Consider the following 115343-nt stretch of genomic DNA (forward strand, 5'->3'; position numbering starts at 1 on the left):
GCGGGGGTTTTTGCATTTGTGGCGCGGAAAAGCGCGATGAAACGGATGATGGCGCCCGCAAAGCGGTCACCTATATCGTCGCCGCCAACAAACAACTAGGGCTCCGCCCCTATCACCGGTACAGGCACCACGTGCTGGCCGGCGCACAAGAGGCGCACCTCCCGGTGGGCTACATTGCTGCCGTCGAACGGGTCGAATCAATCGAAGACACCGACTCGGCTAGAGTCGCGAAAGAAGGCGGCATATATCAGAACAAAGTCGCACAGCGAGGATGATGGTTCGCTATGCTGCCTGTGACAACGTACCTATTCGATCCGATACGCATGAGCACAGTTGCACGAACCATTCTCAAAGCCATTCTGAGCATCCCCATTGCCTTTGGGCTCGCCTATCCCTTTATCCATCCCTCAGAAGACGGCGGCATTCTCGGCGAAATAGAGATGTTTGGGACAATCTGCGCCATCGTCGTCGTCGCGGTTTTCCTAGCTCTGGTCTATGCCTACGCGAGCGACCTCAGAACTACCCTGAAATCGGTCAACCGAGGATCGCGTGTGGCCGAGCCCAACAGCGTCTGGTTTATGTTCCTCTTGCCATACAACTTCATCGAGGACTTCTTCATTATTTCCAACGTTGCGAAGTCCCTGGAAGCGGAGTCTCGTATCAATCCGGCTTTGTCCGGTTTGCGCTCGTTCGGCCGGATCAGCGGCATCGGGTGGTGTCTTGCCCAGGTTGTTTCGTTAATACCCAATACCATTGGCTCAATCGCCAGCGGAGTTGCGGTTTTCCTCTGGGTTTGGCACTGGGTGTTTGTGCGCCGAGCGAACAAGATGCTGGCCGGCAGCCAGGTCTCTGTGGCTACTCTAGCTGGACCGACAGGATCGTAGCCCTCCTTGGAAGCCAGATCGCTTACGATCGACCAGATCGCGATCCGCAAGATTGGAAAGTACCTGCCCGGCAGCACGCCCGACTCCTTTTCACCAATCTTTTCAGCCCCAAGCGTCAGATGGAACGGGACGGCATTGGGATCCGCTTCGATCACGAAGCTTCTGATCCCTCTTCTGGCGCTTCCTTCCGAATCTCTCTCCATAGCGCGCGGGCGGCGCCCCGTCCCATCTGCCCCAGGTGGACGAATAGCCAACCGGGGCCAAGCGGGCATCCGGCGCTCCGCATCCGCCGACGTCCTGATCCAGAAGCCGATGACCGTTCCTTCGGCTTCGGCGACGTAGCCGCTCGATCCTTCTATGGCCTCCGATGAAATCTCGAGATCGTACTGCCACAAGTCGAGCCATTTCTCCGGATAGTCCCAATGCGCCTTTGAAATACGGGCCAATTGCATGAGTGTGTTCGTATCCGCCGCACGCGTTGCACGGACGATATAACCGACATGCATGTCTTCCTCCCGTCGTTGGCAGCGATCGCTGTGCGTCGAGCATGTCGGTGCGCGGCAGTAGCGGCATCGACTCACTCTGGAGTCCTGCGATTTGTCGATTTGCCGACATGTCGCAGTTCAACAGATCTGCGATCGTGCCGCGGTGCCGACAAACGGTACGGTGATTGCGGGCTCGCAGCCGAATCGCCTGCATGGCCGTCGAATGAGCAGGATTCGCCTCCTCGAGCAGAGGAACACGGTTCTTCCATACCTTGCATGACGGCCGTTCCCGTCGGCGCGCTCGCGTCGAACGTGGCGCGTTCCGGCGCCGCAATTCAATGTTCCGCCTGCGCCGCATCGACGTCGCGCCGAAACGCGCCCGGGCTCGTGCCGGTCCATTTCCGGAACGCGCGATGAAACGCGCTGGGCTCGGTGAAGCCGAGCTCCGCAGCGATTTCCGCGACGCTGAGCCGGTGTCCGCGCAGCAGTGACTGCGCCAGCGCGCCGCGCAGCTCGTCCTTGATCGACGCGAAGCTTTGCCCCTCGCTGCGCAATCGTCGCCGCAGCGTCGCGGGCGTCGTGCCGAGGCGCACGGCCAGCGTGTCGAAGTCCGGCCAGTCGACAGCCGGCTGCGCCTTCAGATGCGCGCGCGTTTTTGCCACCCAGCCGGTGTCGTGCCGATAGCGGACCAGCAGGTTGCCGGGTGCGCCGCGCAGGAAGGTCTTCAGCGCCTGCGCGGAGCGGATCGTCGGCAGCGCGAGATAAGCGGCGTTGAACGCGAGTCGGCTGTCGGGGCGGCCGAAATGGACCGGAACGCCGAAGAACTGATGATAGTCGCTGCGCTGGTCGGGGCTCGGGCACGCGAAATCGATGCGCTGCAGCGGAATGCGTCGGCCGATCAGCCAGCACGCGACCCCGAGCAGGATCAGCCAGAACGTCCGGTAAGCGAATGCGGAATAGGGCGCCCCCGACTGCGTGAGGACGATCCGCGCCTGGCCGTCGGCAACGACGAGTTCGCCGTGCGGTTCGTCGAGCACCACGCGCAGGAACTGCAGCGCGCGCCGCAGCGCCTTCTCGAGCGTACCGGCGTGCAGCACGGCATGGCACAGCAGCGTGAAGCTGCCGCGCCGCATCGGGCGCGCCGCGAGCCCGAAGAATTCGTCGTCAATCGCGCTGGCGATCGCCAGCCACAGCCGCCCGTACTGCTGAGGCGTTACTGGCTCGCATACGACCGCCGGCAGGCCCGCTGCGCGCAGCACGGCCTCGGTCGGCAACCGTTGCCGGCGCAGGCTGTCCAGCGCATCGTCGACGAAACCGGGCGAAATCATCTGCGGCCCCATTTTTCATGTCCTCCAGACATGGCAAAAGCGATCACGATTCTAGATTCTGTTTGTCATTGATTGCAATGTGACGGCTGTCTACCATCATCGATATACCGCCGGTTCGCCGTCGGTCATAACGAACAGGAGACACGCATGCGTGATGGAGCAACCGCCCGGACGGTGCCGGCCTATGCCGACGCCGTGGCCGGCTTCCGTATCGAGACTGCCGCGGCCACTCTGCACGGCGACCTGGAGCAGGGCCTGAACGCCTGTGTCGAGTGCTGCGACCGACATGCGGCGGCAGACCCGCACGCGGTCGCGCTCGACTGGATCGATGCCGGCGGCCACCACCGCAGCTTCACGTTCGCGCAGATGCAGACGCTGTCGGCGCGGGTCGCGAACCTGCTCGTCGAGCAGGGTGTGAAACCGGGCGACGTGGTGGCCGGCCTCCTGCCGCGCACGCCCGAACTCCTCGCGACGATCCTCGGCACGTGGCGCACAGGCGCCGTCTATCAGCCGCTCTTCACCGCGTTCGGACCGAAGGCGATCGAGCATCGGCTGCGCATGAGCGATGCGCGGCTGATCGTCACCAACATCGCGAATCGCGCGAAGCTCGACGAGATCGTCGATTGCCCGCGGGTCGCGACCGTGCGCGAATCGGGCGACACGCTGCCGGCCCGCGACATCGATTTCCGCGCGGCGCTCGACGCCAGTTCCAGTGTGTTCGAACCCGTGCTGCGCAAGGGCACGGACCTGTTCATGATGATGTCGACGTCGGGCACGACGGGGTTGCCGAAAGGCGTGCCGGTGCCGCTCTTCGCGCTGCTTGCGTTCGGTGCGTACATGCGCGACGCGGTCGACCTGCGTGCCAGCGACCGCTTCTGGAACATCGCGGATCCGGGCTGGGCATACGGTCTCTATTACGCGATTACCGGCCCGCTGCTGCTCGGCCACGCAACGACGCTGTACGAGGGCGGTTTCACGGTCGACAGCACCTACGACGTGATCGAACGGCTCGGCATCACGAGCCTCGCCGGTTCGCCCACCGCGTACCGGATGCTGATGGCGGCCGGTACCGACGCGGCCGCGCGGCTGAAAGGGCAGCTGCGCGTGGTCAGCAGCGCGGGCGAACCGCTGAACCCGGAAGTCGTGCGCTGGTTCCATGCGGCGCTCGGCGCGCCGATCTACGATCACTACGGCCAGACCGAGCTCGGGATGGTCGTGAACAACCATCACGGGCTCACGCACGTCGTTCATGCCGGTTCGGCCGGTTTCGCGATGCCCGGCTATCGCGTCGCGGTGCTCGACGACGCCGATCGCGAGCTCGGCCCCGGCGAGCCCGGCAACCTCGCGATCGACATTGCCCGCTCGCCGCTGCTGTGGTTCCGCGGCTATTGGCAGCAGGACACGCCGGCGATCGCAGGCGGCTACTACCGGACCGGCGACAACGTCGAGCTCGAGCCGGACGGCACGGTGAGCTTCATCGGCCGCGCGGACGACGTGATCACGTCGTCCGGCTACCGGATCGGTCCGTTCGACGTGGAAAGCGCGCTGATCGAGCATCCGGCCGTCAGCGAAGCCGCGGTGATCGGCGTGCCGGACCCGGAGCGCACGGAGATCGTCAAGGCGTTCGTCGTGCTGTCGAAAGGCTTCGACGGTACGCCGGCGCTGGCCGACGAACTCAGCCAGCACGTGAAGCGACGGCTGTCGGCCCACGCTTATCCACGCGCGATCGACTTCGTCGACGCGCTGCCGAAAACCCCCAGCGGCAAGATCCAGCGCTTCGTGCTGCGCAAGATGGAAGCCGACAAGGCCGCTCAATCCTGAACATCGAATACTGAATACGGAGTGCGAATGAATATCAAGGATCGCGTTTTTCTGATTACGGGCGCTGGTTCCGGCCTCGGTGCCGCGGTGGCGCGCATGGTAGTCGCCGAAGGCGGCAAGGCCGTGCTGCTGGACGTCAATGAAAACGCCGGCGCGAGTCTCGCGAACGAACTCGGTGCGGCCGCACGCTTCGTGAAGACCGACGTGACGAGCGAAGCCGACGGACAGGCGGCAGTGGCCGCCGCGCGCGACGCATTCGGTCGCCTCGACGCGCTCGTGAACTGCGCGGGTGTCGCGCCGGGCGAGAAGGTCGTCGGCCGTGAAGGCCCGCATTCGCTCGACCGCTTCGCGCGGGCGGTGTCGATCAACCTGATCGGCACCTTCAACATGATCCGGCTCGCGGCCGAAGCGATGTCGAAACAGGACGCCGACGCGGAAGGCGAGCGCGGCGTGATCGTCAACACCGCGTCGGTCGCGGCGTTCGACGGTCAGATCGGGCAGGCCGCATATGCGGCGTCGAAGAGCGGCGTGGTCGGCATGACGCTGCCGATCGCGCGCGAACTTGCACGATTCGGCATTCGCGTGGTGACGATCGCGCCGGGCATTTTCGCGACGCCGATGATGGCCGGCATGCCGCAGGACGTGCAGGATGCGCTCGGCAAGAGCGTGCCGTTCCCGCCGCGGCTCGGCCGCCCCGACGAATTCGCGGCGCTGGTGCGCCACGTCGCCGAGAACACGATGCTCAACGGCGAAGTCATTCGTCTCGATGGCGCGCTGCGCATGGCACCGCGCTGATACTGGAACTGGAGGAACTCGATCATGACGACACAAGACCCGATCGTAATCGTCGGCGCGGCGCGCACGCCGATGGGTGGTTTTCAGGGCGCACTGGCCGCGGCCAGCGCGAGCGAGCTTGGCGCGGTGGCGATTCGCGCGGCGCTCGAACGCGCACGCGTGCCGGCCGAGCGCATCGATGAAATCGTGTTCGGCTGCGTGCTGCCGGCAGGCCAAGGCCAGGCGCCGGCGCGGCAGGCCGCGCTGAAGGCAGGCTTGCCGCTGGGCACGGGCGCCACCACGGTCAACAAGATGTGCGGCTCGGGGATGAAGGCCGCGATGCTCGTGCACGACCTGCTATTGGCGGGCTCGGCGGACGTCGCCGTGGCGGGCGGGATGGAGAGCATGACGAATGCGCCGTACCTGCTGCCGAAGGCGCGCGCGGGGATGCGCATGGGTCACGGCCAGGTGCTCGACCACATGTTTCTCGACGGGCTAGAGGACGCATACGACAAGGGCCGGTTGATGGGCACGTTCGCGGAGGATTGTGCGCAGGCTTATCAGTTCACGCGTGAGGCGCAGGATGCGTTCGCGATCGCGTCGCTGACGCGCGCTCAACGCGCGATTGCCGACGGGCGCTTCGTGTCGGAGATCGCGCCGGTGACCGTGAAGGCAGGCAAGACGGAAGCCGTCGTGTCGATCGACGAGCAGCCGGGCAACGCGAAGCTCGACAAGATCCCGACGCTCAAGCCGGCGTTCCGCGAAGGCGGCACGGTGACCGCAGCGAACTCGTCGTCGATCTCCGACGGCGCGGCCGCGCTCGTGCTGATGCGCCGCTCGGAAGCAGAGCGGCTCGGTCTCACGCCGAAGGCCGTGATCGTCGGGCACTCGACCTACGCGAATCAGCCGGGGCTGTTCGCGACGGCGCCGATCGGTGCAATCCGCAAGCTGTCGGAGAAAACCGGCTGGAACCTGCGCGACGTCGACCTGTTCGAGATCAACGAAGCGTTCGCGGTGGTCGCGATGGCGGCGATGCGCGATCTCGATCTGCCGCATGAGAAGGTCAACGTGCACGGTGGCGCGTGTGCGCTAGGCCATCCGATCGGTGCGTCGGGCGCACGCGTGATGGTCACGCTGCTCGCGGCGCTCGAGGCGTATGGGCTGAAGCGCGGCGTCGCATCGCTGTGCATCGGCGGCGGCGAGGCGACGGCGATCGCGATCGAGCGCGTCGCATAACGCGTAACGCGCCACTGCGTCACGCGGACACGCGCGGCGCACGCGAGCGCATTACGCGAGCGCACTAAGCGAACGCATCACGCGCGGGACGGCACGCATGCCGTCCCTCGTCGCGGGCGGCGGGCGGCGGGCACCGTGCAGGGCAACCCTGCATCGTGTCCGTCGCCCGTTGTGCTTTTCCGGTGGAAGCTACGCGCTCGCGTTCGGCGACACCGCACCGCACGCGCGTATCACGAGCTGCACGACCTGCTCGGTCGTTTCGGCGAACGCCTTCTGAGTGAATGCACGCTTGCCGCTCAGCGCGCGGATCTGCGCATCGAAGTCCGCGTAGTGCTGCGTCGTCGCCCAGATCAAATACATCAATGCGTGCGCATCCATCGGTGCGAGCAGGCCGCGTGCGATCCAGCCTTCGATCACCTTCACGCGCGTGTCGAACCACGGCTTCACGCGTTCCGACAGGATGTCCTGCATGTGCGCGGCGCCATGGATGATCTCGTTGGCCCACACCTTCGAGCCGAGCGGGCGCCGTCGCGACAGATCCATCTTCGCGCGTACGTAGCCGCCGATCGCGTCGACCGGATCGTCGCCGGCTTCGAACGAGGCGGCTGCGTGGTGCCAGTCTTCGAACAGGTCCTCGAGCACGCGACGGTACAGCGCAAGCTTCGTCGGGAAGTAGTAGTGCAGGTTCGCCTTGGGTAGCCCAGCGCGTTCCGCGATCATCGCGGTGCTGGCGCCGTCGAGCCCGCGCTCCGCGAATACGGCTTCCGCACAGGCCAGCAGATGCGCTTCGTTGGACTCGCGGATGTGTGCCTTGCGTCGCCGCAAAGGCGTGCTCGTTTCGTCGTCGCCGGTAACCTCGGCGGCCGCTTCGTCATGTCTCATCGTTGCCTCGCGCGGCGTGCATGCCGCGTTGGGCTTCATTCTAGCCGCTGGTTCGCATCGAACGCACGCGTTCGCACACATCCGCGCGTGCGCGATGCTGCAATGCGATGGCACGGTTCTCGCTCGCTCGGTTCGCGCAAGAAAGACATTGCGCTACGCATTTTGATCGTCTAAAACCTGTCCAATCGGACAGGATTCGATGAGCGGCGAACGGGCGTGCCAATCCCGGCTCCGTTTGTCGGACGAATCGCGTGAACGACACGCGTCTGCACCTCGCAGGTGCGGGTTTGCCCCGACAGCAGCAATGCGCACCGGTACCGACCCGGATGACGACATGACCGACCCCACAGGAGCGATACGATGGACGCGGTATCGGAAACAGTGAAGCGGGCAGCATTCGACACGTCGATCAAGGTCGACGGCAGGCGGTTGTGGGACAGCCTGATGGAGGTGGCGAAGATCGGCGCGACGCCGAAAGGCGGCGTCTGCCGCCTCGCACTCACCGATCTCGACAAGGCCGGGCGTGACCTGATCGTCGGCTGGGCGAAGGCAGCCGGCTGCACGGTGACGGTCGATACGATGGGCAACGTGTTCATGCGCCGCGCGGGCCGCGTGGCCGACGCGGCGCCGGTCGTCACCGGTTCGCATGCGGATTCGCAGCCGACGGGCGGCCGTTTCGACGGCATCTACGGCGTGCTGGGCGGCCTCGAAGTGATTCGCAGTCTGAACGATCACGGCATCGAGACCGAGCATCCGGTCGAAGTCGTGATCTGGACCAACGAGGAAGGCTCGCGCTTCGCGCCGGCGATGGTCGCGTCGGGCGTGTTCGCGGGGGTGTTCACGCTCGAGTACGGGCTGTCTCGCAAGGACATCGACGGCAAGACGATCGGCGAGGAACTCGCGCGCATCGGCTACGCGGGCGACGTGCCGTGCGGCGGCCGCAAGCTGCATGCGGCATTCGAGCTGCATATCGAGCAGGGGCCGATTCTCGAAGCGGAGTGCAAGACGATCGGGGTCGTGACCGACGCGCAAGGGCAGCGCTGGTACGAGATCACGTTCACCGGTCAGGAAGCGCACGCGGGGCCGACGCCGATGCCGCGTCGTCGCGATGCGCTGCTCGGCGCATCGCGCGTCGTCGATCTCGTGAACCGGATCGGCCTCGACCACGCGCCGTTCGGCTGCGCGACGGTGGGGATGATGCAGGTGCACCCGAACTCGCGCAACGTGATTCCGGGGCGCGTGTTCTTCACCGTCGATTTCCGTCATCCGGACGACGCCGTGCTCGCGGAGATGGATGCCGCGCTGCGTGACGGCGTCGCGCGCATCGCGGGCGAGATCGGGCTCGAAACCGAACTCGAGCAGATTTTCTACTACAAGCCCGTCGCGTTCGATTCGGCTTGCGTCGCCGCCGTGCGCGATGCGGCCGATCGCTTCGGCTACTCGCATCGCGACATCGTGTCGGGCGCGGGACACGACGCGTGCTATCTGGCGCAGGTCGCGCCGACGTCGATGGTGTTCGTACCGTGCGTCGACGGCATCAGCCACAACGAGATCGAGGACGCGACGCCTGCTTGGATCGAGGCCGGCGCGAACGTGCTGCTGCACGCAATGCTGTCGCGCGCATGCGAGCCGGCTTCATGACGCAACGACGATAGCGCGGCCGGCAAGCTGCGCAGCGCACGATCGTAGCATTCCTAAGCATGACCGCCCCGACTGTGCGAAGGCAGCCGGCGGGGACGCCTTTGTCTCGACTCAGTCGAAGGAACGCGTATGACCACCAAGCCAACCGGCGATATCGCCGCGCATCGCCTGTCGTCCACGCAACTCTCGTGCGAATTCGCCGATATCGCGCCGCTGCTCGATCCGACGGCGGCCGCGGCCGCCGCGAGCCGCTGCCATTACTGCTACGACGCGCCGTGCGTGCAGGCCTGCCCGACGCAGATCGACATCCCGAGCTTCATCCGCAAGATCGGCAACGGCAACCTGAAAGGAGCTGCGACCGACATCCTGTCCGCGAACCCGCTCGGCGGGATGTGCGCGCGCGTGTGCCCGACCGAGATCCTGTGCGAAGGCGCATGCGTGCGCAATCACCAGGATGCGCAGCCGGTCGCGATCGGCGCGCTGCAGCGGCACGCGACCGACTGGGCGATGACGAGCGGCGCGGTGCGCTTCACGCGGGCGCCCGACACGGGGCGGCATATCGCGGTGGTCGGCGCGGGGCCGGCCGGGCTCGCGTGCGCGCACCGGCTCGCGCTGGCCGGGCATCGCGTCACGCTGTTCGACGCGCGGCCGAAGGCAGGCGGCCTGAACGAATACGGGATTGCCGCGTACAAGACGGTCGACGACTTCGCGCAGCGCGAAGTCGAGTGGCTGCTGTCGGTCGGTGGAATCGCGCTGCAAACCGGCGTTGCGTTCGGACGCGACGTCACGCTCGACGCGCTGCGCGAGCAGCACGATGCGGTGTTTCTCGCGATGGGCCTGGGCGGCGTGCGCACGCTCTCGATCGACGGCGAGCAACTGGACGGCGTGATGAACGCGGTCGACTTCATCGAGCAGGTGCGACAGGCCGACGCGCTGGAGAACGTGCCGGTCGGGCGGCGCGTGGTCGTGATCGGCGGCGGCAATACGGCGATCGACGCGTCCGTGCAGAGCCGCAAGCTCGGCGCCGAGCGCGTGACGATGGTGTACCGGCGCGGCGTGGAGGCGATGAGCGCGACGTGGGCCGAGCGCGAGTTCGCGCAGAAGAGCGGCGTCACGCTCGTCACGCACGCGAAGCCGGTGCGCATCGCGGGCATGGACGGGCACGTGACGGGTGTCGAATTCGAGGCCGCGTCGGGCGAACGCTTCAACGTCGACGCGGACATGGTGCTGAAGGCGATCGGCCAGACGCTGGTGCCGGACGGCGTCGCGACCGCGTTGCTGACGGCGGACGGCGCGCGCATCGCGGTCGATGCGGACGGCCGCACCGCGTTGCCGGACGTATGGGCCGGCGGCGATTGCGCGGCGACGGGCGGCATCGACCTGACGGTGCAGGCCGTGCAGGACGGCAAGCGCGCGGCGGCCGCGATCGACGCGGCGCTCGCGCAGCGCGACGCGAAGGCCGCCTGAACGCGGGTTGCACGACGACGCCGCGCCCGCCACCCACGCCACGCGAATCACGAACAACGCCCATCTTCACGGAGCCGAACATGGCCGACCTTCGCTGCACCATCGCAGGCATCACTTCGCCGAACCCGTTCTGGCTCGCTTCCGCGCCGCCGACCGACAAGGCGTACAACGTCAACCGCGCATTCGAGGCCGGCTGGGGCGGGGTCGTGTGGAAGACGCTCGGGCTCGATCCGCACGTCGTCAACGTCAGCTCGCGCTACGGCGCCGTGCAGTGGAACGGCCAGCGGATCGCCGGACTGAACAACATCGAGCTGATTACCGATCGCCCGCTCGACGTGAACCTGAAAGAGATCGCGCAGGTGAAGCGCGACTGGCCCGACCGCGCGCTGATCGTGTCGCTGATGGTGCCGTGCAACGAGCGCGACTGGAAATGGATCCTGCCGCTCGTCGAGGATACCGGCGCCGATGCGGTCGAGCTGAACTTCGGCTGCCCGCACGGGATGAGCGAGCGCGGGATGGGCGCGGCGGTCGGCCAGGTGCCGGAATACGTCGAGATGGTTACGCGCTGGGTCAAGGAAGGCACGAAGCTGCCGTGCCTCGTGAAGCTCACGCCGAACATCAGCGACATCCGGATGGGATCGCGCGCCGCGTACAACGGCGGCGCGGACGGCGTGTCGCTGATCAACACGATCAACTCGATCGTCGCGGTGGACCTCGACCAGATGGCGCCGATGCCGACCGTCGACGGCAAGGGCACGCACGGCGGCTACTGCGGCCCGGCGGTCAAGCCGATCGCGCTGAACATGGTCGCGGAAATCGCGCGCGATCCGGAAACGCCGAACCTGCCGATCTCCGGCATAGGCGGCATCTCGTCGTGGCGCGACGCGGCCGAGTTCATGGTGCTCGGCGCCGGCAGTGTGCAGGTATGCACCGCGGCGATGCATTACGGATTCCGGATCGTGACGGATCTCGTCGACGGGCTGTCGAACTGGATGGACGACAAGGGCTATGCGACGCTCGACGACATTCGCGGCCGCGCGGTGCCGAACGTCACCGACTGGAAATACCTGAACCTGAAGTACGACATCAAGGCGCGCATCGACCAGGACCGCTGCATCCAGTGCGGGCTGTGCCATATCGCGTGCGAGGACACGTCGCACCAGGCGATCACCGCGGTGAAGGACGGCGTGCGGCATTTCGAAGTGATTGATTCGGAATGCGTCGGGTGCAATCTTTGCATGCATGTGTGTCCGGTCGAGCAGTGCATCACGATGGAGCGGGTCGACGCGGGCGATTACGCGAACTGGACCACGCATCCGAACAACCCGGCGCGTGCCGATGCGGGCGCGAGCGCGGCGGAGCCCGCGAAGCACGTGAAGGCGGCCTGACCGGCGGCCGGCGGCGCGCGACGGGTGGCGCCGCTGCTTGTGTCCTGTTCAGCCGGCATCGCGCGATGCCGGCACTGACGTTTACATGGAGCAGCGTTCGATGAAACCAGCAGCGATTCACGCCGATCCCGACAGCGCCGCGGCGCCGGCCGGCAGCCTGTACAACGACGACCTCGCGCCGACGACGCCCGCGCAGCGCACCTGGCGCTGGTATCACTTCGCGGCGCTGTGGGTCGGGATGGTGATGAACATCGCGTCGTACATGCTCGCGGCCGGGCTGATCCAGGAAGGCATGTCGCCGTGGCAGGCGGTGCTGACCGTGTTGCTCGGCAACCTGATCGTGCTCGTGCCGATGCTGCTGATCGGCCATGCGGGCGCGAAGCACGGGATTCCATACGCGGTGCTCGTGCGCGCGTCGTTTGGCACGCAGGGCGCGAAGCTGCCCGCGCTGTTGCGTGCGATCGTCGCGTGCGGATGGTACGGCATCCAGACCTGGCTCGGCGGCAGCGCGATCTACACGCTGCTGAACATCCTGACCGGCAACGCGTTGCACGGCGCAGCGCTGCCCGTCGTCGGCATCTCGTTCGGGCAGCTCGCATGCTTTCTCGTGTTCTGGGCGCTGCAGTTGTACTTCATCCTGCACGGCACCGATTCGATTCGCTGGCTCGAAAGCTGGTCCGCACCGATCAAGGTCGTGATGTGCGTCGCGCTCGTGTGGTGGGCGACGTCGCAGGCGGGCGGTGTCGGCTCGATGCTGTCGGCGCCGTCGCAGTTCGTCGCGGGCGGCAAGAAGGCGGGACTTTTCTGGGCGACATTCTGGCCCGGGCTGACCGCGATGGTCGGCTTCTGGGCGACGCTCGCGCTGAACATCCCCGACTTCACGCGCTTCGCGCATTCGCAGCGCGACCAGATGATCGGGCAGTCGATCGGGTTGCCGCTGCCGATGGCGCTGCTGTCGGTGGTGTCGGTCGTCGTGACGTCGGCTACCGTCGTGATCTACGGCAACGCGATCTGGGATCCGATCGACCTGACGAGCCGGATGACCGGGATCGGCGTCGGCATCGCGCTCGTGATCCTCACGCTCGACACGATGTGCTGCAACCTCGCGGCGAACCTTGTCGGCCCCGCCTACGACTTTTCGAGCCTGTGGCCGAAGGCGATCTCGTATCGCACCGGCGGGATGATCACCGCGACGATCGCGATCGTGATGATGCCGTGGAAGATCCTCGCGACGACGGACGGCTATATCTTCACCTGGCTCGTCGGCTACTCGGCGCTGCTCGGGCCGGTCGCGGGCATCCTGATGGTCGACTACTTCCTGATTCGCGGCACACGGCTCGATACGCGCGCGCTGTTCGACGAGCGCGGCGACTTCAGCTATGCGCGCGGCTGGAACCCGGCCGCGCTGGTCGCGCTCGCGGTCGGCGTGCTGCCGAACCTGCCCGGTTTCCTGCACACCGCGTTCCCGGCGTCGTTCCCGAACGTGCCGGCGTTCTTCAACACGCTTTACACGTATGCGTGGTTCGTCGGCCTCGTGCTGGCGTCCGGCGTGTACGGCACCTGGATGAAGTGGCGCGCCGCGCAGCGCGCGCAAATCGCGAGCGCGTGACGAACCCGATGCATGGGATGCGTGCGGTACCCGACAGTCAACGAGGAGGCAACCCAATGGCAATCCTGATTCGCGGCGGTACCGTGGTCGATGCGGACCGCACCTATCGCGCGGACGTCCTGTGTGCGGACCCGCAGGACGGCGGCACGATCCTGCAGATCGCCGAGACGATCGACGCGCCGGCCGGCGCGACGGTGGTCGACGCGCACGACCAGTACGTGATGCCGGGCGGTATCGATCCGCATACGCACATGGAACTGCCGTTCATGGGCACGACGGCGAGCGACGATTTCTATTCGGGCACGGCCGCCGGGCTGTCGGGCGGCACGACGAGCATCATCGACTTCGTGATCCCGAGCCCGAAGCAGCCGCTGATGGATGCGTTCCACCAATGGCGCGGCTGGGCCGAGAAGGCGGCGGCCGACTACGGCTTCCACGTGGCCGTCACGTGGTGGGACGAATCGGTGCATCGCGACATGGGCACGCTGGTGCGCGAGCACGGCGTATCGAGCTTCAAGCACTTCATGGCGTACAAGAACGCGATCATGGCCGACGACGAGGTCCTCGTGAACAGCTTCACGCGTTCGCTCGAACTCGGCGCGCTGCCGACCGTGCACGCGGAGAACGGTGAACTCGTGTTCCAGCTGCAGAAGGCGCTGCTCGCGCGCGGGATGACGGGGCCGGAGGCGCATCCGCTGTCGCGGCCGCCGGAGGTCGAGGGCGAGGCCGCGAACCGCGCGATCCGCATCGCGCAGGTGCTCGGCGTGCCGGTGTATATCGTGCACGTATCGGCGAAGGACGCGGTCGACGTGATCACGCGCGCGCGCAGCGAAGGGCTGCGCGTGTTCGGCGAAGTGTTGCCGGGCCACCTGGTGATCGACGAGTCCGTGTATCGCGACCCGGACTGGACGCGTGCGGCCGCGCACGTGATGAGCCCGCCGTTCCGCTCGGCCCAGCATCGCGAGGCGCTGTGGCGCGGGCTGCAGTCGGGCCAGTTGCACACGACGGCGACCGACCATTGCGTGTTCTGCGCGTCGCAGAAGGCGATGGGCCGCGACGATTTCACGAAGATCCCGAACGGCTGCGGCGGTGTGGAAGACCGCATGTCGGTGTTGTGGCATCACGGCGTGAATCATGGCCGCATCACGCCGAACGAGTTCGTGCGGATCACGTCGACGAACGCCGCGCAGATCTTCAACCTGTATCCGCGCAAGGGCGCGGTGCAGGTCGGCGCGGATGCCGATCTGGTCGTGTGGGATCCGGCCGCGACGAAGACGATCTCGGTGAAGACCCATCACCAGCAGGTCGACTTCAACGTGTTCGAAGGGATGACGGTGCAGGGTGTCGCGACGCACACGCTCACGCGCGGCGCGCTCGCGTGGGCCGACGGCGAGCTGCGGGCGGTGCGCGGCGCGGGCCGCTACCTGAAGCGGCCGCCCACGGCCGGCTACTACGAGGCCGCGCGCATCGCGAACCGGCTGCGCGAGCCGCATCCGGTCGAGCGCACCGGCTGAGTGCGCCGGCTGAATGCGTCGGCTGAAACCGGCCGAGCGCGCGGCGGGCGCGCTCGCCGCGATGGTCAGCGTGCGTCGCCGGCGGTCACTTCGCGGATCGGGATCACGGTGCGCGCGCCGCACTGGCGCAACAGGTCGCGCAGTTCATTGATGACCGGAAACACCTCGTGGTTCCAGTCGGCGCCCTGCCGGTCGTGCGCTTCCTGCTCGCGCTCGACGATCCAGCGATCCTCGCGGAAGATCCGCTCGGTGAACCAGACGAGCAGCGGCCACGCGAGATCGAGCGCGAACGGGATGCCCGGCTTGTGGATCGACAGGAGACCGAACGTGCGGTTGGTGCGCTGCTCGGCGTCGAGCGGCACGTAGACGATCCACAGGTCCATCACGAGCGTGCCTTCGCTCGAGCGGATCTGCAAGGTCTGGTACGGATAGATCGTGCGCACCGTCATCACGCTCTTGTCGGCCTGGTCGGTCGGCTTCTTGCTCGCGCCGAACACGAGCGCCTCGCCGACCGGCTGCTTGCCTTCCATTCGCGCGAACGTGTAATCGACCTCGACCCAGTCGTCGCCGCGCCGGCGGCCGAGGCTGCGCGCACGCATCTGTCCCATCTGCTTGCGATGCAGGAACTGATGGTTCATGTCCATCAGGTTCTCGTGCATGAACGAGTAGTGGCACTTGACCTCGCGGCCGAAGCGGCGGGTCTTGAAGGCGGGATCGTCGGCCGATTCGAGCGCGGGGAACGGGCGTTCGTCCGCGAGCGTCGCGTCGCCGGGGAACACGAAGATCAGCCCGTGCGCCTCGCGGCACGGATACGCGCGCACGCCGTTGGGCAAGCGCTCGCGGCCGAGATACGGCACGTCGACGCAGCGGCCGCTGTCGCATGCGTAGGTCCAGCCGTGGTAGCAGCAGCGCAGCGTTTCGCCGTCGACGACGCCCGCATGCAGCGGCACCTGGCGGTGTGCGCAACGATCTTCGAGCGCATACACGGCGCCCGATTCGGTGCGCACGAGCACGATCGGATCGCCGGCGAAGCGCACGCCGAGCGTCTTGCCGCGCTTCAGTTCGCGCGACCACGCGAGCGGATACCAGTGATCGGGATGGATGGGCACGCGGCGCAGGTCGCGCACGACCGCGTCGGTGGACGGTTCTTCGAGGATGCTGCTGTCAGACAAAGGCACTGCGCGCATGCGTGACGCCTCCTGGCTGGCTGGAGAGTTCCCGGCGCCGCGTGGTGTGCGGCGGGGATCGATCAGGAGAAGTCTACGCGAAGTTGGCCCGTGAAGCTGAATCGATACGGGTTTGCCCGGTCAGGGCGGCGTGCGTTTCATTGATGCAGCGCAAATACGGCCGGCGGCGCGGGCTGAACGCTCACGCCGCGCGGGCCGCTCACGCCACTCACGCCGCACGCGGGCCGCCGAGCGGCCCGCAATTCCCCATCACAGCCCGGCTTCGCGCCACAGCACCGCGTCGGCGCGGTACAGCGCCGGGAAGCGCTGCTTCAGCCCGGCGACCTTCGGCAGGTCGTTGAACGCGATGTACGGCGCGTCGGGATGCAGCTCGAGGTAGTTCTGGTGATACGCCTCCGCCGGATAGAAGCCCTTGTACGGCTCGACGCGCGTGACGACGGGCGTCGGGAACGTGTGAGCGGTGCCCAGCTGCGCGATGTACGCAGTCGCGACGGCGCGCTGCTGCGCGGTGGTCGGGAAGATCGCGGACCGGTATTGCGAACCTTCGTCGGGCCCCTGACGGTTGAGCTCGGTCGGATCGTGCGCGACCGAGAAGAACACCTGCAGCAGCCGGCCGTACGTGACCTGCGTCGGGTCATAGACGATGCGCACCGATTCCGCGTGGCCCGTCAACCCGCTGCCGACCAGCGCGTAATGCGCGGTCTCGGACGCGCCGCCCGCGTAGCCGGCCGTGACCTGCTTCACGCCCTTGACGTGCTCGAACACGCCTTGCACGCCCCAGAAGCAGCCGCCGGCGAGCACGGCGGTTTCCTCGTGGGACGCGCCCGGAGTTTCGTCGAGCGTCGGCGCGGGCACGGTGCGCATCGGTTCCGCGGAACTGACGACGCGCTGGTAGCCGAACACGGCGGCGGCCGCGAGGGCAATCGCACCGATGCGGCGTAGCATGGCCGCCCGCCGCCGCGGCGCGGAATCGCGAGTGGATGTCGGGTTCATGAGTTGCTCCTTGGAAATGCGGGACGGAATAGGTTGGTCGGGTCGCAGCGCCTGCTTAGCCAAACGTGAACGCATACGCATCGACGCCGGGGTCGAGAAACTCGATCGCGAACGTGCGATCGGCGATCGCGCCCGGCTGCCGGACGAGCTGGTACAGGCGCTGCCCGGTGACGGTGCCGTAGCCCTGCGCGTCGACGTCGGCGCCGTGTGCTGCGCCGGGCGCCGCGCCGTCGAGCGTCACGCGAAAGCGCACCGGCTTGTCGTTCGCGCCCGGGCCGAGCACGAGATGCAGGTCGCGCGCATGGAAGCGGTAGACGATGCGCCCGGCGGGCGCGGCAAGCGTCGCGCGCTCCGCGCCCACCTGCCACGTGCCGGCCAGGCCCCAGTCGTTCAGGTCGGGGTGCGCGGGCGCGTCGTAGCGGTGTGCCGTGTCGCGTACCACGCCGCCGGGCGACGTGAAGTCTTCCGCGCGCGCATAACCGACATAGGTTTCGGGCGAACGGACCTGCGCGCTGTCGGCAGCCGCGAGCGCGCCCTTCGCGGGTGCGCCGGCGAGCCCCAGCGGCACGTTCAGCGCTTCCGGATGGCCGGCTTCGGCGAGCAGCGACTGGATCGCGCGTTCCGACTGCCCGTATTCGCCTTCGCCGAAGTGGTGGTGGCGGATGCGTCCTTGCGCGTCGACGAAGTAGTGCGCGGGCCAGTATTCGTTGCCGAACGCGCGCCAGATCGCATAGCCGTTGTCGATCGCGACCGGGTAGTCGATGCCGAGGTCGTGCACGGCCTTCTTCACGTTGCCGAGGTCGCGCTCGAACGCGAACTCCGGTGCGTGCACGCCGATCACGACGAGCCCGTACGGCGCGTACTTGCGGGCCCACGCGCTGGTGTACGGCAGCGTGCGCAGACAGTTGATGCACGAATACGTCCAGAAGTCGACGAGCACGACCTTGCCGCGCAGCCCGGCCGCGCTCAGCGGCGGCGAGTTGAGCCACTGCACGGCGCCGTCGAGCGACGGCAGCGTGCCTTCGACGGGCAGCGCGGCAGGTGCCTGCGTCGCGGGTGTCGTGCCGGTGGCACGCATCATCGCGCTGCCGGTCGGGGTGCCGCCGGCATCGTCGGACACCGCGGCCATCATTGCGCCGCTCGGCGTGCCGGCGTTGCCGCTGTCGGCATGGCTCGTCGCGGACATCGCGGCCGGCGCGTCGTTCGAGCGTCCGCCGAGCCGGTCGACGAGCCTCGTCTCGAGGGTGCCCGTCGTGACGGTCGACAGTTGCGCGAGCGCTCCCGTGTCGAGGCCGAGCGCGATCGCGCCGACGCCGGCCAGCAGCGCCACGCCGATCCCGCGCCGGATCCATTCGCCGGCGCCGAGCGAGCGCTTCATCGCCGCGAACACCCTGCCGCCGATCACGAGCGCGACGCCGAGCGAGGTCGCCGCGCCGGCCGCATACGCGACCAGCAGCAGCGTCGTGCCGACGCTCGCACCGCGCAGTGCTGCGCCGGTCAGCACGAGCCCGAGGATCGGGCCGGCGCACGGCGCCCACAGCAGGCCGGTCGCGACGCCGAGCAGCAGCGACGACAGCGGGCCTGCCGGGCGGCCGTCGCGCTGCGCGAAGCCGGTGAGCCGGTTGCCGGCCGCGACGAGCGGGCGCGTCAGGTGTTCGGCGAAGCGCGGCAACAGCAGCGTGAGGGCGAACACCGCGAGCAGCACGATGGCGAGCCAGCGGCCGGCCTGGTTGGCCTGCGCGACCCAGCCGCCGCCGACGGCGGCGAGCGTCGCGACGACGGCGAACGTGAGCGCCATGCCGATCAGCAGCGGCAGGCCGGTACGGACGAACGGCTGGTCGGCGCGCGCGAACACGAACGGCAGCACGGGCAGGATGCACGGGCTGAGGATCGTGAGCACGCCGCCGAGATAGGCGAGGGCGATGAGCAGCATGGAGCGGTCTCCGGTCGTTCAGGAGGGCGGCGGCGCGTTACGCGGCGGCCGGGTGGAAGGCGAGCGCGAGCCCGTTCATGCAGTAGCGCAGGCCGGTGGGTTGCGGGCCGTCGTCGAACACGTGGCCGAGATGGCCGCCGCAGCGGCGGCAGTGCACTTCGGTGCGCGTCATCCCGAACGACCCGTCGACCTCGGTCGCGACCGCGTGGTCGAGCGGCTTCCAGAAGCTCGGCCAGCCGGTGTGGCTGTCGAACTTCGTGCTCGATGAGAACAGTGCAAGGTCGCAGCCCGCGCACGCGAACGTGCCGCGGCGGTGCTCGGCGTTCAGCGGGCTGCTGTACGGCGGCTCGGTGCCGGCGTCGCGCAATACCGTGTACTGGGCGGGTGTCAGGCGACGGCGCCATTCGGCGGCGCTGCGGGTGATCTCGAACGGGGCGGCCATCGATGCGGCGGCCGGCTCGGGCGCGGCGGGCGGCGCGGCGAACACGCGGCCGACGAGCGCGCGCCGGCCGGTGGACGACAGCGCCGCGAGCGCGGCGAGGCCGGTGGCGCCGGCGAACAGCAGATGTCTGCGGGTGGGCATGATGGGCTCCTGGAAGCAGGTGCTGAAAACATGCGCACAGAGTAGGCAGAGGCCGGTGTCGAAGTCCTCACGGAAAGTTAAATGAATTGTGAAGATTGGGGTGGTCCGTCGGGGGCGCGATGGAATCCGTCCAGGCTCCGACTGGCAAGGGCCTTCGCGCGGGTGAGCCGCCGATGTCTATCGAGTACTTGTCTTCGACGCGTTTTTTATTCCGTTTTTAGTGTTCGTCGAGCGGCGTGGCGAATCCGGACTTTGGCTTGCCGGTCGCATCAGAGGGGGCACGAGCGTTGTTTGACTGCGGTCGTGCATCACGCCGAGCTGTGATGCGCGTATGGACGACGCGGAAGCTTGACAGTTTTTTCGTAGAAACTTCAGGGGCGAGTTAGGACCTGCGCGATTGTGCAGTGAAAGAGGGTCGCGATGGGCTCCGCCGAAGTCGTCCATTGCGAGGCAGGATCCGGCGGAATGAAGGGGAACATAGTAAGGGCTATGTTACCCTTCATTTCGGGATAGGCCTGCCCATGCCATGGAACTCGCGACTCGTTCTAACTAGTTTTGTAGTACCCCAGCGGGGGCGGATGGGGCAAGTGCGCTCACAGGCTCAGGTCTTCGCCCCCGGCGCAATACCGGGTCCGACCTGGTGGGTCGACCGGTGGCGCGGCATCTTCTGCGACGGAGCTATCGATCGAGCGCGCCGCAGGCAACAGTAAGATGGCGATGGGCGAATTCGCTCCTCGGCGTGGGGGAGTGCGGGAGCGCGCTCGGCAGGGTTCCGCTGCTGTCGAGATTCCGGTAACGTGGCCATCGCTGGGCGCTGCCTGCCGGCATCAATTTCTTGGATCCCGACAAGGTGGCCGAGCTGATCTTCACCTCCCTGTTGACTGACTGATGTTCGCCACCAATGCCGCGCGGGCCGGCGCGGTCGCCGTCAATGCCGCATTGACGTCGCTCTATTGGCAGGTCGGGCGCGATCTTCAGGACGATGTGCTGCGCGGGGAGCGCGCCGGCAAGGGGCAACAGATTGTCCCGGAGCTTAACCAGCGGCGGACGGCCGAGTATGGAGGTGGCTGGAGCGAGCAGCAGTTGCGTCACTGAATGCGCGTGCTTATTTCCCGACGAAGCAATTCTCTCCGCACTGCGGAGAGAATTGAGCTGGACCCACTTGAAGACACGGACGTATCTCGACGATCCGCTCAAGCGCGACTTCTACATCGAGCACTGGCGCCTGGAGCGCTGGTCGGACGCACGTTTTCGAGGTAAGCGCCCTCACGTTGATACTGGACACTGGCGTCGCCTACGTGGTCAGTAGGTTCTACTTGAACGGCTGAGAAGAGGGGGGGCGGCGTACCTAGCCGGATGTTTCGCACGCTCAATCCGACGTCATGCTTGGGGGCGCGACCGTGGCGCGTGTCTCGAGGATGCTGTTGACAGTGGCACCGTTTCTAATCGGAGGGGTACCCTTCCGAGCCTGCCGAACGTTGCGTGCGTCAAGTTCCGCGGCTACGCTTTACACATCGCCTGCCGTGTGCGGGTAGTCGGTTTCCGGCGTCGCCCGCCAAGTTCGGGAGATGCCTCCTACAAAGCGAACGGCATCAAGTCTTTGGCTGGCGTTCCGCGAGCTTGGCGTTGAATTCATCGAGGAGCGCTTGAACTAGACCCGACGCGAAGCGCTGGTCTCGCACCAAGGCATCATCGTCGGCCTGGTAGTGGAATTTCGCGTAACTGACTGATCCGACCTTCTCGTATCCCTCGCCATGTTCGTCATCGCAGAAGCAGCGGTGCAGGGCCGAGAGTCCCGCTTCGATCGCGCCGGGATGCGTCTGCGACAACGCCCGCTGCACGAATAGTTCAGCAACCTCGTCAATCTTCCCGCATACCTCAGCACATGGATGAGGCCGGCCGCATCCTTGTTTCCCATGCGGTCGTCTAGCGCCAAGGCGTTCAGAATGACGAAGGCAGGCACGTCGGCGAAGCGAACCGCCTCAGTAGAGATACCTCCACCGTCCAACAATTTGCCTGTGATCTCCCATTCCTGAAACCATCATGCGCGATGCCGGCGTACTTTACGGCGAGCGCGGAGACACGTTCACCGTCCACGTTTAGCGTGCGGCGTGCGTGCGACCTCGCTCGCCACCACACGAATTGCGTCGATCAACGCGCGCGCGGCCGGCGACGGCGGGCTGCCGGCGCGCGTCATCAGCCCGATGTCCCGAGTCGTTTCGCGCAGCGGCACATCGAGCACGACCAGCAGCCCCGCTTCGCATTCGTAGTGCAACTGCTGCGCGGACAGCACCGCGAGCATGTCGGTGTGCAGCAGCAGGCCGCGTATCACCGCGAGGTCGGCGCTCTCGACCGTCGGCATCGGCGGCTTGAGTTTCATGCGCCGAAACAGCGATTCGAATAGGCCGCGCGCGGGCGAATGGCTGCGCGGCAGGATCCATTGCGCACCGGCAAGGGTCGCGAGCGCGAGGTTGCGCACGCCGGCGAGCGGGTGATCGCGCCGCGCGAGCACGACCAGGTTCTCGGACATCAACCGTTCGTTCTCGAGGTCGTTCGCCGGATCGCTCGCGCGCAGCGCGCCGAGGATGAAGTCGATGTCGCCCGCGCGCACACCGGCGATGAGCGCCTCGTACGCGCTTTCGTCGGTGATCACGTGCACTTTCGGAAACCGAGTGACGACGCGCGCGACCGCTTCGGGCAGCATCAGCGTGCGGCCGAGCGGCAGCGCGCCGACGGTCACGACACCCTGGATGCTGCCGTGCAGCGCGGCGACGTCGTCGGCGACGTGCCGCAGTTCGTTCAGCGCGCGCCGCACGTGCAGCAGGAACGTCTCGCCGTCGGCTGTCAGCAGCAGGCCGCGCGGATGCCGATGGAACAGCGCGAAACCCGCGCCGCTCTCGAGAATCCGGATCGCGCTGCTGACGGCCGGCTGCGTGACGCCGAGCGCACGCGCGGCGCTCGGCATGTGACGGTGCCGCGCGAGCGTCGAGAACAGCAGGAGCCGCCGCGTGTTGAGCAGGTAAGCCGGCAGGCCGCCGTCGGCCGATGCGCGGCGGCGCGACTGGCGCAGCGCACACCAGTTCGCGAGCGCGCCGAGTTCGGCGATCACGCGCTCTCCGCGCTTGAGCACCGCACGGCCGACCGGCGTCGCCAGCATGCCGGACGGCTTGCGGTCGAACAGCGCTTCGCCGACGGCCGTTTCGAGCTCCTGCACCGCGCGCGTGACGGCCGACTGCGCGCGAAACAGCGTCGCGGCGGCGCGGCTCACGCTGCCCGTTTCGGCAACGCGCTGCACCGCGTAAAGGCAGGCGAGATTCGGAAGGTCGGTGTTGTCCATGGGTGTTCGGGCGGTGTGCGTCGCGGCGGCCGAGCATACGACATGCGTGCATCTGTGCGGCCTGCGCCGGCAGCGCAGCGGGTTGAACGACTTTACCGGAACGGTGGCCGCGGAGCTTGCGTTGGGCTTATTGGCGCATCTGTTTTATTTATCGGATGTGAATCGCCGACTGATCGGCTGCGGCTCGCTCGCCGCCGGACGCGGCCGCACGAGCGCCATATCCGGCGGGCTTCCGGGCCATCGGCGACGCGGTACGCATGCCGGTTGAGAGCTTGCCGGATATGCGGTTACGTCGGGGTGCAAGGGTTTACCCTGACTTTGTTGCCCCGGCCGCGACTGAGTAATTTCAATCCCGGGAGCCGCAAGCACGCGGTTGCCGGCGCATCGGGCCGCCATCTGATTCATTGTTCGTCCGATCACGAAAAGGGACCGGCGCGTGGCGCGGCACCTGCAACTACGAGCGAGGCAGCGTAATGGGACGACAGCACATCATCGGAGCACGCGAATCGGCGGACGCATCCGCGGACAGCACGCCGCTTTCCGACACGGTACGCGCGGGTATTCGCGGCGGGTTCGCGGGCGCGGTGCTGATCTGGGTCTACGAGGCGCTCGTGTGGGTTGGCGCGCAGCACCTGATGCCGCTCGCCGGCATCCCGCGCAACGCGACGGGGCTCGTGTTCGGCAGGGCCGCACAGGACGCGCTCGGCATCGGCGCATACTTCATCGGCACCGCAATCCATTTCGCGTTCGCGCTGTCGTGGGGCATCGCGTTTGCGGTGATCTGGCCGTGGTTCCGCCGGCGCGGCTTCGAGGCGACGTTCGTCGCGCTGTTCTTCGCGATCGTCGCATGGATCGTGATGCACGCGCTGATCATGATCGCGTCGAGCAATCATCCGAACTATTTCGACCCGAACGTGATCATCGGCGGGTTCATGTCGCATTTCGTGTTCTCCGTTCCGCTCGCGCTGGTCGTCAAGCGCAGCCTTGCGCCGCAGCCGCACGGGCGCGCGTAGTGAGCGAACGCGCACGCATTCAATCAGCAACGGACGGCGCGGCCGGACCGCATCAGAGCATCACGAAGGAGCATTGGCATGGCACGGATTATCGGAGGCATCGCGGCCTCCCACACGCCCACGATCGGATTCGCGTTCGACAAGAACAAGCACGACGATCCCGTCTGGGCGCCGATCTTCGAAAACTTCGCGCCGCTGGCCGCGTGGCTCGCCGACAAGCGTCCCGACGTGCTGCTGTTCATCTACAACGACCACGTGACGTCGTTCTTCTTCGATCACTATTCGGCGTTCTCGCTCGGCGTTGGTCCGCAGTGGCATCCGGCGGACGAAGGCGGCGGCGCGCGCGACCTGCCGCCGGTTGCCGGCCACCCGGCGCTGGCCGCGCATATCGGGCAGTCGCTGATGGCCGACGAGTTCGACATGTCGTTCTTCCAGAACAAGCCGCTCGACCATGGCTGCTTTTCGCCGCTGTCGGTGCTGTGTCCGCACCGCCCCGACTGGCCGGTGCAACTGGTACCGCTGCAGATGGGCGTGCTGCAGTTGCCGGTGCCGTCCGCGCGCCGCTTCTATCGGCTCGGCCAGGCGCTGCGCCGCGCGATCGAAAGCTATCCGGAAGACCTGCGCGTCGCGATCGTCGCGACCGGCGGACTGTCGCACCAGGTGCACGGCGAGCGTTCGGGCTTCAACAATCCCGAATGGGACGCGAGTTTCCTCGATCTGCTCGAGCGTGACCCGGAGCGCCTGGCCGGCATGCCGCTCGGCGAATACGCGACGCTCGGCGGCTTCGAGGGCGCCGAGGTCGTGATGTGGCTCACGATGCGCGGCGCGTTGCCGGCGGGCGTCGTGTGCCGTCACCGCGGCTACTACCTGCCGTCGATGACGGGAATCGCGACGGCTGTCTACGAGCCGGCGGACACCGACGTCGACGAGGCGGCGGCCGAGCGTCACCGGCGGCGGATCGCGGTCGAACTCGCCGGCGTCGAGCAACTGGCCGGCACCTATCCGTTCACGATCGACCGGGCCGTGCGCGCGTACCGGATCAACGACTATCTGCACCGGATGATCGAGCCCGCGCATCGCGCGCAGTTCCTGAGCGACCCCGAAGCGAGCTTCGCGGCCGCGGACCTCAGCACGGAGGAGCGCGACCTGATCCGTCGGCGCGACTGGCTCGGCCTGCTGCGCTACGGCGTGATCTTCTTCCTGCTGGAAAAGCTCGGCGCGGTGACGGGCATATCGAACCTGCATATCTATGCGGCGATGCGCGGCGAATCGCTGGAGGACTTCCAGCGCACGCGCAACGCGCCGGGCGCGCTGTACTCGGTGGCCGGCAAGAGCGCCGGGCCGCTCGGCTGGGACGGCGCGGACAAGCTGGGCAAAACGTAACGCGGGACGAAGGCGCGCGCGGGATCGCGGCGCCTGCCCGACTGGAAGGTCGGAACCTCGGAAGCGTAACAATCCATATAAATAGGATGACGAATCGATAGATCGATCGTCGCCAAGGAGACAGGAGAGTCATGATGGCAGGTGGAAAGACAATCGACGTCAAGTCGTTCATCGACGAGCGGCCCGTGTCGCGCTACCAGTGGCTGCTGGTCGTGCTGTGCTGCCTCGTCGTGATTGCCGACGGGATGGACGTCGCGATCATGGGGTTCGTCGCACCGTCGGTGATTCGCGACTGGGCGATCTCGCGTCCCGAGTTCGGGCTCGTGATGAGCGCGGCGCCGATCGGGCTCGTGATCGGCGCGCTGCTGGCCGGCCCGAGCGCCGACCGGTTCGGCCGCAAGCGCGTGCTGATCGCGTCGGTGTTCCTGTTCGGTGTGTTCACGATCGTGACCGCGCACGCGCAGTCGCCGTTCGAGATGGCGGTGCTGCGGCTGCTGACCGGCATCGGCTTGGGTGCGGCGATGCCGAACACGACGACGCTGCTGTCGGAGTACGCGCCGCAGCGGATGCGTGCGCTGATGATCACCGTGATGTTTACGGGCTTCAACCTCGGCTCTGCGCTTATCGGCTTCGTCGCCGGCTGGCTGATTCCGCTGCACGGCTGGCGCGCGGTGCTGCTATTCGGCGGCGCGCTGCCGCTGCTGCTGATTCCACTGCAGTTGTGGCTGCTGCCCGAATCGGCGCGGCTGCTGGCCGTGCGCGGCGCGCCGTCGCAACGCATCGGCGCGCTGCTGAACCGCGTGTGCGGCGCCCGGTTCACTGGCAACGAGACGTTCGTGTCGAACGAGCCGCCGCTGCCGACGCGCAAGCCGATCGGCGTGCTGTTCTCGCAAGGCTATGGCCGCGTGACGCTGTCGCTGTGGATGACGTACTTCATGGGGCTGCTGGTGATCTACCTGCTGACCGGCTGGCTACCGACGCTGATCAAGGATGCCGGGTTGTCCGTCGGCACGGCCGCGAACGTGACCGCGATGTTCCAGATCGGCGGCACGATCGGCGCAATCGGCGTGGGCTGGCTGATGGACCGCGTGCGGCCGGCGCCGGTGATTGGCGCCGCGTATCTCGGCGGCGGGCTGTGCGTGGCCGTGCTTGCCTGGGCGGGGGCGTTGTCGTCGTCGCTCGCGTTGCTGGTGTTCGCGGCCGGTTTCTGCATGAGCGGCGCGCAGACCGGGCTGAACGCGTATGCACCGGGTCGCTATCCGACGGTTGCACGCGCAACCGGCGTGAGCTGGATGCTCGGGATGGGCCGCTTCGGCAGCATCTTCGGCTCGGCCATCGGCGGTGCGCTGCTCGGCCTCGGCTGGAAGTTCGACGCGATCCTGTCGATGCTCGCAGTGCCGGCCACACTGGCGGCGATCGCGATCATGACGACGCAGCGTGCGGCCGTGCCCGAACCGCAGGAACTCGAAAACCCGGCGCACTGACGCACGTCGCACACCGCCGTCTGGCGCGGCCGTCGGCAGAGTGCCGGACACTTCATCCAATGCAGGAGCATCAATGATCATCGATATCCACGGTCACTACACCACCGCGCCGAAGGCGCTGGAAGCGTGGCGCAATCGCCAGATCGCGGCGCTCGGTAGTCCATCGGAGCAACCGAAGGTGGCCGAGCTGAACATCGGCGACGACGAGTTGAGCGAATCGATCGAGCACAATCAGCTGCGACTGATGCGCGAGCGCGGCCTCGACCTGACGATCTTCAGCCCGCGCGCGAGCTTCATGGCGCATCACATCGGCGACTTCGCGGTGTCGAGCACGTGGGCGGCCGTGTGCAACGAACTGTGCCATCGCGTCCATCGCCTGTTTCCCGATCACTTCGTGCCGGCCGCGATGCTGCCGCAAAGCCCGGGCGTTGATGTCGCGACCTGCATTCCGGAGCTCGTGCGCTGCGTCGAGGAATACGGCAACGTCGCGATCAACCTGAATCCGGATCCGTCCGGCGGCCACTGGACGAGCCCGCCGCTGTCGGATCGCTACTGGTACCCGATCTACGAGAAGATGGTCGAGTACGACATTCCCGCGATGCTCCACGTGAGCACGAGCTGCAACGCGTGCTTCCACACGACCGGCGCGCACTACCTGAACGCCGACACCACGGCGTTCATGCAGTGCCTGACCTCCGACCTGTTCCGTGATTTCCCGACGCTGCGCTTCGTGATTCCGCACGGCGGCGGTGCGGTGCCGTATCACTGGGGACGGTTCCGCGGGCTCGCGCAGGAGCTGAAGAAGCCGCCGCTGAAGGACCATCTGCTGAACAACGTGTTCTTCGATACGTGCGTGTATCACCAGCCCGGCATCGACCTGCTGACCGGCGTGATCCCGGTCGACAACATCCTGTTCGCGAGCGAGATGATCGGCGCGGTGCGCGGCATCGATCCGGAGACCGGTCACTACTACGACGACACGAAGCGCTACATCGACGCATCGTCGCTCGATGCGCAAGCGCGTCACAAGATCTACGAAGGCAATGCGCGGCGCGTGTATCCGCGCCTGGATGCGCAACTGAAGGCGAAGGGGCTTTGATCATGACTGAACTCGGTGTGGTGTACCGCACGATCCAGCGTGCGGATTCGGATGTGGCGGCGCGGCTCGGCGCGCTCGGCTCGGCGACGGTGCACGAGGCGATGGGCCGCACGGGGCTGCTGAAGCCCTACATGCGGCCGACCTATCCGCGCGCGCAGGCGTCCGGCACGGCCGTCACGGTGCTGCTGCATCCGGGCGACAACTGGATGATGCACGTCGCGGCCGAACAGATCCGGCCCGGCGACGTGGTCGTCGCGGCAATCACCGCGGATTGCACGGACGGCTATTTCGGCGACCTGCTCGCGACGAGCTTCAAGGCACGCGGCGCGCACGCGCTGATCATCGATGCCGGCGTGCGCGACGTCGCGGTGCTCGAGGCGATGCAGTTCCCGGTTTGGAGCAAGGCGATTTCGGCGAAAGGCACGATCAAGGCGACGCTCGGTTCGGTGAACGTGCCCGTCGTATGTGCGGGCGCGCTCGTCCACCCCGGCGACGTGATCGTCGCGGACGACGACGGCGTGGCCGTGGTACCGGCCGCGCGCGCGGCTCAGGTGCTCGAGAAGGCGGCGGCCCGCGAAGCGAACGAAGCGGCGAAGCGCGCGAAGCTCGCGTCCGGCGTGCTCGGCCTCGACATGTACGACATGCGCGAGCCGCTGCGTCAGGCCGGCTTGCGCTACATCGACTGATTCAGGGGGACGCGATGATGCAGACACCGGAAGCGGCGCTGGCCGTCACGGGCATCTCGTCGATGGCGACGCGGCCGGTGCTCGCGCGGCTTGCCGCCGCTTACGAGCGCGACACCGGCGCGCGCGTCGCGATCACGTCGGTAGGCGGCGTCGACGCCGCGCGGCGCGTGCGCGACGGCGAGCCGTTCGATGTCGTCGTGCTCGCGTCCGATGCGATCGAGCGGCTCGCGGCGGATGGTCACGTCGGGCCGGGCAGCCGCGTGGACGTCGCGCGCTCGGGCATCGCGGTCGCGGTGGCGAGCGGCGCGCCGCGCCCAGACATCGGCACCGAAGCCGCATTGCGCGATGCGGTCCTGGGCGCAGGCCGGATCGGCTATTCGACCGGGCCGAGCGGCACGCACCTGATGCGCCTGTTGGCCCGCTGGGGCATCGCCGACGCGATCGCGCCGCGCATCGTGCAGGCCCCGCCGGGCGTCCCGGTCGGCGCGTTGATCGCATCCGGCGAGGTCGAGCTCGGCTTTCAGCAGACGAGCGAGCTAATGCACGTGCCGGGCGTCGCGATCGTCGGCGCGCTGCCCGACGCGGCGCAGGCGGTGACGGTGTTCGCCGCCGCGGTCTCGGCCGTCGCGCGCGATCGCGTGGCCGCGGCGCGATTCCTCGCGTATCTGGCGTCGCAGGAAGCCGCGCACATCAAGCGCGAGCACGGGATGGAGCCCGCATGAGGCCGATGCGGCCAGATCGATAAACGAATCGGATGGGATTCGCCGCGTTTCGCAACGGACTCCAGAGAATTGATTCGCGATACTGATGAAATGATGTGCAGTGGTCTCGATCACACGGTTCATCGAAGAATCGATACAACGTCGCCGCTTCGTCCGTTCGGGGCGGGCGGTATATCCGGCAGAAAGACAGGAGACAGGCATGCATACGAACTGCAGGGCAGGGTGGATGGCGCGCGCATGGCATCGCGTAACACGCATGAGGCGCGATGCGCGGGCCAGGGTATTGGCGGTCGGCTTCGTGTGGCTGTGTGCGGTGCTGACGGGCTGGCCTAGTGCGGCGAACGCGGCGAGCACCGCCGGACTCGCGAACCTTCCGGCGGTGATGCCCGCGATGTCGTGTCCGTCGGTCGCGGCGCTCGACCTGAGCGGCGTGACCGACGGCACCGTCACGATCACGTCGGCGGTGCTGCTGCCGGCCGGCACGGTCGTCGGTAACAACACGTTGCCGGCGCCGATGTGCGACGTGAAGGGCACGATCGGCCCGGGCGCTTCGCTGTTCGAACTGCAGCTGCCGACGCAGGGCTGGACGCAGCGTTACCTGCAGACGGGTTGCGGCGGCCTGTGCGGCAACCTGTCCGTCAATGCGCCGATGGCATCGACGTGCGTGCCGGTGACGAACGGCACGATCGCGATGGCTGCGACCGACATGGGCCACGAAGGCGGCAACGACGGTTCGTGGGTGCTCGACCCGAAGGCGAAGATCGATTTCGCATACCGCGCTGAACATGCAACGGCTCAGGTCGCTAAGGCGATTATCGGCAAGTTCTATGCACGCCCTGCGCGCTACGCGTACTTCGACGGCTGCTCGGACGGCGGCCGCGAAGCGCTGATGGAGGCGCAGCGCTTCCCCGACGACTTCGACGGCATCGCCGCCGGTGCACCGGCGAACGACCTGATCGTGCAGAACACGTTCCACCATGCATGGCCGAACGCGGTGAACACCGACCCGAAGACGGGCAACGCGATCCTGCTCGCCGGCAAACTGCAGATGCTGCACGCGGCCGTGCTGAAGGCGTGCGACGCGCTGGACGGCGTGGCCGACGGCGTGATCGACAATCCGCGCGCGTGTCGCTTCGATCCCGCGACGATCGTCTGCGCGCAAGGGCAGTCCGCCGCGACCTGCCTGACGCCGCAGGAAGCGGACGTCGTCCGCCGGATTCACGACGGCGCGACGACCGCGGACGGTACGCGGCTCGAGCCGCTCGTCGCGCGCGAATGGGGCTCCGAGCTGAATTGGACGCTGTTCGTCCCGGCGACTGCCACTGCACAGAGCGGCACGATCGGCTTCGTGCTGCCGTTCCTGCGCTATCTCGACTACTACAACGCGTCGTATCCGTCCGCGGCGATCGGCGACCTGAAGTTCACGCTCGACGGGTTCGCGAAGACGGTGCCGGTGTCGAACTACCTGGCCGCGACCGATCCTGACCTGAGCCGGTTCGCCGGGCGCGACGGCAAGCTGCTGCTGTGGCACGGCCTGGAAGATCAGCACATCTCGCCGCGTTCGAGCATCGCGTACTACGAAGCGATGAAGCACTACATGGGCGACGCGAGAGTCGACCGCTTCGCCCGCTTCTACCTGTTCCCGGGCGTCTCGCACTGCGGCGGCGGCCAGGGACCGAACGTGTTCGACATCCTGTCGCCGCTGATGGCGTGGACCGAGACGGGCGCGACGCCGGACCGGATCGTCGCGTCGATCGTCGACGCGAACGGCAACACGACGCGCACGCGCCCGGTGTTCCCGTATCCGGCTACCGCGCGCTACACGGGCACCGGCAGCACCGACGACGCGGCGAACTTCGTCGCCGATACGCCGAAGGCCGACCCGTTCGTCGACCTGCACTGGGCCGGCGAATGGCTGTACTCGCCGGGTTACGAGGCGCAATGTCAGGCCCAGGGTTCGCAGCTCGTCTGCAAGGGCGGCAGCGGCTGGCATGCATATCGTCCGTGACCGGACGACAGCGCGGCATGATCACAACAACACACGCATGCAACAACGCAAGGAAGGAGACACATCGATGAAGAAGCAGGCATCACAGGTCGCGCTGACCGCCATCGCGATGGCGGCGGCCGCACCGGCATTCGCGCAGAGCAGCGTCACGCTGTACGGGATCGTCGACAACGGGATCGGCTACCAGAGCAACGCGATGACGCTCAGCTCGACGAGCGGCGGCAAGTCGGTGGTCAGGATGAACCAGGGGGTGTGGGCGGCAGCCGTTTCGGCTTGAAGGGTGCCGAGGATCTCGGCGGCGGCACGAAGGCGATCTTCGCGCTCGAATCGGGCTTCAACTCGGGCACGGGCGCGACGCAAGACACCGATGCGATGTTCGGGCGGCAGGCGTGGGTCGGGCTGACCAATGCAACCTACGGCACGCTGACCGCGGGACGGCAGTACGCGTCGTACTACCAGACGATGTCGGCATTCAGCCCGACGACGTGGGTCACCGGCTACTACGGCGCGCACCCGGGCGACGTCGACGGGCTCGACACGATCTATCGCGCGAACAACACGCTCGAATACACGTCGCCGAAATGGTATGGCCTGACGCTGAGCGGCTCGTATTCGTTCGGCGGCGTGGCCGGCAGCACCAATGCCGGCTCGACATGGGCAACCGGCATCCAGTACGCGGCCGGCCCGCTCGGCGTCGGCCTCGCGTTCGAGCGCGTGAACAATTCGAATACGGCCGGCGGCACGAGCGGCGCGGGCAGCATCGTCGACGCGACCGCGACGCTAGGTGACGGGTTCAACTCCGCGCCGTCGTCGACCGGGAACCAGTTCGCGTTCGGTGCGGGTATCATTCATCGGTTCTGATGCAGGTCTGACAACGCGCGCATCCGGCGGCGTCCGAATGGCGCGTATAAAGCAGAGTGCGCCCACATCGGGTTCTGCAGCCGGCGAATCGCAGGCGGTATCGGCCCGAGCGGGATCATCCTGTTCAATGCGCCGTCGGCCGCTACACCGACTGTTCGCATGCGGCTTCGGACTTCACATACTGACTCAGACCGCAAAGTCGAGAGATCGACCGATCACTTCCGTTTCTGCTTGACCGCCTTGGCTTGCCAGCTTTCCTCATCCAGCAGGCGGGCGAAAAGCCGGTTTCGCATGGCGCCGGTCAGCGGCATCAGGCCAAGCAGTACGTTGAACGCAATGCCGCTCGCCGCGAAGTAACGCAGCAGCGAGAGTTCGAAATCGCCCGACTCCTTGTCCATGGTTTTCAACTTGTCGGCATTGCCGCTCTCCCGGCCCACGAGCAGTTCCGGGCTTTCGATGATTGCCGCCAGCACGGCGCGTGCGACCGAGTTCGGCTGATTGATGGCTTCCCGGAAAATCGCGATCTGGGCAGCGAGGGTTGGCTCGGCCTTCGATGCACCCTCCTTCACGAGGTAATCGCGCCCAAACTGTTCGAATTGCTGCTGCTGGAATTCGAGCAACGCCTCGAGCACACCCTGCTTGGTACGGAACTGGTGCAGCAACCCGCCCTTGCTGATGCCGCTTTCACGCGCGAGCGCGTCGAACGTCAATCCACCGACACCATCACGTGTGAGGATGCTGAGTGCTGCATCGATTGCCTTCTTGCGGGAAATTTCCGAGCGAGTTTGGTTGTCCATTGAGTTGTCACGATGGCGTCGCGCTGATGCGCAGTGAGGGGCGGTAGCGCGAGATGAGCTCGAGAGAGCTCCCCCGCTGCCAAGCGTGACATTGTACCTTCTCGATTCTCGTCCACAATACAAACCGGATAGACGGTTTACACGTCATAAAGGCGATGCTACGCTAGCCCCGCATCAACTCTTTTCGCAATTTCACCTCTGGTGCCGGCCGGGGCACCTTTCACGGATTCCGACATGCTCACCATCAAATTCAGCTCTTTTATTTTTTCAGGCGTCACGGTGTTGACGTTGGCCGCATGCGCCGGCGTGCAGCCTGCTGCCTATTCGGGCATTGCATCCTCATCCCAGCTGGCACCGAACCGCGGCGGCGACGCCGCAAAGGTGCCGTACCGATATGCGCCACGCGTCGACTGGTCGCGCTACCGGCAGGTGATGGTGGATTCGGTCGTCGTGTATGCCGGTCAGGACAATCAGTTCGGCGACTTGAAGGCCGAGGACAAGGCGGCGCTTGCCAATTACATGGGGAAGGTGTTTGCCGACAACCTCTCGAAACGCTTCCCGGTCGCTCCTAAGCCGTCCCCTGCGACGCTGCGTGTGCGGCTTACGCTCACGGGCGCGGAGAAAACCACGGCGGTTGTCGGACAAGCCATGCATTTCGATATCGCCGGCAATCTGTATAACGGCGTGCAGGCAATTCGGGGCGGCAAGGGCGCGTTCAGCGGTTCGGTGTCGTACGCCGTCGAAGTCTACGACAGCACGAGCGGTCAACTGCTGATGGCTTATGTGACAAAACAGTATCCGAACGCCATGAACCTGCCGGCCGCGTTCGGTTCGCTGAGTGCGGCCCGGACCGGTATCGACAAGGGCGCGGATGCGCTCGTTGCCGAGCTCCGGTGATGGCGAGGATGTCACGCTCGCCGCAACGCCGCGGGTCGATGTCGAGACATCCCTGATGACGTGACCGACATCGACAAGGAGCCGGGAGTATGCGCGAAATCGCCTATCTTATTCTTACGACGCCACCACCGGTCATGGTTTCGATCGTGTTCCTAGCGGCCTATGTGGCGATCGTGACTCCTGCTCACATGATCCGTGGCGCGCTTGCGCGGGACATTTTCGGTACGATGGCCGGTGTCTTCGCGTCGCTCTTCTATCTGACGCTCGTGCTGGGCTCCCAGACCGACATCCAGAACCTCTTTGAATGATCGCGCGTGGGACTGCGTCGACTGCAGGCGATGGAGTGGACCCGCCCGGGTCACATTGATCGCCCTATTGCCGCGCGGAAAAGAGCGTGGGCGAATACACGTGCCATCGCCCGGATTGGACACCGGCACGGCGACCTGTGGGGCCGTTCATGGCGTGCCGCCCGGCGGGCATGGACATCCGGCCGTAACACCCGCGTCATGCAACCACGCTTCCTCAGTTTTCATCTATCCGCGGTCGAATGCGGGAAACGGCTTTGTCCATCTCCGGCATGATCGTGGTTCGACCTTTGCTAAGCCATGCCTGGCCAGCGGAACTCGTGTAGAAATCGTTGACGCTGCGGAGTTCGTCTATCGTGAAATTCCTTGCGCAGCTATCCGTCAACTGCTTGAGTACCGGATCCCTGAGATCGTTGACGGCGTCTTCGACCATCTCGCGATAGGTGCTGGCGTCCGACGATCCTTTCGGTCTGCGCTTGCCACCGGCGATCCCGTACGATCTTCTGACGAGATCGCGGATACGCTGGTCCATATCGTCTTCCATGCCTGATGACGAGAGCGCCTGACGGCAGAGGGTGCGCTTCTCGCCGAATCGATTCAAATCGTCGAGACCGCGGAACTGAGCATGTGCCGTCGAAACACAACCGATCGTTGCCATGCAGGACACGATCAGGGTGACGTATGAAATCCTCATTTGGGGCCCATGCTAGAAGCCGTTCGTCAAGTAAGGAACGTCGGTTGAAAATACCGTCACGATGATGAAGACGCTCACGAGCGATGCAACAAGCGGGGCTGCAATCACAAGCAGCGGGCTGATTGAAAATCCGGGGCTCGTGGTGGATGTGGTGGAGTGGCGCATGGTCGCTGTTCGATAAGTGACAGAAGGGAGTACGGGCTGCTGTGTGCTCGACACGGTCATTTGAGCGTTGGTTACGCGTTGAGCGATGGATCGAGCAGTGCATGTCGTCGCCAGTACGGATTCGACATGAACACCATGCTAGCATACAAACCGTCTAGACGGTTTGTATGCTAGCATGGTGTTCCGGACATAGGTCTACAAGTCAGGCCTGTTTGGAAGATGTGTGGATCGCCACCTGGAGGTTTCTATGAAGTGGTTCGTTCGAGCCGTTTGCGTTGCAAGTTGTATCGCCCTTGGCGGATGCGGCCTCGCTGCAGCACCGTGTCGTATCGCGTCTGCTGGGATCAAGATCGTGCCGGTTGTGGGACACGTGGCTGCGGCGCCGACGGACGCGTGTGCGACCGTGATCGATCCGTGAATATTGAGTCGGCTTCCAAGCTTCGGCGACACGAAGTTTCGCGCTTTCCCGCTGCTGCGCGCGCTTGCGGCGGTGCACCGGCGTATCTGGTACCGCGGCACATCGACGCAACCGGAATGCGCTCGATTCCGTCTTCTTCCATCATCGATCGTTCGGTCCCGGTCCTGATTCGAAGGTCGTTTACGCAGTCACTGACCTGATTTCTCGGTAGTTTCCCTTAAGTCCCCACGTCGGGATTTTCCCCTAGCGGACGCTTCCGCGCGTTGCACGCGCCGCTGGGCCGCCGTCTCCGCCAAATCCCGCACAGCCGCGCCGGCATTGCGTTTCACATAATTCGCACGGTTTTGGGGCGATCACGCCTTTTCGCCCGTATTCGATGCATTACCAAAGGTATGGAAAAGCGCACAGAAAATGTATCTGGAGCGACGAAATTGGATTGATACGCTGCAATCACTGCATCAGCGCCGTCAACCACGCAGGAGCGGCATCGGGCCCAAGCGACAAGCGGGCAATCGATGACGATTCAGACGAAGTTCGCGGCTTCCCTTACCAGTTAGTCGGGATGACAGAATGGCTCCAAATTTGACGTTTGCGCCGGGCGATGTACTTCCCCCCGGAGCAATCCACGCCGACGGTGCGCCGTCGATCGCCCGGTCGAGTATTGCGACCGGAACCGACATCCTGACCGTCAAGCACCTGTCGAAGATTTTCGGCCCGAAGCCCGAGCGTGCGATCGAGATGATGAAGCGCGGCGTCGGCCGCAACGAGATCTTCGCGGAAACCGGCAACATGGTCGCGGTCAACGACGTGAGCCTGAGCGTGCGCGCCGGCGAGATCTTCGTGATCATGGGACTGTCGGGCTCCGGGAAATCGACGCTCGTCCGGCTGCTGAACCGCCTGATCGAGCCGACGTCCGGGCAGGTCGTGCTCGAAGGCCGCGACATCGCACCGATGTCGACGCCGGAACTGCGTGACGTCCGGCGCCAGAAGATGGCGATGGTGTTCCAGTCATTCGCACTGCTGCCGAACCGCACCGTGATCGACAACATCGCGTACGGGCTCGAAGTCGCGGGGATCAAGAAGGCGCAGCGCTACGAGGTCGCGCGTGCGGCGCTGGAGCGCGTCGGTCTCGGGTCGTACGAGAAGCTGCTGCCGAGCGAACTGTCCGGCGGGATGCAACAGCGCGTGGGCCTCGCGCGCGCACTGGCGGTGAATCCGTCGGTGCTGCTGATGGACGAGGCATTCTCCGCGCTCGATCCGCTGATCCGCTTCGAAATGCAGAACGAGCTGCTGCGCCTGCAGAAGGAAGAGCAACGCACGATCGTGTTCATCTCCCACGATATCGAGGAAGCCGTCAAGATCGGCGGCCGCATCGGCATCATGAAGGACGGCTGCCTGATCCAGGTCGGCACACCGGCCGAACTGATCCAGACACCGGCGGATGACTACGTGCAGGACTTCTTCCGCAACGTCGACGTGTCGCGCTTCCTGAAGGCGGCGAGCATGATGACGCAAGTCGAGCGTGGGCTGCTTCGCTGCGATGCGGGCACGCCGTCCGACCGCTACCTGAACCAGCTGATCGACAGCGGTGCGGAATGCGGCTACGTGTGCGACGAATCCGGCCGTTACCTCGGCTGCGTCACGCCCGCCACGCTGCACCGGTCCGGCACGAAGCCGATCCGCGACGCATTCCTGAACGACTTCAACGCGGTGTCGATCGATACGGACCTGCATCGGCTCGCGTCGATCGCGCTGACGCAGCAGCACGACGTGCCGGTGACGGATGCGGCAGGACAACTGGCGGGCGTCGTGTCCTGCCGGACGATACTCAAGCAGATGATGCAACGGAGGGCAGCATGAATTCGTCGGTGATCGGGAAGTTCGCGGAGAATTTCGTCAACTTTCTGTTTCTGCATTTCCGTGGCGGCTTCGACACGTTCTCGGCGGGCCTCGGTGCGGTCGTGAAGCTGCTCGAGGACGGTCTCGCCGCCGTGCCGTTCATCGCGATGGTCGTGATCCTGGTGGGCCTCGCACTGTGGCGCCGCGGCGTCGTGTTCTCTATCTTCGTCGGCTGCGCGCTGCTCGTCATTCACTACATGGGCCTGTGGGCGCAGACGGTGTCGACCCTCGCGCTCGTCACCGCGGCGACGTTCTTCAGCCTCGTGATCGGTGTGCCGCTCGGCATCTGGGGCGCGCGCAACAACCGGATCGGCATGATCCTGCGCTCGCTGCTCGACTTCATGCAGACGATGCCCGCATTCGTGTACCTGATCCCGGCCGTGATCCTGTTCGGGCTCGGACGCGTGCCGGCGGTGATCGCCACGATCGTGTTCGCGATGCCGCCCGTCGTGCGCCTGACGACCCTCGGCATCCGGCAGGTGCGCGAGGAACTGATCGAAGCCGGCCGCTCGTTCGGAAGCACCGACTGGCAGCTGCTGTGGAAGATCCAGCTGCCGAACGCGTTGCCGTCGATCATGGCCGGCGTGAACCAGACAATCATGATGGCGCTGTCGATGGTGGTGGTCGCATCGATGATCGGCGCGGGTGGCCTCGGCGAATACGTGCTGAGCGGGATCCAGCGTCTTGACATCGGGATCGGCTTCGAAGGCGGGCTGGGCGTCGTGCTGCTCGCGATCGTGCTGGACCGCCTGACCGAGAGCTTTGGCGTGAAGGCGAAGAAGAAGGTGAAGAAGCCGATGGTGCGTGCCGGCAAGGCGGGCCCGCGTGGCGCCGCACGCACCTGACGGATGCGGCAGTCGGCGGTAATCGAAGGACGATGAAGCGCCGCGGCCACGGGGCCGTGGCGGAACCGGTGTAGCAGTGCGTGGAGACCAGAAACGCCGATCGAAGGCGTTCCTCACCCTTGGAAGACTCGCGTTATTAAAAAGGAGTACTAGATGAATACCCATACGTTCAAGTCGCTTCTGGCGAAACTTGCGGTATCGACGGTGGTTGCCTGCAGCGCAGGTGTGGGCGCGGTGTCGGCTGCCGAGCCGGTCAAGATCGCGGTCACCAACTGGGCGGACGTGCTCGCGGTGGCCAACGTAGCGAAGTACGTGCTCGAGACGCAGCTCAAGCAGCCGGTGCAGTTCGTGCAGGCCGACATCGGCATCCAGTACCAAGGGGTCGCGCGCGGCGATCTCGACATCATGGTCGGCGGCTGGCTGCCGGTCACCCACGGCACGTACTACGCGAAGTACAAGAACGATCTGGATGACGTGGGCATCATCTACACCGGCGGAAAGAACGGCTGGGCCGTGCCGACCTACGTTCCGGAAGCGGAGCTGTCGTCGGTCGCCGACCTGAACAAGCCGGAAGTCAAGAGCAAGCTGAACGGCACGATCCAGGGCATCGAACCGGGTGGCGGCCTGATGCAGGCGTCGGAGAAGACGATCAAGGCCTACAACCTGGACGGCTATAACCTCCAGGCATCGAGTGAGGCCGGGATGCTGGCCAGCGTGTCGCGTGCGTACCAGTCGAAGCAATGGATCGTCGCGACGGTCTGGAGCCCGCACTGGCTGTTCCAGAAGTGGCAGATGCGTTACCTGAAGGACCCGAAGGGCACGCTGGGCGGTGAAGAGCAGGTCCACGCATTCGCATCCAAGAAGTTCGCAGGCAAGTTCCCGCGCGCCGACGTGTTCTTCAAGCACCTGAAGCTGACGCTGGCCGATGTCGAGGCGATCGAATTGGAAGGCAACAGCACGAACGACTACGCGACCGCCGCGAAGAAGTTCGTCGACGCCCATCCGGAGAAGCTGAAGGCATGGCTACAGCAGTAAAGCCACGCGCCGGTCATGTGGACGACGAGATTGGCGTCGTCCGCGCGCGCGTGTCGGCCGCTGCCGATGGCCGGGGCCGTCACGACGGTGCCGGCCTTGCAGTGTGCGGTACAGGCAATCCACGCAGCACGTAACGAATCGCGTCGCGGAGTCACAAGTGAACGAGAACGCCCGCTTTTTTGCCGAAACACTCCAGAGCCGGGATCCGGTGATCGCATCGGAAATCGCGTTGGAGCTGCGTCGTCAGCAGACGCAGATCGAACTGATCGCGTCCGAAAACATCGCCTCCGCGGCGGTGCTGGAAGCACAGGGCACCGTGTTGACGAACAAGTACGCGGAAGGCTATCCGTCGCGCCGCTACTACGGCGGCTGCGACCATGTCGACCGGATCGAGGCGCTCGCGATCGACCGCGCGTGCGCGCTGTTCGACGCGAGCCACGCAAACGTGCAGCCGCATTCGGGCGCGCAGGCCAACGGTGCGGTGATGCTCGCGCTTGTCAAGCCGGGCGACACGGTGATGGGGATGTCGCTCGATGCGGGCGGCCACCTAACGCACGGCGCGCGTCCCGCGTTGTCGGGCAAGTGGTTCAACGCGGTGCAGTACGGCGTGAGCCCGGACACGCTGCGCATCGACTACGACGACGTGCGCCGGCTCGCGCAGCGCCATCGCCCGAAACTGATCATCGCCGGCTACTCCGCGTATCCGCGCGCGCTGGACTTCGCCGCGTTCCGCGAGATCGCGGACAGCGTCGATGCGAAGCTGATGGTCGACATGGCGCATATCGCCGGCATCGTCGCGGCCGGCCGGCATCAGAACCCGGTGCCGTTCGCCGATGTCGTGACGTCGACCACGCACAAGACGCTGCGCGGTCCCCGCGGCGGCTTCATCCTGACGAACCGCGCCGACGTCGCGAAGCAGATCAACTCGGCGGTTTTTCCGGGGCTGCAGGGCGGTCCGCTGATGCATGTCGTCGCCGGAAAGGCGGTGGCCTTCGCGGAAGCGCTGCGCCCGGAGTTCACCCGCTATATCGACCAGATGCTGAGCAACGCGCAGACGCTAGCGCAAGTGCTGACGGCCGGCGGCCTGACGCTCGTCACCGGCGGCACCGACAACCACCTGCTGCTGCTTGACCTGCGCGCGCGGCGCATCACCGGCATGCAGGCCGAGAAGGCGCTGGAGCGTGCCGGCATCACCTGCAATAAGAACGGGATTCCGTTCGATACGGAAAACCCAACCGTCACGTCCGGGATCCGGCTCGGCACGCCGGCCGGCACGACGCGCGGCTTCGGCCCCGCGGAGTTCGAGCAGATAGGCGAAATGATCCTCGCGGTCCTGGCGGCGCTCGAGCGCAATTCGGACGGTGATGAGGCGGTCGAGCGCGCGGTCCGGACCCGCGTGCGCGACCTGTGCAACCAGTTTCCCATCTACGCGCATGCGGAGGCGTTTGCCTGATCGCCGGCACCGGATCGGACGGACACGCGGTTCGCACCGCATGACGAACCGAACGGCGTGGCTGTGCCGAACCCGCGCGGCGCGCGCCGATGTTTTATCGAATGCCGGTTTCCTGCCACACGGCGGGAACCTGGCGCACCCACTTGAATGAGGAATCAAAATGAGCTTCGAGGGCGTACACACACCGCTGGTCACCCCGTTCGACTCGGACGGCGAAATCGATCACGCACTGCTGGGCCGGCATGCGGCCGATCTCGCCGGCCGCGTGTCCGGCCTCGGCATCGGCGGCACGACGGGCGAATACTATGCACTGAGCTTCGACGAGCGCGGGCGCACGTTCGACACGGTCGCGGCCGCGGCCGGCGGCAAGACGTTCCTGACCGCTGGCATCAATGCGACGACGACGAAGGAAGTGCTGCGTCTCGGCCGTGAAGCGAAACGCGCGGGGCTGGACGCGCTGCTGGTGGCGGCGCCGTATTACGCGCAGCCGACGCAGCAGGAACTGCTCGCGCACCTGCTCACGATCGACGACGCGCTCGACATGCCGATCATGCTGTACAACTTCCCGGCCCGCACCGGCACCGAAATCGGCGATGGGATTCTCGAGACGCTGCTCGAGCGGAAGAATTTCGTCGCGATGAAGGAGAGCACCGGCGACATCGCGCATCTGCATCACCTGTCGACGCATTTCAGCGGCCGGCTCGTGGTGAGCTGCGGGATGGACGACCAGGCGCTCGAGTTCTTCGCCTGGGGCGCGCGCAGCTGGGTCGGCGGCGCGTCCAACTTCCTGCCGGAAGCGCACACCGACCTGTTCGACGCCTGCGTGACGCGCGGCGATTTCGCGACCGGCCGCAAGCTCATGGCGCAACTGCTGCCGGTGCTCGAACTGCTCGAGCGCAGCGGCAAGTTCATTCAGTACGTGCGTTACGGCTGCGAGCTGGCCGGCCTTCCGGTCGGCGTCGCACGCGCACCGCTCGGCGCGCTGTCCGGCGACGAGCGTGACGCGTTCGCGAAGCTCGTGAAGCCGCTGCTGCGCGACAGCCGGTAAGCCATCATGCGTTCGAATCTGGAATTCGCGCGGTTTCCTGCGCCGGACGGAATGAACGGCTGGTGGGAGAGCCTGCCGCCGGCGCAGGAAGCCCAAACCGTCACGTCCGACGGCCGGTTCGACTGGGTCGTCGTCGGCGGCGGCATCACCGGGCTGTGCGCGGCGCGCCGGCTCGCGGAGCTCGCGCCCGGCGCGTCGATCGCGCTCGTGGAGGCCGACCGGATCGGCCGCACGACGGCCGGGCGAAATTCCGGATTCTTCGTCGACCTGCCGCACGACATCAGCAGCGAAAGCTACTCGCGCAGCATCGACGAGGACCGCGCCGACGTGCGGTTCCAGCGGCACGGCATCGACTATGTGCGTGACATCGTGCGGCGCTTCGGCATCGATTGCGACTGGCGCGACGACGGCAAATTCCACGCATCGGTCAACAGGAAAGGCGCCGCCGCACTCGCGCATTTCGCGGACGGTCTGTCGCGCATCGGCGAACCGTTCGAATGGCTCGACCAGCCGGCCATTCAGGCCGTGACCGGCACCGACTTCTACACGGGCGCGCTGTTCACGCCGGGCTGCAGCACGGTGCAGCCGGCTGCGCTGATGCGCGGCCTCGCGGCAACGCAGCCGGACAACGTGACGGTGTTCGAGCTCAGCCCGGTCACGCGGATCGAGCCGCGCGGCGACACACGCGCACTGTACTTCGCCGGCGGCACGATCGTCGCAAAGCAGGTGATCCTGTGCACGAACGCGTACGCGGCGACCTTCGGCATGCATTCGAACGGATTGCTGCCCGTCTATACGTTCGCGTCGCTCACGCGCCCGATGAATCCCGACGAAGTCGCGAAGCTTGGCGGTACGCGGTCGTGGGCGGTGATCCCGGCCGATCCGATGGGCACGACGGTGCGGCGCCTGATCACCGATCGCATTTGCGTGCGCAACCATTTCGCGTTCCGGCCGGACGTGAAGGTGTCGCCTGCTGACCTCGCGAAGGCGCGGCATCTGCATCAGCGCTCGTTCGAGCGCCGCTTCCCGATGCTCGGCGGCGTCGAGCTCGAATATACATGGGGCGGGGCACTGTGCCTGTCCGCGAACAACGGTGCGCTGTTCGGCAAGCGCGACGACGGCCTCTATGAGGCGATCGGCTGCAACGGCCTCGGGCTGAGCCGCGGCTCGTCGTCCGGAAAGCTGATCGCCGAATACGCGCTCGGTGAATCGAACAGCCTCGTGCAGCAGCTGCTGAAGCAGCCGCATCCGCGTCCGCTGCCGGTTCGGCCGCTCGTCGACCTGGCCGTGTCGGCGACGATCTGGGCGAAGGAATTCTCGGCCGGTGCCGAGCTTTGATTATTGAGGAAACGACATGACGACCCATCAGGATTGGAAGCAAAAGGCGAATGCGTTGTCGCTCGACGGCCGCGCGTTCATCGCGGGCGAGCGCAGTGCGGCGGCGTCGGGCGAGACGTTCGCGACGCTCAACCCGGCGTCGGGCAAGGTGCTCGCCGAAGTGGCGCGCTGTAGCGAACGCGACGTCGATCGCGCGGTCGCGGCCGCGCGCGAAGCGTTCGAGTCGGGCGTCTGGTCGAAGGCCGCACCCGCGCATCGCAAGGCGGTGCTGCTGCGCGTCGCGCAGCTGATCGACGAGCACGCGGAGGAACTCGCGCTGCTCGAGGCGCTGGAAGCCGGCAAGCCGATCGGCGAATGCCTGGGGCTCGACATTCCCGAGTCGGCCGCGTGCATCCGCTGGCATGCGGAAGTGACGGACAAGCGCTACGACGCGTTGTCGCCTTCCGGCGCCGGCGTCGTCAGCATGATCACGCGCGAGCCGATCGGCGTCGTCGGCGCCGTGCTGCCGTGGAATTTCCCGGCGCTGATGCTCGCATGGAAAATCGGCCCCGCGCTGTCGGTGGGCAATAGCGTGGTCGTGAAGCCGGCCGAGCAGACGTCGCTGTCGACGCTGCGCATCGCCGATCTCGCGCTGGAAGCCGGCGTGCCGCCGGGCGTGTTCAGCGTCGTCACCGGGTTCGGCGGCGAGGCCGGGGAGGCTATCGGCCGCCATCCTGACGTCGATCTCGTCGCGTTCACCGGCTCGACCGCAACCGGCAAGCGCTTCCTGCACTACTCGGCCGATACGAACCTGAAGCGCGTCGTGCTCGAATGCGGCGGCAAGAATCCGCAGGTGATCCTGCCGGACGTCGCGAACCTCGACGCGGTGGCCGATCAGGCGGTCGCGGCCGCGTTCTGGAACATGGGCGAGAACTGCAGCGCCGGCTCGCGGATTCTCGTGCCGTCGAGCCGCAAGGCGGAACTGCTGGACAAGGTTCAGGCGGTGCTCGCCGGCTGGAAGACCGGCGACCCGCTCGACCCAGACGTGAAGCTCGGGGCGCTGATCGAGCAGAAGCATTACGAGAAGGTTCTCGGCCATATCGAGAAGGCGAAGGCGGAAGGCGCGCACGTGGTGTGCGGCGGGAATGCAATTCTCGCGGAAACCGGCGGGTGGTTCGTCGAACCGACGATCTTCGACCAAGTGACGCCCGAGATGAGCATCGCGCGCGACGAGGTGTTCGGGCCGGTCGTGTGCTTCATCGAGTACGACGACGTCGACGACGCGGTGCGGATCGCGAACGATACGTGCTACGGGCTCGCTGCGTCGCTGTGGACCGACAACGTGAACAGTGCGCACAAGGTCGCCGCGCGGATTCGCGCGGGGACGGTCACGGTGAACTGCTTTGGCGAAGGCGACCTGTCGACTCCGTTCGGCGGCTTCAAGCAGTCGGGGTTCGGCGGCCGAGACAAATCCATGTACGCGCACGATCAATACTGCGAACTGAAGACCACCTGGCTGAAGCTCGACTGAGTGGTGCCACGCACGCGGCATCGCCGGCCAGCGCGGCCCGGGATGCCGGTTGGCGGAAGGGTTTCGGCGGCTTGCTCGAGCCGCGGATCGGCCGCGATGTCGAGTGCGCCTTGCAGTCCCCATCATCGCTTCCGATAATAGCGATGCGGTGCACAATCGATCGAAAATGGCGTCGTCGTGACGCCGCTGCTGCGGCGGCTGAGCCGCTCTTGCCGGCCGCCCGACTGACTCGCAAGCTGCAATATTCAGATAATTGAAAGGTTTGCGACGAGACTGCCTGCGGGCAGCCGGCGGGACTGCCGTCGACGGGTTCGTCGACGCAGCGTCCGACCTTCGTTTTGAGAGTGAAAGCCATGTTGAAGAAGCAATTGTTTGCCGACCGACTTCTCGCGCAGATGCCGTCGCTTCGCGCGCTGCGGTGCTTCGTGACGGCGGCGCGCTACGAGAGCTTCACTCAGGCAGCCGAGGTTCTGTGCGTGACGCAGGCCGCGATCAGCCGGCAAATCAAGGAGCTCGAGGATTCTCTCGACGTCGCGCTGTTCGAGCGCACCGGCCGGCATATCGCACTGACGGATGCCGGCCGGATCCTGTACAACGCGTCGTATCTGTCGATCATGAATATCGCCGAGGCGGCGGAGGCCGTGCGTCGGACCGACAAGCACGCGCTGATGGTCTGCGTGTCGCACACGTTCTCCGCGCTGTGGCTGTCGTCGCGGCTGCCCGCGTTTCGCGAGCGGTTTCCGGATATCCAGCTACACGTGATCGTCACCGAGCATTTCATGGAACTCGACGGACTCATCGAGCCCGACGTGATCATCACGAAGAACCCGCCGCGCGCGCCTGAGTTCGAAGCCGAGCCGCTGTTCCACGACATCGTGTATCCGGTGTGCAGCCCGTCGTTTCACGAGCGGCATTTTCATGGCCGGTCGCTGAAGCCGCTGGACCTGCTGTCGAGCCCGACGCTGAACCTGTCGATGCTCGGCCGTGCGCAGGTGTGCGAGCACGTCGACTGGCGCGTGTGGCGCAATTGGTTCCAGCAGAGCGACGGCACCGATACACTGGCCGCGAACAAGTATCTGGAAAGCAACGACTACCGATTGCTGGTCGCGCAGGCCGAGGCCGGCGAGGGCACGCTGCTGGGCTGGCACCACCTCGTGCACGGGCAGATCGAAGAGGGCGTGCTAGTGCGGCCGGTTCAGGATGTCCTCGTGTTTCGTGACCGCCATCATTACCTGATCACACACCGGAATGCGCAACCGCGCCCGGAGTACCAGTTGTTCCGTCGGTGGCTGCGCGACGAGGTCGGTATCATGATGCGCGGCTGGCTCGATGCTGGCGTCGAAATCGGTCGATAACACGCTGCCCCCGTCCGTGATCGCGCTCGTTGAATTCGACGCGGTCGCGCGGCTCGGAAGCCGTTGGCGTTCGACGTTTCTGCGATTTCGGCCACGGGTTCGTGAGCGACGTAATGAGGAAAGCCGCTCGTGACGAGAGCATGGTGCGCACGTAACCGATGAACGTCAATTGGCTGCGTGCGCAACGGTTACCGCGTTGCTTAAAGCCAGTCCGTTTCGAACGGGAACGTCGACAACGGCACACACCCGGTTTCCGCGAGCAGCACCTGCTGCTCGAGCTTGACGCCTTCGTCGCCGCCTTCCGCGCCGATATAGCTTTCGATGCACAACGTCATCCCGTTCTCGAACGTGCCGTCGTAGCCGCTGCTGCCCCAATCCATGTAGTACGCGATGGACGGATATTCGTCCACCATGCCGATGCCGTGCGCGAGGCAGCTGTAGCGATTCTTTCGATACGCGTCCGGCATTTTCCAGCTACGCTCCGCGAACTCGCTGAACGCCATGCCCGGGCGCAGCAGATCCATGTTGGTCGTCAACTGGGCGTACGCGGCGGCATAGAGCCGGCGCTGGGCGTCGGTCGGGCGAACGTGGCCGACCGTCCAGGTTCGGGAAATGTCCGCGCAATAGCCGAACGGGCCGACGAGATCGGTATCGAACGCGATCAGCTCGCCCTGCTTCATGGTCCGCGTGCTGCATTCCTGCATCCACGGATTGGTGCGCGGCCCTGACGCGAGCAGTCTCGTTTCGATCCATTCCCCGCCGAGCCGGATATTCTCGTAGTGCAGGTGGGCCCAGAGATCCTGTTCGCTCATTCCCGGCGTCAACACGTTGTGCATGCGCCGGATGCCTTGCTCGCACACGTCGACGGCGGTCTTGATCAATTGCAGTTCGTCCGCGGATTTCACGGCGCGCGCGTGTTCCATCAACGCTTGTCCATCCGCCACGCGGACGCCTTCTTCCTGAAGCGCATAAACGCCTTCAGGGTCGAGCCTGTCGACTGCGATGCGCATCTCCGACGGCGCGTGCTGACGCAGCAGGTCGGCGACTTCGCGCGCCCATTTCCGGGCCTTGCGCGTCGATTCCGGGCCCGAGCTGAAGTAGTTCCAGCAGGTGGCACTGCGCAGCTCGACGTCGATTGTGCTGTCGTTCCACACGTGATCGCAGTTGTGGAACTCGAAACCGATGACCGGCCCGTGTGCAAACACGATCACGTAGCGCGTCGGGTTGCGCCCGGTCCAGACCTGCATGTTGGACGTATCCGTCGCATAGCGGATGTTGACCGGGTCGTAAAGAACGATGGCGGGGCAATTCCGCCGAACGAGCTCGTTCCGGACCCGCTCGATGCGGTACGCGCGCACGCGCTCAATCAGATCGTCCGGAACGCCGGCGATACAGTTCGTTTGCATCGTTGTCGCCACATGAAGCGTGCTGACCGCTGACATTGCTCCTCCAGTTCGTCGTTATGGGTCCGTCCGGACTCGTGGCAGCGCCGCGTTTGCCACTCCGGGCGCCAGCGGGGTCCTTTGAGGTCAGTATCGAAACGCCGAAAAGGCCGGTCAACGCGCTATATTTTCACGATCGCATTACTTTAGGTCATGCGAAGGACGGCGCTTGACGATGGCCGCGACGTCGTCGCGTTCGACGGGAGAAAGGGGAAAGGAGAACCAGGCGGCATCATGCCGATACCGTTCGAATCGGGACAGCGATCGAACCGGCGCGTCGCGTCACTGAACCGGAAGTTCCTCGCGTAACCAGTCGATCAACTGCGTGACCGTGGGCGTCAACGAACGGCCGTGAGGCACGATGACGAAATAGGCATCGCTCGTCTTGCACGATCCGACCGGCATCCGGACCAGCTCACCGGTCGCCAGCAGGTCGTGCACGAGTCGGCTCCAGCCAAGCGCGACACCCTGCCCGTATCGGGCTGCCTGTACCGCATCCGTGTAGAGGCTGCAGCGCAGCGCGTAGTTCAGCTTGGCCGGACGGTGGCCGACCGAGCGGAACCACGCTTCCCAGCCCATCCAGCCTTCGGACGTCGAGTCGGATTCGATCAGCGGAAGCGCGCCGAGCGCTTCGACGGATGCCGGCATGCCGTTTTCCTCGATGAAGGCGGCCGAGCACACCGGAAATACTTCCTCGTCGAACAGTAGGATGGAGGTTCCGTCCGCCCACTTTCCGTCGCCATAGCGCACCGCGACGTCGACTTCCACTTGGCGGAGGTCCGCGGTAAACATCTGGGTCGTCAGCCGCAGCTTCAGTGACGGGTTCAGGTGCTTGAGCTTGGGCAGCCTCGGAAGCAGGCGGAACTGCGCGAACGATGCGGTCGACGCGAGCACTAGCTCCTGCTGGTCGGCGCCCGTCGACAGACGGTCGAATGCGCCGGCGATGCGCTGCATCGATTCGGCGACGGCGAGATAGAGCATTTCGCCTTCGTTCGTCAGCGAGATCGAACGGTATAGACGATGGAAGAGGCGCACATCGAGCGTTTCCTCGAGGAAGCGCACTTGCCGGCTGACCGCCGCCTGGGTCACGCCGAGTTCGGCCGCCGCGTGGGTGAAGCTGCCGAGGCGGGCGACCGCTTCGAATTCGACCAGTGCAGTCAGCGACGGCACGATCCGCCGGTATCCTTTTGTTCCTTTCGTCATTTGCGTCTGATTTTCGTGCGGCCGGGGCGAATCGTGTGTCTCCAAATTGTACCGGTCAAGTCGCCGATGTTGCGATGCGGACTCGTACCGAGTCGCGCGTTCCACCGCGCGGATTCGGGTTAACCAAGGAGCCGGTGGCGTGCGCGTTCTTGCATAACATAAAGTAATGCGAACGAGAAAATATAGCGCGTTGACGGGTGAAATCGCCCCTCCAATACTTCGCTCAAAGTTTGAAAAAAGCATAGCGAAAATCAACCCCATTGGAGGTATACGATGTCTGCCGTTCTGCTCAAGACCCACCGTGAACTGCTCGACAGCCGCAAACCCGGGCACGGGCTGCCGGCCGGGCTTCTCGGCCGGCAGGATGTGTTCGAGACGGACGTCGAAGTGTTCTTCGAGAAGCTCTGGATCTTCGTCGCGGTGACGGCCGACGTGCCGGAGCCGGGCGACGTCTACGCGGTCGATATCGGCAAGTCGTCCATCCTGATCGTGCGCGACGACGACGAGAACATCCGCGCGTATCGCAACGTGTGCCGCCACCGCGGCGCGCGCTTGATGAAGAGCGCGACGAAGGCGACCGTCGGCATGCTGGTTTGCCCGTATCACCAGTGGACGTACGACCTGGACGGCAGCCTGAAGCACGCGACGCACATGGGCAAGGATTTCGACACGAAGTGCCGCAGCCTGATCCCGGTGCACGTGAAGGTGGTCGGCGCGCACGTGTTCGTCTGCCTTGCCGACGAAGCGCCGGAAGATTTCTCGAAGCTCGAGACGGTGATGGCGCCGCGATTCGCGCCGCACGAGATGCAGCGCACGAAGATCGCGCACGAGATGACCATCGTCGAGAACGGTAACTGGAAGCTCGTGATGGAGAACAATCGCGAGTGCTATCACTGCGGGGGTACGCACCCGGAGCTCACGCAATCGTTCCTTGCGCACGACTTCGGCTTCTGCCCGGACGGCCAGAGCGAGGAATCGCTACGCGACTACGACGCGTATCTCGCCCACAATGCCGCGCGCAAGAAGGAGTGGGAAGGCGACGGCTATATCTGCGAGGCGTTCGAATCGGTCAACGAGAGCGTCCAGACCAATTTCCGCACCCAGCGGCTTGTCATCGCCGGCGCCTGCGAATCGCAGACGATGGATACCAAGGTCGCGTGCACGAAACTGCTCGGTGATTTGCCGCGCCGCGATCTCGGCGACGTGCATATGTGGACCCATCATTCGTGGACGCACGTGATGAGCGACCACGCCGTCGTCGCGTACATCTTGCCGATCGCGCCGGACAAGACGGTCGTCCGCACGGTGTGGCTCGTGCATGCGGATGCGGTCGAAGGCGTCGACTACGACGTCAAGACGTTGACCGAAGTGTGGGTCGCCACGACCCAGCAGGACGCCGACCTCGTCGGGATCACGCATAGCGGGACGCAGGACCCCGCCTATGTGCCGGGCCCGTACTCGACGTATACGGAAGGCGCGCTCGAACAGTTCGCACGTTGGTACGACGCGCGCCTGAAGGCTCACGGCATCTGAGTATCGTCATGAAAGTCAGAGAGAACTTTTGCGTGGCCGATCCGGCCGCCGCGGCGACCGATCGTTTCTCGGACCCCGCTACCTGGGAACGCGCGGACGTCCAGTGGGACAGCAGCGAACAAAAGCTGCTGGTGTGCTGTCGCGTGCGGGACGAGACGCACGATGTCCGTACCTTCGTGTTCAGCGCGAAGGACGGGCATCCCTTCAGCTTCGAGCCCGGCCAGTTCGTCACGGTGTCGGCCGACGTCGACGGCGTGCGGGTCAGCCGTTGCTATACGGTATCGTCGCCGCCGACGCGGCCGTACACATTGTCGATCACGGTCAAGCGCACGCCCGGTGGCGTGATGTCGAACTGGCTGCATGCGAACATGCGGCCCGGCGTCGAACTGCACGCATTTGGCCCGTCCGGCGTTTTCACGCCGGCCTCCGGGCCGGCCGCGAAGGTGCTTTACCTGTCCGCCGGCTCGGGCGTGACGCCGCTGATGTCGATGACGAGAGCGGCGATCGACCTCGGACTGAATCGCGACATCGTCTTCGTGCACAGCGCGAGAACGCCCGCCGACATCGTCTTTCGCGATGAGCTCGAGCGGTTGAGTGCGGAAGCCGACCGCCTCAAGGTGATCCACATCTGCGAGGCCCCGGGAACCGAGCCGGATTGGCGCGGACCGACCGGCCGGCTCAGCCTCGAACTGCTTCAACAGTACGTTCCGGACTATCGCGACCGCGAAGTCTTCACGTGCGGCCCGGCGGGCTACATGAATGCCGCGCAGGCGCTGCTCGCGCAGGGCGGTCATGATCCCGTCCGCTATCACCAGGAAAGCTTCAACTTCGCCGAGACGGTGGAGCCTGCCGCCGATGCGGCCGACGCGCCGCAACAGGCGCCGGAAGCGGGCGTGCGCACATATACGGTTCGCCTTGCGAAGTCGGGCAAGACCTTTCCGATGAGCGGTGCAGAGACGGTGCTGTCGGCCGCGCGCAAGGCCGGCGTCGCGCTGCCGTCGTCGTGCAGCCAGGGCATTTGCGGGACTTGCAAGACCGCAGTGCTCGACGGCACGGTCGACATGCAGCACAACGGCGGTATCCGTCAGCGCGAAATCGACAAGGGGTTGCGCCTGATGTGCTGCAGCCGTCCCACGTCGGATCTCGTGCTCGATCTGTAGCGTTTCGTCGTCCCGACGCGCGCCGTTCCCGATCGGGACGGCGCGCATCGCCCGACACCCGCCGTCCCCGTCGTCCTTCCGGCATTGCCACCGTGCCCGATACCCCGGCTTTCCTCACTTCACGCCCGCGCCATTTCGGCTTTCTCACGCTGCCGTCGTATTCGATGATCGCGCTTTCCCACGCCATCGAAGCCCTTCGCGTGGCGAACTACGTCGACCGTACCGAGCACTATCGCTGGACGGTGTTCTCGATCGACGGCCAGCCTGTCGAAGCCAGCAACGGCATCGCGATGCGCCCCACGCAGCCGCTCGACGTGTCCGGTCCGCTGCCCGACGTGATGATCGTGTGCGGCGGCACGCGGATCCGCGAGATGGTCGACGCGCGGACGCGGCACGCGCTGAGCGCGCTTGCCGAGCGGCGGATCGTGATGGGCGCGCTGTGCAGCGGCGCGTATGCGCTGCTGACCGCGGGCCTGCTAGACCGGTACCGGTGTGCGGCGCACTGGGCCGACCTGTACGCGCTGCGTGCCGAGTTTCCCGATGTCGAGATCACGGACGAACTGTTCGTGATCGATCGCGACCGGATCACGTGTACCGGCGGCATCGCGCCGATGGACCTGATGCTCACGCTGATGTCGAGCGACTTCGGTCCGCATCTCGTCGTCGACGTGTCGAAGCATCTGGTCGTCAGCCGGCTGCGCGGCTTGAATGAACCACAGCCGATGCCGGTGTGTGCGCGTCTCGAGTCGACGCGCGACGACCTGGTCGAAGCGGTGAAGCTGATGGAAGCCAACGTCGAGGAGCCGCTTTCGTTTCCCGAGATCGCGCGGCTGGTCGGGTTGTCGGAGCGGCAGTTTCAGCGCGTGTTCAAGGAATATTTGAGTGTGTCGCCGCGCGACTACTACCGTAGCATTCGCCTTCGGCATGCACGGGCCCTGCTGCGCCGCGGCAACGATTCCGTCGGCGATGTGTCGGTGCGTTGCGGATTTCCGTCGGCGTGTACTTTCAGCAAGGCCTATCGGAAGGAGTTCGGCCATGCCCCGATCGTCGAGCGGCGCGCACCGCGATAGACGGCGGGATGACAGTGCTCGGGTGACCGCATTTTGAGTACGACGGGGCTGCCGATCAGTTGAGGAGCCGATCATCCCGCTTCGCGCAGGATGGAGCCTGTCTGTTATCGAGTCGAAAAGCAAGGAACCTTATCACGACGGCACGATGGTCCATTCGAACTCAGGTAGGCACGACGCGTGGTGGCGGTGGCCAGCGCCCTGGGGGGCTTGACATTGGTCTTCGCGGTGCCGCGCTCGGTGACAACTTTAATGCGCGGCTACCAAATCCTTGAATTCACGGGGGTTTGCGGCTCGTGGAGGGCTGCGAACTGGCGAAGTGACATCAAGTAACATCTATACTTCGCAAACGGTGACAACTTTCCTTTGGTCTACGGGAGCGTCGGCCACAAACACGTGGTGGCGTTTCGTCAAGCCACCGAATTCGAACACATAGCGCAACGCCAGGCCGGCCAGCCCGGTTTCTTCCTCGAACTGGCGGCGAGCAGCATCGATCGGAGACTCGTTCGCTTACAAGATGCGGACCGGCAATACCAGCGTGACGAGGAGCGGGCCGCAAGCAGGATTCGGCGGCCCTGGCGACAGACGATCGTGGTGCGTTGTTTGAGAGTTTTAGGCGTGGCGCTGTCGCGAAGGCACATGCTGCAATTGCTGGATCGGACGGCGCTGCAGCTCGGGGCGCCCGGATTCGGGACGGCGTTGTGCATTAGATCTCGACGGTCGCGGTACCCCAGCCGCAGGATTCAATCCCGCGGCGTATGACTGGCGCGGCCGACTCGCCACAGGACCGCCTGCAAAGCGCTTATTTCGACCGGCTTCGCGAGATGTGCATCGAAACCCGCGCGCTGCGTCCGCTCGTGATCGGACGGCCGCGTGTACCCGGACATGGCCACGCAAGCGGTCCCGGCGAGGTCCGCGGACTCACGTAGCTGTCGCAGCAGCTCGAAACCGTCGCCTCCAGGCATTGCGAGGTCGACGACCAACAGTTGCGGCCGGTAGGTGCTGGCTTGCGCTAGCGCATCCTCTGCTCGGTAGGCGGCTCGTGCGTCATGGCCCATGGTCCGAAGCAGGCCCCCGAGCGTATCGGCTGAATCGCGATTGTCGTCGACTACGAGGATGCGCAGCGGCGTTGTGGGCGGTGCATCAATGTCGACTTCGTTCGCCGACAGTCCGACGGGGGCCGCGCGTGTGATCGGGAGGCGCACGGTGAACGTCGCGCCGTGGCCCCGGCCGGCGCTTTCCGTCGAGATGGTGCCTTCGTGTAACCGGACAAACGACTGGCATAGCGCGAGACCCAGACCCAAACCACCCTGCATGCTTCCCACCGCGCCGTGTTGCTCGAACACATCGAAGATGGTGTCCAGCGCAGCCGGCGCGATGCCGGGGCCGTGATCGGTCACGCGAATCTCAACGAGTTCGCCCTCAGTCGCGACAGAAACAGCGATCGGGGCGTCTTTCGGCGAAAATTTCGAGGCATTGTCGAGAAGGTTGTGCAACACCTGGACCAGGCGGTGCTTGTCGCCGTGCACAAACACAGGGTCGTCCGGCACGCTGATGTCGATGCGCTGCGCACTGGCATTCGCCTTGACCTGGACGCTTTCGACGGCGCGCTCCACGACATCGCGCACCGCCACGATGCCGAAGTCGAGTTTGAACTTGCCGGCCTGGATGCGGCCGAGGTCCAGCACCTCATCCACCAGCCGGGTAAGTTGTCCAAGCTGACGGTCGATCGCATCGCGACAATTCGCGAGCTGCGGCGCGACATCCGGCGTGGTCTGCAAGATGCCGATCGAGTTACGCAGCGGCGCGAGGTGATCGCGCAGTTCATGGCCGAGCGTCGCGATGAACAAGTTGAGCTGATTGGCCGTGGCCTCCAATTGCGCGAGCCGGGTGCGCTGGGTTGTGTCGCGCATGGTCTTGACGAAGCCGCAGACCTGCCCCGACAGATCCCGGACCGCGGTAATCGTCGCATGGGCCCAGAATCGGGAGCCGTCCTTGCGCACGCGCCAGCCTTCGACTTCGAAGCGGTGGCGCTCCGCCGCTTCTTTGAGGCTCACCCTGTGTCGCCCTGATTTCACCGCTTCGGCCGGATACAGGCTCGAAAAGTGACGCCCGATTACATCATCGGCGCCGTAGCCGCTGATTCGTTCCGCGCCAGCATTCCACGTCGCGATGGTTCCGTCGTGATCGAGCATGTAGACGGCGTAGTCGGTGATCGACTCGACGACCGCCTGAAACCGCACCTCGGCGAGGCGGTGGTGGAGGATCGAAGTCACCTCCCCGTTGATGCCGGGTGCCGACGTCGAACTCGATTCGACTCTTTGAATCATCGTGAATCTCCAAGATCGGGAGGCGCCTGGCGCGGAAATGGCGAATCAGCAGCATAGTAAAAATTGGATGCGCGCACATCAAGCCCGCAATGACCCGGGTGTGTATTGCACGTCGCAGCCAGTTCGCGGTCCGACATGCCAATGGGTTGAAACTTCCGTCGCGGCGGGGGACGAAGTTCGCTTCGAGCCCACGTCATTTGAGGAACTTCGCGACTACCTAGGCTATGCCGGCTCATTTTGGGCTGTCGCAGGAGCGTGTGAAGATCAGTTTGCCGCGCTTCGTGCTTACTTCGTGCTTACACAGATTGACGGCTTCGCGGAGGCTCACGAGGAGACGGGGGTAGCGGTCTTCTTGTTCGGGCTGCACTAGAAGCCATTCGGCACGAGCAGACAGCCGTCTGACCGAAAAAGGCCAGGTCGGCATCCGCGCCGGTTTTTGGAGCAGGTGCAAGTTTTGCTCGAATGGCTGACCGTTATCCATCATTAGTCAGGGGCCAGCCATGGCGAACACGAACCAATCGCAGCGCCACAAGCATCAGCGTGACGAAGCTGGCACTCCGTCGGCGACCGGCGCTATCGCCCTGCTTGAGTCTGACCATCGCGCGGTAGAAAAGCTGTTCACGATTTTTGAAAAGACCGCCGACGAGGACCTCGATGCCAAGCACGCGCTCGTCAGGCGAGCCTGCGAAGAGTTGACCGTCCACGCGATGATTGAGGAAGAGTTTCTTTACCCGGCTGCGCACGAAGCGCTGTCCGGCGGCCCTCAAAAGGATGTCGACAAAGCCTACGTCGAGCACTTTCTCGTGAAGACGCTCATCGAGAAATTCGAAACCCTCAAGCCCGGGATGGAAGGGTTTGACGCCACTTTCAGCGTGCTTATGGAAAACGTCCGGCATCACATCAAGGAAGAGGAGACGAAGCTCTTTCCCGAACTACGCTCATCGGGACTCGACCTTGTCGGACTTGGACGCAAGCTCGCCGAGCGAAAGGCGCAACTGGAGGCCCGAATACCGAAGGACGCGGGCGACCGGACCTGGCCGATGACCCACATATTTCGGTAGTTGCCAGCGAATGGACCACTGCCGTGTCGCGTGTGCACGGGCACGGTTGCTACAGTGAGGCCGACCGTCGCGAGCTGGCCACCGGGCTGAAGGCGAGCATGTTGACCGGAGCCATGCCGTTGCCACCGCAGGTTCGCCGTCGCTGGCCGGTCACTGAATTCCCTCCGCGGTGCGGAGAGAATTGGGGGCAGTGCCCGGCACGGTCCCGCCGTTGCCGAGATTCCGGTAACGTCCTCACTGCCACATCCTCCCGAATGCGACGGCCAACCTGCCAATAAAATCGGGACAGTTCAGCGTTGGCAGCTGCGGCCGCCCGGGCGTACGCCGAATCGCCGACGCGCGCCGGCCCGCCGATTCCTCAACCCGTAGTGTGGGACGAACGCCTCTTTGTCATGCCACCGGCCGGGCAGTCATAGGGCATCGATGGTGGTCTGCCGCTTTCGCAAGCCATCCGATCTGCGTGATGAGATGAGCGTCAACATGCTTTGGCAAACACGTACTGGGCTGGAGTTGCCGGATCTCGGCGGAGCGGGATGAATTTTGTTCCCCCGGTATCCTCGCCGCCGTTAGTACCGGAGCCTTATGGACGAGTATATGGGACTCTGAGTCGTTCTCCCGACGTCAGCCGGGTCGCGCTCGCGGCGAAATCTCCGCAGGCGGCGCCGAGCGACGGTGTCCCGATGCTCGACGCCGAGCCGCGATTACCAGCGATAACCGACGCCGGCACCCGCACCGAACGAGCCGTGACCAGAAACGGCCGTCGTCACGGAGCCCTTGACGAGCCATTTGCCCGTGGCGACAGAAAGACCCAGCGCCATCGCGCTTTGCCCGCCGTACGTACCGCCGCCCAGTGCGACCACCTTTTCGCCCGGCAGCACGGCTTGCGGCATGTTCGCCATTGCGATCGCGCTTGCCGTGCCTGCATCCGCGTCTTTGCGATACCGCGACATTTCCTCGCGCACCGAGTTGATCGCGCCGTTCAGCTGACGCACGTTGACGCCGTCCGTCGGCGCCGTGCCATCGGCCACGTTCGTCAACTGGCGCTCGGCGCCCGGCGCGCCGATCGACACCGTATTGTCGCGATCGGCGACCGAGTTCGCGCCCAGCGCCACCGCGTTGCTCGCGGTCGCGCGGCTGTTCGTGCCGATGGCGGTCGAGTTCGCGCCCGAGACGTTCGCGCCTTCGCCGATTGCCGTACCGTTCGCGGCAGTGACTTTCGCGTTCGTGCCGATCGCCGTGCCGTTCGTCGCTGTGACGGTCGAGTTCACGCCGATGCCCGTGCCGTTGTCGCCCGAGACGTTCGCGCCGTTGCCGACCGCCGTGCCGTTCGTCGACGTAACCGACGTATTCGCGCCGATCGCGGTGTCCGACGTGTCCGTCGTCGTGCCGCTCGGGACGCTCGACGAGATCTTGCCGACCGTCGTCGTCAACGATGCGAGATCCGCCGTCAACGTCGAGACCTGGTTTGCAATCGAGAAGAGCTGCGAGCCGTTCACGGCGTCCGTGCTGGTTGCGCTGATTTGACCAGCGGCGACGTTTTGCAACTGGTGCTCCTGACCGACTGCGCCGATACTCACCACGCCGAGCGGCGTCGAGCCGGCGAAGCCACCGAACGTCACTCCATTCAGGGTGACGCTATTCACGTTGGTCGCGGCGCGCGTGACAGCGCCGGAACCCAGTGCAGTCGATTCGGCAGTCGAAGCAACAGCCGCGTTGCCGATGGCAATCGAGTTCGTGCCTGTTGCTTGTGTCAGAGTACCCAGCGCAACGCCATTGGACGTTGCGGCGTTCGCCCCAAAACCAATCGCGACAGAAGTAGCCGATGATGCGGTGGAAGACTGACCAATTGCAATAGCCGATCCCCCGCTCGCCAAGCTGGAGTTGCCGATTGCCGTGCTGCTGCCGCCGCTTGCCGTAGCTGACACACCCACTGCAGTGGCTGCTTGAGACGCCTTCGCCAGAGAGCCTAACGCGGTCGCACCGGCGTTATTCGCTGCCGCTCCGCCGCCGAACGCTACCGCGTTGTTTCCGATTGCGGATGTATCGGCGCCTACCGCCGTCGCACCGCCACCATTTGCGGTCGCCGCGTCCCCAATCGATAGCGCATTACCTCCGTTCGCGGTCGACGCCATGCCGAACGCCTCGTTATTCTGACTGCCATCGCTGCCCGCCGTGGCAGGGGAGGTGCCGCCAGTTGCAGCAGGGCCCCCACCGTTCGAGACGCTCGCGCCGTTGCTGCCTCCTGACGCATAGTTGTCCGCGTATGCCTGCCCTGCGGACAGAAACGCCACCGCCGCCAGTATCGCCAGCGACACCTTTGACTGCAGCAGGGTGGCCGCTCGGCGCATCTCCACTTTCCGTCGTTCCGCCCGGCTGCACTGTTGCATCTCGCCTGCAGCTACTCGCGTCTCAACGCTGCTATTCGAAACCACCCTGTGTCGGCTCATGTTCATTGCGTTTTCCGTTCTGACTTTTCTAGTGGACAAAAGGATTTCCTTTCGCTCTCTCCGTGGCGGCGTCTACGGTAACCTCGTGTGCCAGCGCCTCCGATAGCCCGCGCCAGCTGCGTGAATCGCCGAAGATCAGAGCCATTCCTTACCTGCGACATCCCATGTAAGTGCTGGAAATGCTGCAAGAGGCAGCGGAATTATGGGTAGCGCAATCCGCCTGCTTGTTTGCCCGATCGGCAAATTTATTTGCTGGAGAGAAAATTCTTTCTTCATCCGCCATGAACCTGGTCGTCTAACGCCATCCCTCGCGAGTTCTCATGCGAAGCGAATCGGCGTCGTTCGCAACGGATCCCTACCTGGAAACACGCTGAGCATGATGCTGGTGCGGTCTGGCAGGACGTTACCTAGCACCCGTCGGATGAAGAAGAGGGGCTGTTGGAGTGAATGTCTTGAAGTCGCATCTGCAAACAACCATCGCCACACTCGTCGCCGCAGGCAAATGTCAGCGGGAGATCGCCCGGATTGCGAGAGTGACCGGAAGACGATCCGCAAGTACCAGGAGCAATGCGCGGCGGCGCAGGCAAATTCCCCCACGGTACCCACCGGCTCCGAGCTGCAAATTTCCCACCCTGCGCAGCGACGAAGAGCAGCCGGCTGTCGGCCTGCGAACCCCTGAAGCCGTGGCTGCGGTGATGGATGCAACCGGTCCCGCACACGCTGGTCGAATTGAACGATCTCGCGCGACGAGAGATTGTTCAATTCATGCCAAGCGCGAGTGGTGGAGTGGCAGGCGAGATATCGACATTACCGAACAACGCGGCCGAACTGGCAATTCGCAGTGGCGACGAATTTATCGGTACCGCGCATCTTGAGCATGTCTGCCGACATTCCGAGTAGCATGGTCCCATGGCCGATCGCTCGCCCACCCTCGCGTTGAAAGCGCCTGACCGAGTGGGGTGCCGGTTTCCACATACATTTGTGAAGAAGCAGTCGACTGGACTCACCATGCGAACGCTCGTCGACGAACACGCTCATCTGCGGGCTGCGGACGACCACCTGCGCATCGCTTTGCGCCTCGTTTCGGCCCAGGAGGATCGGGTCGCGCGGGGAAGGGCTGCTGGCCTCGATACTGAGTTGTCTGAGGAATTGCTCTGCACGATGCGCGCGATCCTTCAGAGTCTTATTGCGCATCGCAATGCGATTTGCCGTGCAATCGAGGTTGAGGGCCAATCACCATGCGCGCGCGCCAAGTCAGCCGCGCATTCGATTAACCGGCGCGTGACGGCGTAGACCAGCCCGCCCCGTCCGGCAATGCTCGCACCCATTCAAAATTGCCGCTGAACTGTCACTACGGTCGTCCGTCGCTCACTGCAGGTAGCGGGCGCGCTGCCTCGCGACATTGCATGGTTCATTACCCGATCCAAGCGCAAGTGCGTACGTGCGAGCCGATTCCGACAGACGGTAGCTTGCCGTGACACCGACGAAGCTCACGTCGAGGATCGACTTTTCGACCAGATGCGCGATGCAGTCGAGCGCGGTCGGGCGGTCGACACTGTCGTCGCAAACGACGGAGTACACGGAATCCAGCGTGAACGCATGGTTAAACCGTGCGATGCGACGAACGACGGCCTGTTCGTTGTGCGTGAGCCGCTGGAAACTCCAGTCAAACGCGGCGCGCAATGTTCGGTGTCGCGGCTGCGCCGTGCGATAACCACCGGCGAGAAGCAGAAAGCGTTCTTCGAGGCGCTGGCGCACCCCTTCGACACCCAACACGGACGCACGCCCGGCGGCGAGCTCGATCGCGAGAGGAAGCCCGTCGAGCCGGCGACAGATTTCAGCGACGAGCCTGAGTTGATGCTCGTCGTCAATTCGCACGCCGCATCGGCTTGCGCGCTCCAGGAAGAGCTCGACGGCAGGCGACTGCATCAGGCTGTCGCGGCACGACTCGTCTGCCGGTAGCGCTAGCGGTTCGACGCGGAACACGGTCTCGGACGCGATGCGAAGGCGCTCGCGGCTCGTGAGCAGCACGCGCAAGCCATGCCATTGGCCGATCAGCCGTTCCACGAGGTCCGCCACCTCGTCGACGATGTGCTCTGCATTGTCCAGTACGAGCAGTGTACCGGCGGCCGGCGAGGGCGCTGGCCCGAGCTGCGAGACGGCCGCGAGCGATCCCGCTTCCTCGAGGTCGATGAATACGACATCTGACGTGCCGGTGGTGGTCGTGCGGTGCGCATGTTCAATGGCGAGGCAGGTCTTGCCGACGCCGCCCGGCCCCGTCAGCGTGACCACGCGGCTGAGCGCAAAGTGGCCCTCGATTTCATCGAGAGCCGTGGCGCGACCGAGCAGCGTTCTTCTGCCCGGCAATCGATGCCTCGGCGCGGTCATTGCATCCGCGTTGCGCAAGAGCGGCGCATGCCGCTCGGTCGGTGCGTCGGGTCCAGGCTCCGCTGGCACGCCGTCGAATACCTTTAAGCGATAGCCGCGCCCCGGTACGGTGTCGATCAGTTGACGATGGTCGCCGAGCGCTTTACGGACCGCGCTCAGATGCACATGGATGTTGTTTTCTTCGACGCACACACCCGGCCATACGGTCTCCATCAGTTCGTCCTTGGACACGATGCGCCCGGCTGCGAGCACGATCACCGATAGAATGTCAAACGCACGCGAGCCGAGCGGCACTTCGTGCCCCGCCTTGTACAGCGAACGCATGCCGAGGTTCAGTTCAAATTCACCCAGCGCGATGACGGAAGGCTCGGCGGAAGGCTCGCCGGAAGGCTCGGGGGTGCTTCGATACTGCGGCCTGGCTGACTGTTCCATCACCGGGTTCATAAGCATCATCCGACAGAGAGTGAATGGGTTGCACGTGCCGGCGCGGGCTCGGTGCGTGTGAGTTTCACACTGTCATCTTATGAAGCGGCAGCTTTTCGGAGGGTTGCGATACCGTTAACGTTTGTTAATGTGCGAGGTCGGATGCCGCCGAGCCCCGCTGGCAAACGGCGGCACGCACCCACGCGCGCCTTGATTAAAAAAATTTAATACGGAGCGGTCGCTTCATCTGTCCCGACAAGGCGATAATGAAAGGTCAGCGCGACGGTGCACTATTTCGCCCGACCTGCACACGTCAGCGGCCTTTTTGTCAGGGCGCACACGACGCGTGACTGACGGGCCGCGAATCCAGAAATGAAAATTCTCTTGGTCGAAGACAATCAGCAGGTGGCGGGCTTTCTGAAGAAAGGCCTGCTCGAAACCGGCCACGTCGTCGATTGGGCCGACAACGGCCGCGACGGCATGGCGCTCGCGATCGGGGAATCCTACGACGCGATCGTGCTCGACCGCATGCTGCCCGGTGGTATGGACGGACTCAGGATCGTCGCGGCGCTGCGCGCGTCGGGCAGCAAGGTACCCGTGCTGATCCTCAGCGCACTCGACGAAGTCGACGAACGGATTCGCGGGCTGAAGGCGGGCGGCGACGATTACGTCGTCAAGCCATTTTCGTTCGGCGAAGTCGTCGCGCGGCTCGAAGCGCTCGCGCGGCGTTCGCAGGACAACGGCTTCGACACGAAGCTCAAGGTCGGCGATCTCTGCATCGACCTGCTATCGCGGAAAGTGACGCGCGCGGGCAATGTAATCCTGCTCAAGCCGCGCGAATTCAAGCTGCTCGAATATCTGATGCGCCACGCGGAGCAGGTCGTCACCCGCACGATGCTGCTCGAAAACATCTGGGAATACCATTTCGATCCGCAAACGAACGTCATCGACGTGCACGTGAGCAAGCTGCGCCAGAAGATCGACACGGGCTTCGAGCGCTCGCTGCTGCGGACCATCCGCAACGCGGGCTATATGCTCACTGCCGCTGCCTGACCCACGGCGTCTCGCGAGGATGGAACCATGATGCTGACGGGCTACGACAGAACGACATTGAGCGACGATGGTCAGTTCGTGCTGTCTCGCCTGACGAGCCAGGGGGCGTCGGATAGCTGGCTGACGGTCACGTTGTCGGCATCGCAGCCGCAGCCGGAAAGCCACGAGCGTCTGGAACACGCGTATCAGCTGCGCGGCATGCTCGACGGCGCGAATGTCGCGCGGCCGCACGCGCTGCTGCGCGACGAGCGCAGCGCGACGCTCGTGCTCGAGGATCCGGGCGGCAGATCGCTGCGCATGGCGCAAGCGGGGCCGTTGCCCATAGGCCGGTTCCTTACCGTTGCCGTCAACCTCGCGTCGGCGCTGCGCTCCCTGCACAGCCGCGGCCTCACGCACAACGACATCCGGCCAGGCAACATTCTCATCGACGATGCGACCCAATCCATCGCGCTTACGGGTCTCGGCCTTGTCTCCAGTGCGCCGCGCGAGCGTCCGCGCGACGGGCCGCCCGCGATCGCCGTCGAAGCGCTCCCCTATCTGTCGCCCGAACGCACCGGGCTGATGAACCGCTGGTCCGACTCGCGTGCCGATCTGTACTCGCTCGGCGTCGTGCTGTACGAAATGGTGACGGGGAAGTTGCCGTATCGGGCCGCTTCGGCTGCGGAATGGCTGCATTGCCATACGGCGCAAGTGCCCGTTCCAGTGGCCGAATGCATTGACGGGGTGCCCGCGCAACTGACCGCGATCGTTGCACGCCTGCTGTCGAAAGACGCCGCGCAGCGCTATCAGACCGCGGCGGGACTCGAACACGATCTGCGGCGCTGTCTCGACGCATGGCGCAAATCGGGCAACGTCGAGCCGTTTGCGCCGGGTGCGTCCGATGCGCCCGATCAGCTGCAACGGCCGTTTCGTCTCTATGGGCGCCAGAAGCAGCAGCACAAGCTCGAAGCCGCGCTGGAGCGCGTCGTGCAGAACGGCGAGACGGGCGTGGCGCTGGTGTCGGGCTATTCCGGCATCGGCAAATCGACGCTCGTGAGCGGGTTGCGCATGACGCCTGCTGCGTCGCGCGGATGGTTCGCGGCGGGCAAGTTCGAACGCTACAAGCGCGACATTCCCTACGCGACGCTCGCGCAGGCGTTCCAGACGCTGATCCGAGAGTTGATCGACGACGGCATGCGCACACACGCGGACCTGCGCCAGCGCCTGCACGATGCGCTCGGCGCGAACGGCCAGCTGATCGTCAATCTGATTCCCGAGCTGGAGGCGATCGTCGGGCCGCAGCCGCCCGTGCCCGACCTCGCGCCGCAGGAAGCACGCGCGCGCTTTCTCGCTGTGTTTACGCGTTTCATCGCTGCGTTCCCGTGCGCCGGCCAGCCGCTCGTGCTGTTTCTCGACGACCTGCAATGGAGCGACGCGGGCACGTTCAGTGTGCTCGAACAGCTGTGCGGGCCGGGCGCGTGCAACGTGTTCGTGGTGGGCGCGTATCGCGACAACGAAGTGGGCGTCACGCATCCGCTCAGAAGCACAGTCGATCTGATCCGGCAGGCGGGCACGCGTGTCGACGAAATCATGCTGACGCCGCTGCAACCCGACGACGTCGCACATCTGATCGGCGACGCCCTCAAGACCACGCGGCCCGAACTGGAGGGCCTGAGCCGGCTCGTGTTCGAACGGACGGGCGGCAATCCGTTCTACGTCGTGCAGTTTCTGCAATTTCTCGCCGACGAGCGTTTCCTCGCGTTCGATCTTGAATACCGCATCTGGACGTGGGACAACGAACGGCTGCGCGAAGCGCGCTTCGCGGACAGCATTGTCGATCTGATGGTCGGCAAGATCGAACGGTTGCCGCGCGGCACGCAGGCGTTGCTCGAACAGTTCGCGTGTCTGGGCGGCCGCGCGACGTCGCCGCTGCTGTCGCGCGTCAGCGGCCTGGACGACGCGCAAGTGGCTACGACTCTCGCCGATGGCGTCGAGGCGGGCCTGCTGTACCGCAGCCGCGAAGGCTATGCGTTCGTGCACGACCGCGTGCACGAGGCAGCGTATGAACTGATCCCGCCGCTGCAGCGTGCGCAGGCGCATCTGCGGATCGGCCGGATTCTCGCGGCGCAGCCGGCTACGGACGAAGCGCGCAGCATCTTCGAGATCGTCAACCAGTACAACCGCGTCATTCCTTTACTCGACGATCCCGCCGAACGCGCGCGCGTGGTGGACTTCAATCTCGAGGCGGGGCAGCGCGCACGCGCGTCGTCGGCGTATGGCTCGGCGCTCGCGTACCTGTCGACGGGCAGCGAACTGCTCGGCGAAGACGGCTGGGACGCGGACTATGCGCGCAAATTCCAGCTGGAAAGCCAGCGTGCCGAATGTGAGTTTCTGACGGGCGCCATGGAAAGCAGCGGCGAACGGCTGTCGATGCTCGACACGCGCGCACGCACGCTGGCCGACCGCGCGGCCGTCACGTTTCTGCGCGTCACGCTGTACACGGCGCTCGATCAGATGAACCTCGCGGTGCAGACGTGCCTCGACTATCTGCGGCATGTCGGCATCGACTGGATTCCGCATCCGGGCCGCGACGCGGCACGCGAAGAATACGACACGCTGTTGCAGGGCATCGGCGGCGCGCCGATCGAAACGCTGGTCGATCTGCCCCTGCTCGACGATGCCGGACTGGCCGCGACGATGAACGTGCTGACGGCCGTGTTGCCGCCCGCGTTCTTCAGCGATGAAAACCTCGTGTGTCTCGTGCTGTGCCGGATGGCGAACCTGAGCCTTCGGTACGGCAACAGCGATGCGTCGTCGCTCGGCTATGCGTATCTCGGCATGGTCGCGGGTCCGCTGTTCGACGACTACGACGCGGGCTACCGCTTCGGCGAGCTCGGCCTCGCGCTCGTGGACAAGCGCGGACTGGACCGTTTCAAGGCGCGCGTCTACATGTGCTTCGCGTATCACGTGACGCCGTGGACGCGGCCGATCCGTACCGGTTTGCCCTTGCTGCGCCGCGCGTTCGAAGTCGCGAGCGAAGGCGGCGATCTGACCTACATCGGCTTCAGCAGCTGCTGCACGGTCACGACGCTGATCGCCGCGGGCGAGCCGCTCGCGGAAGTCGAGCAGGAAGCGCAGCGTCGTCTGCAGATCGTTCAGGCCGCGAAGTTCGGCCTGATCGTCGACATCATCACCGCGCAGCTCGCGCTGATTCGTTCGTTGCGCGGCAACCTCGACACGCCCGACACACTTCCCGATCCCTTCGACTATGCCGCATTCGAGAAGCGCCTCGACGGCGATCCGAGTCTCGCGATCGCGGCGTGCTGGTACTGGATCCGCAAGCTGCAGGCGCGCTATCTGGCAGGCGATATCGACGGCGCGATGCATGCGGACAGCAAGGCGTCGCCGTTGCTGTGGACATCGTCGGGTCATTTCGAAATCGCCGAGTATCAGTTCTTTGCAGGGCTCGCGCGCGCAAGCTGGCATGACGGCGCGCCGGAAATCGCCAAGGCCGGGAATCTGGACCAGCTCGCCGCGCATCAGCGGCAGCTGGCGCTGTGGGCCCGGCACTGCCCGAGCAACTTCAGCAGCCGCGCGGCGTTGATGAGCGGCGAAATCGCGCGCATCGCGGGCCGCGAGTTCGAAGCGATGAACCGCTACGAAGAAGCGATCCGTCTCGCGCGCAAGCATGATTTCCCGCACGACGAAGCGCTCGCGCAAGAGATTGCCGCGAAGTTCTATCTGGCGCGCGGTTTTGCGACGACGGCGGCTGCGTATGTCCGCAACGCGCGCCGCGCGTGGTTGCGCTGGGGCGCGATTGCGCGCGTGAAGTCGCTCGACCGGCGTTATGCCGAGTTGCTGCGCGAGCCCGTCGAGCAGGCGCCGACGCCCGGCGTCGTCGCCGAACATATCGACGTCGATACCGTGTTGAAGGCGTCGCAGGCGATCTCGGGCGAACTGATTCCCGAGCGCCTGATGCGCACGCTGATGACCATCATGCTCGAACATGCGGGCGCGCGGCGCGCGCTGCTCGTGCTGCCGCGCGCCGACGCGTTGTGGATCGAAGCAACCGCGGTGGCGGCGCGCGAAGGCACGGAAGTGCGCTTCGACAGCCGACCGGTGAATGCGCAGGATCTGTCGAGCGCCGTGCTGCTCGAGAGCATTCGCACGCAACGCGCGTTGCTGATCGACGATGCATTCTCCGACCCGACCTGGTCGACCGACGAGCATTTCGCCGCGCAGCATTCGCGTTCGGTGCTGTCGCTGCCGCTCGTCAAGCAGTCGAAGCTGATCGGTGTGCTGTACCTGGAGAACGAACTCGCGCCGGGCGTGTTCACGCCCGCGCGTCTCGCCGTGCTCAGGCTGCTTGCGTCACAGGCGGCCGTGTCGCTCGAAAATGCGTCGCTCGAAGAGAAGCATGCGTTGCTCGCCGAAAAAGATGCGCTGCTGCATGAAGTGCATCATCGCGTGAAGAACAATCTGCAATTGATCAGCAGCCTGCTGAACCTTCAAGCGGAGCGCGTGACGGACAAGGACGTTGCCGAACTGTTCGCCGACAGCCGCAATCGCGTGCGCTCGATGGCGATGGTGCACGAGAACCTGTATCGCGCGGGCAACTTCGCGCGCATCGCGATGACGGCGCACGTGAAGACGTTATGCGGTCATCTGGCACGCGTCTACGACATGGGGCGACTGGGCGTCGACCTGCAGATCGACGTCGACGACATTCAGCTCAACATGAACCGCGCGGTGTCGTGCGGTCTCGTCATCAACGAACTGGTGTCGAATGCGCTCAAGCATGCGTTTCCGGATCAGCGCGGCGGCGTGCTCAAGGTCGAACTGAAGGCGATCGACGACCAGCGCTGCGCGTTGATCGTCGCCGACGACGGCGTCGGCCTCGCGCCCGATTTTTCGTTCGAACGCGATGAAACGCTCGGCTTGCGCCTCGTTCACGACCTCGTGCTGCAATTGCGCGGCCGCGTCGATATCGCGCAGCAGCACGGTACCACTTTCACCATTCACTTCAATGCAGCCGAACGTTGACGGCCACACGCCATGACCAGCGCGCAAATCTTGATCGTCGAGGATGACCGCATCGTTGCACGCGATCTCGCGCAGCAGATGAACCGCGCGGGTTATGTCGTGGTCGGCAGCACGGGTAGCGGCGAAGAAGCGCTCGCGCTGGTCGACACGCTGCCCGCAGGCAGCAAGCCGGATCTGGTGCTGATGGACGTGCGGCTCGAAGGCGAACTCGACGGCATCGACACCGCGCGGCGTATCCGCGAAGCGCGCGACATTCCCGTCGTGTTTCTCACCGCCTATGCGGACGAAGAGACGATCCGCCGCGCGACGGCAGCGGAACCGTACGGCTACGTGCTCAAGCCCTTCGACGACACGCAGTTGCGTACCGTCGTCGAAATGGCGCTTTACAAGCACAGCGCCGAGCGGCGTTTGCGCGAGAGCGAGCAGCGCTATGCGATCACGCTGTCGAGTATTGGCGACGGCGTGCTGTCGACAGATGTGGATGGCTTCGTCACCTTCGTCAATCTCGCCGGCGAAGCGCTAATGGGCTGGTCGCGCAGCGAAGCGACGGGACGGCCGCTACGCGAGGTTTTCCGTCTGCACGATGAGAACACGCGCGCGCTGATCGACGATCCGATGGCCGCCGTGCTGCGAACCGCGAGCGACGGCGGGCTGCCCGCGCGCGCCATTCTGCGCGTGCGCGGCGGCAGCGACCTGCCCGTCGAATGCACGGGCACGCCGATGACGGACGAACGCGGCGTACGACAGGGCATCGTGATCGTGTTTCGCGACGTGACGCAAAAGCGCCGCGCACAGGAAGCGGAAATTCTTCGCGAGACCAATGCGCGGCTCGAAATGGCGATGTACGGCTCGAATGTCGGCGTGTGGGAAATCGACATGCCCGAAGGCGATTACAAGCGCGGCTTCGCTCGCTATTCGAACATCTACGAGTGGCTCGGCTTCGACACGCCGCAAGCGCGCCTCGATTACGAAGCGTATATGAGCGTGCTGCATCCCGATCATCGCGACAGCACGGATCGCGCGGTCGCGTCGTTCCTCGAAAGCGGCGACGGCTTGTTCGAACTGGAGAACCGGCTGCGGCATCGCGACGGCACCGACCGCTGGGTGCTGGTGCGCGGCACCGCGCGCCGCGACGCGACGGGCAAGCCGGTGCGCTTCGTCGGCAGTCTGGTCGACATCACGCAACTGAAGATGACCGAGCAGGCGCTGCGCGCGAGCGAAGAGCGCTTTCGCGGCACCTTCGAAAACGCCGCGGTCGGCGTCGCGCATTGCGATCTTGATGGGCGCTTTCTGCGTGTGAATCATCGGTCGGGCGAGATCGTCGGCTGGCCGCGGGACGCGTTGCAACAGCGACGGCTGCACGAGCTGATTCATGATGACTTCAGCGAGGCGAGCATTGACCGGTTCCGCCTGCTGACGGAGGGCAAGCTCAAGCATTATTCGGAGGAAGTGCCGCTTGTCAGGTTCGACGGGGAGCGCGTGTGGGTAACGCTGTCGGTTGCGCTTCAGCACGACGCGGCAGGCCAGACGACCCACGTCATCGTCATCATTCAGGACATCTCCGCGCGCAAGGCGCTGGAAGACACGGTGCGCGTCGCGAAGGACGCGGCGGAAGCGGCCAGCCGCGCGAAGGACCAGTTCCTCGCCAACATCAGCCATGAACTGCGCACGCCGCTCAACGGCATTCTCGGCTATGCACAGATACTGCAGCGTGACGCGCGGCTCGACACGCGCCAGCTGGCGAGCGTCGGTGTGATCGAGCAGAGCGGGCAGCATCTGCTGACGCTGATCAACGATATTCTCGACTTCGCGCGTCTGGGCGCCGGCAAGCTGGAACTGCAGGTCGGCGAAGTGTCGCTGCGCGGGTTTCTCGAGACGATCGCGGAAATAGTCGCCGTGCGCGCGCAGCAAAAGGGCCTCGTGCTGAACTATGTGGCCGCGCCGGATCTGCCTGCCGTGGTCCGTGTCGATGAGCGCCGGCTACGCCAGGTGCTGCTCAATCTGCTCGCGAATGCCGTCAAGTTCACCGACCACGGCGGGGTCACGCTGTCGGTCAGCCGAGGCGCGGCGGGGCGCCTGCGCTTCGAGGTGCGCGATACCGGTATCGGCGTGAGCGCCGACCGGCTGGAAGCGATCTTTCAACCGTTCGAACAGGCGGGCGATCACACGCGGCGCAGCGGCGGCGCGGGGCTGGGTCTCGCGATCAGCCGGCAACTCGTCCGCATGATGGGCGGCGAGATCGAAGTCACGAGTTCGGCCGGCGAGGGCAGCGTGTTTGGTTTTGAACTGGATGCGCCCGCGGCGGCGGCGGGGCTGGGCGAATGCGTACCGCGTCTTCAGGCCGGCAGCCTTGATGGCGCGGGCCGGGTCATTCTGGTGGTCGACGATGTCCCCGCGAACCGTACGCTCCTCGCGGAAGCGCTGGGACAGGCGGGCTTTCGTGTGATCGAAAGCAGCGATGGCCGCGATGCGCTCGACAAGGCTGCAGCGTACGCGCCCGAACTGATCGTTCTCGACACGGTGATGCCCGTGATGGGCGGCATAGAAACGCTGCACCATCTGCGCCGTTCGCAAGCACTGGCAGCGACGCCCGTGATCGTCGTATCCGCCGACGCCTCCGAACAGAACGCGCGCGCGAACATCGACGCGGGCGCGAACGTGTTTCTCCAAAAGCCGCTCAATCTCGACCGCCTGTTGGGCTCGATCGCAATGCTGCTCGGCCTGGTTACACAGCAGGGAGCCGACCCATCCTGCGAAGCTTACCGGCCGATGATCATCCCGCCGCGCGAGGAAATGACGGCGCTGCACCGCTATGCGCTGCTCGGCTCGATGCGCGACATCAGCCGGCACGCCGATCGTCTTGTGAGTTCGCATGAAAAGTATGAACCGTTCGCCGCGCGTTTGCGGCAACTTGCCATGACCTACGAATCGCAGGCTCTGCTTTCGTTGATCGAACATCATCTGAACAGCGAAGGGAGTTGACGATGCGAGAGCACAACAAGGACGCGCCCGTCGTGCTCGTGGTCGACGACACGGCGGCGAATCTGGCACTCGTCGTCGATACGCTGGAAGCCGAAGGGCTGCGCGTGGCCGTCGCGCGCGACGGCCACGAAGCGCTGCGCCGCGCCGAACTGGTCAAGCCCGACCTGATCCTGCTCGACGTGATGATGCCCGGGCTCGATGGTTTCCAGACCTGCCGCGCGCTCAAGGACAATCCCGTCACGCGGGATATCCCCGTGATTTTCATGACATCGCTGACGCAGACCGAGGACAAGATCACGGGGTTCCGCGTCGGCGCGATGGACTTCGTGACCAAGCCGCTGCAAATGGAAGAAGTGGTCGTGCGCGTGCAGATGCATCTGAAGCTGCATGCATTGCAACGCTTGCAGCAGGAACAGAACGCGAGGCTCGAAGAAGAGATCAAGACGCGCATCCAGGCGCAGGCCGCGTTGATCGAAGTGCTGGACGGCGTTCGCAATGTGTCGAACGCGATCGCGCACGATCTGCGCACGCCGCTCACCGAACTGCGTTCGAGACTCGAGGTGCTGCTGCTCGGGCTGCGCAAGAAGGGCGATGAAGACACGCTGGGCCAGCTCGAGGTGGCGATGGCCGACGTGGACCGCGTGATCGGTATTTTCAATGCGCTGCTTCGTCTCGCAGAGATCGATGCGGGCGTGCGGCGCTCGGGTTTTGTCAAAAGCGACGTCGTGACGATCCTGTCGGATGCCGTCGAGTTCTATCAGCCCGTCGCGGAGTTGCGCGGCATTTCGCTGACGCTGTTGCTATGTTCGGAACGGGAGGTGCTGGCCGACGTCGACCCGTTGCTGCTCGCGCAAGCGATCGGTAATCTGATCGACAACGCGCTGAAGTACGCGCAGGACAACGGTGAGGTCGAGGTGTCGCTGTGTGAGCGTGACGATCGTATCGACGTCACGGTGTCGGATGACGGACCCGGTATCCCGTTCGCCGAACGGTCCAAGGTGACAGAGCGGTTCTATCGCGGCGACCGAAGCCGGGGAACCCCGGGCGTCGGACTCGGGCTCGCGCTCGTCAAGGCGGTGGCAACGCTGCACCATGGTTTTTTGGAGTTCGCCGACAACGAGCCAGGCCTTGCTGCCACCATGACGATCCTCCGGTTCAGCTAGTCGGGAGTTCCGGATCTCGATCGCGAGTTCAATCGAACGGCACGGCAAGCCGATCGATCACCGAACTGGTCTTGGGCCGTACGCCGCGCCACCACGCGAACGCTTCGGCCGCCTGCTCGACCAACATGCCGACGCCATCCGCAATACCGTGTACGCCTGCATTTTTCGCGAGCCGCAGAAACGGCGTGAGGCGTTTGCCGTAAGCGAGCTCGTAGGCCGTGCCGTCCGGACTGAACACACTCGGCGGGACCGGCGGTAGGTCACCGGTCAGACTCGCCGACGTTGCATTGACCACCAGGTCGAAACGTCCCATCCGGGCGAGCGCCGCGTAGCCGCACGCAACAACGGGACCGCGTCCGGCGATTTGCGCAACCAATGCTTGCGCCTTGTCGACGTCGCGATTCGCGATGACCAGTTCGGCCGGCCGGGCGTCAAGGAACGGCAGCAGCGCGCCGCGCGCCGCGCCGCCGGCCCCAAGCAGCAATACGCGCTTGCCGATCATCGGGAGACGGAGGTTGTCTTCGATATCGCGAACCAGTCCGATTCCGTCGAAGTTGTCCGCCCAGATGCGGCCGCCTTCGAATTTCAGTGCATTGGCTGCACCCGCCAGCGTCGCACGCTCGCTTCGTTCGTCGGACATCGCGAACGCGTCGAGCTTGAACGGGGCCGTCACGTTGATGCCCTTGCCGCCGCCTTCGAAGAACTCGCGAACCGTCGCGACGAAGGCGCCCGCCGGCTCGATCGGCCCCTCGATGGCCGTATAGCTCATTTGCTGCCGCGTCTCTTGCGCGAAGAGGCCGTGAATCAGCGGAGACTTCGTGTGCCCGATCGGATTGCCGATCACCGCGTACTGGTCAGTCATCATTGGCTCGCTTTTGAATAGAGGACGCCATCGGCCTGCATCGCGTCGATCTCGGCCGCGTCGAACCCGAGTGAATGCGCGACTTCGGCGTTGTGCTGCCCGAGATCGGGCGCGACGTCGCGAATCGTCGTATCGCAATCGGAAAACCGGAACGGCAGGTTGGGCAGGCGCAGCGTGCCGTAGCGCGGATGCTGCTGCTCGACGACCATGCCTCTGGCCTGGATCTGCGGATCGTTCAACACCTCGTCGATGCGTTGCACCTTCGCGCAGGGAACGTCGATGCCGTCCAGCAGTTCGAGTACCGACGCGACGGAACGGGCGGCGACCCACGGCTCGACCACGGACAGAATCTCCGCGCGATGCGCGTTGCGCCCGACGCTGTCGTGAAAGCGCGCGTCGACGCCGAATTCCGCCGGGCCGCCGTGCGCGGCGATCAGCGCGGCGAAGCGCTTCCATGCATCGTCGACTTGCGCGGCGATCACGAGATCGCCGTCCGCCGCGCGGAACACGCCGTAGAGGGTCGAGGTCGGCATGTCGTGCCCGGTCTGCTCGGGCAGCACGCCCTGCAGCGTGTAGCACTGCACCGCGTATTCGTGCATCGATACCAGCGTGTCGTACAGCGCCATGTCGATGTGCTGCCCGCGGCCGCTCTTCACGCGCCCCAGCAGCGCGGCATTGATGGCCGCCACCGCATGAATGCCGGTGTACATGTCGCCCAGCGAGATGCGCAGCAGCGGCGGCCGCTCGCCCGGCGTGCCGACCATCTGCATGATGCCGCTCTTGGCTTCGGCGATCAGCCCGAAGCCTGCGCGATGCGCGTCGGGCCCCGTGTGCCCGTACGCCGAAATCGAACAGTAGACGAGGCCCGGATTGCGCGCCGACAGCTCGGCGTAACCGAGCCCAAGCTTGTCCAGTGCGCCCGGCCGGTAGTTCTCGATGAATACGTCGGCGGAGTCGCACAGCCGCTGCATGAACGCCTTGCCGCGCGCGTCCTTCATGTTCACGCTCACGCCGCGCTTGCCCATGTTGAGCTGCAGGAAATAGCCGCTTTGCTGGTCGTCGAGTACCGTCGCGTGCTGGCGTCCGGCGTCGCCGCTGCCGGGCCGCTCGACCTTGATCACTTCGGCGCCGAGCGCCGCGAGACAGCGGCCGACATACGGGCCGGCCAGGAAATGGCTGTAGTCGACGACGCGAATGCCTTCGAGGGGGCGGGCCTGCATCACAGTGCTCCCGGGCGGCGCGGCACCATCAGCCGATGTTCGCCGCGTTGAACGACCTGCCCGTCCTGATTGATGAGCTCCGACGGCAGCACGACGATGCCCCATTCCGGGCGGCTCTTGCTTGCCCGCATCGAGCCGACGCGGAATTCCACGTGCAGCACGTCGTCGACCTTGATCGGCAGCAGGAAATCCCAGGTCCAGCCGAGCGACATGCCCGGCAGGAATCGATAGTCGCTCTGCGTCTTCAGGCCATCGGCAATCGACAAGCCGAACAGTCCGTGCGCGACCAGGCAGCCGAAATGGCTGGCGTTCGCGTAATCCTCGTCCACATGGACGGGCGTATGGTCGCCGGTGAGGTCGGCGTACGCGAGAATGCGCGCCTTCGTCACCGTGTAGTCCGGACTCCTGCACGTGTCGCCCTCGCGGGCGTCGTCCCAGTATTTTTCGACGATCGTCATGGTCATGCCTCCGCGCGCGGGTTGATCGCCAGCGCCTGTGCAACACAGGACGCGGGCCGGGCTTGAATCAGTTCGACGGCAAGACCGTCCGGCAGCCGAAGCCAGTTGCGGCCCTGCGGCATTTCGGTCACGTCGAAGCGCCGTGCCGCGGCCAGCGCCGCCTCCAGGTCTTCGCACATCACGCCGAGATGCGCGAGCCGGCCTTCCGGGCCGTCATGGTCGGGCGCATGGATGAACTGCAGGCCGCCGAGTGTCCAGTACTGCCGCGGCGCGTCGAGCGTGCCGTCCGCTTCGCGCATCGTCATGCCGAGCACTTCCTCGAAGAAACCGATGTGCCAGCGGATGTCCTTCACCCAGATCGCCACGTGTTCCAGATAAGCCTTGGGCGTATTCATGCGTTGGCCTCCTCGCGTCGGCGGTCGGCCATCGCGCGCTCGAGGCCCTTGATCGATGCGACGAGCGTCGCATTGACCGGGGTCGGCACGCCATACCGCTGCCCGTAGCGCACGACCGAGCCGTTGATGAAGTCGATTTCCGTGATCGAGCCTTTCTCGAGGCTCTGCAGCATCGACGTCTTGAAGGCCGCGGGCAGCCCCTCGGCGGCGAGCGTCCAGGCCTGTTCGGGATCGGTCATCGACAGCTTCACGCCGGCGGCCTGCGCCGCCGCGATCGCCTCGGCGACTGCCGCGAGCGACGTGGCCTTCAGCAGCGGCTCGTCGTAGAGCTGCCCGTAGGTGAGGCCGGTGATGCCGGTCAGCGCGCCCGTCGCGACATTCACCAGCAGCTTGTCCCACATCGTGCCGACGATGTTGTCGCTGATCGTCGTGGCGAGGCCGGCGGTATTGAACGCGTCGGCGATCGCCTGTACCCGTGGCGTGATGCGGCCGTCGAGTTCGCCGATATAGGTGTACTTGCCGATCACGCCCGACTCGATATGGCCCGGGCCGCGCAGCACGCCGCCGACATAGGTCTTGCCGGCGAGCACGCGCTCGCGGCCGACGACGTCGGCGAGGATGTCCTCGTGTCCGAGGCCGTTCTGCAGCGACAGCACGACGGTATCCGGCCCCACCAGCGACTGGGCGCCGCGGATGGCCGCGTCGGTCTGGAACGATTTGACGAGCACGATGACCAGATCGGCCACGGCGACGTCGGCGACTTGCGTCGTCGCATGGACGCGCACGTGCCGGGCGCCGCGGGCGTCGTCGACGCGCAGGCCGTCACGACGCATCGCATCGACGTGCGCGGGCGAACGGTCGATCAACCAGGTTTCGTGACCGCCTTCCGTGAGGGTGGCACCAATGGCACAGCCCAGTGCGCCGGCACCCAGAATCGCAATTTTCAACGGCTTCTCCTTGACGTATGGCCTAACGATAGGAGCCGCCGATCATGCCGGCAATGCAATGGGTACAATAGTGTTATTGCGATAGACAATAATGGTGATGGTGCGATGCACGCCGATCTGCCCGACCTGAAGCTGCTGCAGCTTTTCGATCTGCTGTACGAAGTGCGCAGCGTCACGCGCGTCGCGGAGCAACTCGGCCAGAGCCAGCCGACGATCAGCATCTGGCTGGGGCGGTTGCGGGAACATCTTCATGATCCGCTGTTCATTCGCACGCCGGGCGGCATGGCGCCGACGCCGCAGGCCGACGCACTGATCGGACCATGCCGGGAGATTCTCGAATCGCTGCGGCGCTTTACTGCGTGGGAGATCGCGTTCGATCCCGCGACGGCGCAGCGGCGCTTTCGCATCTGCATGACCGACGCGAGCCACGTCACGCTGCTTCCGCGCCTGTTGGCCCATGTTCGCGCCCAGGCGCCCGGCGTTCGGCTGGAGGCCGCGCGGATCGACGGCAACACGGAACGCGCGCTGGAATCCGGCGAGGCCGATCTCGCGATCGGTTACGTGCCGTGGCTGGGCGGCGGCATTTATCAGCAGAAGCTGTACGACCAGGACTGGGTATGTCTGGCGAATCGGCATCATCCGAGGATTCGCGGCCGCCTCGGGGCGAAGCAGTATCGGTCGGAAGGGCATGTCGCCATTACCGCCGGAACGGGCGCGCAACTGCTGGAGCAGGCGCTGCGGCAGGCGCGTATCGAGCGCGACGTGGTGCTGGAGTTACCGGGCTTTCTCGGTTTGGGCGCGATCGTGCAAAGCACCGACCTGATCACGACGCTGCCGCGCCATATCGGAGAGACGCTGGCTCAGGCGAGCGATCTGGCGGTGCATGCATGTCCGGTGCCGGTCGACGGGTTCGCGGTACGGCAGCATTGGCATCCGCGCTATCACCATGAGGCAGGCAACCGCTGGCTGCGCGGGCTCGTGATTCAGTTGTTCGGTGGTTCGCATTGACTGGGGGCGCATAGCTGTCGGAGGCGCGTTGGGGCTTGTGTGGGTTCCTCACTGCCGGCCCGACCGCGAAAGGGCGGGCTGCTTGACGACGTAGTAGACCAGGCCGCCGGTAACGGCCAGCGCCGTGACCACGATGGCGACGCAGGTCGCCAGCATCCGTGCGCGAATCGATGCCGCTGCGTGCTTCAGTTTCCGCATCGCAGCATGGCCGGTGTGCATCCACGGCGTGCTCGCGACCCCGTGCCGAACGGATCGTGCGGGTAGACGCACCGGACGTAACGCAGTTGTGCGGTCGAACCGCATTTCGACCGAGCAATGATGCGCGGACGGTAGTACAAAGGAAGTGTGTCGGATCGTGGAATCGCGGGCCGCCGGGCCGCGTACAATGCGCACCAGCGCGGCCTGAGACGCCCGGCACCCCAACAGGAGAAAATCAATGGTAAGGCAAGAGCCCAAGCAACAGGAGCGGCTGCCCTCGACGACCACGTTGAAGAGCGATCTACCGTTTCCGGTGGTGGGCATCGGCGCATCCGCGGGCGGCACGACGGCCTTGCAGACCTTCTTCGAGAGTGCGCCGACCAGCATGGACATGGCGTTCGTGGTCATCATCCATCTGGCACCGAGCCAGGTCAGCCACATGGACAAGGTCCTGCAGCACACGACGGGCATGCCGGTGCACCAGGTGACGACCACGGTACCGATCGAGAAAAACCATATCTACGTGATCGCGCCCGGCATGCGGCTCGAGATGTCCGATGGCTGCCTGCGCTGTAACCCCCTTGGCGCGGCCGACGGAGCGGTGCTCGCGATCGATCATTTCTTCCGGACGCTGGCGGACGCCCATGATTCGCGTGCGATCGGCATCGTGCTGTCCGGTACCGGCTCCGACGGCGCGGCCGGCCTGAGCCGGATCAAGGAGGCGGGCGGCATCACGCTCGCGCAGACACCCGACGACGCCGAGTATGCGGAAATGCCGCAGCATGCGATTTCGACCGCGCGCGTCGATATCGTGCTGCCGGCGGCCGACATGCCGCAGAAATTGCTCGATCTGTGGGCGAATGCGCGACGCATCGAACAGCAGGGCCTCGAGCTCGCGCAAATGCATCAGAACATCGACCGGCCGGGCGCCAACGATCCGGAGCGCGCGCTGTCCGACATCCTGATGCACCTGCGGGTACGCACCGGCCACGATTTCAGGCTTTACAAGCGGGCGACGGTATTGCGACGCATCGAGCGGCGCATGCAGGTGAACGGCCAGCGCGATCTGCTGTCGTACCGCGATTTCCTGCGGACCGCGCCGGACGAGGCCAACGCGCTGCTCGCCGACATGCTGATCGGCGTCACGCAGTTTTTCCGCGATCGCGAGGCCTTCGACTTCCTCGAACGCGAAGTGATCGCACGCTTGTTCGCGTCGGAATCCGCGGAGGAGCAGGTGCGCGTCTGGGTGGCCGGATGCGCGACGGGGGAAGAGGCGTACTCGATTTCGCTGCTGCTGGCCCGCGCTCGAGAGGCGTCGATGTCCAGCCAGGCGATCCAGGTATTCGCGACCGATATCGATGAAGCGGCGATCGTCCGCGCCCGCACGGGCTCCTATCCGCTGTCGATAGCAACCGACGTGCCGGCGCCGCTGCTGCAGCGCTACTTCACACGCGAGGGGGCGCACTACGTGATCGCGAAGGCGGTGCGCGAGCGGATCCTGTTCGCCGCGCACAGCCTGTTACGCGATCCGCCGTTCTCGCATCTCGACCTGATCTCGTGCCGCAACGTGCTGATCTACCTCGAGCGCGCGGTGCAGCGGCAGATCCTCGAGCTGTTTCATTTCGCGCTGCGTCCCAACGGCTACCTGTTCCTCGGCACCGCCGAATCGGCCGACGCAGCCGACGATCTGTTTACAGTCGTCGACAAGAAGCGCCGGATCTACCAGGCGCGCGTCGTCACGCATCGCGCGAAACCGGCGACCGGTTTTCCGCCGCTGTTCCAGGTGGAAACGGGCGGCACGGACGAGCGCACCACGCCGCAACCGCCGCTGCGGGTGCCGGCCAGTCCGGCCCAGCGCAATTTCTCCTATTCGGAGCTGCATCAGCGCGCGCTGGAGACGTATTCGCCGCCGAGCGTCATCATCGACAAGGAATCGAACGTCGTTCATCTGTCGGATAACGCCGGCCGCTTCCTGCGGCATGTCGGCGGCGAACTGTCCAGCAACATCATGACGCTAGTGCTGCCGGACCTGCGGCTCGACCTGCGCACGGCGATTTTCCGTGCGCTGCAGACGGGAACGAGCGTCGAGGCGCGCCGCGTCAAGTGGGCGCACGAGGCGCGCGTGTCGTGGATCAACATGACCGTCAGGCCGTTTCACGACAAGGTCGCCAATTCGGAATTTCTGCTGATCGTGTTCGACGAAGTGGCCGGCCGCATGACCGAAGAGGATCAGGCCGAAGCGAGCGGACAGGATCCGGTGCTCGCGCAGCTCGAACAGGAGCTGCAGCACAGCCGCGAGCAACTGGCGACGATCATCGAGCAGTACGAGACCTCGGTCGAGGAACTGAAGGCGTCGAACGAGGAACTGCAGGCGATCAACGAGGAGTTGCGCTCGACGAGCGAGGAACTCGAGAGCAGCAAGGAAGAACTGCAGTCGGTCAACGAAGAGCTGACCATGGCGAACGCCGAAATGCAGGCGCGCATCGAGGACACGGCCAAGGCGAACGACGACCTGCACAACATCATCGCGTCGAGCGAAATCGCCACCGTGTTCGTCGACAAGGAAATCCGCGTCAAGCGCTTCACGCCGAATGCGACGGCGATCTTCAACCTGATCGACACGGACCTCGGCCGGTCGCTGTTCCATATCACGCACGCGCTGCGGTATCCGACGCTCGCGGACGACGTCCGCCAGTCGTTCCAGTCGCTGCGCCTGATCGAACGCGAAATCGAGAGCGAGGCCGGTCGCTGGTACCTGATGCGGCTGCTGCCGTATCGCACCGCCGACGATCACATCGACGGCGCCGTGATCACGCTCATCGACATCACCGACCGCCATCACGCGGAAGAAGTGGCGCGCGCGGGCGAGCAGCGCCTGCGGCTGGTCGCGCAGTCGACCAAGGACTACGCGATCATCATCCAGGACAACAACGGCTCGATCGTCAGCTGGAACGCCGGTGCGGAACGCATCTTCGGCTATACGGAAGAAGAGATGATCGGGCAGGACGTGGAGCTGATCTACGAACCGAACGATCGCCAGGCGCTCGTGCCGGCGCGCGAGCGCGACGTCGCGACCCGCGAGGGGCGCGCGGACGACGAGCGCTGGCACCGCACCAAGGACGGACGCCGGATCTTCTGCAGCGGCGTCGTCACGCCGATTTCGGATACGTCGTTCAACGGGTTCGCGAAGATCGTCCGCGATCTGACGCTGCGCAAGCAGAGCGAGGATGCGAACCGCGAAGCGCTCGCCCGCGAGCAGGCCGCACGCGAGCAGGCGCTGAGCTCGAACCAGTTGAAGGACGAGTTCATTGCCGTGCTGTCGCACGAATTGCGGCATCCGCTCAACCTGATCGGCGTCAAGTCGGAAATGCTGCCGCGCCTGCCGGAGACGCGCAACATTCCCGCCGTGCGGGAGGCCGCCGATTCGATTCGGCAAGCGGTACGCGCGCAGGCGCAGATCATCGACGATCTGCTCGATCTGTCGCGCATCCAGACCGGAAAGCTGGCACTCGATGTGTCGCGGGTCGACCTGACGGCCGTGCTGCGCACGATCGCGGATACTTGCGAGGCCGACGCGCATGCCCGCGGGCTGGTTCTGAAAACCGAGCTGCCGGCTACTCCGGCCATTGCGCTTGCCGATCCGGTGCGTTGCGAGCAGATTTTCTGGAACCTGATGTCCAATGCGATGAAGTTCACGCAGTCGCAAGGCGAGATCACCGTGCGGTTGGAGCATGACGGACGGATGCTGCGGGTCGACGTCATCGACAACGGGCAGGGCATCGACGGCGACACGCTCCCGCATGTGTTCGACATGTTCCGGCAGTCGCCGCGCGACAGGACGCGCGGTGGCCTCGGCATCGGCCTGGCGCTCGTGCGGCAACTCGTCGAGATGCACGGGGGCCGGATTACCGCGGCGTCGGAGGGGCCGGGGCAAGGCACCACGATGACCGTGTGGCTGCCGGCCGCGGCTGAAGAGCGCGCGGTGTCGATCGACAGTGGCGCGTCGGAGCGGAGCATCGCCGGCCTGCGCGTGCTGCTCGTCGAGGACGACGAGGAGACGGCGCTGTCGCTGACCACACTGCTGGAACTGGCGGGCGCGGTGGTCACCACCGCGCAAACCGGCTCGGCGGCGCTCGAGATGCTGCCGACCACGCCGATCGACGCGATCGTGTCCGACATCGGGCTGCCCGACATGGACGGCTACGAGTTGCTTCGCAGGATCAAGGCCGACCCGCAATGGGCGAAGTTGAGAGCCGTGGCGCTGACCGGCCGTAACCGGCAGGACGACGTGCAGGCTGCCGCGGACGCCGGATTCGACGGGCATCTCGCCAAACCGCTGGATTTCGGGATGCTGCTCGCGGCATTGACCGACGCTCGGTGAAACCGCGCGGCTGATTCAACGCGGGTATGCAGGTATTGCAGCGGACGGTGTCCGCTGCCACGCATTTGCATCGCGTTCGTTCGCACTTCGTGTGCGTCCATATAGGCCGCGATCGCCCCACGGCCCCCGCCCGGCGGGCGACCGGCTCGCCGGGCTTCCCGCCGGCGCGTTTTCGCCGGCCGAATCCCATATCAGGCACCGCGATTGCGCACCTCTGCGCATAGGAGGTGCCATGAACCATCGAAACATCGTTGTCATCGCCTCGTCCCGCGGCGGCCTGCAGGTGCTCCGTGCACTGGTGGCGGGCTTTGCCGAGGATCTCCCGGTGCCGATTTGCATCGTGCAGCACATTGGCCGGCATCGGACGATGTTGCCGGAGTTGCTGACGCGATGGGGCCCCCTGTTCGCAAGCCAGGCGACCCAGGGAGAACGCCCGCAAGCGGGCAGGATTTATGTCGCGCCGCCGGATCGGCACATGATCCTGCGCGGCGGGATCTTCAGATTGCTCGATACCGCTGCCGAGAACTACGCCCGCCCGGCCGCCGATCCGCTGTTTCGGTCAGCGGCACGCGAATACGGGGCCGGGGTGGTCGGCGTGGTCCTGAGCGGCGATCTGGATGACGGTGCCGCCGGACTGGCCGCGATCCGCGCGCGGGACGGCTACGGGATCGTTCAGGACCCCGACGAATGCGAGGCGCCTTCGATGCCGCGCAGCGCCCTGGCCGCGGCCGGTGCCGACGCGGTTGCCCGGACCGACGAACTGCCGCGGACCATCCATGCAGCGGTCTACGGCGCACCTGGAGAGGAGAGGGGGAAAATGGCAGAGTTCCGCGCGCTGGACGCCGAGGCCCGGATTGCCGAGAACGGCCTCGTGACGCCTGAGCTTCTTGATGCAATCGGCGAACGGTCGGCGCTCACGTGCCCCAGTTGCAACGGCGTGCTGTGGCGCATGCTGGACGATCGTCCGTTGCGCTATCGGTGCCACACCGGCCACGCGTTTTCCTCGCTGTCGCTGGACGACGCGGAAGCGCAGAAAGCGGAAGATGCGATATGGGGGGCGATTCGGGCCGTACACGAGCGGATGATTTTTGCGCGCGAGCGGCAGGAATGGGCGCGGCGTACCGGTAACGCCGAGGACGTGGCGATCGAACAGGCCCGCATCGACGAGAACGAGCGACTCGCCGAGGTGCTGCGCAATGCGGTGGGTGCGACGATGCATGCGGGCGAACCGGAGTGATGGGTCAACCGTGACCGATTTTCGGCCGTAACGACGCACCCGTGCGGTGCGGCAAGTCTCTTTGACGATGGTCGTCGGCGGTGCCCGCCTCCGGCGCCGAATGATGCTCGAAACTCGCGCACGCTCCGTGCCGGAATCCGCCTTTTTGGGCGATCGGCGGCGCGGCATTCGTCGCATAACTTGAACCTCCCGGTACTTCCCTTTCGCGTTCTCCACATGGGTGGCCCGCGCGTCCAACAGCGATCCCCTCTGAAGTCCTCGCGCCGGCATCCCGTGAGCACCGCGCCGCACGTCGAGGACTGCATCCCCCCCACTTATCTGCAGCGGGCGATCGCCAACGCGACGGCACGCGCTTTGCTGAGCCGACACGGCGAGAGCCGGGTCACGCGCGTCACGTGACGCCGTTCCGGCGCGAGCGGCTGCGGCGAGAAGGCCGGCAAAGGCGTGCCGGACGGTTCGTTGACGGCGCGATCGAGCAGGAGGATTCATGCCAACCAGCGTGCGCGAACAGCCACGGAAGACGGGCAAGTTCTGCCATGACGCGTGTCATGACGGGTCGAGCGCCCACGCGGAGGCCGCGTCATGACCATCGGCTGCCCCGAGTGCGGAACGCTCGAGGACATCCCGCCGCTCGGCACCCGCGCGGTGGTGCGCTGCCGGCTCTGCCACGCGCCGCTGGAGCGTCGCAGCGGCCGTAGTGTGCAAGCCGCGCTGGCCTGCACCACGGCGACGTTCATCCTGCTGTTTCCGGCCAACCTCGCGCCGTTGATGACCGTGACGATGCTCGGTACCGCGCACTCGTCGGTATTGGCGTCCGGCATCCTGACGATGTGGGACCACGGCTGGTTGATCCTGGCGGCGCTGCTCGCGATGTTCGGCATCGTGTTGCCGTTCGCGCGCTTCGGCGGCCTCATGCTGGTGCTCGGCGCGGTCCGCTTCGGCTGGCGCTTCACCGGCATCGGCATGCTGTTCCGATGGACGCTCTGGCTCGATGCGTGGGCGATGCCCGATGTCTATCTCGTCGGCTGCCTCGTCGGTTACGCGCGTGTCACGCAGAACCTGACCGGTACGGTCGACGCAGGCGGCTATTGCCTGGTTGTCGCGGGCCTGATGTCGATGGTCACGCGTGCGTCGCTCGATCGCCGTGCGGTCTGGCGAGCCATTGCGGCCGAACGATATCCGGAGCCGGACGAGGCCAGCATCGCATGCAGCGCCTGCGACCTGGTACAGCCGGTTTCCCGGAACGGCCATCCGTGCCCGCGCTGCGGACTGACGTTGCGCGAACGCAAGACGGCGCCGCTTTCGCGGGCGAGCGCGCTGTCGCTGGCGGCGCTCGTGCTGACCGTGCCGGCCAACCTGCTGCCGATGACGCGGTCGATCCAGTTCGGACACGTGGTGTCCCATCGGATCATCGACGGCGTGGTGAAGCTGTTTCACGTGGGTCTGTGGCCGTTTGGAATCCTCACATTCGTCACGAGCGTCGTGATTCCGGTCGGCAAGATCGTCTGCATGGCGTGGTTGATCGCGTCCGTCCTGCGGCAATCGCGCAGCCACCTGCGGCTGAAAGGCCATCTCTATCGATGGATCGACGAACTGGGCCGATGGTCGAACGTCGACGTGTTCACGATTGCGGCGTTCATTCCGTTGATCCGCTTCGACGGCATCGCGTCGGCGGACCCGGCGGCCGGCGCAACGGCATTCGCGCTCGTCGTGTTCTTCACGATGCTGGCGTCGCACGCTTTTGATTCGCGCCTGATGTGGGACGCGCGCGTCGGGGGCCGCCGATGAACGACCCGCGCGCACCGCGTACCCGGGCCGACGTGCGCCGCAGTGCGTGGCCGGGCTGGATCTGGATCGTCCCCGTCGCGACGCTCGGCGTGGTCGGATGGCTGGGCATCCGCGCGATGGCCGAACGCGCTGAGACCGTGACGGTCGTGTTTTCCGATGCCCACGGGATGAAGGTCGACGATACCGAGGTGACGCTGCGCGGCGTGCGGGTGGGGAACCTGTCCGGCATCACGTTGACGCCCGATGGCCGGCACGTCGAGGCCACGCTCAGCATCGCGCGGGCCGAGAAGAAATACCTGCGAAGCGGAACGCGGTTTTTCCTGCGCGGCGCGCAGCCCGAGATGAGCGATCCGGCATCGCTGCGCGCGCTCGTCGTCGGTCCGGAAATCGTGATGGAGCCAGGGCCGGGCAAGCCCGAGCGGCATTTCGACGGCACCGAGCGTCGACCGGCGCTGGCGCCGCAGCACGGGCCCGTCGTTCCGTTCGTCGTGCGGTTTGCCGGCGCGGCCGGCGAACTCAAGGACGGTGCGCCCGTGAAGTTGCGCGGTTTCCAGGTCGGGACCGTCACCCGCGTGCGTTTGAGCTACGACGTCAACACCGGGCGACTTGGTACGCCGGTACAGATCGCGCTCGAGCCGGCGGCGCTGGGTATCACCGGTGTGCAGCCGCCGGCCGACGGCAACTGGCGCGCGATCGTCGACGGCATGCTCGGGCGGCTCGTCGCGCAAGGGCTGCGCGCGCGGCTCGTGCAGGATCCGCCGGTGGTCGGTGCGCGGCTGGTCAGCCTCGACTTCGTCGGCGGTGCGCCGGCGGCGACGCTGGCGACCGGGCATGGGCCGCCCGAGATACCGAGCGTCGAATCCGCGGACTTCGACGCGATCGCGGACCGGGCCCACGACATCGCTGGCAAGATCGATGCACTGCCGATCAAGGAGACGGGCGACGCCGTGCGCAGCATCGCGGCACGGATCAACGCACTGGCCGCGTCGCCGCAGCTGCGCGACAGCCTCGCGCATATCGATCGCTCGGTCGCGCAGATCGACCGGACGCTGCAGCAGGTATCGCCGCAGATCGGCCCGCTCGTCGCGCAACTGCGCGACACGGCGAACGCCGCGGATCAGGCCGTTGCGTCGGCCAATCGCACGCTCGGCGGCGATGCGACCGCGCAAAACAGCCTGCCCGCGGCACTGCGCGAGCTCACCGATACCGCGCGTTCGGTGCGTGCGCTGGCCGACTATCTCGATCGGCATCCGGAAGCACTCGTGCGCGGCAGGCGTGAGGAGAAGCCATGATCGGCATTGAGGAGCCGCGACGGGTCGGAACATCGGTGCTGAAGGCGGTGAAAGCGGTGAAATCGGCACCCGCCGCGATCGTCATCGCACTGAGCGCCACGCTCGTCGCCGCCGGATGCGGGCACAGTCCCCCGACGCGCTACGTGGCGCTAAGTGCGATGCCGGGTTCCGCGCCGAACGCAAGCGAGCCGATCGCGCCCGTGCAACTGACTGCCGTGCACGTTCCGGCCGAACTCGATCGCCTCGAAGTCGTCGTGCAGCGCTCGGCGAATCGCCTCGTGATTGACGACGGCGCGCGCTGGGGCGCGCCGCTCGATCGCATGATGCGCCAGACCCTGACGCAAGACCTGCTCACGCGCCTGCCGGAAGGCACCGTCGTGTTGCCCGATGCGCCGCGGCAGGCCGATACGCGCACGCTCGTCGTCACGGTACTGGACGCGCACGCGGATGAAAGCGGCACGCTGACGTTCGAGGTTGCGTGGACGGTGTTGTCCGGCCACCCCGAACGCGTGACGTCGAGCCGCGAGACGACGTTGACCGCGCAGATCACGCAGCATGATGCTGCGGCGCAGGCGGCCGCGTTGAGCGCGATTCTCGGGCAACTTGCCGACCGGATCGCCAGCGCGCTTGGTGGACGCTGAGCGAGCCGGTGTGCGCGTCAGCGCCGCCGGCCGTCGCTCATGTCCGGCGCGAGGCACTCGAGCGGTGCGGCCGCGCCGACCGCATCGCGCAGGTGACGAACCAGATCGCGCGCATCGTCGATATGGCGTCGTCGCTTCGAGACGGTTTCCAGACGCATGGCAGCCGACAGCGCATCGAGTTCGTCCGTCGCCCCGCACGCGCGCCGCCTTGCTGCGACCAGCGTGTCGTCGTCGACGCCGCGCGTCGTGACGAACGTACGGACGAGTTCGACGTATTCCGTCACGGCGGCAATCGCACGGCTCGATACGGCGTCGAGCCGGCCGCGCTCCCAATCGGGCCACGCGAGCACGCACACGCCGAGTGCAACGAGCGCGCCCGCGATGCTGTTCGCGACGCGCATGCCGGCAAGGAGCCACGGCGATGCGGTCGGCGCGCCGAGATACGCGACGAGAATGAAATGCGGTGTGAGGAACAGGATGTACGACACGTAGTCGAGCTGCCGCGCGGAAAAGGTGCCGGTCGCAAGCGGTACGATCGCCAGCGCGAGAAGCACCGGGTTGTGACACACGAGCGCGACAGCCGATGCGACGATCGCGCCCAGGATCGTGCCGGCTACCCTCAGCCCCGACGTCCTGACGGTGTGCGGCACGGTCGGCTGCATCACGAACAACGTGGTCAGCACCATCCAGTAACCCTGCTGAACGCCGAGCGCGTGGGCGAGCACGGCCGAGAGCATGGCCGCAACGGACAGCCGCAGCGCATGGCGTGCGATGCGTCCGTTTGAGCGAATCTCCATCAGCGCCGCGCGCGTCGCGGCCGCCATCGCGCGGAACGGTTCGTGTCGTCGCGGTCGCGGTTGCGGTGCCGGGCGCCGATCGCCGGCATCGATGTTGCCGATATCGGTGAATGCCATCACGAGCGTCAGGCACGATTGCAGCCACGTCCGCGCGGGTTCGGCGAGCGCCGACCCTTCCGCGCGCAGCGTCGCGCCGCGCACGTCGGCAGCCAGCCGATTGCGCAACCGTATGACGACGGCGCAGGCCCCCGGCCGCGCGAGCACGGTGTCGGCATGCGCGTCGATCAATGCGATGAGCCGATGCAGTGACGGAACCAGTAGCGCGGCCGCGGCGGTACTGTCGGACGGCCGATTGCACAGCCGGCTTTCGAGGCCCGCGAGCAACGCGATCGAGCGTTCGCCGCCTAGCTGCCACGCCTTCACGGCAGCGCCGGCACCGTCAGGGTGGCTCCGGGCCGTGCGAACCAGCGCATCGAGTCGCATTCGCAGTGCCGCGCGGTTCGGGCCGCCCGCGTGCCGCGCATCTTGCGCGACCGGCAACAGCGCACGCACGAATGATCCCGCCGCGTACAGATAGGCGAACGCCGCACGGCGTGCGCGTGTCGTATGGTTTTCGGACCAGAGGCCGACGAGGCACGCGACCGCCCACAGGCTGCCGGCCGCGAAGCTCGCTGCATACTCGGCCGGCGCCGGCCACGGATGTGCGGGAAACGCGGCGGACACCGCGCATGCGGTGGCAAGCAGCAGCCCTCGCGTGCCGATCGCCGTGCTGCCCAGCCGGGCGAGACCGCCGATATAGACGGCAATGCCGGTGAGGGCGACGGCGAGCCACGCGAGATCCGCCGCGGCCGTCGCGCATGCGGACGCAAGCGAGCCGATCAACCCGAACAGCACCCCCGCGATCGCACGCTGGCGGATCGATTCCGACGGCTCATCGGCGAGACAGGTCCAGAATGCGGCGATCGCCGCCCAGCACAGCAGCGGCGCGTGCAGCGTGGCGGCGAGCAGCGCGGGCGCCGCGCACACCAGCCCGGCCTTCAGCGCCGTGGGCAGCGGCAGGTGATGCCGCCCGTCGCGCAATGCGCGGGCAGCCGAGTCGCAGATGCGCTTGATGGCGCTCATCGCATGCTCCTGCGTCAGCATGCGCCGACGGGCTTCGGCCACGGGATGACGGTGAGCGAGCGGATACCCTGCGCGCCGCGCACCAGCACGCCCTCGATGTCGGCGGTCGCTGACGGCCCGCTCATCAGCACGGCGTAGTTGGCCACGAAGAACTCGTCGCGGTGATACGCGTGGTGGAGGTTGCCGACGATGTCCGCGGGGTCGAGCAGCGCGACCAGGTGCTGCGACAGATAACCGAGCGCGTTGACGTCGTATTGCACCTCGCTGAGCCAGATCGAGCCGGTTTCCGCCACGGCGAACGCCGGGCGTACGATCCCGACGTCGACGTCGTTCAGCGCGCGCGGATCGTCGATCGCCGCGAGGTCGCGGTTGCCCTCGAATTCGGGCGTCGCCGAGCAGAACACGGATGCACCGGGAAATCGCGAGCGGACGAATGCGTCGAGCGACGTGTTTTCAGGCATCGCGCACCACGTGCCGCCGAGTCGCGCGAGCGACGCACGGAACGTGTCGACGGCGGGCGGCAGGTTCGTATCGAACAGCGGCACGTCGGGCAGCGGCCGGGGCGTGGGGCGCACTTCGCGCAAACGGGAAAGAATCAGGTCTCGGCTGCTCATTTCTTGTTCCTCTTCAGATACCAGTCACGGAAAGTCTGCTCGGGCGCGTCGGGCACTTCGCGATGCTTGCCCCATACGTTGAGCGGGTTGTAGAGCACGGCGCGCGGCAGTACCGACACCGCGGTGCCGGCCGTCTTGACGGCCGCTCGGTACAGCGCCGGCCGCGACAGCACCTGCCCGGCGACTTTCATCGCCTCCTGCTTGACGAACGGCAGTTCGTGCTGCTCGGCCACGATCTGCCGCCACTTGTAGATCTGCTCATGGATGTTGATCTTCACCGGACACACGCTGGTGCAACTGCCGTTCATCGTGGACGCGAACGGCAGCGAGCTGTACTTGCGCAGGTTGAAGGTCGGGTTGATGATCGCGCCGATCGGCCCCGAGTACACGCCGCCATAGCTGAGGCCGCTGCTGCGGCGATAGACCGGGCACGTATTCATGCACGCGCCGCAGCGGATGCACTTCAGCGAGTACCAGAAATCGTCCATGCCGAGCCGCTCGGAGCGGCCGTTGTCGACGAGCACGAAATGCATCTCGCCGCCTTTTTTCGGGCCACGGAAGTGCGACGTGTACTGCGTGATCGGCGAGCCGATCGCGTTGCGCGACAGCATGCGCACGAACAAGCCGAGATGCTCGAGCTTCGGAATCAGTTTTTCGATGCCGATCGACGCGATGTGCAGCGGCGGCACGTTGGCGCTGAGGTCCGCATTGCCCTCGTTCGTGCACACGGTGATGCCGCCCGTTTCGGCGACCGCGAAGTTGCATCCGGTCATGCCGGCGTCGGCGTTCAGGATCAGCGGGCGCGTGGCGTTGCGTTGCGCTTCGGCCAGTTTCGGAATGTTGCTTTCGTTCGGATCGGTGCCGATCTTCTCCGAGAAGATTTTGGCGACGTCGGTTGCGAGCTTGTGCACGGCAGGTACGACGATGTGAGAGGGCAGCTCGTCGTCGAGCTGCTGGATCTGCTCGCCGAGGTCCGTCTCGACAACGGTAATGCCGCGCTCCTCCAGGTAGGGGCGCATCTCGCACTCCTCGGTCAGCATCGACTTGCTCTTCACCAGCAGCTTCGCGTTGCGCCGGTTCAGGATCTCGTACACGATCCGGTTATGTTCTTCGGCATCCTTCGCCCAGTGAACGACAACGCCGTTGGCGGTCGCGTTGCGCTCGAATTCCTCGAGATACTCGGGCAGGTGGGTCAGCGTGTGCTCCTTGATCGCCGATGCGAGCGTACGCAGCTCTTCCCACTCGGCGATGCCGTGCACTTCGACGTCGCGCGACGTGCGCAGCTCCCAGAGGCGCTTGTCATGGAACTGGATGTGCTTCTCGTCGGCGATGAATTTCTCGGATGCGCCGACGTGGTCTACGCGTTTCATGCTCGTGCTCCATTCAGGATCTGTGCGATGTGGATGAATTTCAGCCCGAGCGCGAGGCGATCCGAGCAACCCTTCTGATGCATCAGGCACGACGAGTCGGCCGATACGATGTATTCCGCGCCGTTGCGCTTGTGGTCGCGAACCTTGTCGGAACCCATGCGCGCCGAGACGGGTTCCTCGGACACGCAGAACGTGCCGCCGAAGCCGCAGCATTCGTCGGGACGATCGGGCTGGATGAATTCGATGCCCCTGACGCCCTTGAGTAGCGTCAGCGGCTTCGAGAAGAACGGTTCGTCAATTTCGGACATCTTCGCGGTCCGCAGCGCGCGGAGCGTGCCGCAGCTGTTGTGCAGGCCGACCTTGTGCGGGAATTCGGCCCACGGGAATTCCCGCACGTGCAGCACGTCGTGCAGGAATTCGACGAGTTCGTACGTGTTCCTGCGCACGGCCAGCGCATCGCGGGTCTGGTCGGCCGCGCTGAGGTGATCGCGCACGTGGTGCACGCAGCTGCCGCTCGGCGCGACGATGTAGTCGTAGCCGGTGAAGTTCTTCACGAACAGGTTTTCGGTCGCGGCGGCCTGTTTTTCGCAGCCGCTGTTGCCCATCGGCTGGCCGCAGCAGGTCTGGTCGAGCGGATAGTCGACGTCGCAGCCCAGGCGCTCGAGCAACTGCAGCGTGGCTATCCCGACGTCCGGGTAGAACGCGTCGATGAAACACGGAATGAAAAGGGCGACTTTCATGGGATTCCTCGGTTGAATTGAACGCTGGAAGCGAAAGCGTCAGTGGTACGCGTGATCGTTCGACACCCTGCCGCGGAACACCGAGTACGCGACGTACGTGTAGAACACGATGAATGGCATGACGAACAGCCCGGCCCCCCAGAACATGAACGTCTGGCTTGCGCGCGGCGCGGCCGCCGCATCGAGCGTCAGGTCGAACGGCACGATGAACGGCAGATACGATACGGCGAGCATCAGCACCATCGCGATGCATCCGGCGGCGGCGAACAGATAGGCCGACGCGCCGTCGCGCCGCGCCGCGGCGGGCACGTAAAGGAACGCCACGCATGCGGCGACGGGCAGCACGAACAGCAGCGGATGCAGGAGCCAGCGCGTTTCGACGGTTGTCTCGGTGAGCAGCGTCGACGCGAGGATCGACAGCACGAACAGTGCGGTGATCGGCGCGAGCCGGGCGATCGCGTCGCGGCCGATGCGCTGCGATGCGTGTTGCCCCTTCAATACCAGCCACCCGGAGCCGAGCAGCGCATAGCCGAGCGCGAGGCTGACGCCGCACCAGAGCGAGAACGGCGAACACCATTCGAAGCCGTTGCCCGCGTAGCGCAGGTGGTCGACCGGTAGCCCTTGCGCGTAGGTGCCCACGCACACACCCTGCATCACGCTGGCGAGCAGCGAGCCGACGAACAGCAGCACGTCCCAGATCCGGCGCGAACGCACGGCCTTGTGGCGAAATTCGATCGCGACACCGCGCATGATCAGACCCGCGAGCATCAGGCAGAGCGGCGCGTACAGGGCCGGCAGCACGATCGAATACACCGACGGAAACGCGCCGAACAGGATCGTGCCGGCAATGACGAGCCACGTGCCGTTGCCGTCCCACACCGGTGCGATCGACGCGATCATCTCGTCGCGCGCATCGCTGGCGAAGGGCGTCAGCATGCCGACGCCGAGATCGAACCCGTCGAGCATCAGGTACGCGACGAGCGCGAACGCGAGCTCGACGAACCAGAACCAGTTCATCATTGAAGTTCTCCTTATCGAATCTTGAGGACGTCGCGGTGCGCCGCGGGCACGTGCGTTCGTTGGATGACGTGCCCGTTCCAGACGGTCAGCACGTCGCCGATGGCGAGGCCGCGCCGCACGATGCGTACGATGTAGTACACGCCGAAGCAGAAGATGAACGCGTAGAGGGCGACGAACAGCGCGAGCGTCGCGGCCGCGAGGTGCGCGGTCAGCCCCGGCGTAAGCGCGTCCGCGGTGCGCAGCACGCCCCATACGGCCCAGGGCTGCCGCCCGACTTCGGCCGTGAACCATCCGGCCAGGATCGCGATGAAGCCGAGCGGAAAGCTGAATGCGAGCGGCCAGAGCAACCAGCGCCGTCGTTCGAGCCGGCCGCGCCGGGCCGCGAGGGTGCCCGCCCACGCAAGCGCCAGCATGATCAGCCCGCAGCCGGCCATCACGCGGAATGCGAAGAATGGAATCAGTACCGGCGGCCGGTCGGCGGCGGCAAAATCGGTGAGGCCGACTTCGCGCGAGTCGAACGAACTCGATGCAATCAGGCTGCCGAGCACCGGTACCTTCCATTCGAAGCGGTTGCGCTCGTGTGCGGCATCGGGAATGGCGAAGATCACTTCGGCGGCAGGCTGCTCGTCGGCCCATCGTCCCTCGACCGCGGCGAACTTGGCCGGCTGGTCGTCGTGCAGATAGTCGCCGGTCAGGTGACCGAACAGGATCTGCAGCGGGACGAGCGCGGCGGCGAGGGTCACGGACATCCGGACCATGACCGTGGCTTCGACGCGGTAGCGGTCCTTCAGCAGATAGGCCGCGCCGACGGCAGCCACGCAGAACGCGGTCGTGAGGTACGCACCCAGCAGCATGTGCGGGAATCGGACCCACACGACATGGTTGAAGATGATCGCCGCCCAGTCGGTCGGCACGAATATGCCGTTTTGTACGACGTATCCGACGGGATGCTGCATCCACGAGTTGTTGACGAGGATCCAGAACGCGGACATCGTCGTGCCGGCCGCGACGAGAATGCACGACGTCAGATAGAACCACGGCCGCACACGCGCGCGCCCCAACAGCATCACACCGAAAAACGTCGCCTCGAGCGCGAACGCGGTAAACGATTCGTAAGTGAGCAGCGGCCCCTGGATCGGGCCGCTCGCGCGCGACAGCTCGCTCCAGTTCGTGCCGAACTGGAAGGCCATCACGATGCCCGAGACCACGCCCATGCCGAACGCGACGCCGAAAATCTTCAGCCAGAACTCGAACACGCGGCGATACACGCGATTGCCCGTCGCGACGGACATGGCCTCGAGTACCGCGAGCCACGCCGCGAGCCCGATCGTGAAGGACGGGAAGATGATGTGAAAAGAGACCGTCGCCGCGAACTGGATTCGGGACAACAGTAGTGCCGTGGCTTCCATGCGTGGGCTCCATTGCGAGATTGCATTGCAATGGAGTGTCGGCGCGGGGTGTTGCTCGCGCGTTGCAGATTGCGGCGGCTACGTTACATTTGAAATGGAACGCGGTGCCGATTGGGCCGATCGCGTCGTGGTGTCAGCGCAGCACGCGGGCAAGCGCGTCGGCGAGGTCGCGCGGCTTCAGCGGCTTGCGCAGCACCATCCTCACGCCGAGCGCGCGCGCTTCACGCTCGAGCGCCGGCGTGCTGAAGCCGCTGCACAGGATGACCGGCAGGTCCGTGCGCCGGCCGGCGATGCGCGCCGCGAGCTGGAGGCCGGTCAGATTCGGCATCGTATGGTCGGTCACGACGACATCGAAGCGGGCCGGATCGGCGTTCACCGCATCCCACGCGGCCTCGCTCGACGAAAATCCGACCGGCTCGTATCCGAGATCGGCCAGCACGTCTTCTCCGAGGCGCACGAGTGCCTCTTCGTCGTCAATCAGCAGCACCAACTGCCCGTTTCCGCGAGGCGGCGGGTTCCCGTCGGCCCGCGGCGCCGGGCGTGCGTCGGCGGCGGGCAGATAGACGTCGAAACGCGCGCCTTCCCCCGGCGTGGAGCGCACGTCGACGGCGCCCCCGTGTTCGCGGACGATACCGTCGACGAGCGACAGCCCGAGACCGGTCCCCTCGCCGGCGGCGCGCGTCGTGAAGAACGGGTTGAAGATGCGTTCCAGGATATCGGCCGGAATGCCGCAACCGTCGTCCGCGACGGTGAGCCGCACGAAACGGGCGGCGCGCAGCGCACCGTGCGACAGCGAGCGCGGTGTGTCGACGCTGACGACATCGAGTTCGACGCGCAGCGTGCCGCCCGATGGCATCGCATGGGCCGCGTTGCCGCAGAGGTTCATCACGACCTGATGCAGATGCGTGGCGTCGCCCAGCACGTACGCATCGCGGGCGCTCACGCGCACGTCGAGCGTGACGTGCGGCGGCAGCGTCGCGCGCACGAGCTCCATCGTCTCGTCGACCACCGCGCCGACGTCTACCGGCTCCCTCGCCGTCGGGCCGCTGCGACTGAATGTGAGGATGCGCTCGACCAGCAGCCGTGCCCGTTCTCCGGCCTTCAGCACCTGCTCGATGTAGCGGTGCGCGGGCGCGTCGGGTGCGACGCTGACGAGCGCGCGATCGCCGAAGCCGAGAATCGCGGCGAGGATGTTGTTGAAGTCGTGCGCGACGCCGCCGGCGAAGGTGCCGAGCGCTTCGAGCTTCTGCGACTGACGCAGTTGGCGTTCCAGGCCGTGTCGCGCTTCTTCATCGGCCAGGCGCTGCGTGATGTCCTCGACGGTCGCGATGATCAGGTCTTCCGCGTCCGTGTCGGACGGCTGATGAGCCGAGAATACGCGCGCGACGCTCATGTCGGTCCACACGACGCGGCCGTCGCGATGCACGTAACGCTTTTGAAATCTGACGCGGTCCTGGCCGTGCACCAGCTGGTCGATGTGCGCCTGCGTGAGGGCCCGATCGTCGGGGTGCGTGATGTCCGACGCGCGCCGCTCGGACAATTCGCGATCGCTGTAGCCGACCATCTGCTGAAACGCCGGATTCGCCATCAGGTAGCGGTCGTGCGCACGCAGCACCAGGATCCCGACGGGCGCGTTCTCGAACACCGTGCGCCAGCGCTGCTCGCTGGCGCGCATGGCCCGGTTCGCATGTTCCAGACGCCGCATGTAGGCAGTCAGCACATACATCAGCAGAATCACGCACACGCTTACGGCGCCGACGCGAAACGCCGTGTCGCGCGCAAAGGCGACCAGCACGAGCAGCACGGCGAGACACGCGGCCAGCATCATGGCCCGGTAGCGCCGCGCGCGCCACAGCGTTCGATGATAGGGCGAGTTGTTCGGCATCGGCGTTCAGTCCTGCTTCGGCGGCGCGGCGGCACGAGCGGATGCTGCCGGAGCCGCGCGGCTTGCGGGCGGTGTCGGCAGTCCCGTTGTGTCGCTTTCGGCGCACGCCGTGCAGGCCGTGCGCGCACGCGGCATGTGCCCGCTCACACCGGCGTTCCGTTCGTCCATCCCGCCGCCGCGCTCAACCGGGTGACCGGCACGTCCAGCACGTAGCCCGCGCCGCGCACGGTGCGGATGAAGACTGGATGCGACGGGTCGGGCTCGATCTTGCGGCGCAGGCGCAGGATCTGGACGTCGATCGACCGGTCGTACACGTCGTCGTACAGCCGGCTGGATTCGAGCAGCTGGTCGCGGGACAGCACGCGCCCGGGCGCTGCCAGAAACGCATTGAGCAGACAGAATTCGCCGTTGGTGAGTTCGACCGGCGTGCCCGCCGGATCCGTGAGCCGCCGGGTGCCGACGTTCAGTTCCCAGCCGCTGAACCGGTATGCGCGCGCGTCGTTGCTCCGCCCGGCGGCCGGGACGGTCGCACCGGCCCGCCTGAGCAATGCGCGGATGCGCGCGAGCAGTTCGCGGTTGCTGAACGGCTTGGTCAGGTAGTCGTCGGCGCCGAGTTCGAGCGCCATCACGCGGTCGGCTTCGTCACGTTTGCCGGATACGATGAAGATCGGCAGGTTCGAGCGCGCGCGCAACTCGCGGGCGATCTGCACGCCGTCTTCACCCGGCATGCGCAGATCGAGAATCACGAGATCGATGGCGAAGGCTTCCAGCGCTCGCGCCATCTCCTGGCCGGAAGCGGCAACCGTCACGCGGATATCGTTATCGGACAGGTAGCCGGACAACAGTTCGCGGATCGCCGGATCGTCGTCGACGACCAGCACGTGAGGAAGATTGGCGTCCGTCATTGCGCGGAGATTCGTCGGGGAACGGCTGGAATTATAGCCGCGTCCTGCAGCGGCTCGTCGCACGGTGCGTGCTGTGCGCCGACACGCGGCAGCGCAACGCCGGCCGCTTTCGCCGGGCGATTTCACCGCTGCACCGACCGGTTGATCGGCGGTTGCCGCCTGGCCGGTTCGCATCGCCCCGGCGGCGCAACCGGCGCGGCAATCAACCGCGCGCCGTCGCAGGCGTGCGACCGGATCGGAGTTGTCCACCGGCGCGGCGTGCCGCCGCGCTGGCGGGCGTGCTGCCGTCAATGCGCGTCGCTGAACCGCGGATCGATATACGCGTCGACGTCCTGAGACTGCTTGTACACGGCGTTACGCACGTTGAACGCATTCGCATTGCGCGTCGACCCGTAGATCGAATCGAGCCCGTCGCCCTTGTGGAACGCACGCTTCGCGGCCGCCTCGTCGAGCAGGTGCGTGCCCTTCAGCAGCGGAAGGTATTGCGCCGGCGCGAGTCCGACACGCGCCGACATGATCTTGACCGCGTCGGCCTGCGTCTTCGGATCGTTGATGTACGCGACGCAGCGATACCAGACCTTGACGACCTTCGCCCAGTCGGCGCGGCGCGCGGCGAGGCTCGCCGGCGCGACCGTGATCGCATCGTAGATCAGCCCCGGCGCATCCGCCGACGTGAAGATGGCCCGTGCGCCCGGCGCGCGCTTCAACGCCTCGCCGGCGTTCGGTTGCCAGGCGGCCACCGCCGCGATGTCGGCCGACGAGCCGAGCACTTGCGGCAACTCGTTGGTTTTCGCATTCACGAGCGTGACGTCGCCGTCCTTGAGCCCGTGCTTCTGCAGCGCGGTTTCGAGCAGCAGATGATCGACCAGGCCGAGCTCGACGCCGACCTTCTTGCCCTTCAGCGCCTCGACGGTGCGCAGCGGCGGCTTCGCGACGATCATGTCGTTGCCGGCCGAATAGTCGGTCAGCAGGATCATCACGTTCTTCGCGCCGGATGCGCCCGTCACGAGCGCATCGCCGTTGGTCGCCGCGACCGCATCCAGCTTGCCGGCGGAAAACGCGTCGAGCGACGCCGAATAATCGAACCATTCGAAGTCGACGTCGACGCCGGCCTCCTTGAACCAGCCCTTGTCGAGCGCGACCTGGAAGGCGACCCAGCCCGGCCAGTCGCTGTAGCCGATCTTGAGCGGTGCGGCAGCCTGCGCGGCAGGCGCCGCCCATAGCGCGGCAGCCGCGGCGGCGGCGCCCAGTGCATGACGGATGAAACGGAAGGACGGCAGGCGGCGGAACGCCGGGGCGGGACGGGTCATCGTTGTTCTCCAGGAGACCGGGATCGGGATCGTCGATACGGACCGTGCGCGAGCACACGGTCCGGCTGCGTGACCGGTTCCTGCGGATGCGGAACGAACGAAGCGGCCACGGAGAGGCGCGACGGCCGTTGCCATCGCCAATCTCCCGGGCTTTTGTCCCGCCGTGTAGCACGCGTGCATCCGGTCTCACGATCGGACGAACCCGCGCCGGGCTGCTCTCGGACCAGACGTTCGATGAACCGGAACCCTAGCACCCCTAAGATGCGACGCCGCCGCACCTCTCGGCGTCATGCCGAGCGAGAAGCGTGCCAACGACGCTGTTACGCCGTTTTTCACGGCGCTTGGCACTGCGATTCAACGGCGGCGCATGGTGCGCTGAAGTTCGATGAAGCGGGCGGCGAACAGCGCGCTCAGTGCGCGCCGGAGCAGGTCGAGCTTGTTCATCAAGAATCGGGTATGGGGTGACGGTGCATCGGTTTCAGCAATGCCCATGCCATTGCGGATCGGGCGGTGCGCGAGCGCGCGACGCGCACTGCGCCGGTGCGCAGCTGCGTGCGCATGGTGCGCCGGGCGCACGCTGCGAGGGCAGGCGAATGGGTGCGCGATTCGGATGCCGCGCGGCATCGCGCCGCCGGGCCGCGTCGCGCGGTCATTCGGCAGCGGCTGGCACGCAACTCGCTTATTCGACGCCCGAGAGGTGCGAAGCAATTTGCATCATCTTCAGGATCGCTAGGGTTCCGGTCGTGCGGCGTGCGCCGCGCGATGCCTGGTCCGAGAGCAATCCGGTCTTGCCTTCGCCTCGATTCGAGGAAACGGCGAGGCTCCACGGAGGGATAAAAGCCCGGGAGGTCGCGATGTCGTTCGGTCGCCCTCTCACGCCTTTTGTCCAACCGACTCCCGGAGCCGCCATGTCGCCGAGCCCCCAAGCCGTCCTCGCCCCACCGCCGCACATCGCGTGGGAAACGCTGATTCCTGCCGGAACCCACTGGTCCGGCATCCTGCGCCGCGGTCTCGCGCTGCGCATCGTCGATGTCGACGGCGGCGCGAACCTGTCCGCCGTCTTTCATCGTCAGGAAGACCTGCTCGAACGCTACAACATGGCCGACACGCTGAAGGCGCAGCACACCGCGCATCTCACGCGCGGCCATGCGCTGTACACGGACATGGGGCGCGTGATCGCGTCGATCACGGCCGACACGCTCGGCTGGCACGATCCGCTCGGCGGCGTCGGCGATGCGCGGTTGTTCGCGCACAAGTACGGCACGTCGTCGTACCAGGCCGATCGCAACGCGATGATCCGCAACGGCCGCGACAGCCTCGTGCTCGAGCTCGCGAAATACGGACTGTCGGCGCGCGATCTCGCCGCGAACGTCAACTTCTTCAGCAAGCTGGCTACACACGACGACGGCGCGCTCGAGTTCGTCGCCGGACATTCGCCTGCCGGCAGCGCGGTCGACCTGCGCTTCGAGATGAATACGCTCGCGGCGTTCTCGACCGCGCCGCATCCGCTCGATCCGCGCCCGGACTATGCGCCGAAAGCCGTGAAGCTGATCGCGTACCGCGCGTATCCGGCCGAGGGCGCCGCGCCCGAAGACGACCCGTGCCGGCGCGCATGCGCGGAGAACACGCGCGGCTTCGCCAACACCGACCGTCTGTTTGCATGAGGAGCGAGACCATGCCGATCATCGAAAGCCGTCTCGACCCGCGCGACGCGATCCACGACATCACGCTGAATGCGGGCGACCCGTGGCTGCACGACCTGAAGCGCGGGCAGACCTTCCGCATTCTGGACCTGGAAGGCAACCAGGCCGTCGACACGCTGTTCTACCGCACCGACGCTCCCGAGGAGCGCTACAGCGCGCAGGACACGATCCGCGCGCAGCGCAACCTGTACCTGAGCGCGGGCAGCGTGCTCATGTCGAGCCACGGCAACCCGATGGCGACGATCGTCGCCGACACGTGCGGCCGCCACGACACGCTCGGCGGCGCATGCGCGGCCGAGAGCAACACGGTGCGCTATGCGCTCGACAAGCGCTACATGCACAACTGCCGCGACAGCTTCCTCAACGCGATCGCGCACTGCACGTGCGGCGCCGGCGCGCGGCTCACCAAGCGCGACCTGGTCGGCAACGTCAACTTCTTCATGAACGTGCCGGTCACGCCGCTGGGCGGCCTCACGTTCGAGGACGGCATCTCCGCGCCCGGCAAGTACGTCGAGATGCGTGCGGAGATGGACGTCACGGTGCTGATCTCGAACTGTCCGCAACTCAACAATCCGTGCAACGGCTACAACCCGACGCCCGTGCGGCTCATGGTCTGGGAGGCGGAATGAACTGCCCCCACGCTCACTTGCTTTGCATGGGGCCGGAGTACGCGCTGAAGCGCTACTCCGGGCCGACACGTTCGCTGCGGGAGGCAACATGAGATTCGCCAAAGTCCTCGTCGCGAACCGCGGCGAAATTGCGTGCCGCGTGATCCGCACGCTGAAGCGCCTCGGCATCGCATCGGTCGCGATCTATTCGGATGCCGATCGCGACGCGCGCCACGTGGCGCTCGCCGACGAAGCCGTGCGTGTCGGGCCCGCACCGGCGGCCGACAGCTATCTGAACGTCGCGGCGATCCTCGCCGCCGCGCGCGAGACCGGCGCGCAGGCCGTGCACCCCGGCTATGGGTTCCTGTCCGAGCACGCGGGCTTTGCCGACGCATGCGAAGCGGCGGGCCTGCGCTTCATCGGGCCGCGCGGCGATCACATGCGCGCGTTCGGCCTCAAGCACACCGCGCGCGAACTCGCGGCCGCGCACGGCGTCGCGCTGCTGCCCGGCACCGGGCTGCTCGACGACGTGGCGACGGCGCTCGCCGAAGCCGATGCAATCGGCTATCCGGTGATGCTGAAAAGCACCGCGGGCGGCGGCGGCATCGGCATGTCGCTGTGCCGCGATGCCGCGCAGCTTAGCGCCGCGTTCGAATCCGTCGTGCGGCTCGGTACCGCGAACTTCGCGCATGCGGGCGTCTATCTCGAGAAGTTCGTCGAACACGCGCGGCACATCGAAGTGCAGATCTTCGGCGACGGCCGCGGCGGCGCGATCGCGCTCGGCGAACGCGATTGCTCGGTGCAGCGGCGCAACCAGAAGGTGATCGAGGAAACGCCCGCGCCTGACCTGACCGGCGCCGAGCGCGACGCGCTGCACGCGAACGCGGTGCGGCTCGCGCGCGCGGTGGGCTACGCGTCGGCCGGCACGGTCGAATTCGTGTTCGACGCGACCGCGCGGCGGTTCTATTTCCTCGAGGTGAACACGCGGCTGCAGGTCGAGCATTGCGTGACCGAGGAAGTGACGGGCGTCGATCTCGTGGAATGGATGATCCTGCAGGCCGAAGGCGACCTGCCGCCGCTCGACACGCTGGCCGTTGCGCCGCGCGGCGCGAGCATCCAGGTGCGGCTCTATGCGGAGGATCCGCACAAGCAGTTCCAGCCGAGCGCCGGGCTGCTCACGCACGTGTCGTTTCCCGAGAACGTGCGGGTCGACGGGTGGATCGACGCGGGCACGGAGATCAGCGCGCATTACGATCCGCTGCTCGCGAAGCTGATCGTGCGCGGCGACACGCGGCGCGATGCGCTGGCGGCGCTGCGGGCCGCGCTCGACCATACCGAGCTGTACGGGATCGAGACCAACCTCGACTACCTGCGTGCCGTCGCCGGCTCCGACACGTTCGCGCGCGGCGCGCCGACGACCGCCTTCCTGTCGCGCTTCGCGTTCGCGCCGCACACGATCGACGTGCTCGACGGCGGCGTGCAGACCACCGTGCAGCAAGCGCCGGGGCGCGTCGGCTACTGGAACGTCGGCGTGCCGCCGTCTGGGCCGATGGACGATCGCGCGTTCGACCTCGCGAACGCGCTGCTCGGCAACGCGCGCGACGCGGCCGGGCTGGAATTCACGATGGTCGGCGCGACGCTGCGCTTCAACACCGCGACGCTCTTCGTGCTCGGCGGTGCGCCGCTCGCGGCCACGCTCGACGGCGAGCCGGTGCCGTTCTGGCAGGTCGTGCACGCACCAGCCGGCGCGGTATTGAAACTGGGGGGCGTGACGGGCGCGGGCGTGCGCGCGTGTCTCGCCGTCAAGGGCGGGCTGCAGGTGCCCGACTATCTCGGCAGCAAGGCGACCTTCACGCTGGGCCAGTTCGGCGGTCATGCCGGCCGCGCGCTGCGCAAGGGCGACGTGCTGCACCTGCACGCGGACGCCGGGCGCGGTGACGCGGGCGCGACGCTGGCCGCGGCCGACGTTCCCGCGCTGACGCATGCATGGACGCTCGGCGTGCTCGACGGTCCGCATGGCGCGCCGGATTTCTTCACGCCGGACGACATCGCGATGCTCTACGGCACGCAGTGGACCGTCCATTACAACTCGAGCCGCACCGGCGTGCGGCTGATCGGCCCGAAGCCGCAATGGGCGCGTGCGGACGGCGGCGAGGCGGGGCTGCATCCGTCGAACATCCACGACAACGCGTATGCGATCGGTGCCGTCGATTTCACCGGCGACATGCCGGTGATTCTCGGCCCGGACGGCCCGAGCCTCGGCGGCTTCGTATGTCCGGTGACGGTCGTGCGCGACGAGCTGTGGAAGCTCGGGCAGTTGCGACCGGGCGATACCGTGCAGTTCGTGCGCGCGGGCTTGTCGTCGGGGATATCGGCCGGGAAACCTGCTGCTGCGGTCGTGGATGCGACGCGTGACGTTGCCACTGCTGCATCCGGCGCAGAGGGTGAATCCGACGATTGCGTGCTCCACCGCGACCCGTCGGCCGGCGGCGGCATCGGCGTCGTCTACCGGCGCTCGGGCGATCGCAACGTGCTGGTCGAATACGGCCCGCTCGTGCTCGACCTGAACCTGCGCTTTCGCGTGCATGCACTGATGTGCTGGCTCGACGCGCACCGGCTACCCGGCATGCTCGACCTGACGCCGGGCATCCGCTCGCTCCAGGTGCAGTTCGACGCACGGACGCTGCCGCTTGCCGCGCTGCTCGCGCATCTGCAGGCCGCCGAGCGCGAACTCTCCGACGTCGCCGACATGCGCGTGCCGAACCGCATCGTGCATCTGCCGCTGTCGTGGGACGACCCGTCGACGCGCGTCGCGATCGAGCGCTACATGCAGTCGGTGCGGCCCGATGCGCCGTGGTGCCCGAGCAATATCGAATTCATCCGGCGCATCAACGGCCTGGCGAGCATCGACGACGTGAAGCGCATCGTGTTCGACGCGCGCTATCTGGTGATGGGGCTCGGCGACGTCTACCTCGGTGCGCCCGTCGCGACGCCGCTCGATCCGCGGCACCGGCTCGTGACGACGAAGTACAACCCCGCGCGCACCTGGACGCCGGAGAACGCGGTCGGCATCGGCGGCGCGTATTTGTGCGTGTACGGGATGGAGGGGCCTGGCGGCTATCAGTTCGTCGGACGAACCGTGCAGATGTGGAATCGTCACCGCACCACGCGCGAATTCGAAGCCGGCAAGCCGTGGCTGCTGCGCTTCTTCGACGAGATCCGCTTCTACGAAGTCAGCGAGGCCGAGCTGACTGCGCTGCGTGTGGATTTCATCGCGGGCCGCGCGACGCTGAAGATCGAGGAATCCGTGTTCGATCTGGGCGAATACAACCGCTTCCTGCGCGACGAGGCGGAGTCGATCGCTGCGTTCAAGATGATGCAGCAGGCCGCATTCGACGCGGAGCGCGAGCGCTGGCGCGCGGCCGGCCATGCGGAATACGTCGGCGACGGGGAGCCGTGCGACGCGCAAGCGGACCGGGTAGCGGGCACGCTCGACGACACGCAACGGGCGATCGCCGCGGACGTGTCGGGCAGCGTGTGGAAGGTGCTGGTGGAAGCCGGCGAGCGCGTGACCGAAGGGCAGGTCGTCGCGATCGTCGAATCGATGAAGATGGAGGTGGCGGTGACGGCAACGGAAGACGGCACGATCGAGACGATCGATTGCGCCCCTGGCGCGGCGGTGGTGGCCGGCCAGCGGCTGATGGTGATGAAGGCGGGTGCCGCCGAGGAGGTCGCATGAGCACGACGGAACGCTCGATCCTGCGCGGGCTGCACTCGATTGCCGCGCTGCGCGCACGCTACGCGGCGGGCGACCTGACGCCGCATGCGCTCGTCGACGCGATCGCCGCGCACTTCGCCGCGGGCGACCCGCACCATGCGTGGATCCGGCCGCTCACGCGCGACGAGATGATGCCGTACGCCGACGCGCTGGCCGGACGCGACATCGCGTCGTTGCCGCTTTACGGCGTGCCGTTCGCGATCAAGGACAACATCGACGTCGCCGGCATCCCGACGACGGCGGGCTGCCCCGCCTACGCGTACACGCCGGCACGCAGCGCGCCGGTGGTCGAGCGATTGATCGCGGCCGGCGCGATTCCCGTCGGCAAGACCAATCTCGACCAGTTCGCGACCGGACTCTCGGGGCAGCGCTCGCCTTACGGCGCGTGCCGCAATGCGCTCGACCCGCGCTATGCGTCGGGCGGCTCGAGTTCCGGGTCGGCCGTGGCGGTCGCGCTCGGCGTCGCGACGTTCTCGCTCGGCACCGACACGGCCGGCTCCGGGCGCGTGCCGGCCGCATTTCACGGGCTCGTCGGGCTCAAGCCGACACGGGGCGTGCTGAGCACGCTCGGCGTGGTGCCCGCGTGCCGGTCGCTCGATTGCGTGTCGGTGTTCGCGCGTTCGGCGGACGACGCGCGCACCGTGTTCGCCGCCGCGCACGGCGTGACGGAAGGCGACCCGTACGGGCGCGCATGGCAGCCGCTGCTGGGTGCGGACGGATTGCGCGCGCAGCCGGCACGGCCGCTCGGGCAATTGCGTTTCGGCACGCCGCGGGCCGATCAGCTGGAGTTCTTCGGCGACGCTTCGTACCGCACGGCGTGGCGTGCGGCGCTCGAACGGCTGCGCGCGAGCGGCGCGCAGGTCGTCGAGATCGACTTCGGCCCGTTCCTGGCGGCCGCGCGGCTGCTGTACGAAGGCCCGTGGGTCGCCGAGCGGCTCGCCGCGATCGGCACGTTCGCCGCGCGCGAGCCCGATGCACTGCATCCGGTGATCCGCGAAATCATTGGCGGAGCGTCGCGCTTCAGCGCGGCCGATGCGTTCGCCGCATTCGACCGGCTTGCGGCGTTGCGCGTTGACGCGGCCCGCGCGTGGGACGGCCTCGACGCGATCGTGATGCCGACCTCGGCGACGACCGCGACCGTCGATGCGCTCGAGGCCGATCCGATCGCGATCAATTCGCGCTTCGGCTACTACACGAACTTCGTGAACCTGCTCGACCTGTCGGCGATCGCGGTGCCTGCCGGCACGTGCGCGATCGGGCCGCATGCGGGCTTGCCGTTCGGGATCACGTTCGTCGGTCGCGCGCACGACGATGCGCGGCTGCTCGACCTCGCGCATGCGTGGGGCGACGGCGTTGCCGCTATCGGCGACGTTCGGCCGCCCGCGGCCGCGATGCCGGCGCGTGCCGCAGCCGCGGGTGTCGTGCGAGTGGCCGTCGTCGGCGCGCATCTTCGCGGCGAACCGTTGAACGGGCAGCTCACGCAGCGTGGCGCGCGCTTCGTCACCGCGACCACGACCGCGCCGGCCTATCGCCTCTATGCGCTGTCCGCGGACGCAAGCGGCGGCGTCGCCAAACCGGGGCTCGTGCGCGTGCCGGACGGTGGCGCGCCGATCGCGGTCGAGGTCTGGGAGATGCCGGTCGAGGCCTACGGCAGCTTCGTCGCCGGTATCGCGGCGCCGCTCGGCATCGGCACGCTGACGCTCGCGGACGGTTCGCGGGTGCAAGGCTTCCTGTGCGAGAGCGTGGCGCTCGACGATGCGCAGGACATCACGCGGTTCGGCGGCTGGCGCGCTTACCGCGCGCAGGCGGCCAGCGGCGCATTGCAATGAACGCACGGTCGCGCGATGCCGCGGCAGCCGCGCGACCGGCACCCGAAACGATACGGAGATTCCCATGACAACGACCCGCAACACGACCGGATGGCTCGCCGTGCGCCGGGAACTGACGACGCGCGGCAAATGGACGCTCGCGCTCGCGTCCTTCCTGCTGCCGTTCGCCGTCTGGTGCCTGATCAGCTATGTGCCGTTCGTCTGGCATCCGCAGATGCGCATCACGAATCCGGGCAGCGTCGACTATTTCCAGACCGGCATGCAGGTCGAGCGCGACGTGTTCGACGACGAACTCGCGCATGCGCGGGCCGCGCACACGGCGGTGCCCGAAGGTGAGCGCGCGAATCCGGTCTACCTGCCGGCCCCGCACCAGGTATTGCGCGCGTTCTACACGGCGTTCACGACACCGCCCGCGTCGCGCGACGGCGTGTGGCTGCACGAAAGCCTGTGGCACAGCATCCGCATCATCTTCTGGGGCTTCGTGATCTCGTCCGCGATCGGCGTGCCGCTCGGCATCGTGTGCGGCACCTTCAGTGCGCTCGCGCGGCTGCAGGAGCCGTTCCTGGAGTTCTTCCGCTATCTGCCGGCGCCCGCGTTCGGCGCGCTGATGGTCGCGATTCTCGGCATCTACGACGCGCCGAAGATCGCGATCATCGTGATCGGCACGCTGTTCCAGCAAGTGCTGATCATCGCGAACACCACACGCAAGCTCGAATACGGGCTGTTCGAGGCCGCGATGACGCTCGGCACGAAGAAGCTGAAGCTGCTCACGCACGTCGTGATTCCAGGCGTGCTGCCGGACCTGTATCGCGATCAGCGGATCCTGCTCGGCTGGGCCTGGACTTACCTGATCGTCGCCGAGCTCGTCGGCACGAGCTCGGGCATCACGTGGTACATCAGCCAGCAGGCGCGCTACCAGCATTTCGACAACGTGTATGCGGCGATCCTGATGATCGGGATCATCGGCCTCGGCACCGACATCGTGCTCGGTCTGCTCGGCCGCCGGCTCTTTCCGTGGGACCGCACGCTGAAAGCGTGAGCGCCGCACGCACATCCCCATCGACGATTTCCGCAGAGGGCATCATGCAGAACCCGCAAGCCGTTCCCGATTACCTGATTCAATCCGACGCGGTGCGCGAGCGCTTCGCGCGGCTGAAGGCCCGCGACGTGATACTCGACGTGCGGCACGTCGGCAAGCGGTTCACGACGCCGCAGGGCGAGTGCGTCGCGCTGGACGACATCAGTTTCCGCACGCACCGGCGCGAGTTCGTCTGCGTGATCGGCCCGTCCGGCTGCGGCAAGTCGACGTTGATCCGGATCCTGGCCGGGCTCGACGCGCAGACGAGCGGCGAGGTGCTGCTGGACGGCAAACCGGTGGACGGGCCGGGCGCCGATCGCGGGATGGTGTTCCAGGGCTATACGCTGTTTCCGTGGCTCACGGTCAAGAAGAACGTGATGTTCGGTCTGCGCATGAACGGCAGCAGCAGCGGCGCGGCCGAGCGCGAGGCGCTGCAGTGGCTCGATCTCGTCGGGCTGACGCGCTTCGCCGACGTGTATCCGCACCAGTTGTCGGGCGGCATGAAGCAGCGCGTGGCGATTGCCCGCGCGCTCGCGAACCGTCCGCGCATCCTGCTGATGGACGAACCGTTCGGCGCGCTCGACGCACAGACGCGTGCGAGGATGCAGACACACCTGCTCGACATCTGGCGCAACATCGACGTGACGATCCTGTTCATCACGCACGACCTCGACGAGGCGATCTTTCTGGCCGACCGGATCCTGGTGCTGAAGGCGAATCCGGGCGGGGTGCAGGAGTTGATCGAGGTGCCGGTGCCGCGGCCGCGCGATTATTCGCAGGTGAATACGCCGGCGTTCATCGCGACGAAGGCGCGGCTCGAAGCGCTGATCCATCCGAAGGAGGCCGCGGCGGCGGAAGACGACGGCATCAAGCCGCACATGATCCGGATGACGGACGTGGCGGATAACGTCGAATAGCGGGGAAGGGTTTGCCGACGCGTACCCGGACATCGACATCGATCTGCGGCTCGACCACCATGACGCGGTTCAATCCGGATGTTCCAACGACCGCGCCGGCATCGCTGGCAGCGTGACGCAATCCCACCTGCGCTTGTCCGCGATCCAGTCGCCGAACAGCTGGATCTTGTGCGGCTGTTCGATTCCGCCCGGATACACGAAGTAATAACCCATTCCCGTCGGCAACGACAGGTCGAACGGCATCACGAGCCGGTGCGCCGCCACGCTTTCGTCCACCAGCGTCCTGTCGCCGATCGCGATGCCGTATCCGTCGATCGCTGCCCGGGTCGCGAGGTCCAGCGTTTCGAAGCTCAGGCCGCGAGACGAGTCGACGTGCGCCGCGCCCGCATGGTCGAGCCAGCGTTTCCAGTCCTGATGATCGCGGGTCGGATGCAGCAGCGTATGGCCGTTCAGTTCGTCGAGACGCGCGAGCGGTTGGTGCTCGAGCAGGCTCGGCGCACAGACGGGGGTGAGCCGCTCTTCGAACAACGGAATCGCGTGCATGTCGGGGCCGGCGCCGTCGGCATAGATCACCGCCGCATCGAACGGCTCGACGCGGAAATCGACGTGATGATCCCAGGTGGTCGTGATCTGCACCTGCAGCTCGGGATGCTCGACCTGGAAACGCATGATGCGCGGCAGCATCCACTGCATCATGCAGGTCGGCACCTTCAGCGCAAGCTCGGTGCGCCGGCGTGACAGGCGCATCGATACCTCCTCGATGCGCGCGAAGCTTTCGCGCACCGTCGGCAACAGCAGCTCGCCCTCGGCCGTCAGCGTGAGCCCCTTGGGCGTGCGCTTGAACAGCGGAAACTGATAGAAGCTTTCGAGCGCGAGGATTTGCCGGCTCACGGCGCCCTGCGTCAGGCACAGGTGCCCGGCGGCGCGCGTGAAGCTGCCGTGGCGCGCGACGACGTCGAACACCTGCAGCGCATTGAGGGAAGGGAGTCGTTTCATCGGAAGCATCGGTGTGCAACGGGCAGCGACGCAATATCGCTCAATGCAGGATTTTCGCGAGGAAATCCTTCGCGCGATCCGACTTCGGGTTCGCGAAGAACTCTTCCTTGCGGTCGTCCTCGACGATCGCGCCCTTGTCCATGAAGACCACGCGATGGGCGACCTTCTTCGCGAAGCCCATTTCGTGCGTGACGACCATCATCGTCATCCCTTCCTGCGCGAGCTCGACCATCACGTCGAGCACCTCGTTGATCATCTCCGGATCGAGCGCGGACGTCGGTTCGTCGAACAGCATCGCGATCGGGTCCATCGACAGCGCACGCGCGATCGCGACCCGCTGCTGCTGTCCGCCGGACAGCTGGCCCGGGAACTTGTGCGCATGCGCCTTCAGCCCGACGCGATCGAGCAGCTTCATGCCCTTGTCGGCGGCTTCGTCCTTGCCGCGGCCGAGCACCTTGATCTGTGCAAGCGTCAGGTTCTCGGCGATCGACAGGTGCGGAAACAGCTCGAAATGCTGGAACACCATCCCGACCTTCGAGCGCAGCTTCGACAGGTTCGTCTTCTTGTCGCCAACCGACTGGCCGTTCACGAGGATCTCGCCCTGCTGGAACGGCTCGAGGCCGTTCACGGTCTTGATCAGCGTCGACTTGCCCGAGCCCGACGGACCGCACACGACGACCACCTCGCCTTTCCTGACCTCGGTCGTGCAATCGGCGAGGACCTGAAACTGGCCGTACCACTTCGAAATGTTGCTGATGGAAATCATGAAAGTACCTGCATCGGAATGAGGCGCGCGCGGCGCCGGTTCAGCGCGCCTTCGCGACGCGGTAGCGACGTTCGAGCGCACGCGCATACCACGTCAGCGGGAAGCACATCGCGAAGTAGAGCAACGCGACCATCGCGTAGATCGGAAACGGCTTGAATACCGCATTGGTGATGATGTTGCCGGTCTTGGTCAGTTCGGTCAGCCCGATGATCGACGTGAGCGCGGTGCTCTTCACCGCCTGCACTAGAAAACCGACTGTCGGCGGCAGCCCGATCTTCCATGCCTGCGGCCACACCACGTAGCGCAGCCGCTGGGCCCACGTCATGCCGAGGCTGGCCGCCGCGTGCCACTGGCCGCGCGGCACCGCGTCGACGCAACCGCGCCAGATGTCGGCCAGGTACGCGCTCGCGTTCAGCGTCAGCACGACCGACGCCGCGACCCACGGCGTCACGTCGATGCCGACGAGCGGCAATCCGAAGAAACCGAGGAACAGTTGCATCAGCAACGGCGTGCCCTGAAACACTTCGACGTACAGGATCACGAAGCGGCGCAGCGCCGGTACGGGCGAGATGCGCAGCGCGAGCAGCGCGAAACCCGCGATGCCGCCGCCGGCGAACGTGATCAGCGACAGCAGCACGGTCCAGCGCGCGGCGAGCAGCAGGTTCCATGCGATGTCCTGGAAAGTGAATTCGATCATCGTGCATGCTCCGTCGGCAGGCCGGTCTCGGGGGAGCGGGCGCGCCACGTGAAGCGGGCGGCCCGGGTGCGTCGCGGCGCGGCAGCCGAGCCATGCGGCGCGCGGCCCCGGAACAACCGCCGGCCGACGCGGTTGAGCAGCATGCGCAGTGCGATCGACAGCAACAGGTAGATCACGGTCACGACGATGTAGATCTCGAACGCACGGAAATTGCGCGACTGGATGAAGTTCGCCGCGTAGGTCAGGTCGGGCACCGAGATCTGCGACACGACCGCCGAACCGAGCATCACGATCAGTACCTGCCCCAGCAGCGCGGGGTAAACGTTCGCGAGTGCCTGCGGCAGCACGACGTGACCGAACACCTGCCGGCCGTGCAGCCCGAGCGCGCGCGCGGCCTGCACTTGCCCGTGCGGCACCGATTCGATGCCGGCGCGCAGGATCTCGACCGCATACGCGCCGAGGTTGACCGTCATAGCGAGCACGGCCGCCTGCGCCTCGTCGATGTGTACGCCGATACCGGGCAGCCCGAAGAAGATGAAGAACAGCTGGACGAGGAATGGCGTATTGCGGATCAGCTCGACGTAGGACGCCACGAGCGCACGCGCCCAGCGCGGGCCCGCGAGGGCGGTCCACGCGCCGGCGGTGCCGATCAGGCCGCCCAGCACGGTCGAGGCGGCGGTGAGGCCGAGCGTCACGCCGATGCCGCGCGCGAGCATGTCGGCGTACAGGCCGAAATCGCTGAAGTCGAACACGTAAGTCATCGCGATGCCTTTCGTCGTGAGTGCGGGGCGGGGGCGATGCCCATTACAGATCGGCCGGGAGTGCCGCGTGCAGCCACTTCTGCGACAACGTGTTCAGCGTGCCGTTCTTCTTCGCGACGGCGATCGCGTCATTGACCTTCTGCATCAGGCGCGGTTCGTTCTTGTTCAGGCCGACGTGATCGGGCGAGCTGAACAGCGAGAACTTCTGTTCGGGATCGATCGACGGATGCCGCGCGATGATGGTTGCGCCGACGTCGTTGCCGACCACCAGGAGTTGCGCCTGTCCCGACAGGAATGCCGCGATCGCGCCGTTCGGGTCGTCGAAGCGCTTGATCGTCGCGCTCGGCGGCGCGATCTTGCTGACGCTCAGATCCTCGAGCGTGCCGCGCGCGACCGCGACGGATTTGCCGGCGAGATCGGCATTGCCCTTCACGGCCAGCGATTTCGGGCCGAACACCGCGAGGTAGTAAGGCGCATACGCGTTCGAGAAGTCGATCACCTTCGCGCGCTCCGGCGTCTGCCCGACCGACAGCAGCATGTCGGTCTTGTGGTCGGCGAGATATGCCATCCGGTTGTCGCCGGTGACCTGCACGAGCTCGACCTTCGCATTGAGGGCGCGGCCGATCAGGTTCGCCATGTCGATGTCATAGCCTTGCGGCTTCATGTCGGGTCCGATCGAACCGAACGGCGGATAGTCCTCGAATACGCCGACGCGCACGACGCCCGATTTCGCGATCGTGTCGAGCGCGTCGGCGTGTGCGAGCGGCGCGAAGCCGGTAAGCGCGGCGGCGCCGGCACAGAGCAGGACGGTGCGGGCGAGCAGATGTTGCATGCGGCGGGTTGCGTGAATCGTTGCGTTCATGGTGAAGTCCTCGTTGTTGCGCTGGAGAAAGGGAACGGACATCAGGCGCCGCGTGCGGCGATGAGCTTGCAGGCATGGGGCGGCAGTTCCGCGAGCACCGGCATGCCGACGTGGAGGTCAGGCGTCTCGCGCGGCGTCGTCGCGGCCGTCAGCGTGAAGCCGCGGCAGTCGATCGTCGCTTCGATCGATGCGCCGACGTCGCGGACGAACGTGATCGTGCCGGCCAGCGTGTTCGGCGCCGCCGCCGGCGGGCCCGGTCGCACGCAGACGTCCTCGGGACGAATCAGCAGGCGCACGGCGTCGGACGCGCCTGTCGCGTCGGGCGCGCGCGGGATCGCGAGGCGCTGCCCGCCCGGCAGGACGATCGCGTCGTCGCCGTCGCGCATGACCGGCAGGATGTTGCCGAGGCCGATGAAGTCCGCGACGAATTCGTTGACCGGGTCGCGATAGATGTCGAGCGGCCGGCCGACCTGCTGGATGCGGCCCTGCTCCATCACGACGATCTCGTCGGCCATCGTCATCGCTTCGCGCTGGTCGTGCGTGACCATGATGGTCGTGATGCCGAGCCGTTGCTGCAGCAGCCGGATCTCGATCTGCATCGCTTCGCGCAGCTTCGCGTCCAGTGCCGACAGCGGCTCGTCGAGCAGCAGCAGGCGCGGCGACGATGCGATCGCGCGCGCAATCGCGACGCGCTGGCGCTGCCCGCCCGACAATTGCGTGACGAGCCGGTCGGCCATGTGCGGAAGCTGGATCAGCTCCAGCAGCTCGGCGACGCGCCGCGCTTGCGCGGCCTTCGCCGTCTTGCGCAGCCGCAGCGGGTACGCGACGTTCTGCGCGACGGTCATGTGCGGAAACAGCGCGAGCGACTGGAACACCATGCCGAAGTCGCGCCGGTTGGCGGGCACGTGCGTGAGGTCGCGGCCGGCGAACGTCAGGGTGCCGGAGGTCGGCGTTTCGAGGCCGGCGATGATCCGCATCAGCGTGGTCTTGCCGCAACCGGACGGGCCGAGAAAGCAGACGAGCTTGCCGTCCGGCACCGACAGGTCGACGTGATCGACCGCATACGCGTGATGGAAGCGCTTCGTCACGTCCTGGAGGATGAGCTGGGTCATGAGGGTTCCTTGCACGGGCGAGGGGGAGGGCCAGGCGGTGCGCGCGTCAGAGCGCGACGCCCTTGTCGCCGACGAGTTTTTCGAGCATCCAGATCAGCGCGAAGTCGATCGCGACCGTGAACACGGCGAAGCAGAACACGGTCGGGTCGAGCGACGACACGGTGCGGCTGTAGAGCCAGACCGGCAGGGTCATCGTGTCGATGCTGTACAGGAAGAACGTCACCGTGAATTCGTTGAACGACACGATAAACGCGAACAGCATCCCGGCGAGAATGCCGGGCCGCATCAGCGGCAGCACGACGTCGACGAGCGCGCGGCGCGGGCTCGCGCCCATCAGGCACGCGGCTTCCTCGAAGTCCGGACCGATCGACGCGACCGAGGCCGCGCAGTTCTTCACGGTGAACGGCAGCGTCAGGATCACGTGCGCGACGACGAGCCGCACGATGCCGAGCTCGACCGGCAGCGCGTTGAACACGATCAGCAGTGCGAGGCCGAGCATCACGAGCGGATAGACGATCGGCAACGCGACGAGCTGCTCGACGAGCGCCTTGCCGCGGAAGCGGCAGCGCGACAGCGCGTAGGCCGCGGGTACCGACACGGCGGTCGCGATCAGCATCGTCGCGACCGCGACGACGAGGCTCGTGGTCAACGCGGCGCCCATCGACTGCGCGCTGCCCGCATCGGACGAAACGAACGTCTGCCACGCGGCGTGATACCAGCGCAGGCTGAAATCGCGCGGCGGGAATTCGAGCGTGCCCGAGGCGCCGAACGACATCGTGATCATCGTCAGGATAGGGAGCGCGGCGACGAACAGCACGAGCGTCGCGAGCGCACCGGTCACGCGTCCGAGGCGGCCGGGCAGCGGCGCGCGCAGGAGCAGGGCATTCATCGGTTCACCTCGCCGGCACGTTGCAGGGTGCGCACGAGGCGCTGGGAAACCGCCATCACCACGAGCGTCGCAGCCATCAGCACGATGCCCGATGCAGATGCCGCGGGCCAGTTGAGCAACGGTGCGACCTGGTCGTGCACGAGCACCGCGAGCATCGGCACGCGGCGGCCGCCGAGCAGCAGCGGCACCGCGAAGGCGCTGGCGTTGTACGCGAACACGAGCAGCGCGCCGGACACGAGGCCGGGCATCGCAAGCGGCAGCGTCACGTGCCGCAGCGTCTGCCAGCGGCTCGCGCCGAGCGTCGCGGCGGCTTCGTCGTACGCGCGGGAAACCGCACGCAGCGCGCTCGACAGGGGCAGCACCGCGAGCGGGAACGCAGTCTGGATCAGCCCCAACAGCACGCCGTGTTCGCGATACAGCAGTTGCAGAGGCCGCTCGATTGCACCGGTGCCGAGCAGCGCGCGGTTGAGCATCCCGGCCGGGCCGAGCATCACGAGCCAGCCATAGCCTTGCAGCAGCAGGTTCACGAGCAACGGCAGCAGCACGCCGGCGAGCATCAGGCGGCGCGCGAGGCGCGATTCGGTGCGCGCCATCGCGAGCGCAACCGGAATCGCGAGCAGCACCGCGCACACCATGCTCTGGAACGCGAGGCGCAGCGTGAGCCACAGCGACTTCGTGAAGTACGGGTCCGCGAGGTCGACGTAGTTCTGCAGCGTGAAGGTCCGCCATTCGTCGCCGGATACGCCGACGCTCATCCGCAGCACGGTGAGCGTCGCGGCGGCGAGCACCGCGAGGAACGCCAGGATCGGCGCGAGCAGCAGCCACGGCGGCACGCCGGGCCGCCCGGCCTCGGCGCTGGCGGCGGCACCGGCCGATGCGGCGGCGGCCGGAACCGCGTCGCGGGAGGAGGACAGGGAGGCCATGTCGTTATGCCGAGAAGAGGCCCGTATAGCGCTTGATCCACGCGGGCTGGACGGCCGCGAGTGCCTTGTCGTCGTGCAGCACGGCCTTTTCCGCGATCTGCTGCGGCGAAGGCACGAACGCACGGCTTTCCGCCGGAATCACGGCCTTCGCGTTCACGGGACCGTTCAGCACGTCGGCCGCCATCCGGCCCTGGACGCCCGCGTCGAGCGAATGGTTGATGAACGCGTGGATGAGATCGAGATCGGCCGGGTGGGCCTTCGGGATCACCGTGAACATCAGTTGCGTCGCGAAGCCTTCCTTCATTCCGTACGTCACGCCCATCTTGTAGTCGGGCTTGCGGATCTGGTCAGGGAAGAACGCCGGCGAGTAGATGCCGCCGATGTCGAGCGAGCCGGTGCGGAACAGGTCGGCGACCTGGTTCGGGTTTTCGCCGAGCGTCATCACGCGATCCTTGAGCTGCGCGAGCTTGCGGAAGCCGGGATCGATGTTCTGCTGCGAACCGCCGGACAGCTTCGCGGCGATGATCGCGAGGTCGACCGCTTCGGCCCACTCCGGCGGCGGCAGGAACAGTCGGCCCGCATACTTCGGATCCCACAGTGCCTCGTAGCTCGACGGCGCGCTCTTCACGGTGGCCGTGTTGTAGATCAATCCGTCCGACCAAAGCAGGTAGCCGATGCCGAAGCCGTTCGCGCCCGTGCGGTATTGCGGCGCGACGTCCTTCAGGTTCGGCAGGCGGTTCAGATCGGGCTTCGCGAGCAGGCCCGCATCGGCAAGACCGGCCGCGCCGACGCCGGCCAGCGTGATCACGTCATAGGTCGGCCGCTCGCCCGCGGCCTTGACCTTCGCAACCATCCCCGACGTGCCGTCCGCGCGGTCGGCGATCACGCGTGCGCCCGTCAGCTTGCTGAAGGTTTCCGCAATGTTGCGCAGTGCGGCCGCGCCGGTATCGTCGGACCAGGTGAGCAGGCGCAGCGTCTTGCCGGAAAAGCTGCCGGACTGTGCCTTCGCAGTACTGATGAACGGCATCGGAAGGGCGGATGCAGCGAGCGCCGTGCCGAGGGTTTTGATCGCCTGCCGTCTTCCCGCCTTGAAGTGTTGCATGGCCTTCTCCTGTTGAACGATGCCGTGTGGTTGGCTACCCGGCGCCGAATCGCGGCGCGGGGTGTGAATGAACTGTAGGGAGGTCAAATTTCCGCAACAAACGAAATATCCGCATGCGCGGCATGACATAAACGCATGGGCCGGCCGCGTCAGCGGGCCGGCAGCATGACCTGCTTGATTTCCTGAAATGCGGCCAGCCCGAACGGGCCGAGCTCGCGCCCGACGCTGCTGCGCTTGTAGCCGCCCCATGAGGTTTGCGGATAGATCACTTGCGGCGTGTTGATCCAGACGACGCCCGCCTCGAGCGCATCGGCGACCCGCTTGCCGCGGGCCGCGTCCTGCGTGACGACGGTTGCGACGAGCCCGTATTCG

89 protein-coding genes, 3 pseudogenes and 2 riboswitches (1 of these 94 running past the window's edge) are annotated in these 115343 nt (G+C 66.1%); of the genes and pseudogenes, 52 read left to right on the plus strand and 40 right to left on the minus strand.

Annotation, left to right across the window (positions count from 1 at the left end):
- Together C7H84_RS22340 and C7H84_RS22345 are read left to right on the plus strand one after the other, a co-directional pair.
- A pseudogene (locus tag C7H84_RS22340) lies at positions 1-275 on the plus strand (gamma-glutamylcyclotransferase); the annotation flags it as partial.
- A 48-nt stretch (positions 276-323) separates the two neighbouring features.
- The gene (locus C7H84_RS22345; RefSeq protein WP_121860943.1) at positions 324-884 is read left to right on the plus strand and encodes a hypothetical protein; all 561 of its coding nucleotides are present in this window, start codon (positions 324-326) and stop codon (positions 882-884) included.
- Between the two features lie 820 nt (positions 885-1704).
- Here C7H84_RS22345 and C7H84_RS22355 read toward each other — a convergent pair.
- Entirely contained in the window at positions 1705-2709 is a 1005-nt protein-coding gene (locus tag C7H84_RS22355; RefSeq protein ID WP_121860806.1) for an AraC family transcriptional regulator, read from the minus strand.
- A 135-nt stretch (positions 2710-2844) separates the two neighbouring features.
- Between C7H84_RS22355 and C7H84_RS22365 the strand changes: the two genes are divergently transcribed.
- The 3 genes from C7H84_RS22365 to C7H84_RS22375 are packed head-to-tail and all read left to right on the plus strand — an operon-like array spanning position 2845 to position 6528.
- Positions 2845-4518, plus strand: a complete 1674-nt coding sequence (locus C7H84_RS22365; protein ID WP_121860807.1) for an acyl-CoA synthetase — start codon at positions 2845-2847, stop codon at positions 4516-4518.
- 27 nt (positions 4519-4545) lie between these two features.
- Positions 4546-5313 carry a 3-hydroxyacyl-CoA dehydrogenase gene (locus tag C7H84_RS22370; protein WP_121860808.1) on the plus strand — a complete coding sequence of 256 codons (768 nt, stop codon included), beginning with the start codon at positions 4546-4548 and terminating at the stop codon, positions 5311-5313.
- A 24-nt stretch (positions 5314-5337) separates the two neighbouring features.
- Positions 5338-6528: an acetyl-CoA C-acetyltransferase gene (locus C7H84_RS22375; RefSeq protein ID WP_121860809.1), complete on the plus strand. Its 1191-nt coding sequence runs from the start codon at positions 5338-5340 to the stop codon at positions 6526-6528.
- A 189-nt stretch (positions 6529-6717) separates the two neighbouring features.
- Here the strand turns inward: C7H84_RS22375 and C7H84_RS22380 are convergent, their stop codons facing one another.
- Complete coding sequence (locus C7H84_RS22380) at positions 6718-7410, minus strand: TetR/AcrR family transcriptional regulator (protein WP_121860944.1); 693 nt, start codon at positions 7408-7410, stop codon at positions 6718-6720.
- Positions 7411-7770: 360 nt separating this feature from the next.
- On the opposite strand from C7H84_RS22380, the gene C7H84_RS22385 reads away from it, so the two are divergent.
- From C7H84_RS22385 to hydA, 5 genes are all read left to right on the plus strand, one after another.
- Positions 7771-9051 (plus strand): Zn-dependent hydrolase, encoded by a 1281-nt coding sequence (locus tag C7H84_RS22385; protein ID WP_121860810.1) that lies wholly within the window; start codon positions 7771-7773, stop codon positions 9049-9051.
- Positions 9052-9180: 129 nt separating this feature from the next.
- Positions 9181-10518, plus strand: coding sequence for an NAD(P)-dependent oxidoreductase (locus tag C7H84_RS22390; RefSeq protein WP_121860811.1), 1338 nt, complete (start codon positions 9181-9183; stop codon positions 10516-10518).
- Positions 10519-10598: 80 nt separating this feature from the next.
- Positions 10599-11906 carry an NAD-dependent dihydropyrimidine dehydrogenase subunit PreA gene (gene preA, locus C7H84_RS22395; protein WP_121860812.1) on the plus strand — a complete coding sequence of 436 codons (1308 nt, stop codon included), beginning with the start codon at positions 10599-10601 and terminating at the stop codon, positions 11904-11906.
- Positions 11907-12006: 100 nt separating this feature from the next.
- Positions 12007-13515 carry an NCS1 family nucleobase:cation symporter-1 gene (locus C7H84_RS22400; protein WP_121860945.1) on the plus strand — a complete coding sequence of 503 codons (1509 nt, stop codon included), beginning with the start codon at positions 12007-12009 and terminating at the stop codon, positions 13513-13515.
- A 56-nt stretch (positions 13516-13571) separates the two neighbouring features.
- A complete protein-coding gene (hydA, locus tag C7H84_RS22405; protein WP_121860813.1) occupies positions 13572-15029 on the plus strand; it encodes a dihydropyrimidinase in 1458 nt (485 codons plus the stop codon).
- 65 nt (positions 15030-15094) lie between these two features.
- Here hydA and C7H84_RS22410 read toward each other — a convergent pair whose 3' ends face one another.
- The 4 genes from C7H84_RS22410 to msrB form a co-directional block, all read right to left on the minus strand.
- The gene (locus tag C7H84_RS22410; protein ID WP_121860814.1) at positions 15095-16216 is read right to left on the minus strand and encodes an aromatic ring-hydroxylating dioxygenase subunit alpha; all 1122 of its coding nucleotides are present in this window, start codon (positions 16214-16216) and stop codon (positions 15095-15097) included.
- Between the two features lie 249 nt (positions 16217-16465).
- Entirely contained in the window at positions 16466-17209 is a 744-nt protein-coding gene (gene msrA / locus C7H84_RS22415; protein ID WP_121860815.1) for a peptide-methionine (S)-S-oxide reductase MsrA, read from the minus strand.
- A gap of 55 nt (positions 17210-17264) precedes the next feature.
- Positions 17265-19142 carry a cytochrome c biogenesis protein DipZ gene (locus tag C7H84_RS22420; RefSeq protein ID WP_121860816.1) on the minus strand — a complete coding sequence of 626 codons (1878 nt, stop codon included), beginning with the start codon at positions 19140-19142 and terminating at the stop codon, positions 17265-17267.
- Positions 19143-19179: 37 nt separating this feature from the next.
- A complete protein-coding gene (gene msrB, locus C7H84_RS22425; RefSeq protein ID WP_121860817.1) occupies positions 19180-19725 on the minus strand; it encodes a peptide-methionine (R)-S-oxide reductase MsrB in 546 nt (181 codons plus the stop codon).
- Positions 19726-20599: 874 nt separating this feature from the next.
- On the opposite strand from msrB, the pseudogene C7H84_RS22430 reads away from it, so the two are divergent.
- Positions 20600-20965: pseudogene (locus C7H84_RS22430) on the plus strand (DUF1016 N-terminal domain-containing protein); the annotation flags it as partial.
- Between the two features lie 352 nt (positions 20966-21317).
- On the opposite strand, the gene C7H84_RS22435 reads toward C7H84_RS22430, so the two are convergent.
- Positions 21318-21554 (minus strand): hypothetical protein, encoded by a 237-nt coding sequence (locus tag C7H84_RS22435; RefSeq protein WP_205611448.1) that lies wholly within the window; start codon positions 21552-21554, stop codon positions 21318-21320.
- 257 nt (positions 21555-21811) lie between these two features.
- A complete protein-coding gene (locus C7H84_RS22440) occupies positions 21812-23062 on the minus strand; it encodes a LysR family transcriptional regulator (RefSeq protein WP_121860818.1) in 1251 nt (416 codons plus the stop codon).
- Between C7H84_RS22440 and C7H84_RS36510 the strand changes: the two genes are divergently transcribed.
- The 9 genes and pseudogenes from C7H84_RS36510 (at position 23052) to C7H84_RS22480 (ending at position 32318) form a co-directional block, all read left to right on the plus strand.
- A complete protein-coding gene (locus C7H84_RS36510; RefSeq protein ID WP_205611449.1) occupies positions 23052-23330 on the plus strand; it encodes a hypothetical protein in 279 nt (92 codons plus the stop codon). The two genes, C7H84_RS22440 and C7H84_RS36510, sit on opposite strands and share 11 nt — an antisense overlap.
- 205 nt (positions 23331-23535) lie before the next feature.
- Positions 23536-24075: a hypothetical protein gene (locus C7H84_RS22445; protein ID WP_121860819.1), complete on the plus strand. Its 540-nt coding sequence runs from the start codon at positions 23536-23538 to the stop codon at positions 24073-24075.
- Positions 24076-24153: 78 nt separating this feature from the next.
- Entirely contained in the window at positions 24154-25458 is a 1305-nt protein-coding gene (locus C7H84_RS22450; protein ID WP_121860820.1) for a gallate dioxygenase, read from the plus strand.
- Between the two features lie 134 nt (positions 25459-25592).
- Positions 25593-26942, plus strand: a complete 1350-nt coding sequence (locus tag C7H84_RS22455; RefSeq protein WP_121860947.1) for an aromatic acid/H+ symport family MFS transporter — start codon at positions 25593-25595, stop codon at positions 26940-26942.
- Between the two features lie 73 nt (positions 26943-27015).
- On the plus strand, positions 27016-28041 hold the full coding sequence (locus C7H84_RS22460) for an amidohydrolase family protein (protein WP_121860821.1): 1026 nt from the start codon (positions 27016-27018) through the stop codon (positions 28039-28041).
- 2 nt (positions 28042-28043) lie between these two features.
- Positions 28044-28727, plus strand: coding sequence for a 4-carboxy-4-hydroxy-2-oxoadipate aldolase/oxaloacetate decarboxylase (gene ligK / locus C7H84_RS22465; RefSeq protein ID WP_121860822.1), 684 nt, complete (start codon positions 28044-28046; stop codon positions 28725-28727).
- A 14-nt stretch (positions 28728-28741) separates the two neighbouring features.
- The gene (locus C7H84_RS22470; protein WP_121860823.1) at positions 28742-29449 is read left to right on the plus strand and encodes a substrate-binding domain-containing protein; all 708 of its coding nucleotides are present in this window, start codon (positions 28742-28744) and stop codon (positions 29447-29449) included.
- A gap of 226 nt (positions 29450-29675) precedes the next feature.
- The gene (locus C7H84_RS22475) at positions 29676-31457 is read left to right on the plus strand and encodes a tannase/feruloyl esterase family alpha/beta hydrolase (protein WP_240462079.1); all 1782 of its coding nucleotides are present in this window, start codon (positions 29676-29678) and stop codon (positions 31455-31457) included.
- A gap of 67 nt (positions 31458-31524) precedes the next feature.
- Positions 31525-32318 (plus strand): annotated as a pseudogene (locus C7H84_RS22480) (porin).
- A gap of 215 nt (positions 32319-32533) precedes the next feature.
- Here the strand turns inward: C7H84_RS22480 and C7H84_RS22485 are convergent.
- Positions 32534-33115: a TetR/AcrR family transcriptional regulator gene (locus tag C7H84_RS22485; RefSeq protein WP_121860825.1), complete on the minus strand. Its 582-nt coding sequence runs from the start codon at positions 33113-33115 to the stop codon at positions 32534-32536.
- A gap of 234 nt (positions 33116-33349) precedes the next feature.
- Between C7H84_RS22485 and C7H84_RS22490 the strand changes: the two genes are divergently transcribed.
- Complete coding sequence (locus tag C7H84_RS22490) at positions 33350-34012, plus strand: DUF3313 domain-containing protein (RefSeq protein WP_121860826.1); 663 nt, start codon at positions 33350-33352, stop codon at positions 34010-34012.
- Positions 34013-34101: 89 nt separating this feature from the next.
- Positions 34102-34320, plus strand: a complete 219-nt coding sequence (locus tag C7H84_RS22495; protein WP_121860827.1) for a hypothetical protein — start codon at positions 34102-34104, stop codon at positions 34318-34320.
- 214 nt (positions 34321-34534) lie between these two features.
- Here C7H84_RS22495 and C7H84_RS22500 read toward each other — a convergent pair whose 3' ends face one another.
- Entirely contained in the window at positions 34535-34975 is a 441-nt protein-coding gene (locus C7H84_RS22500; RefSeq protein WP_162999343.1) for a DUF2059 domain-containing protein, read from the minus strand.
- A gap of 448 nt (positions 34976-35423) precedes the next feature.
- Here C7H84_RS22500 and C7H84_RS37675 point away from each other — a divergent pair, with 448 nt between their 5' ends.
- The 9 genes from C7H84_RS37675 (at position 35424) to C7H84_RS22540 (ending at position 46077) form a co-directional block, all read left to right on the plus strand.
- Complete coding sequence (locus C7H84_RS37675) at positions 35424-35594, plus strand: DUF6726 family protein (RefSeq protein WP_335622148.1); 171 nt, start codon at positions 35424-35426, stop codon at positions 35592-35594.
- 570 nt (positions 35595-36164) lie between these two features.
- Positions 36165-37454 (plus strand): glycine betaine/L-proline ABC transporter ATP-binding protein, encoded by a 1290-nt coding sequence (locus C7H84_RS22505; RefSeq protein ID WP_121860829.1) that lies wholly within the window; start codon positions 36165-36167, stop codon positions 37452-37454.
- Complete coding sequence (locus C7H84_RS22510; protein ID WP_121860830.1) at positions 37451-38338, plus strand: proline/glycine betaine ABC transporter permease; 888 nt, start codon at positions 37451-37453, stop codon at positions 38336-38338. The genes C7H84_RS22505 and C7H84_RS22510 overlap by 4 nt, the downstream gene beginning before the upstream one ends.
- Before the next feature lie 153 nt (positions 38339-38491).
- Positions 38492-39373 carry a glycine betaine ABC transporter substrate-binding protein gene (locus C7H84_RS22515; protein WP_121860831.1) on the plus strand — a complete coding sequence of 294 codons (882 nt, stop codon included), beginning with the start codon at positions 38492-38494 and terminating at the stop codon, positions 39371-39373.
- A 157-nt stretch (positions 39374-39530) separates the two neighbouring features.
- A complete protein-coding gene (glyA, locus tag C7H84_RS22520; RefSeq protein ID WP_121860832.1) occupies positions 39531-40826 on the plus strand; it encodes a serine hydroxymethyltransferase in 1296 nt (431 codons plus the stop codon).
- A 160-nt stretch (positions 40827-40986) separates the two neighbouring features.
- On the plus strand, positions 40987-41874 hold the full coding sequence (locus C7H84_RS22525; protein WP_121860833.1) for a dihydrodipicolinate synthase family protein: 888 nt from the start codon (positions 40987-40989) through the stop codon (positions 41872-41874).
- A 6-nt stretch (positions 41875-41880) separates the two neighbouring features.
- Positions 41881-43212 (plus strand): FAD-binding oxidoreductase, encoded by a 1332-nt coding sequence (locus C7H84_RS22530; protein ID WP_121860834.1) that lies wholly within the window; start codon positions 41881-41883, stop codon positions 43210-43212.
- Between the two features lie 16 nt (positions 43213-43228).
- Positions 43229-44722, plus strand: coding sequence for an aldehyde dehydrogenase (locus tag C7H84_RS22535; RefSeq protein WP_121860835.1), 1494 nt, complete (start codon positions 43229-43231; stop codon positions 44720-44722).
- Between the two features lie 353 nt (positions 44723-45075).
- Positions 45076-46077, plus strand: coding sequence for a LysR substrate-binding domain-containing protein (locus tag C7H84_RS22540; protein WP_121860836.1), 1002 nt, complete (start codon positions 45076-45078; stop codon positions 46075-46077).
- Positions 46078-46277: 200 nt separating this feature from the next.
- Here the strand turns inward: C7H84_RS22540 and C7H84_RS22545 are convergent, their stop codons facing one another.
- Together C7H84_RS22545 and C7H84_RS22550 are read right to left on the minus strand one after the other, a co-directional pair.
- Positions 46278-47519 (minus strand): Xaa-Pro peptidase family protein, encoded by a 1242-nt coding sequence (locus tag C7H84_RS22545; protein WP_121860837.1) that lies wholly within the window; start codon positions 47517-47519, stop codon positions 46278-46280.
- A 282-nt stretch (positions 47520-47801) separates the two neighbouring features.
- The gene (locus C7H84_RS22550) at positions 47802-48722 is read right to left on the minus strand and encodes a LysR substrate-binding domain-containing protein (RefSeq protein WP_121860838.1); all 921 of its coding nucleotides are present in this window, start codon (positions 48720-48722) and stop codon (positions 47802-47804) included.
- Between the two features lie 273 nt (positions 48723-48995).
- Between C7H84_RS22550 and C7H84_RS22555 the strand changes: the two genes are divergently transcribed.
- The 3 genes from C7H84_RS22555 (at position 48996) to C7H84_RS22565 (ending at position 52485) form a co-directional block, all read left to right on the plus strand.
- Positions 48996-50255: an aromatic ring-hydroxylating dioxygenase subunit alpha gene (locus C7H84_RS22555; RefSeq protein WP_121860839.1), complete on the plus strand. Its 1260-nt coding sequence runs from the start codon at positions 48996-48998 to the stop codon at positions 50253-50255.
- An 8-nt stretch (positions 50256-50263) separates the two neighbouring features.
- Positions 50264-51415: a hybrid-cluster NAD(P)-dependent oxidoreductase gene (locus C7H84_RS22560; RefSeq protein ID WP_162999344.1), complete on the plus strand. Its 1152-nt coding sequence runs from the start codon at positions 50264-50266 to the stop codon at positions 51413-51415.
- A 92-nt stretch (positions 51416-51507) separates the two neighbouring features.
- The gene (locus C7H84_RS22565) at positions 51508-52485 is read left to right on the plus strand and encodes a GlxA family transcriptional regulator (RefSeq protein WP_121860841.1); all 978 of its coding nucleotides are present in this window, start codon (positions 51508-51510) and stop codon (positions 52483-52485) included.
- A gap of 740 nt (positions 52486-53225) precedes the next feature.
- Here C7H84_RS22565 and C7H84_RS22570 read toward each other — a convergent pair.
- Positions 53226-54812 (minus strand): ATP-binding protein, encoded by a 1587-nt coding sequence (locus C7H84_RS22570; protein WP_121860842.1) that lies wholly within the window; start codon positions 54810-54812, stop codon positions 53226-53228.
- A 500-nt stretch (positions 54813-55312) separates the two neighbouring features.
- Here C7H84_RS22570 and C7H84_RS22580 point away from each other — a divergent pair, with 500 nt between their 5' ends.
- A complete protein-coding gene (locus C7H84_RS22580) occupies positions 55313-55873 on the plus strand; it encodes a hemerythrin domain-containing protein (RefSeq protein ID WP_121860844.1) in 561 nt (186 codons plus the stop codon).
- Between the two features lie 701 nt (positions 55874-56574).
- On the opposite strand, the gene C7H84_RS22590 is transcribed toward C7H84_RS22580, so the two are convergent.
- Positions 56575-58326: a YadA family autotransporter adhesin gene (locus C7H84_RS22590; RefSeq protein ID WP_121860846.1), complete on the minus strand. Its 1752-nt coding sequence runs from the start codon at positions 58324-58326 to the stop codon at positions 56575-56577.
- Between the two features lie 1002 nt (positions 58327-59328).
- On the opposite strand from C7H84_RS22590, the gene C7H84_RS22595 reads away from it, so the two are divergent.
- Entirely contained in the window at positions 59329-59613 is a 285-nt protein-coding gene (locus C7H84_RS22595; protein WP_121860948.1) for a hypothetical protein, read from the plus strand.
- Between the two features lie 75 nt (positions 59614-59688).
- Here the strand turns inward: C7H84_RS22595 and C7H84_RS22600 are convergent, their stop codons facing one another.
- Positions 59689-61152 carry a winged helix-turn-helix domain-containing protein gene (locus tag C7H84_RS22600; RefSeq protein WP_240462074.1) on the minus strand — a complete coding sequence of 488 codons (1464 nt, stop codon included), beginning with the start codon at positions 61150-61152 and terminating at the stop codon, positions 59689-59691.
- A gap of 351 nt (positions 61153-61503) precedes the next feature.
- Here C7H84_RS22600 and C7H84_RS22605 point away from each other — a divergent pair, with 351 nt between their 5' ends.
- The 4 genes from C7H84_RS22605 to C7H84_RS22620 are packed head-to-tail and all read left to right on the plus strand — an operon-like array spanning position 61504 to position 71351.
- On the plus strand, positions 61504-62184 hold the full coding sequence (locus C7H84_RS22605) for a response regulator transcription factor (protein ID WP_121860847.1): 681 nt from the start codon (positions 61504-61506) through the stop codon (positions 62182-62184).
- 27 nt (positions 62185-62211) lie between these two features.
- Positions 62212-67206 (plus strand): AAA family ATPase, encoded by a 4995-nt coding sequence (locus tag C7H84_RS22610; RefSeq protein ID WP_240462075.1) that lies wholly within the window; start codon positions 62212-62214, stop codon positions 67204-67206.
- A 12-nt stretch (positions 67207-67218) separates the two neighbouring features.
- Complete coding sequence (locus tag C7H84_RS22615; RefSeq protein WP_121860848.1) at positions 67219-70188, plus strand: response regulator; 2970 nt, start codon at positions 67219-67221, stop codon at positions 70186-70188.
- Between the two features lie 32 nt (positions 70189-70220).
- Complete coding sequence (locus C7H84_RS22620) at positions 70221-71351, plus strand: hybrid sensor histidine kinase/response regulator (RefSeq protein WP_240462076.1); 1131 nt, start codon at positions 70221-70223, stop codon at positions 71349-71351.
- Between the two features lie 28 nt (positions 71352-71379).
- Here C7H84_RS22620 and aroE read toward each other — a convergent pair whose 3' ends face one another.
- The 5 genes from aroE to C7H84_RS22645 are packed head-to-tail and all read right to left on the minus strand — an operon-like array spanning position 71380 to position 75233.
- Positions 71380-72213 (minus strand): shikimate dehydrogenase, encoded by an 834-nt coding sequence (gene aroE / locus C7H84_RS22625; RefSeq protein WP_121860850.1) that lies wholly within the window; start codon positions 72211-72213, stop codon positions 71380-71382.
- The gene (locus C7H84_RS22630; protein ID WP_121860851.1) at positions 72213-73433 is read right to left on the minus strand and encodes a CoA transferase; all 1221 of its coding nucleotides are present in this window, start codon (positions 73431-73433) and stop codon (positions 72213-72215) included. Before C7H84_RS22630 ends, aroE begins: the two co-directional genes overlap by 1 nt.
- Positions 73433-73891 (minus strand): MaoC family dehydratase, encoded by a 459-nt coding sequence (locus C7H84_RS22635; RefSeq protein WP_121860852.1) that lies wholly within the window; start codon positions 73889-73891, stop codon positions 73433-73435. The genes C7H84_RS22630 and C7H84_RS22635 overlap by 1 nt, the downstream gene beginning before the upstream one ends.
- A 2-nt stretch (positions 73892-73893) precedes the next feature.
- Positions 73894-74286 (minus strand): VOC family protein, encoded by a 393-nt coding sequence (locus C7H84_RS22640; RefSeq protein WP_121860853.1) that lies wholly within the window; start codon positions 74284-74286, stop codon positions 73894-73896.
- Entirely contained in the window at positions 74283-75233 is a 951-nt protein-coding gene (locus C7H84_RS22645; protein WP_121860854.1) for a 2-dehydropantoate 2-reductase, read from the minus strand. Before C7H84_RS22645 ends, C7H84_RS22640 begins: the two co-directional genes overlap by 4 nt.
- 81 nt (positions 75234-75314) lie before the next feature.
- Here C7H84_RS22645 and C7H84_RS22650 point away from each other — a divergent pair, with 81 nt between their 5' ends.
- Positions 75315-76241 (plus strand): LysR family transcriptional regulator, encoded by a 927-nt coding sequence (locus C7H84_RS22650; protein ID WP_121860951.1) that lies wholly within the window; start codon positions 75315-75317, stop codon positions 76239-76241.
- A gap of 48 nt (positions 76242-76289) precedes the next feature.
- On the opposite strand, the gene C7H84_RS36515 is transcribed toward C7H84_RS22650, so the two are convergent.
- Positions 76290-76460 carry a hypothetical protein gene (locus tag C7H84_RS36515; RefSeq protein ID WP_162999340.1) on the minus strand — a complete coding sequence of 57 codons (171 nt, stop codon included), beginning with the start codon at positions 76458-76460 and terminating at the stop codon, positions 76290-76292.
- A gap of 217 nt (positions 76461-76677) precedes the next feature.
- Between C7H84_RS36515 and C7H84_RS22655 the strand changes: the two genes are divergently transcribed.
- The 5 genes from C7H84_RS22655 to C7H84_RS22675 all read left to right on the plus strand — a co-directional run bounded on the left by C7H84_RS22655 (position 76678) and on the right by C7H84_RS22675 (position 85778).
- Complete coding sequence (locus C7H84_RS22655; RefSeq protein WP_121860855.1) at positions 76678-80820, plus strand: CheR family methyltransferase; 4143 nt, start codon at positions 76678-76680, stop codon at positions 80818-80820.
- A gap of 232 nt (positions 80821-81052) precedes the next feature.
- A complete protein-coding gene (locus C7H84_RS22660; protein ID WP_121860856.1) occupies positions 81053-82057 on the plus strand; it encodes a chemotaxis protein CheB in 1005 nt (334 codons plus the stop codon).
- 582 nt (positions 82058-82639) lie between these two features.
- Entirely contained in the window at positions 82640-83845 is a 1206-nt protein-coding gene (locus C7H84_RS22665) for a paraquat-inducible protein A (protein ID WP_121860857.1), read from the plus strand.
- A complete protein-coding gene (locus C7H84_RS22670; protein WP_121860952.1) occupies positions 83842-85137 on the plus strand; it encodes an MlaD family protein in 1296 nt (431 codons plus the stop codon). The genes C7H84_RS22665 and C7H84_RS22670 overlap by 4 nt, the downstream gene beginning before the upstream one ends.
- Positions 85134-85778 carry a PqiC family protein gene (locus C7H84_RS22675; RefSeq protein ID WP_121860858.1) on the plus strand — a complete coding sequence of 215 codons (645 nt, stop codon included), beginning with the start codon at positions 85134-85136 and terminating at the stop codon, positions 85776-85778. The genes C7H84_RS22670 and C7H84_RS22675 overlap by 4 nt, the downstream gene beginning before the upstream one ends.
- 17 nt (positions 85779-85795) lie before the next feature.
- On the opposite strand, the gene C7H84_RS22680 is transcribed toward C7H84_RS22675, so the two are convergent.
- The 9 genes from C7H84_RS22680 to C7H84_RS22720 all read right to left on the minus strand — a co-directional run bounded on the left by C7H84_RS22680 (position 85796) and on the right by C7H84_RS22720 (position 96950).
- Positions 85796-87697: an FUSC family protein gene (locus C7H84_RS22680; RefSeq protein WP_121860953.1), complete on the minus strand. Its 1902-nt coding sequence runs from the start codon at positions 87695-87697 to the stop codon at positions 85796-85798.
- 14 nt (positions 87698-87711) lie between these two features.
- Entirely contained in the window at positions 87712-88311 is a 600-nt protein-coding gene (locus C7H84_RS22685) for an LUD domain-containing protein (protein ID WP_121860859.1), read from the minus strand.
- Positions 88308-89681: a lactate utilization protein B gene (locus C7H84_RS22690; RefSeq protein ID WP_121860860.1), complete on the minus strand. Its 1374-nt coding sequence runs from the start codon at positions 89679-89681 to the stop codon at positions 88308-88310. The genes C7H84_RS22685 and C7H84_RS22690 overlap by 4 nt, the downstream gene beginning before the upstream one ends.
- On the minus strand, positions 89678-90421 hold the full coding sequence (locus C7H84_RS22695; RefSeq protein WP_121860861.1) for a (Fe-S)-binding protein: 744 nt from the start codon (positions 90419-90421) through the stop codon (positions 89678-89680). The genes C7H84_RS22690 and C7H84_RS22695 overlap by 4 nt, the downstream gene beginning before the upstream one ends.
- Positions 90422-90460: 39 nt before the next feature.
- A complete protein-coding gene (gene cydB, locus C7H84_RS22700; protein WP_205611450.1) occupies positions 90461-91441 on the minus strand; it encodes a cytochrome d ubiquinol oxidase subunit II in 981 nt (326 codons plus the stop codon).
- A gap of 11 nt (positions 91442-91452) precedes the next feature.
- On the minus strand, positions 91453-92850 hold the full coding sequence (locus tag C7H84_RS22705; RefSeq protein ID WP_121860862.1) for a cytochrome ubiquinol oxidase subunit I: 1398 nt from the start codon (positions 92848-92850) through the stop codon (positions 91453-91455).
- A 133-nt stretch (positions 92851-92983) separates the two neighbouring features.
- Complete coding sequence (locus C7H84_RS22710; RefSeq protein ID WP_121860863.1) at positions 92984-94735, minus strand: ATP-binding protein; 1752 nt, start codon at positions 94733-94735, stop codon at positions 92984-92986.
- A gap of 143 nt (positions 94736-94878) precedes the next feature.
- The gene (locus C7H84_RS22715) at positions 94879-95640 is read right to left on the minus strand and encodes a response regulator (protein WP_121860864.1); all 762 of its coding nucleotides are present in this window, start codon (positions 95638-95640) and stop codon (positions 94879-94881) included.
- Positions 95641-95927: 287 nt separating this feature from the next.
- A complete protein-coding gene (locus C7H84_RS22720) occupies positions 95928-96950 on the minus strand; it encodes an ABC transporter substrate-binding protein (RefSeq protein ID WP_121860865.1) in 1023 nt (340 codons plus the stop codon).
- Positions 96951-97090: 140 nt separating this feature from the next.
- Positions 97091-97212, minus strand: a riboswitch (guanidine-I (ykkC/yxkD leader).
- A 456-nt stretch (positions 97213-97668) separates the two neighbouring features.
- Positions 97669-97800, plus strand: a riboswitch (guanidine-I (ykkC/yxkD leader).
- A 58-nt stretch (positions 97801-97858) separates the two neighbouring features.
- Here C7H84_RS22720 and C7H84_RS22730 point away from each other — a divergent pair.
- From C7H84_RS22730 to C7H84_RS22755, 6 genes are all read left to right on the plus strand, one after another.
- Positions 97859-98614, plus strand: a complete 756-nt coding sequence (locus C7H84_RS22730) for an urea amidolyase associated protein UAAP1 (RefSeq protein ID WP_121860866.1) — start codon at positions 97859-97861, stop codon at positions 98612-98614.
- Between the two features lie 11 nt (positions 98615-98625).
- Positions 98626-99282, plus strand: a complete 657-nt coding sequence (locus tag C7H84_RS22735) for an urea amidolyase associated protein UAAP2 (RefSeq protein ID WP_121860867.1) — start codon at positions 98626-98628, stop codon at positions 99280-99282.
- An 88-nt stretch (positions 99283-99370) separates the two neighbouring features.
- The gene (gene uca / locus C7H84_RS22740) at positions 99371-103000 is read left to right on the plus strand and encodes an urea carboxylase (RefSeq protein WP_121860868.1); all 3630 of its coding nucleotides are present in this window, start codon (positions 99371-99373) and stop codon (positions 102998-103000) included.
- A complete protein-coding gene (gene atzF, locus C7H84_RS22745) occupies positions 102997-104868 on the plus strand; it encodes an allophanate hydrolase (protein ID WP_121860869.1) in 1872 nt (623 codons plus the stop codon). The genes uca and atzF overlap by 4 nt, the downstream gene beginning before the upstream one ends.
- Positions 104869-104932: 64 nt before the next feature.
- Positions 104933-105907 (plus strand): ABC transporter permease, encoded by a 975-nt coding sequence (locus C7H84_RS22750; RefSeq protein ID WP_121860870.1) that lies wholly within the window; start codon positions 104933-104935, stop codon positions 105905-105907.
- Between the two features lie 44 nt (positions 105908-105951).
- Positions 105952-106863 (plus strand): ABC transporter ATP-binding protein, encoded by a 912-nt coding sequence (locus C7H84_RS22755; RefSeq protein WP_121860871.1) that lies wholly within the window; start codon positions 105952-105954, stop codon positions 106861-106863.
- 69 nt (positions 106864-106932) lie between these two features.
- Here the strand turns inward: C7H84_RS22755 and C7H84_RS22760 are convergent, their stop codons facing one another.
- The 10 genes from C7H84_RS22760 to C7H84_RS22805 form a co-directional block, all read right to left on the minus strand.
- Entirely contained in the window at positions 106933-107859 is a 927-nt protein-coding gene (locus C7H84_RS22760) for a LysR substrate-binding domain-containing protein (protein WP_121860955.1), read from the minus strand.
- A 40-nt stretch (positions 107860-107899) separates the two neighbouring features.
- Entirely contained in the window at positions 107900-108625 is a 726-nt protein-coding gene (locus C7H84_RS22765; RefSeq protein ID WP_121860872.1) for an amino acid ABC transporter ATP-binding protein, read from the minus strand.
- 40 nt (positions 108626-108665) lie between these two features.
- Entirely contained in the window at positions 108666-109322 is a 657-nt protein-coding gene (locus C7H84_RS22770) for an amino acid ABC transporter permease (protein ID WP_121860873.1), read from the minus strand.
- On the minus strand, positions 109319-110083 hold the full coding sequence (locus C7H84_RS22775) for an amino acid ABC transporter permease (protein ID WP_121860874.1): 765 nt from the start codon (positions 110081-110083) through the stop codon (positions 109319-109321). Before C7H84_RS22775 ends, C7H84_RS22770 begins: the two co-directional genes overlap by 4 nt.
- 43 nt (positions 110084-110126) lie before the next feature.
- Positions 110127-110915 carry a transporter substrate-binding domain-containing protein gene (locus tag C7H84_RS22780; RefSeq protein WP_240462080.1) on the minus strand — a complete coding sequence of 263 codons (789 nt, stop codon included), beginning with the start codon at positions 110913-110915 and terminating at the stop codon, positions 110127-110129.
- A gap of 71 nt (positions 110916-110986) precedes the next feature.
- Entirely contained in the window at positions 110987-112057 is a 1071-nt protein-coding gene (locus C7H84_RS22785; RefSeq protein ID WP_121860875.1) for an ABC transporter ATP-binding protein, read from the minus strand.
- Positions 112058-112103: 46 nt separating this feature from the next.
- Positions 112104-112946, minus strand: a complete 843-nt coding sequence (locus tag C7H84_RS22790) for an ABC transporter permease (RefSeq protein ID WP_121860876.1) — start codon at positions 112944-112946, stop codon at positions 112104-112106.
- Entirely contained in the window at positions 112943-113869 is a 927-nt protein-coding gene (locus C7H84_RS22795) for an ABC transporter permease (protein WP_205611451.1), read from the minus strand. Before C7H84_RS22795 ends, C7H84_RS22790 begins: the two co-directional genes overlap by 4 nt.
- A 4-nt stretch (positions 113870-113873) precedes the next feature.
- Positions 113874-114971, minus strand: coding sequence for an extracellular solute-binding protein (locus tag C7H84_RS22800; RefSeq protein WP_121860878.1), 1098 nt, complete (start codon positions 114969-114971; stop codon positions 113874-113876).
- A gap of 149 nt (positions 114972-115120) precedes the next feature.
- Positions 115121-115343: the end of an aldehyde dehydrogenase family protein gene (locus C7H84_RS22805; RefSeq protein ID WP_121860879.1), read on the minus strand. The gene runs 1250 nt beyond the window's last position; only the last 223 of its 1473 coding nucleotides appear in the window; the start codon falls outside the window, past its right edge; its stop codon occupies positions 115121-115123.

The sequence above is a fragment of the Burkholderia sp. Nafp2/4-1b genome, assembly GCF_003635165.1.
In the GTDB taxonomy this organism is placed as follows: Bacteria; Pseudomonadota; Gammaproteobacteria; order Burkholderiales; family Burkholderiaceae; genus Burkholderia.

What these genes read in the sequence shown, in the direction of transcription:
- C7H84_RS22345 (WP_121860943.1), top strand. Translation starts at nt 324, where the DNA reads ATGAGCACAGTTGCACGAACCATTCTCAAAGCCATTCTGAGCATCCCC.
- C7H84_RS22355 (WP_121860806.1), bottom strand. Translation starts at nt 2,709, where the DNA reads ATGGGGCCGCAGATGATTTCGCCCGGTTTCGTCGACGATGCGCTGGAC.
- C7H84_RS22365 (WP_121860807.1), top strand. Translation starts at nt 2,845, where the DNA reads ATGCGTGATGGAGCAACCGCCCGGACGGTGCCGGCCTATGCCGACGCC.
- C7H84_RS22370 (WP_121860808.1), top strand. Translation starts at nt 4,546, where the DNA reads ATGAATATCAAGGATCGCGTTTTTCTGATTACGGGCGCTGGTTCCGGC.
- C7H84_RS22375 (WP_121860809.1), top strand. Translation starts at nt 5,338, where the DNA reads ATGACGACACAAGACCCGATCGTAATCGTCGGCGCGGCGCGCACGCCG.
- C7H84_RS22380 (WP_121860944.1), bottom strand. Translation starts at nt 7,410, where the DNA reads ATGAGACATGACGAAGCGGCCGCCGAGGTTACCGGCGACGACGAAACG.
- C7H84_RS22385 (WP_121860810.1), top strand. Translation starts at nt 7,771, where the DNA reads ATGGACGCGGTATCGGAAACAGTGAAGCGGGCAGCATTCGACACGTCG.
- C7H84_RS22390 (WP_121860811.1), top strand. Translation starts at nt 9,181, where the DNA reads ATGACCACCAAGCCAACCGGCGATATCGCCGCGCATCGCCTGTCGTCC.
- preA (WP_121860812.1), top strand. Translation starts at nt 10,599, where the DNA reads ATGGCCGACCTTCGCTGCACCATCGCAGGCATCACTTCGCCGAACCCG.
- C7H84_RS22400 (WP_121860945.1), top strand. Translation starts at nt 12,007, where the DNA reads ATGAAACCAGCAGCGATTCACGCCGATCCCGACAGCGCCGCGGCGCCG.
- hydA (WP_121860813.1), top strand. Translation starts at nt 13,572, where the DNA reads ATGGCAATCCTGATTCGCGGCGGTACCGTGGTCGATGCGGACCGCACC.
- C7H84_RS22410 (WP_121860814.1), bottom strand. Translation starts at nt 16,216, where the DNA reads ATGCGCGCAGTGCCTTTGTCTGACAGCAGCATCCTCGAAGAACCGTCC.
- msrA (WP_121860815.1), bottom strand. Translation starts at nt 17,209, where the DNA reads ATGAACCCGACATCCACTCGCGATTCCGCGCCGCGGCGGCGGGCGGCC.
- C7H84_RS22420 (WP_121860816.1), bottom strand. Translation starts at nt 19,142, where the DNA reads ATGCTGCTCATCGCCCTCGCCTATCTCGGCGGCGTGCTCACGATCCTC.
- msrB (WP_121860817.1), bottom strand. Translation starts at nt 19,725, where the DNA reads ATGCCCACCCGCAGACATCTGCTGTTCGCCGGCGCCACCGGCCTCGCC.
- C7H84_RS22440 (WP_121860818.1), bottom strand. Translation starts at nt 23,062, where the DNA reads ATGGACAACACCGACCTTCCGAATCTCGCCTGCCTTTACGCGGTGCAG.
- C7H84_RS22445 (WP_121860819.1), top strand. Translation starts at nt 23,536, where the DNA reads ATGGGACGACAGCACATCATCGGAGCACGCGAATCGGCGGACGCATCC.
- C7H84_RS22450 (WP_121860820.1), top strand. Translation starts at nt 24,154, where the DNA reads ATGGCACGGATTATCGGAGGCATCGCGGCCTCCCACACGCCCACGATC.
- C7H84_RS22455 (WP_121860947.1), top strand. Translation starts at nt 25,593, where the DNA reads ATGGCAGGTGGAAAGACAATCGACGTCAAGTCGTTCATCGACGAGCGG.
- C7H84_RS22460 (WP_121860821.1), top strand. Translation starts at nt 27,016, where the DNA reads ATGATCATCGATATCCACGGTCACTACACCACCGCGCCGAAGGCGCTG.
- ligK (WP_121860822.1), top strand. Translation starts at nt 28,044, where the DNA reads ATGACTGAACTCGGTGTGGTGTACCGCACGATCCAGCGTGCGGATTCG.
- C7H84_RS22470 (WP_121860823.1), top strand. Translation starts at nt 28,742, where the DNA reads ATGATGCAGACACCGGAAGCGGCGCTGGCCGTCACGGGCATCTCGTCG.
- C7H84_RS22475 (WP_240462079.1), top strand. Translation starts at nt 29,676, where the DNA reads ATGGCGCGCGCATGGCATCGCGTAACACGCATGAGGCGCGATGCGCGG.
- C7H84_RS22485 (WP_121860825.1), bottom strand. Translation starts at nt 33,115, where the DNA reads ATGGACAACCAAACTCGCTCGGAAATTTCCCGCAAGAAGGCAATCGAT.
- C7H84_RS22490 (WP_121860826.1), top strand. Translation starts at nt 33,350, where the DNA reads ATGCTCACCATCAAATTCAGCTCTTTTATTTTTTCAGGCGTCACGGTG.
- C7H84_RS22495 (WP_121860827.1), top strand. Translation starts at nt 34,102, where the DNA reads ATGCGCGAAATCGCCTATCTTATTCTTACGACGCCACCACCGGTCATG.
- C7H84_RS22500 (WP_162999343.1), bottom strand. Translation starts at nt 34,975, where the DNA reads ATGGCAACGATCGGTTGTGTTTCGACGGCACATGCTCAGTTCCGCGGT.
- C7H84_RS37675 (WP_335622148.1), top strand. Translation starts at nt 35,424, where the DNA reads ATGAAGTGGTTCGTTCGAGCCGTTTGCGTTGCAAGTTGTATCGCCCTT.
- C7H84_RS22505 (WP_121860829.1), top strand. Translation starts at nt 36,165, where the DNA reads ATGGCTCCAAATTTGACGTTTGCGCCGGGCGATGTACTTCCCCCCGGA.
- C7H84_RS22510 (WP_121860830.1), top strand. Translation starts at nt 37,451, where the DNA reads ATGAATTCGTCGGTGATCGGGAAGTTCGCGGAGAATTTCGTCAACTTT.
- C7H84_RS22515 (WP_121860831.1), top strand. Translation starts at nt 38,492, where the DNA reads ATGAATACCCATACGTTCAAGTCGCTTCTGGCGAAACTTGCGGTATCG.
- C7H84_RS22525 (WP_121860833.1), top strand. Translation starts at nt 40,987, where the DNA reads ATGAGCTTCGAGGGCGTACACACACCGCTGGTCACCCCGTTCGACTCG.
- C7H84_RS22530 (WP_121860834.1), top strand. Translation starts at nt 41,881, where the DNA reads ATGCGTTCGAATCTGGAATTCGCGCGGTTTCCTGCGCCGGACGGAATG.
- C7H84_RS22535 (WP_121860835.1), top strand. Translation starts at nt 43,229, where the DNA reads ATGACGACCCATCAGGATTGGAAGCAAAAGGCGAATGCGTTGTCGCTC.
- C7H84_RS22540 (WP_121860836.1), top strand. Translation starts at nt 45,076, where the DNA reads ATGTTGAAGAAGCAATTGTTTGCCGACCGACTTCTCGCGCAGATGCCG.
- C7H84_RS22545 (WP_121860837.1), bottom strand. Translation starts at nt 47,519, where the DNA reads ATGTCAGCGGTCAGCACGCTTCATGTGGCGACAACGATGCAAACGAAC.
- C7H84_RS22550 (WP_121860838.1), bottom strand. Translation starts at nt 48,722, where the DNA reads ATGACGAAAGGAACAAAAGGATACCGGCGGATCGTGCCGTCGCTGACT.
- C7H84_RS22555 (WP_121860839.1), top strand. Translation starts at nt 48,996, where the DNA reads ATGTCTGCCGTTCTGCTCAAGACCCACCGTGAACTGCTCGACAGCCGC.
- C7H84_RS22560 (WP_162999344.1), top strand. Translation starts at nt 50,264, where the DNA reads ATGAAAGTCAGAGAGAACTTTTGCGTGGCCGATCCGGCCGCCGCGGCG.
- C7H84_RS22570 (WP_121860842.1), bottom strand. Translation starts at nt 54,812, where the DNA reads ATGATTCAAAGAGTCGAATCGAGTTCGACGTCGGCACCCGGCATCAAC.
- C7H84_RS22580 (WP_121860844.1), top strand. Translation starts at nt 55,313, where the DNA reads ATGGCGAACACGAACCAATCGCAGCGCCACAAGCATCAGCGTGACGAA.
- C7H84_RS22590 (WP_121860846.1), bottom strand. Translation starts at nt 58,326, where the DNA reads ATGAACATGAGCCGACACAGGGTGGTTTCGAATAGCAGCGTTGAGACG.
- C7H84_RS22595 (WP_121860948.1), top strand. Translation starts at nt 59,329, where the DNA reads ATGCGAACGCTCGTCGACGAACACGCTCATCTGCGGGCTGCGGACGAC.
- C7H84_RS22600 (WP_240462074.1), bottom strand. Translation starts at nt 61,152, where the DNA reads ATGAACCCGGTGATGGAACAGTCAGCCAGGCCGCAGTATCGAAGCACC.
- C7H84_RS22605 (WP_121860847.1), top strand. Translation starts at nt 61,504, where the DNA reads ATGAAAATTCTCTTGGTCGAAGACAATCAGCAGGTGGCGGGCTTTCTG.
- C7H84_RS22610 (WP_240462075.1), top strand. Translation starts at nt 62,212, where the DNA reads ATGATGCTGACGGGCTACGACAGAACGACATTGAGCGACGATGGTCAG.
- C7H84_RS22615 (WP_121860848.1), top strand. Translation starts at nt 67,219, where the DNA reads ATGACCAGCGCGCAAATCTTGATCGTCGAGGATGACCGCATCGTTGCA.
- aroE (WP_121860850.1), bottom strand. Translation starts at nt 72,213, where the DNA reads ATGACTGACCAGTACGCGGTGATCGGCAATCCGATCGGGCACACGAAG.
- C7H84_RS22630 (WP_121860851.1), bottom strand. Translation starts at nt 73,433, where the DNA reads ATGCAGGCCCGCCCCCTCGAAGGCATTCGCGTCGTCGACTACAGCCAT.
- C7H84_RS22635 (WP_121860852.1), bottom strand. Translation starts at nt 73,891, where the DNA reads ATGACGATCGTCGAAAAATACTGGGACGACGCCCGCGAGGGCGACACG.
- C7H84_RS22640 (WP_121860853.1), bottom strand. Translation starts at nt 74,286, where the DNA reads ATGAATACGCCCAAGGCTTATCTGGAACACGTGGCGATCTGGGTGAAG.
- C7H84_RS36515 (WP_162999340.1), bottom strand. Translation starts at nt 76,460, where the DNA reads ATGCACACCGGCCATGCTGCGATGCGGAAACTGAAGCACGCAGCGGCA.
- C7H84_RS22655 (WP_121860855.1), top strand. Translation starts at nt 76,678, where the DNA reads ATGGTAAGGCAAGAGCCCAAGCAACAGGAGCGGCTGCCCTCGACGACC.
- C7H84_RS22660 (WP_121860856.1), top strand. Translation starts at nt 81,053, where the DNA reads ATGAACCATCGAAACATCGTTGTCATCGCCTCGTCCCGCGGCGGCCTG.
- C7H84_RS22665 (WP_121860857.1), top strand. Translation starts at nt 82,640, where the DNA reads ATGACCATCGGCTGCCCCGAGTGCGGAACGCTCGAGGACATCCCGCCG.
- C7H84_RS22670 (WP_121860952.1), top strand. Translation starts at nt 83,842, where the DNA reads ATGAACGACCCGCGCGCACCGCGTACCCGGGCCGACGTGCGCCGCAGT.
- C7H84_RS22675 (WP_121860858.1), top strand. Translation starts at nt 85,134, where the DNA reads ATGATCGGCATTGAGGAGCCGCGACGGGTCGGAACATCGGTGCTGAAG.
- C7H84_RS22680 (WP_121860953.1), bottom strand. Translation starts at nt 87,697, where the DNA reads ATGAGCGCCATCAAGCGCATCTGCGACTCGGCTGCCCGCGCATTGCGC.
- C7H84_RS22685 (WP_121860859.1), bottom strand. Translation starts at nt 88,311, where the DNA reads ATGAGCAGCCGAGACCTGATTCTTTCCCGTTTGCGCGAAGTGCGCCCC.
- C7H84_RS22690 (WP_121860860.1), bottom strand. Translation starts at nt 89,681, where the DNA reads ATGAAACGCGTAGACCACGTCGGCGCATCCGAGAAATTCATCGCCGAC.
- C7H84_RS22695 (WP_121860861.1), bottom strand. Translation starts at nt 90,421, where the DNA reads ATGAAAGTCGCCCTTTTCATTCCGTGTTTCATCGACGCGTTCTACCCG.
- cydB (WP_205611450.1), bottom strand. Translation starts at nt 91,441, where the DNA reads ATGATGAACTGGTTCTGGTTCGTCGAGCTCGCGTTCGCGCTCGTCGCG.
- C7H84_RS22705 (WP_121860862.1), bottom strand. Translation starts at nt 92,850, where the DNA reads ATGGAAGCCACGGCACTACTGTTGTCCCGAATCCAGTTCGCGGCGACG.
- C7H84_RS22710 (WP_121860863.1), bottom strand. Translation starts at nt 94,735, where the DNA reads ATGCCGAACAACTCGCCCTATCATCGAACGCTGTGGCGCGCGCGGCGC.
- C7H84_RS22715 (WP_121860864.1), bottom strand. Translation starts at nt 95,640, where the DNA reads ATGACGGACGCCAATCTTCCTCACGTGCTGGTCGTCGACGACGATCCG.
- C7H84_RS22720 (WP_121860865.1), bottom strand. Translation starts at nt 96,950, where the DNA reads ATGACCCGTCCCGCCCCGGCGTTCCGCCGCCTGCCGTCCTTCCGTTTC.
- C7H84_RS22730 (WP_121860866.1), top strand. Translation starts at nt 97,859, where the DNA reads ATGTCGCCGAGCCCCCAAGCCGTCCTCGCCCCACCGCCGCACATCGCG.
- C7H84_RS22735 (WP_121860867.1), top strand. Translation starts at nt 98,626, where the DNA reads ATGCCGATCATCGAAAGCCGTCTCGACCCGCGCGACGCGATCCACGAC.
- uca (WP_121860868.1), top strand. Translation starts at nt 99,371, where the DNA reads ATGAGATTCGCCAAAGTCCTCGTCGCGAACCGCGGCGAAATTGCGTGC.
- atzF (WP_121860869.1), top strand. Translation starts at nt 102,997, where the DNA reads ATGAGCACGACGGAACGCTCGATCCTGCGCGGGCTGCACTCGATTGCC.
- C7H84_RS22750 (WP_121860870.1), top strand. Translation starts at nt 104,933, where the DNA reads ATGACAACGACCCGCAACACGACCGGATGGCTCGCCGTGCGCCGGGAA.
- C7H84_RS22755 (WP_121860871.1), top strand. Translation starts at nt 105,952, where the DNA reads ATGCAGAACCCGCAAGCCGTTCCCGATTACCTGATTCAATCCGACGCG.
- C7H84_RS22760 (WP_121860955.1), bottom strand. Translation starts at nt 107,859, where the DNA reads ATGAAACGACTCCCTTCCCTCAATGCGCTGCAGGTGTTCGACGTCGTC.
- C7H84_RS22765 (WP_121860872.1), bottom strand. Translation starts at nt 108,625, where the DNA reads ATGATTTCCATCAGCAACATTTCGAAGTGGTACGGCCAGTTTCAGGTC.
- C7H84_RS22770 (WP_121860873.1), bottom strand. Translation starts at nt 109,322, where the DNA reads ATGATCGAATTCACTTTCCAGGACATCGCATGGAACCTGCTGCTCGCC.
- C7H84_RS22775 (WP_121860874.1), bottom strand. Translation starts at nt 110,083, where the DNA reads ATGACTTACGTGTTCGACTTCAGCGATTTCGGCCTGTACGCCGACATG.
- C7H84_RS22780 (WP_240462080.1), bottom strand. Translation starts at nt 110,915, where the DNA reads ATGCAACATCTGCTCGCCCGCACCGTCCTGCTCTGTGCCGGCGCCGCC.
- C7H84_RS22785 (WP_121860875.1), bottom strand. Translation starts at nt 112,057, where the DNA reads ATGACCCAGCTCATCCTCCAGGACGTGACGAAGCGCTTCCATCACGCG.
- C7H84_RS22790 (WP_121860876.1), bottom strand. Translation starts at nt 112,946, where the DNA reads ATGAATGCCCTGCTCCTGCGCGCGCCGCTGCCCGGCCGCCTCGGACGC.
- C7H84_RS22795 (WP_205611451.1), bottom strand. Translation starts at nt 113,869, where the DNA reads ATGGCCTCCCTGTCCTCCTCCCGCGACGCGGTTCCGGCCGCCGCCGCA.
- C7H84_RS22800 (WP_121860878.1), bottom strand. Translation starts at nt 114,971, where the DNA reads ATGCAACACTTCAAGGCGGGAAGACGGCAGGCGATCAAAACCCTCGGC.